The organism is Acidaminococcus sp. HCP3S3_H5, assembly GCF_052122235.1.
In the GTDB taxonomy this organism is placed as follows: domain Bacteria; phylum Bacillota; class Negativicutes; order Acidaminococcales; family Acidaminococcaceae; genus Acidaminococcus.
The window spans coordinates 226309-338711 of sequence record NZ_JBQKCS010000002.1 but is presented as its reverse complement, the minus strand read 5'-3'; the positions used below and the strand labels follow the sequence as shown (position 1 = coordinate 338711).

The window sequence follows — 112403 nt, the reverse complement described above, 5'->3', positions numbered from 1 at the left end:
ACACCATCTGTGAAATGCAGTTCCATCTGTTTACGGGCCGGGTGTGCTACGCCCTGGAACAGCCCCTGTGGCAGTGGCTCCGGTTCCCGGTGATCTGGTGCGGAAACTGGCTGGGGACGGGCCTGGCAGCCGGCCTCCTGTCCCTGACCCGGGTGGGACCGGCGGCCCGGCAGGCGGCCCAGATACTGGTCCGGGCCAAGGACGGGGACACCCTGCTGAGCCTGTTTGTGCTGGGCTTTTTCTGCAATATCTTCGTGTTCATCGCTGTGGAGGGATACAAGACCTTTCCCCTGGCCCTGGGCAAATACCTGGCCATTTTTGTGGGGATCACCGTATTCATCATGAGCGGCTATGAACACAGTGTGGCGGATATGTTCTACTATTTCATGGCGGGCCGGATGGACCCGGAGGCCCTGGTGCGGCTGCTGGTGATCACCGCCGGGAATGTGTGCGGCGGATGGGCCGCCTGGGGTGCCCGGCAGGCGGGGAAACGGGCTGCCCGGTAAAATCGGGGACAGGGGTGGTTTCCCCGGAGCTTTTTTGCTATACTCGAAGTATATTTTACTGAGGGGGCGTTAGGATGAATCCATTCCAGATCGATATTCCTGTAAAAGTACTGTTTGGGGCGGGGCAGCTGAACCGGCTCCATGAACAGGCCCTGCCGGGGAAAAAGGCTCTGATCGTAATTTCCAGCGGCAAGTCCACCCGGGCCAACGGGTACCTGGACCGGACGGAAAAAGAACTGGCGGCGGCCGGGGCGGCCACGGAAGTCTTTGCCGGGATCCAGGCCAATCCCACCCTGGAAAGCGTGGGGAAAGGCGCCCAGGCGGCCCGGGCCATGGGGGCGGACATGATCGTGGCCCTGGGAGGCGGCTCGGTGATGGACGCGGCCAAGGCCATTGCCCTGATGGCTGTCAACGAAGGGAACCTGTGGGATTATGTGGGATCCGGCACCGGAAAAGGGAAAAAGTACGCCCGCCGGGCCCTGCCGGTGATTGCCATTACCACTACGGCGGGCACCGGGTCGGAAGTGGATGCCACCAGCGTGATCACCAACCAGGAAACCCATGAGAAGATCGGGCTGAAATTCCCGGATCTGTATCCCTGCCTGGCCATTGTGGATCCGGAACTGATGCTGACGGTGCCGCCCCGGCTGACGGCGTTCCAGGGGTTCGATGCCCTGTTCCACAGCCTGGAAACCTATGTGAACCGGAAAGCCAATCTGATGAGCGACATGGTGGCTTCCACCGCCATCCGGAACATCGGGGCCTTCCTGCCCCGGGCTGTGGCCCAGGGAGACGATGTGGAAGCCCGGACCCATATGGCCTTTGCCAATACCCTGTCCGGTTATGCCATGGTCCTGGGAGGGTGCACCAGTGAACATTCCCTGGAGCATGCCATGAGTGCCTATCATGAAGCCCTGCCCCATGGAGCCGGTCTGATCATGCTGTCCCTGGCTTATTTCGGCTGGCTGGCAGAGCACCATGTGTGTGATGACCGTCTGGTGGATCTGGCCCGGTTCCTGGGCCGGAAGGACGCTTCCCGGCCGGAGGATTTCCTGGAAGCCCTGGCTTCTCTCCAGAAAGCCTGCGGGGTGGACGGGCTGAAGATGAGTGAGTACGGGATCACTCCGGAAGAATTCCCCAAAATGGCGGAAAATGCCACCACGGCCATGAAAGGGTTGTTCCTGAACGACCGGATGCCTCTGAGCCGGGAGGATTGTGTGGCCGTTTATCAGAAAGCCTATCGGTAAAACAGGTTGTACAAAGGTAGTACAACCTGGGTTGTCAGCGGCCGTTGACAGGGCTGTTGCTTCTGCAACAGCCCTGTTTACCCAATTCGAAACAAAGGATGGAAATGCAGCCATGAATCTTTCTTTTCTCTCTCCCCGGGGCCGGATGCTCCTGTCCCTGGCCATTTTCGGGACCATCGGCCTGGTGCGCCGGTTCATTCCCCTGGGGTCCGTGCCTCTGGCGTTCCTGCGGGCGGCCCTGGGATGCCTGACTCTCCTGGTGCTGATGCAGACAGGGCATATCCCCTTCCACTGGGACAAACTGAAGGAGCGGGCCCCCAAACTCCTGCTCAGCGGCCTGCTGCTGGGCCTGGACTGGGTGTTCTTCTTTGAAGCTTTCAACCATACCACCGTGGCCATCGCCACCCTGTGCTATTACATGGCGCCGGTATTCATGCTGGCGGCGGCCCCTCTGGTGTTCCATGAGACCATCAGCCGCCGGAAGCTGGTGTGTGCGGCCATTACCATCGGGGGCATGCTGCTGGTATCCGGGGTACTGGGCTCCAACGGGGACATGGGTGATATTGCCGGAGTCCTGTATGCTCTGGCCGGTGCCCTTTTCTATGCCGGGATCATTGTGCTGAGCAAGACCATCCAGGGCCTGGATTCCTATGAACAGACGGCGGTGCAGCTGGGGACGGCGGCCTTTTTCCTGCTGGCCTACTGCCTGGTCACCGGACAGCTGGATTTCCACACCATGACGGCCGCCGGCTGGGGGCTGACCCTGCTCTTGGGGATCGTCCATACCGGGCTGGCCTACGGGATCTATTTCGGCAGCCTGACCCAGGTGCCGGCCCAGACCACCGCCATCCTCAGCTATGTGGATCCGGTAGTGGCTGTGTGTATTTCCGTATTCGTGCTCCAGGAGCCCATTACGGAGCTCCAGCTGGCCGGGATCTGCCTGGTGCTGGGGGGCATGATCAGCGGAGAGAGGAAGTAGGGCTGCAGGCCGGTCAACGGTCAGCTGTCAACGGTCGAAGGAAGGCCGGCATCCGCCGGCCTTTGAAGGGAAACGCAGCTGGCGCTGCTAACCCACCACCATTGCGCAAGCGCAACGGTCCCCCGCCCTTGCAAAGGGGCGGATATACGCTCGGGCCTCTGGCCCTTGCTTGCGGCACAAGGGCGTAAGCCCGATGTGCCATTTATCCGCCCTTTTCAAGGGCGGGGGACCAGCCGTGAGGCTGGTGGTGGGTTAGCATCCAACGGATGCGTTTATCATTAAAGAAACCCGCCTACTGCGGGTTCCTTTATTTTAATTACAAGGAGAATGAAAATGGAAAACCGTATTTTTCATCCAGGTGACATTGTCCGGCATTTTAAACGGGAACGGCTGACGGAGGAGGAGAAACGGACCAACCGGTACCTGTACCAGATCATCGGCCCGGCGGTCCATTCGGAAACCCGGGAGCCTTTGATGGTGTACCAGGCCCTCTACGGAGATTTCGGACTCTACGTCCGCCCCTCTGCCATGTTCTACAGCGAAGTGGATCATAAGAAGTATCCGGAAGTGAAGCAGAAGTACCGGTTTGAGAAGGTGTAAGGGCTGTCGGTTGACAGCTGACAAAAAGGTGAGCTGCATTGCAGCTCACCTTTTACGTTAACTATACCAAAATACTAGGTTGACGAAATAGACCATTTCCTGTATGGTGAGGAAGTCTGAAAATTCTGGAGGTGAGGCTGTGCGTTTGCGTGAAATGGTGTTGTGCGGGCTGTTCATTGCCCTGGTGGCAGTGGGGGCTCTGATCCGGATCCCGGTGGGGAGCGATGTGTACACCCTGCAGTTCATGTTCACCCTGCTGGCGGGACTGCTGCTGGGAGCCCGGCTGGGAGCCCTGGCCGTAGGGACCTATGTGGTCATGGGCCTTGTGGGGATCCCGGTGTTTGCTTCGGGAGGAGGGCCTTCTTATGTGCTCCAGCCCACCTTTGGGTATCTGGTGGGGTTTACCATCCAGGCCTGGGTCTGCGGGAAGCTGGCCCGGCAGGGAACTGCTGAGGTGACCCTGTCCCGGCTCCTGGGGATCAACCTGGTGGGGATGGTCATCGTCTATGTGCTGGGGATCAGCTATTTCTGGCTGTCCTCCAACTATCTGGTCCAGGCCCCCATCGGCTTCTGGGCGGCCCTGTGGTACTGCGGGGTACTCCAGGTGGTGCCGGATTTCCTCCTGTGCCTGGGAGCGGCCTTTGTAGGGCTCCGGTGCCGGAAGGCGGGGATCTGGGTGTGAGGGACTGCTGCCTGGGCAGCAGCCCCTCTGTCAGCGGCCGGGACGGGCTTGCCTCCGGCGAGCCCCTACAGCGTTGGAATCAAGGGTTCCTGACGGGAACAGCAAAGGAGAGGAATGCAATGGGCAAAGCGATATTCATTACGGGAACGGGTACGGATGTGGGGAAGACCTATGTGACCGGGCTTCTGGTGAAGAAGATCCGGGAAGCGGGGCTGGACGGCAGCTACTACAAGGCCGCCCTCAGCGGGGCGGAACCGGACGGAAACGGGAAACTGGTGCCCGGGGATGCGGCCTGGGTGAAGGAAACCGCCGGGATCCCGGACCCTCTGGAAGATCTGGTGACCTATGTGTACCGGGAAGCGGTGTCCCCTCATCTGGCGGCCCGGATCAACAACCATCCGGTGGACCTGGACAAGATCCGGCAGGCCTTCCGGAAGGCCAAAGACCGGCACCAGTATCTTACCATGGAAGGCAGCGGGGGCATCCTGTGTCCTCTGGGCTGGGAAAAGGCTCACCACCTGCTGCTGGAGGAAATGATCCAGGCTCTGGACCTGGGCTGCCTTCTGGTGGCGGATGGGGGACTGGGGACCATCAACAGTACGGTGCTGACGGTGGAATATCTCCGGCACCGGGCCATTCCTGTCCGGGGAATCCTGTTCAACCGGTGGAAACCGGGAGACCGGATGCAGGAAGACAACCGGATCATGGTGGAGGAACTTACCGGCCTGCCGGTGCTGGCCTGTGTAAAGGAAGGGGACCGGGAACTGGAAGGCCCTCTGGACAGACTGCTGGAAACCTATACCTAAGGAGGCGAAAATGGAACACAAAACGATGGAACAGCGGGACCTGGACCTGATCTGGCATCCCTGTTCACAAATGAAAGATTACGAAACCCTGCCTCCCATGGTCATCGATCATGCCCAGGGAGTCTGGCTCTACGACATCCACGGCAAAGCCTATCTGGACATTGTCAGCTCCTGGTGGGCCAATCTGCTGGGCCACCGGAATCCGGTGCTCAATGGACGGATCAAAGACCAGCTGGACAAACTGGAACATGTGATCTTTGCCAATTTCACCCATGCCCCGGCCATTACCCTGGCGGAACGGCTGAAGGCCCTGGTGCCGGAAGGGCTGTGCCGGTTCCAGTTCCACGACAACGGATCGGCGGCAGTGGAAGCGGCTCTGAAGCTGTGTTTCCAGTACTGGGCCCAGACCGGCCATCCGGAAAAACAGCGGTTCATGTGCCTGACGGAAGGGTATCACGGAGAAACCATCGGGGCTCTGTCCGTGGGGAGCATGGATCTGTTCGCCAAACTGTACAAGCCCATGATGATGGACAACATCCATGTGGAAGCCCCGGACTGTTTCCGCTGCCCCTATGGAAAGGACCGGCACCACTGCCGGTGTGAATGCTTCGCCAAAGCGGAAGAAGCCTTTGCCCTCCACGGCCGGGAAACTGCCGCCATGATCGTGGAGCCCCTGCTCCAGGGCAGCGCCGGCATGCGTGTGTACCCGGTTCTCTATCTCCAAAAGCTCCGGGCGCTGTGCGATGCCTATGAGGTGAAGCTGATCGCCGACGAAATCGCTACGGGCTTCGGCCGGACCGGTACCCTGTTCGCCTGCGGCCAGGCCGGGATCACCCCGGATGTGCTGTGCCTGTCCAAAGGACTGACCGGAGGGTACCTGCCCATGTCCCTGACGGTGACCACCCGGGAGATCTATGAGGCCTTCTACGATGATTACGGCAAGCATAAGGCCTTTCTCCACAGCCACACCTATGCCGGGAATCCCCTGGGGTGTGCGGCGGCCCACGGGGTGCTGGATGTGCTGGAACAGGACAGCATCCTGCCCCGGGCCCGGGAAACCGCCCGGTGGCTCACTGGAGAAATGGAAGCCCGGTTCGGGAACCATCCCCTGGTGGGAGAAATCCGCCACATCGGCCTGATCCACGCCCTGGAACTGGTTGCGGACAAAAAGACCAAACGGCCCTTCCCGGCGGAAAAACGGCTGGGGTATCACTTCTATCAAAAGGCCCTGGAACAGGGACTGGTACTCCGGCCTTTGGGAGATGTGCTGTATTTCAACCCGCCTCTCACCATTACCCGGGCGGAGCTGACCCAGGCCATGGATATCCTGGAACAGGTGCTGGCCTGAGAGCCGGCTGCCTGGGAAAAGGTAAACCAAAAATAAAATGAAGTTGACATAAAACAGAACCTGTCCTATAATAAGGACAACGAATTCAACGAGCCTGATTTCGTCCTGGTCCGTCCCTCCGGATCAGCATCATGAGGAACTCCCAGAAGGAGCTGCTGTACCTTTTTCGTGCAGCAGCTCCTTTTTCGTGGTAAGATGGGGACATTCCCAGTAAAACAACAGGAGGAAAACATCCTATGACCATTTTGGAACATGATATCCTGATCAGCGAAGATCTGCGCCAGGTACCCCGGGAGGAACTGGAAAACCGGCTGGCCCGGCTTCGGGAGGCCCTGTCCCGGCAGGATCCGGCCTGGCAGTTGGCGGTGATCACCGACAAGCTGGACATGTATTATTTTACCGGTACCATGCAGGAGGGTGCCTTCCTGGTCCGTCCCCAGGACGCCATTTTGTGGGTGCGCCGGAGCCTGGCCCGGGCTCTCAACGAAAGTCTCCTGCCGGAAGGGTGGATCCGGCGGATGCACAGCTACCGGCAACCGGCGGAGTACTACGGGGACGCCCTGCCCCGGGAAGTGTACCTGGATGAAAAGCACACCTCTCTGGAATGGCTCCGGTTCTTCCGGAAATATTTCCCTTTTGAAGTCCGGAAAAACCTGGATCCGGTGCTCAGCGGCCTCCGGAGCGTGAAAAGCGGCTATGAACTGGCTCTTTTGAGCCGCAGCGGCCGGATACATGCGGACGTGCTGATGCACGAGGCTCCGGTTTTCCTGAAGGTGGGGATCAGCGAAGCGGAACTGGCCATCCAGCTGTACCTGCGGATGGTGCTGAAAGGCAGCCAGGGGGTGGCACGGACCAACCGGCCTACCGGGGAAGATGCCATCGGCCTGGCTTCCTTCGGGAAAAGCGCCCTGGTGCGGACCGCTTTTGACGGCCCCGGGGGCACCAGCGGCACCTGTGTGGCGGTCCAGAGCATCGGGTCGGCCTTCCGGCTGTTGAAGCCGGGCCGGCTGGTGTACCTGGACATTCCCTGCGGAGTGGACGGGTACAATACGGACAAGACGGTGGTGTACTATTTCGGGGACCTGGACCGGGATCCGGCCAAAGAGGAAATCCTCCGGGCCTACAATTACTGTCTGAATCTGGAACAGCAGACCCTGGCTCTTTTGAAACCGGGAGCGGTGCTGGGGGACATTTACGACCAGGTGATGGGGGACTTCGATCCTTATTATGAAAAGATGTTCATGAACGGAGGCCGGTTCCTGGGCCACAGCATCGGCATGTGCATGGATGAGACCCCGGTGATCGCCGGGGGGGTGAAGGACCGGGTAGAGGAAAACATGGTCTTTGCAGTGGAACCCAAGATCGCCCTGCCGGGACTGGGCATGGTGGGCACGGAAAACACCTACCGGATCGGTCCTGACGGGCCGGTGTGCCTGACGGGAGGTTCCCAGCCTCTGCGGGTTGTCCGTTGATTTCAGACCGGGGAAAATGATAAAATAACAAGATACAATCAATGGGGCCCTGCCTGCGGAAAGGGCCCGGAAACAAGGGGAGTTAAAAAGAAATATGACAGCAGAAGAAACGGGACTCCTGGACAAACAGGACTTCCTGGAACAGAAAGAAGTCATCAAAAAGCAGATCCTGGGGAACGGGAAGCTGACCGGGGCGGAAAAACGCCAGACCCTTCAGGTGCTGGAAGGATTCGGGAAATCCGTCCTCCAGGGAGGGGTACGCCAGCACGGGATCACCAAGGCCATGCTGAAGACGGCTCTGCCGGTGTTTGGAAAGATGAGCGAAGACAAGCGGCACAATGAAAAGGAACTGCGGGTATTGAAGTTCCTGACCTATTTCGTCCTCCAGGGGATCCGGAAATGAGTGCCCTGACTCTCTTCCTGCTGGCGGTGTCCCTGTCCATGGATGCCTTTGCGGTTTCCGTCTGCGGGGGACTGAAAATGGAAGGTAGGGAACGGTTCAGGGGAGGCCTGATTTTCGGAGCCTGGTTCGGAGTGTTCCAGGCCCTGATGCCGTTTGTCGGCTACGAACTGGGAAGCCATTTCGCCAGGGTGGCGGAAGCCTATTCCCACTGGATTATCTTTGTGATCCTGGCCTACATCGGCTGGAACATGATCAAAGAGGCCGGGGAGGACCAGGAAAAAGAAAAGATCACCGGATTCCGGACCATGCTGGGTCTGGCGGTGGCCACCAGCCTGGATGCCCTGGGGGTGGGCGTGGGATTCGCATTCCTGGATATCCGGATCCTGCCGGCGGTGCTGGAAATCGGCACCATCACCTTCTGCCTGTCCTTCCTGGGCTGCGCCTGCGGTTCGGCAATCGGCATGTGGGGCAAGGAACGGGCAGAAAAAGCAGGGGGCTTCGTCCTGCTGCTGATCGGCCTGAAGGCTGTCATCGAGCACTACGGGATCCTGGACAACTGGACGCCGTTTTTGTTCTAAGCCAGCGGAGCTGGCATCCTTCGGCCATTGACGGGGGTACTGCATGCTGCGTGTAACACTCCGGTCTCAAGAGCCGCATAGCGGATTGGTCTCGAGTCTCGAGTCCCGAGCCGAATGAGAAATTTGCAGGCAAATTTTTGAACGTGTAAATCGGTACCGTAGGGGCTGCACGCCGGGCAGCCCGCCAAATCATCGATTATCTGTGCATTTTGCGGGGCGCCGGGCCTGCGCCCCCTACGGTTATACACAATAAGAAGAACCTGGCTGAAGGACAGGTTCTATCCAGGGTCTCGAGACTCACGACTCGAGACCCGAGACCTTAAAAAAGGGCTGTTGCACAAGCAACAGCCCTTTTCCAAAAGGAGGACATCAAAATGGTCCGTCAGCGGTACATCATGCATGTGGATATGGATGCGTTCTTTGCTTCGGTGGAGCAGCTGGATCATCCGGAATACCGGGGAAAACCGGTGATTGTGGGAGGGCTTTCCGGCCGGGGAGTGGTGTCCACCTGCTCCTATGAAGCCCGGAAATTCGGGGTCCATTCCGCCATGCCCATGACCACGGCCCGGCGGCTCTGTCCTCAGGCCATCTATGTCCAGGGCCGGTATGACCGGTATACGGAAATCTCCCGGGAGATCCGGGGGATCTTCCGGGAATTTTCTCCGGTGGTGGAGCCCTTGTCCATCGATGAAGCCTTCCTGGACCTTACGGGTATGGAGGCCCTGGCCGGGGATGTGTATGCCCTGGGACCCAGGATCAAACAGGTGATCCGGGAAAAAACCGGCCTTACCGCTTCCGTGGGGCTGGCCCCCAACAAATTCCTGGCCAAACTGGCCAGCGATCTCCGGAAGCCGGACGGGCTGGTGATCATCCGGCCGGAAGAGGCGGCGGCCTTCATCGGGCCCCTGCCGGTGGGACGGATCTTTGGATTGGGGCAGAAATCCGTGGGGGCCCTGAAAAAAATGGGCATCCGGACCATTGGCCAGCTGGCGGGCTGCGATCCCCGGATCCTGCGGCCTCTTTTGGGGAAAAACGCGGAGGAAATCCGGGACCGGGCCCGGGGCCTGGACAGCCGTCCGGTGGTGCCGGACGAACAGCGGAAATCCCTGGGGAAGGAGAACACATTCCTGGTGGATCTGGTGGGGCCGGAAACCTGTCTGGGAGCCCTGTGGGACCTGTGCCAGCAGGTAGGGTGGCGGCTCCGGTGCGCCGGCCTGTCCGGCTGCACGGTAACTCTGAAGGTGAAGACCGCCGGCTTCCAGCTGCTGACCCGGAGCCGGACGGTGGAGGAACCGGTTTGCCAGGATGAGGCCCTGATGGAACAGATCCGTCTCCTGGCCCGGCAGCTGCCCTGGACCCAGCCGGTTCGGCTTTTGGGAGTCAGCGTCAGCCACCTGGTGCTTGGAGGATCCCAGAGCCTGGCTGTGGAAGATGCACGGCAGGAAAAGCGGAACCGGGCCCTGGACGCCCTGAAGCAGCGGTTCGGGGAGGATATTATCCGGAAGGGCTGGAATCAGGGGGAAACCCGTCTGGTCAGAGAACGGGAAAAAAGGTAGAATAGAACTGTCTGAAGGGGGGGCCGGAGGACGGAAAGGAGACGGCTGATGGAACGGAAGAAGAAAATCGGTGTGGGGATGGTCCTACTGGGGGCCACTCTGTGGGGCAGCAGCAGCAACAGTGTGGAATACCTGATGGTGGATCAGCATTTCACCTGGTCCACCATCCTGTTCTGGCGGATGATCTGTACCGGGATCTCCTTCCTGGGAATCTGCCTGTTCCAGAAGCAGGATCTTCTGGCCCCCTTGAAAAACGACTGGAAATGGATGATGAAGTTCATTGTCCTGGGGCTGTATCTCATGCAGGTGACCTTTTTCAAGGCCATCTACTACAGCAATGCGGCCACAGCCACGGTGCTCCAGTACACCATGCCCGCCATCCTGCTGCTCATGTACCTGGTGAAGGACCGGCGGCTGCCCACTCGGCGGGAAGTGCTGGCGGTGGTGCTGGCTCTTCTGGGGACGGCCCTCATTGCCACCAAGGGCCAGGGGGCGTCCCTGGCGGTCTCCCGGGAGGCGCTGGTGTACGGGATCCTGGGGGCCTTCGGTATGGCTTTCTATACGGCCTATGCGGCGGTACTGCTGAAAAAGTACAGCTGCTTCCTGATCCTGGGCTGGAGCAGCCTGGGGAATGCCTTGCTCCTGAAACTGTTCCACCATCCCACTCTGGAGGGGGCCGTCCTGGACATCCACACGGCGGCGGCTTTTGGGATCCTGTTCGTGCTGGGGACCCTGGTGGCCTATTATGTGTACCTGGAGAGCACCAAATACATCCCTCCGGCGGAAACCGGGGCCCTGGCGGCTTTTGAACCTCTCTCCGCCTACTTTTTCTCCGTGGCGGTCATGGGGAACCGGGTGGGGCTGGTGGAACTGCTGGGGGCTCTGTGCATCATCGTCATGGTCTGTGTATTGGCCCGGAATGACTGATGGAAAAAAAGATTGCAAATTCTATTGACAGCCAGGGTTTGAGTCCCTATAATGTAAATCATACTAAAGCGGTAGTAATTAAAGTGGAGATTATTTTGGGAGGCCAAGACAATGAGCGAAGAAAAGAAATACCATTTTGAAACTCTGCAGCTCCATGTGGGGCAGGAACAGGCGGATCCCGCCACTGATTCCCGGGCAGTGCCCATTTACCAGACCACGTCCTATGTGTTCCGGAACAGCCAGCATGCTGCTGACCGGTTCGCCCTGAAGGATGCCGGGAATGTGTACGGCCGTCTCACCAACCCTACGGAAGACGTTTTTGAAAAACGGATCGCCGCCCTGGAAGGCGGGGTGGCGGCTCTGGCTACGGCCAGCGGCGCCGCTGCCGTGACCTACGCCATGCAGGCACTGGTCCATGCCGGTCAGCACATTGTCTGCGCCACCACCGTATACGGCGGCACCTACAACCTGTTCGAACACACCTTCCCTGATTTCGGCATTGAAACCACTTTCGTGGATCCCACCAAAGGGGTCCAGGTCTTCGAAGAGGCCGTACGGGAAAACACCCAGGCCATTTACATTGAATCCGTGGGCAACCCCAATGCCAACCTGATCGACATCGAGGCCGTGGCCGGCATTGCCCACAAACACAAGATCCCTCTGGTTGTGGACAGCACTTTTGCCACTCCTTACCTGCTGCGGCCCTTTGAACACGGGGCTGATGTGGTAGTCCATTCCGCTACCAAATTCATCGGCGGCCATGGCACCACCCTGGGGGGCATCATCGTGGACAGCGGCAAGTTCGACTGGGTGGCTTCCGGCCGGTTCCCCTGGCTGGTTGACCCCAACCCCAGCTACCATGGGATTAGCTTTGCCAAAGACGTGGGCCCTGCCGCCTATGTAACCTATATCCGGACCCTGATCCTCCGGGATACCGGGGCCACCATTTCTCCCTTCAACGCGTTCCTGCTGCTCCAGGGCACCGAAACCCTGTCCCTGCGGGTGGAACGTCAGGTGGAAAACGCCTTGAAAGTGGTGGACTTCCTGGCCCAGGATTCCCATGTGGCCAAGGTGAACCATCCTTCCCTGCCCAACCATCCGGATCATGAACTGTACAAGAAGTACTTCCCCAACGGCGGGATTTCCATCTTTACCTTTGAAATCAAAGGAGGCGCCGCTGCTGCCCAGAAGTTCATCGACCATCTGAAGATCTTCTCCCTCCTGGCCAATGTGGCGGATGTGAAGAGCCTGGTGATCCATCCGGCTTCCACCACCCATTCCCAGATGAACGAAGAAGAACTGGCAGCTTCCGGGATTACCCCGGCCACCATCCGGCTGTCCATCGGCACGGAACATATCGACGACATCATCGACGATCTGAAGCAGGCCTTCGCGGCTTTGGATTGATAAGAAAAGGGGCTGTTGCATGGGCAACAGCCCCTTTTTTGGGCCCGGGACCGGGGGTGTGAATTTTTTCACACCCTCTTTTTTCTATGTTATAATTAAAGTTACTTATATCAAATCAACGAAAGGCAGGGATCCCCATGGTCCGTACCACAACCAAAGACATGACTTCCGGCAGCATTCCCCGGCTTATCCTGGAATTTGCCCTGCCTCTGATGATCGGGAATATTTTCCAGATGCTGTACAACACGGTGGATTCCATTGTGGTGGGGAATTTTGTGGGGACCCAGGCCCTGGCGGCGGTGAGTTCCACCACCATGATCACCAACATGTCCGTTTTCTTTTTCAACGGATTCTCCATTGGGGCTACGGTGATCATCGGGAAATGCTTCGGAGCCAAGGACCACGGCCTGCTCCACCGGGCGGTGGAAACCACCATGGCGGCCACCTTCTGCCTGTGCGTGCTGTTCACGGTGTTTTTCTTTGCCGGCACGGATTTCATGCTCCAGTTCATGAAGACTCCGGCGGATGTGTTCGACCAGGCGGCCCTCTATCTCCGGATCTATTTTGCCGGGGTCACCGGGCTTCTGGTGTACAATATGGGCAGCGGGGTGCTCCGGGCGGTAGGGGACACCAAGCGGCCCCTGTATTTCCTGATCCTTACCAGCATCCTGAACATTGTCCTGGATCTGCTGTTTGTGCTGGTGTTCCACTGGGGAATCGCCGGGGTGGCCTATGCCACCATCATCGCTCAGTTCATTTCCGCCGGAGCCACCCTGGGGGTGCTGCTCCGGACCCGGGATGTGTACCGGTTCTCCTTCGGGGACCTGTGCCTGGACCGGAACCTGCTGAGTCAGATTTTCCGGGTGGGGCTGCCTACCGCCGTCCAGAGCATCATCACTTCTTTTTCCAACATTTTCGTCCAGTCCTACATCAACTTCTTCGGGGCCACGGTAATGGCCGGATGGGGCTGCTACAACAAGCTGGACCAGTTCGTCATGCTGCCCATCCTGTCCATGGCCATGGCAGCCACCACCTTCGTGGCCCAGAACATCGGGGCCAAAAAGGAAAAACGGGCCAACGACGGGACCGTGTCCTCCATCCTTCTGAGCCTGGTTATTACCGGGGCCATTGCCGCCCTGCTGTTCATTTTTGCTGATTTCTCCCTGCGGCTGTTCACCGGGGACGAAGCGGTGATCCAGTCCGGGGTGGGATTCATACACGTGAACATCTTCTTCCTGCTGTGCAACTGTGTGAACCAGGTGCTGGCCGGTGCCCTCCGGGGCCGGGGAGATTCCATGGGGCCCATGGTGATCATGCTCCTGTCCTTTGTGCTGGTCCGGCAGATCTACCTGTACATCATGACCCGGTACATCAGCAATACCCCCCTCACCGTAGGTTTCGGCTACCCGGTGGGCTGGACCACCTGCTGCGTGCTGGAGGTACTGTATTTCTGGATGTATTGGAAGAATAGAAAATAAGGATTGCTGACCAAAGGGGCTGTTGCTCTTGCAACAGCCCCTTTTTTTATTCCACCATCTCTATCAGCTTCTCCACCAGTTCTCCGCTCCGGGTGAAGCTTTCCAGGTCCAGGTTCTCTTCTTTGGTATGGTTCTTGGTGTAGCCGGTGGCTATGCCCAGGGAAGGGAGGCCTTTGGCGTTGAAAATGTTGGCGTCCATGCCTCCGCCTCCCTGTTCGATCCGGGGCTGGATGCCCATGGCCTTCAGGGCCCGGCAGGCCAGAGCCACTACCGGCTCCTTTTCCTCCAGCCGGAAGGGGGCGAAGGAAATCTCCGCACTGGAAGTGACCTGGGCTCCGGTGCCCTGGACGCTTTCCTCACAGTGCCGGCGGAAATAGGCCATGTAGTCTTCCAGCTTCTTCCGGTCCCGGCTGCGGCTTTCTCCTTTCACCCAGGCCCGGTCGCAGACAATGTTGGTGGCGGTGTTCCCGGTGCCCAGCAGGGGGAAGTTGGAAACCGTCTCTGCATCCAGCCGGCCGTCCTTCAGGGTATCCAGCAGGTGGCACAGGATGTGGGCGGCGTTGATGCCCTTTTCCGGTTCGTTGCCGGCATGGGCGGCTTTGCCCCGGACTTCCGCCTGGAGCTTGGCCAGACCGGGGGCTCCGTTGATCAGCCGGCCCAGGGTGCCCGGGCTGTCCATTACATAACAGAAAGGACTCTGGAACTGGGACAGGTCCAGGGCCCGGCCGCCCCACAGGTTGGCTTCTTCCCCCACGGTAAAGGCGATTTCCAGACGGGGCAGAGGCTTGCGGGAGGCCAGGGCCCGGCGGACCCCGTCCAGGATGGCGCAAAGGCCGCTTACATCATCGGCGGCCAGGATGGTGGTGCCGTCGGACACCAGGTATCCGTCTTTTTCCTGAGGGCGGATGTGGAAGCCGTTGGCCACCCGGTCCATATGGCTGCAGAACAGGATGGAACCGGGCCGGTCCCCTTCCCGGAAGGCCGCCAGGTTCCCGGTATTCCCTCCAAAGGTATCCCCTGCCCGGTCTTCCGTTACCGTAAAGCCCAGGGCCCGGAGTTTTCCGGCAAGGGTGTCCGCAATGGCCCGTTCCTTGCCGGAAGCGGAATCAATCTGTACCAGCTCTTTGAACTCTTCAACAATATCCATAGGTTTCTCCCTTCTTTTTTACAGGATCTTGGCCATAATGGTGGCCACTACAATGGAAAGCACCGTTACGGAAGTGAAGCCGGAAATCACATAGGCAGTGCCAATGCGTTTTTCCAGGTAGTCGATTTCTTCCGGAGTCTTTCCCACGGTTTTGGCGATTTCCTCACTGATCAGCTGGGTGCCGGGATAACCGATCATCTGGCACATGGCGATGCCGATGCACAGGTCCTTGTCTCCCACGATCTTCCACAGAGGCAGGATCTTAAAGGCCAGGACGATGCCGGCTACGGTTACGGCGAACACGGCCACCACGGTGATCCCCAGCTGGCCCAGCATGCTGAAATCCACTTTGGCCAGAGAGGGGACGATGGCGGTAAGGGCCCCGAAAATGAAGAAGCCGCTGGCGTTGGCGTTTTTCTTGATCAGGTTGGCAGGCACCAGCCCCAGGTTCCGGAGCACCAGGCCGATGATCATGCACCACAGGAACATCCCCACCCAGTTGTGGGTCAGTTTGCCGCCGATGGTGCCCAGCCAGGCACTGGCGGCCCCGATGCACAGGCTGATGTAGATGGTGAACCGGCGGGTGTTCCGTTCCGCCCAGCTCTGCCGGGGGCTGTCCTGGGGAATCTCTTCCCGGGTCAGGACGCTGTCCGGATCCGCTGCCTTCTGCTGCCGGTATTCTTCCACATACCGGCGGGCGGCTTTCAGACCGAAGTAGGAGGCGGGCAGGGTGCCCACGAATTTCTGGGTGGCATAGAGGAAGGCGGCCAGGGCGGCGGTCATGGCCAGTCCCTGGTCTGTGGCGGCTTTGACCATGGTGGTGGTGGCGATGATGCCTCCGTTGATCACCGGTGCCGCAGCCAAGGCGTTGGCCCGGCCGATGAAGGGAATCAGCACCAGGCAGGAGGCAATGGCAATGGCCATGGCGATGCAGCTGGCGGCCACGGACCGCCATTCCCGCTTCAGCATGGCCAGGTCAATGGTGGTGCCCATGTTCAGCAGCAGCATCACCATGGAAATGGGCCCCAGGGTGGTGAGACCGGCCTGTTTGATGATGTCTGCCGGAATGATCTTGAAAATGAACAGGACCAGAAAGGTCATCATAATGACGAAAAGAGAAGAAAGCCGGGCCCGGGTCAGCTGGGAAATCAGATCCCCGAAAGCAAAAACGGCCAGGACAATCAGCAGTGCAGTCCACATGGTCATAAAAACATACCCCCCGAAAATAAAATGAGGGCGGTGAAGGAGTTTCCCGCCCCGGATAAAAGAATACGGCAGTTTACCTGAGCAAACTGAAAATATGAATGAAATTTTAACACGTGGCGGCAGGGAAGTCAATAATTTCAGGTACATTTATCCATTGTTCACTGATGGATGTTTACGGTTGCAATAGAAATATGAACTTGCAAATAAAAAACATTACAAAAGCAACGGAGCATGGCCGCCCAGAGGGCAGAAGCGTCTATACTCTTTCAACCGCGAAAGCTCTCCGCCGGGAGGGCAGACCCGTTCGTCCCTGGCGGGAGGCTCACAGCCTATCGCCTTGCCCTGACGGTCAAAGGCAGCGGCTACGGACCAGGAAGCCGGACCCTATCGCCCGCGTGCTCCACCCCAGGAGCGACGACACCCGGCGTTGTCCCGCCGACTCCTCCTGGGCCTGCCCTCCCGGCTCCCGAAGAATCGACGTATACTCGTGCAAAGTGCCAGCAAGGCCGGAGACCAAATCCGTCCTGCAGGAGTGGTCCAGATGTGTCCCCCTGCGACGGATGCGACGAATAGGAGCAACCTAGTCCCGTGGAGCAAGGGGGAAAGGACCCGCGTTAGCGGGTAGAGGGTTCTCCCCAGGCGGGGATACACCTTTCTTATATAGAGAAAGTACAAGGCCTCTGGCCGAATCCCACCACCATGCTCCGCACAGACCCCAGCCGCGGCATAAGCGACCGCCAACGTTGCCGAAGTGTCGGGCGCCTGCTTATACCCTTCCCAGGGCGGGCTTTGGGACCGCCAGGGTGAAAGTATAGTACAGCCGGCGGGCCGCTGGTTGTGCGGCCCCTATTGCAGGAAACCTACTGCTTTGGTATAGTAGGCTTACGAATATGGGAAAAGGAGATCCTGACTATGGAAAATTTGTTTCATCGTATCAGTATAAGGAAATATCTGAACAAACCGGTGGAAAAAGAAAAGATCTTGGAAATCCTCCGGGCGGCCATGGCGGCTCCTTCTGCCTGCAACCAGCGTCCCTGGCGCTTTACCGTGGTGACGGACCGGGAAAAGATCCGGGAACTGGCGGCCGTCAGCCAGTATTCCGTTTTTGCTGCAGCGGCTCCGGTGATTCTGGTTATCAGCTATCGGAAAGACTGCCTGCTGCCGGAGTTTGCTCCGGTGGACACCAGTGCGGCCCTGGAAAATCTCTGGATCGAAACCGATGCCCAGGGACTGGGAGGCGTCTGGATGGGGGTCTATCCCCGGCCTGAAAGGATGGCGGCTGTAGGGAAGATTGCCGGCCTGCCGGCGGAAGAAGAAGCTTTTGCCATGTTCTCCCTGGGGTATCCGGGAGAGGAAACCAGGAAGCATGACCGGTTCCAGGAAGAATGGATCCGGTGGATCGAGTAAACAGGGAGGTGCCTGATGAAATTCGTACTGAGCCTGCCCCTGGCCCCGGCGGGGATGGAAATGATGGAAAAACTGGGGATCCAGTGGGAAGTGGGTCCCGGCTTAAACTGGGAAGAATACCCCGATGCCCTTTTGGAAAGTGCTGATGCTCTCATTGTCCGGCTGGAAAAATGTCCGGAATCCGTGCTCCGCCGGTGCCCCAACCTGAAGGTGCTGGGACGCCCGGGGATGGGCTTTGAAAATGTGCCGGTGGACTACTGCACCAGGCGGGGGATCCCGGTGGTGCTGGCTCCCGGGGCCAATGCCCGGAGCGTGGCGGAACATGCCCTGGCCCTGATCTTTGCCTGTGCCAAGGATCTGAAGGAAATGGACGCCGAGAACCGGAAAGGGAACTGGGGGATCCGGGCCCAGGGAAAACAGATGGAACTGGCCGGGAAAACCGTGGGCATCGTGGGGGTAGGCGGCATCGGCAGCCTGCTGGCCCATCTGTGCCGGGCCCTGGGCATGGACTGCCTGGGCTGGAGCCATTCCCGGAACCGGGCCCGGGTGGAGGACGCGGGCTGCCGGTATGGGGACACCCTGGAGGAAGTGCTCCGGGAAAGCGATTTCGTGTCCCTCCATGTACCTCTGCTGGAAGAGACCCGGCATTTCATCGGAGCCCGGGAACTGGCCATGATGAAACCCACCGCCTTTCTCATCAACACGGCCCGGGGAGCGGTGGTGGATGAACAGGCCCTGGCGGATGCGGTGAACCAGGGCGTCATTGCCGGGGCCGGCGTGGACGTGTATGGGACAGAACCGGCGGATCTGGACAACCCGGTGTTCACGGCGCCCCGGATCCTCTGCACCCCCCACAGCGCCGCCCTGACCCCCGATTCCTGGGCCCGGATGGCCTGCGCCGCCGTGGAAGGCTGTTACGCCGTATGTCAGGGCAGGGAATGGAAGGGCGTGGCCAATCCGGAGGTGTGGGGGAGAAAATCTTGACATACTTCCTGTATTTTAGTACACTAGCGGAGTAAAGCAAAACACAACTGAACGGTCCGGCTGAGGAAGGCGGACCGTTTCGGTTTCTGAGGGGGTCCTGAGGATGACGAAAAAAGTGGCGATACTGGGGAGCAGCGGGGGAAACCTGTACAACCTGGGCGGGAAAGATCCGGCTTCTCTTTTGGGAGAAATGGTCCGGCAGATCAAAGGGGCGGGGATGGAACTGACCGCCATCCAGTTCATCGGGGCGGAAGCCTCCATGGATACGGCCAAACCGGACACCAAAGCGGCACTGTGGACCTGGAACGGGGAAGAACCGAAGGTGGTGTTCCGGGGGACCCTGGAAGAAGTGAACCGGGAAGCAGTGCTGGAAGACGAACGGATCGCCGGGCTCATCGATGAAGACAAGGTGGACGGGCTGATCCTGGCCAGCTGCGACCCCAAAGGCGCCAACCGGGCGGCCCTGAAAGCGGCGGCGGACAAAAAGCTGGCAGCCACCGGTACCGGGGGCACTTCCATGGCTCTGGCCCAGTCCATGGGTCTCAATGTGGTGGCGGTTTCCGGTACCACCGGCACCACCAACCGGACCCGGGCCATTGCCAATGTGTTCGCCCTGGCCAAATTCTGGAAGCTCAGCTACCGGCCGGCCATGAACGGCGGGGTCACCGCCGGGGACGCCGGGGAACAGGGGAGCCTCCTGTCCCGGATCAGCGTCCGGGGGATCCTGATGGCGTCCCTCCCCGGATTCATTGCCATGGCTCTCACCCTGATTCTCAGCAAGGTGCCGGGACTGGAATACTTTGAAAAGATCTTCAACATCATGATCGACGCCCTGCCGGTGATCGTGGCCACGGTGGCCGCCAAACAGGTATCCGGCATGGGGGATGTGGCCATTGTGGCCGGGGTGGTCACCGGGATCCTGTCCGTAAAGGGCGGGCTCATCGGGGGCATCATCGGCGGGATCATCGCCGGGATCCTGGTCCAGTTCCTGCTGCTGAAATGCCTGAAGCTGAACTTCCCTGCCACCACTGCCAATATTGTGGCCGGGGGCGTTGCAGGCCTGGCCGCCGGGCTCCTGATCTACCTGTTCATTGCGCCGCTGGCGGAAGCGGTGGGCAACGGGATCCGCTACGTGATCGACTGGGCTTTCTCCATCCATCCGGTGCTCTGCGGAGGCCTGGCGGGACTCCTGATCTGGCCGGCCATTATGGGGGGCATGTACCATGCGGCCATCCTGCCCATTATCCTGCTGGAAATGGAAAAGACCGGGAACTCCTTTTTGGGAGCCATCGACATGGTGGGCCTGGTAATGGTGTCCGCCGGGATCATGGCCGCCAACATCCTGGCGCCCCGGCGGCAGGACGACCGGGCCCTGGCCATTCCCGGGCTGTTCATCAACATGGCCTTCAGGACCTTTGTGGAAGCGGCCTATCCCTTTATGTTTTCCAATAAAGTGGTGATGGCCGGAGCCATCCTGTCTGCCGGGGTAGGGGGAGTGGCCGTAGGGTACTTCAATGTCCGGGGTACCGCCTATGTGCCCAGCATCGTGGCCCCCACCCTGTCCAACAACGTGCTGGGCTTCGCCTTCTGCATGTTTCTGTCCGCCTTCTGCGCTTTCTGCATCACCGCAGCGGCGAACCGGTTTACGAAGAGTAAAGGGGAATGAAAAAGCAGTGGCACACGTAAAAAACACACGCGTGCCACTGCTTTTTTGTCAATTGACCATTGACGGGGATGTGGCACGCATATTTTTTACGTGCAACATCCCCCTTATTTCTTTGTGATTAACGGGGCCTTTACCTGGAAATATTCGTGGATCAGGTCTTTGTAGTAGAGCATGGCCTTGTTCAGGTAGGCTCCTTTTTTATAGGTAATGCACATTTCCCAGTAAGGGTCTCCGGGGATCCGGTAGTAGGCGATCTTGTCCTGGTATTTGTAGTAGCCGGCGGAGACGATGGTACAGGCCATGTTGTTCTTCACCATGGTGAGAAGGGCCCGGATGCTGGCGCTTTCGAACAGCACATAGGGATGGTAGTCCGCTTCCTTCAGCACCCGGTCGATGATCTGGCGCATGGTGGATTTGGGGAACATGAGTACGAAGGGACTGTCCTTGCACTGGTCCACCGGCAGGTAGGGCAGGTCTTCCAAAGGAGTGCCGGGACGGGCCGGGTCCACTGCCCGGGGACTTTCCCGGGGAATGGCCAGGAGCATGGGTTCCCGACGGATCAGCTCGAATTCCAGGTCCGGGGTCTTCTGTTTCTCCGTTACCGTCACCACCCCCAGGTCCGTATCTCCCCGGCTGAGCCAGTTCAGCTGGTCCACCACGAACATTTCATGGGGCCGGAGGGTGATCCCCGGGAACCGGCGGTGGAACTGGGGATAGGTGGCTACCAGCATGTCGATGCCCCGTTCCCGGGAAAAGGTCAGCCGGAGATCTCCCAGGCTGCTCTGGGCCATGTCGTGGATGATGTTGTAGGCTTCCCGTTTTTCCCGGAGCATGTTCCGGCCATATTCCAGATACACCTGGCCGGCACTGGTGGGGGTCAGGTCATGTTTGTGCCGGACGAACAGTTTGATCCCCAGCTGCTGTTCCAGCTTCAGCAGCTGCTGGTTCAGGGCGGACTGGGTAATGAACAGCTGCTCGGCGGCTTTGGTGATGCTGCCGGTTTCCGCAATCTTCACGATGTATTCGATCTGTTTTAGATCCATCGGGCACACCTCACTTAGAAAAACTTATTTTAGAACTAAAAATAAACAATTTGATTTATAGTAGCATGAAAATTACAATAAAGTCAAACATTGAATCCGGACGCTATTCACAATAGACTGAAAACGCGCAATTTCAGGGAAGCTGTCGGATTGGATCGTCAAGGGCCTGTGACATTGTTGGATACTGTTGGTTATGATCAAGGAGGAGCAAATCAATGACACCCGTAATTACCAAAATGGAAGTTTACCCGGTTGCCGGCAGGGACAGCATGCTGCTGAACCTGAGCGGCGGGCACGCCCCCTATTTCACCCGGAACATTGTAATCCTGACGGATTCTGAAGGAAACACCGGGGTGGGGGAAGTCCCCGGAGGCCCCAAGATCACCAATGCCCTGGAAGAGGTGAAGGACATTGTGGTGGGGACCAAAATTTCTGATTACCGGAACACCCTGCTGGCGGTGAAAGCCCATCTGGACAAGAACGGCGAAGAAGATGTCCGTGGGAACCAGACCTTCGATCTGCGGACCGGGGTCCATGTAATGACCGCCATCGAAGCCCCCTGCCTGGACCTGTTGGGGAAATTCCTGGACATGCCGGTATGCCGGCTGCTGGGCAACGGGCAGCAGCGGGATTTCGTCCGGTTCCTGGGGTACCTGTTCTTTGTAGGGGACCGGAACAAAACGGATCTGCCCTACGACCATGAAGAAGATTCCGACTGTGAATGGTACCGGCTGCGGAACGAAGAAGCCCTGGATGCGGACAGCGTAGTGGCTCTGTGCCGGGCTGCCAAGGAAAAATACGGGTTCAAGGACTTCAAGCTGAAAGGCGGCGTGCTGCCCGGTGACGAAGAAATGAAAGTCATCAAGGCCATGAAGAAAGCCTTCCCGGATGCCCGGATGGACCTGGATCCCAACGGGGCTTGGCTGCTGGAAGATGCAGTGAAGTATGTGTCCGACATGCACGGCATCCTCACCTACTGTGAAGATCCCTGCGGGGCTGAAGGGGTGTATTCCGGCCGTGAAATCATGAGCGAATTCCGCCGGCGTACCGGCTTCCCCACCGCCACCAACATGATCGCCACCGACTGGCGGCAGGTGGGCCATTCCCTGGAAAGCCAGGCGGTGGACATTATCCTGGCTGACCCCCATTTCTGGACCATGAACGGGTCCGTACGGGTGGCCCAGATGTGCCATGAATTCGGCTATACCTGGGGCAGCCATTCCAACAACCATTTCGACATCTCCCTGGCCATGTGCGTCCAGGTGGGGGCTGCGGTGCCGGGCTTCTACAATGCCCTGGATACGCACTGGATCTGGCAGGAAGGCCGGGAACGGCTGACCAAGGAACCCATGCAGATCGTGGACGGCGGCATTAAAGTGCCGGACAAACCGGGTCTGGGTGTGGAAGTGGACCGGGAACAGGTGATGAAGGCTCACGAGCTGTACAAGAAACACTGCCTGGGTGTCCGGAACGATGCCATCACCATGCAGTACCTGATCCCCGGCTGGAAATTCGATGCAAAATCTCCCTGCCTGGTACGGTAAGGACAGGGTTCACGAATCGGAGGAATAGAAAATGGCAGAATCCACACGGATGGTCCTGGGCTTGGGCCTGGGCATCCTGGTCATGATAATCTTAGTCGCTAAAACAAAAGTCCACAGCTTCATCGCCATGCTGATCGCCGCCTTGATCACCGGGATCATCGGAGGCATGCCCATCCTTACCGTGAAGGTGGCGGGCAAAACCACTGTGGGCGTGATCAACGCCATCAGCACCGGCTTCGGCAACACCCTGTCCAGCACCGGCATCATCATCGGCCTGGGGGTCATGATGGGGGCCATCCTGGAAAAATCCGGGGCTGCGGAAAAACTGGCCATCAGCTTCATCAAACTGGTGGGGAAGGGCAATGAAGAATGGGCCCTGGGGGTCACCGGCTGGGTGGTTTCCATCCCGGTGTTCGCTGACTCCGCTGTGGTGATGCTCTGCCCCCTGTGCAAAGCCATCTCCAAGGTAACCGGCAAATCCGTCATCGGCCTGGGGCTGTCCCTGGCCTGCGGGCTCCAGCTGACTCACGTGCTGGTGCCTCCTACCCCCGGCCCTCTGACCGCAGCCGGGATGCTGGGCATCGATGTGGGGCAGATGATCGCCGGGGGTGCCATCCTCAGTATCCCCATGCTGCTGGTGATCGTCCCCTACTGCAAATGGATCGGCAAGAAGATTTACCAGGTGGTCAATACAGATGATGAATACGTCCGTCCTCAGCAGGGCGAACAGGTGAAACTGGCTTCCACGGAACTGCTGGATCAGTTCCTGAACCGGACGGATCTGCCCGGGCTGGCCATTTCCGCGGCGCCCATTGTGGTTCCTCTGATCATGATCCTGACCAAGACGGTGCTGGACCTGATGGGAGCGGACAAGAGTGCCGGGTACTACTACTTTGTGGCTCTCTTTGGCAGCCCCATTGTGGCCCTGATGATCGGGACCCTGATCGCCATTTATGGCCTGGTGCCCAACCGGGATACCAAAGAAGTGCTGAAGATGATGGATGACGGCATCAAAGACACCGGCATCATCATGCTGATCACCGGTGTGGGCGGTTCCCTGGGGTATGTGGTACGGGCTTCCGGCATCGGCAATGTGCTGGGCCAGATGGTTGTGACCTGGCCGGTGCCTGCGGTGCTGATTCCCTTCTGCATCGCCGCTCTCATGCGGATCTGCCTGGGGTCCGCTACGGTGGCCATCGTAACTTCCGCCTCCCTGACCATGCCTTTGATGAGCCAGCTGACCATCAGCCCGCTGCTCATGGCTCTGTCCTGCTGCGTGGGTGCCATTTCCTTCGGGTACTTCACCGACTCCGGGTTCTGGGTCTGGAACGGCATGTTCGGTGTCAGCGACCTGAAAGAACAGCTCCAGTGCAAAACCGCTGTGTCCATGATCATGGCCGGCGTCGGTCTCCTGGAACTGCTGGTGGCCCAGTATTTCATTTGATAAGCGGTTAAGTCTGGAGTCTGGAGCCGCTGGATAAAATTTGCAGGCAAATTTTTCTGAAGCTGGAAAGACTGGAAGGTTTTTATCCTCAGAAGGAACTGGCAGACAGTTCCTTTCCAGGGTCTTCCGACTTCTGACTCCAGACTGCTCAACCGGAGCTGCCAAAGGCAGCTCCTCTGGGAAAGCCAGAGATCCTTCCCTGGTTTTCCCAGAGGAATCTTCCCTGTTGAAATCTCATGACCTTGCAAGAATGTATAGGAGGGGTAAGCATGTATAAAATCCTGGTGCCCAAGGCCCTGAAACCGGTGGCCCGTGAGTTCCTGACCAAAAAAGGGTATGAACTGGTAAGCCCGGAAGCAACGGACGAAGCCACCCTGGCCAAAGCCATTGCCGATGTGGATGGGGTCATCGCCCGGACGGAAAAATACACCAAGACTGTGGTGGATGCCGGGAAGAACCTGAAGATCATCGCCCGGTACGGCATTGGTTACGAAAACATCGATCTGGAGGCCTGTGACGCCAAAAATGTCACGGTGACCCTGGCCCGGGGCTGCAACACCTATTCGGTGGCGGAACATGCCATTTCTCTGATGCTGGCCTGCTTCCGGCAGATCCCCCAGTTCAATACGGAAATCCGGAAGGGCAACTGGAAGAGCCGGGATGCCATCGAGACCCACGAAGCCCGGTACAAGACCTTCGGCAGCATCGGCATTGGGCCCATCGGCCTGGAAGCCGTGAAGATCGCCCATTTCGGATTCCAGATGCGGACCCTGGTGTACGACAAGTTCGTGGACCGGAGCCAGTTCCCGGACTGGGTGGAATTCGTGGATACCCTGGATGAACTGATGGAACAGGCGGATGTGGTTTCTCCCCACCTGCCTCTCAACAAAGGGACCTTTCACATCATCGATGAGGAAGCCATTTCCCACATGAAGCCCACGGCGGTGCTGCTGAACGTATCCCGGGGCGCCATCTGGGATGAAAAAGCCGTGTACAAGGCCCTGAAGGAAGGCCGGATCGCAGCGGCGGGAGCGGATGTGTTCGAAACGGAACCACCTGCTCCGGACATGCCCCTGTTCAGCCTGCCCAACTACATCGGATGCCCCCACACGGCGGCTCTGACGGAAGAGGCGGTGGATGCGGTGGCCATGAACTGCGCCCAGGCCATTGACGACCTGCTGAACGGCCGGGAACCCAAATTTATCATCAACCATCCGAAAAAAGACTGAGTGAGACTGCAGGAAGGCTGCAGCCCGTATATGGGAGGATCGACAATGAGCAAAGAAATCACCATCAACATCAATGACAAACTGTGCAAGCAGTGCGGCATCTGCTCTGCCCTGTGCCCCAAACAGGTGCTGGAACAAAGCTACGGCAGCTATCCCAAGGTGGCTCACCCGGATGCCTGCATCGGCTGCAAGCTGTGCGAACTGCGCTGCCCTGATTTTGCAATTGAAGTGGAGGTCAAATAATGGCTAAGGTAGAAAAGAAATTCATGGAAGGCAATGAAGCAATGACCGCTGGGGCCATTGCCGCCGGCGCCCGTTTCTTCGCGGGCTATCCCATTTCCCCCAGTTCCGAAGTGGCCAAAGCCGCTGCCAAGGAACTGCCCCGTCATGGCGGGATCTACATTCAGATGGAAGATGAACTGAGCTCCATGGCGGCCCTCCTGGGGGCTTCCCTGGCCGGGAAAAAGGCCTTCACCGCCACCAGCGGACCGGGCTTCTCCCTGATGCAGGAAAATCTGGGTCTGGGGATCATGTCCGAACTGCCCTGCGTCCTCTACAATGTGCAGCGCAGCGGCCCCTCCACCGGGGCTGCCACCAAACCGGCCCAGGGAGACCTGATGCAGGCCAAGTACGGCACCCATGGGGACCACAGCATCATTGCCCTCAGCCCCTCTTCCGTACAGGACTGCTATGACCTGTCCATCACCGCTTTCAACCTGGCGGAAAAATACCGGACTCCGGTGATCTTCCTGGCGGATGAAGTGGTGGGACACCTGCGGGAAACCCTGACCATCCGGGAACCGGAACCGGACGAAATCATCAACCGGAAGGCTCCTGCCACCAAGAAACAGTCTGAATTCCGTCCCTATGACTACAGCGGCACGGAAGTGGCTCCCATGGTGGCTGTAGGGGATCGGGACCTGCTCATGCGGACCACCGGCTCCACCCATGACGAAAAAGGAGAATTCTGCCCCTCTCCGGAAAACATCGACCGGGTGACCCATTACCTGGTGGACAAGATCGAAAAACATGTGGACGACATCACCATCACCCGGAAATATCAGATGGACGATGCGGATGTGGTCCTGATCTCCTTCGGCTGCTCCGTCCGCAGCTCCCTCAGCGCCATTGAAATCCTGCGGAAAAAAGGCGTGAAAGCCGGTCTCCTGCAGCTGGTCACCGTATGGCCCATGCCGGAAAAAGAAATCCGGGCTGCTCTCCAGCAGGCCAAAACCGTGATCGTGCCGGAACTGAACCTGGGGCAACTGGCCGGGGAAGTCCGGAAATACAACGACTATGGCTGCAAAGTACTCCAGGCCAACCGGACCGACGGGATCCTGATTACCCCCCAGCAGATCGTGGATGTTTATGAGGAGAGTGAAAAATAATGAAATCTTACAAGGACTATATGCTGTTTGACAAACTGCCTCAAACCTGGTGCGCCGGGTGCAGCCACGGGATCGTACTCCAGTCCATTGCTGCCGTGATGGCGGAACTGGAAGTGGACAAGCATGACATGGCTCTGGTCAGCGGCATCGGCTGCTTCGGCCGGGTGGATGACTATCTGGACATCAACTGCATGCACGTGACCCACGGCCGGGCTCTGGCCGCCGCCACCGGTGTGGCCCTGGGAAATCCGGACCTCCACGTGCTGGTAACCATGGGGGATGGGGACGGCACCACCATCGGGGGCAACCACCTGATCCATGCGGCCCGCCGGAACATCAACGTGACGGCCATCATCTCCAACAACTACAACTATGGCCAGACCGGGGGCCAGTACTCCGGCACCACCCCTACCCACAGCATTACCCAGACCTCTCCTTACGGCCACATTGAACAGAACTTCGATGTATGCAAGCTGGCCATTGCCGCCGGTGCCTCCTATGTGGGCCGGGCCACGGCCTACAACCCGGTGATGCTCCGGAAGCTGATCAAGGAAGGGATGCAGGTGAAAGGGTTCTCCCTGATCGAAGTGATGAGCGCCTGCCCCACCCACTACGGGAAATTCAACAAACTGGGAGCAGCTGCCCACATGATGCAGCTGATGAACGAACAGAGCGTAACTGTGGCCCAGGCAGCCAAAATGAGCGAAGAAGAGCTCAAGGGCAAGATTGTGGTAGGGTGCATGAAGAACGCACCTCGGGAAGACTACTACACCAGTTACAAAAAGATCATCGATGCCAACAGAATTGAGGGATAACCATGAAAAAAGAAATCGTATTGTCTGGGGTCGGCGGCCAGGGCGTAGTTTCCGTTGGGGAAGTCATGGGCCTTGCCTCCCTGAATGAAGAGAACATCAACGCCACCATGAGTGCCTCCTACGGGGCGGAAGCCCGGGGGACCTTCACCAAAACCGACGTGGTCTTAAGCGACGGACTGGTGGGCTATCCCAACGTGGCGGTGCCGGATCTGATCCTGTGCCTGGCCCAGGTGGCCTATGACCGGTATGTGGACAAATTCACCGCTGACACCCTGGTGTTCTATGATTCTGACGAAGTGACCCCCAAGGAAGGGGCCAAAGGCACTGCCATCGGCTATCCCTTCCGGAAACTGGCGGTGGAACTGGGCAGCATCCAGAGTGCCAACTTCATCGCCCTGGGGGCCATGATGAAAAAGACCGGCCTTTTGAAGCCGGAAAGCGTGGAACAGGGCATTGCCAAACGGTTCGCCGGCAAGCAGAAAGTCATCGACAGCAACCGGAAAGCTTTTGAAAAAGGGCTGACCCTGGAATAAGAACGTACCAACAAATGAATTGAGGTAGAATCCATGAGCGGAAATGAACTGAAATACAAGGACAACCGCAGCGGAATCATGGTCAACGGGGTGGGCCGGAGCGGCAACCGGGCTCTGCTGTACAGCATGGGTCTGGAAGAAGACGACTTCCGGAAACCCATTATCGGGATCGCCAATTCCTTCAGTGAACTGGTGCCCGGCCATATCCACCTGCGGGAACTGGCCCGGGATGTGAGCGACGGCATCCTGGAAGCGGGGGGCATTCCCCGGGAATTCGACACCATCGCCCTGTGCGACGGCCTGTGCCAGGGTCACAGCGGCATGCGGTATTCCCTGCCCAGCCGGGAAATCATCGCGGACTCCGTGGAGGCCGTGGTGGAAGGGAACCAGCTGGATGCGGTAGTGATGCTGGCCTCCTGCGACAAGATCGTCCCCGGGATGATCCTGGCTGCAGCCCGGATGAAGATCCCCGCCATCATCGTTACCGGTGGCCCCATGCTGGCCGGCAACTGCGACGGGTACACCAACATCTGCCTGAGCAACCTGCGGGAATTCGTGGGCCAGTATCAGGTGGGCAAAATGAGCTATGAAGAACTGCGGAAGATGGAAATGGCTTCCCTGCCTACGGTGGGCTCCTGCTCCATGATGGGCACCGCCAACACCATGAGCTGCCTGGCGGAAGTGCTGGGGCTGACCCTGCCCCGGATGGGCACCTCTCCGGCGGTTTCTTCCGAAAAACGGAGACTGGCCCGGGCCAGCGGCAAACGGATCGTGGCCATGGTGAAGGAAGGCATCACCACCCAGGATATCCTGACCCGTACCGCCCTTTTGGATGCGGTAAAGGCCGTTATGGCCATGGGAGCTTCCACCAACTCGGTACTGCATCTGATGGCCATTGCCCATGAAGCCCATGTGGACCTGACCCTGGAAGATTTCGACCGGATCAGCCGGGAAGTCCCCTATCTGTGCAACCTGCGGCCTTCCGGCCAGTATGCAGTGGACGTGCTCCATGCCAACGGCGGGGTGCCGGCCGTACTGAAGGCCATCGAAGACAAGCTGGATGACCATATCACTGTCACCGGCCACACCCTGAAGGAAAACATCGCCGCCCAGCCTCTGGTGGAAAATGACGTGATCTTCCCCCGGAGCAAGCCCAAGAACAAAGAAGGGGGCATTGCTATCCTGCGGGGGAACCTGGCTCCTGACGGAGCCGTGGTGAAGGCCAGCGGAGTGAAACCCAACATGCATGTATTCACCGGGACTGCCCGGGTGTTCGACAGCATGGAAGATTCCATGAAAGCCATCGAAGCCGGGGAAATCAAACCGGGTACGGTGATCGTCCTCCGGTATGAAGGGCCCAAAGGGGGTCCGGGCATGCGGGAAATGTTCCTGGTCACCGCCCTCCTGGTGGGCCGGGGCATGGACGAAAGCACCGCTCTGGTCACCGACGGGCGCTTCTCCGGATCCACCCGGGGGCCATGTATCGGCCACGTTTCTCCGGAAGCTGCTGCCGGCGGCCCCATTGGCCTGATCCAGGACGGGGATGTGATCCATATCGACATCCCCAACCGGAGCCTGACCATGGATGTATCCGACGAAGAACTGGCGGAACGGAAGAAACATTTCAAACCGGTGGTGAAGGCCACTTCCCCCATGCTGAAAAAATATGCAGCTTTGGTATCTTCTGCTGACAAAGGGGCTGTCCTTCAGGTAAAATAGAAAGAAAACGGGGGGCGTTCCCATAACAGCGTCTCCCACTTTACAGGAGGCAGAATCCATGGCAGAGAAAATCACCTATAAGCTGAAGCATGTGGGCATCAACTGTGAAAACGAAAAAGAGGCCAAACAGCTGGTATCCCTCTTATGCAGCCTGTTTGACCTGGAGCCGGGCAACGAAAATGACACGCACATCTTCGTTGACGGCATGTTCGAAGTGATGAAGGACAGCACCCGGGGGAAATGCGGGCACATCGCCCTCCAGACTCCCGATGTGGAACTGGCCATGACGGACCTGGCCAGGAAAGGGATTTCCTTCAAAGAGGAAACCATCCGCCGGGATGCTGACGGAAAGGTCATCTTCGTCTATCTGGACGGGGATATCGGAGGCTTTTCCTTCCATCTCACCAAATAAAAAGCGTGAACGACCATCCCTCAATGGTAAGAAACCAACCCCTCTGATGAATGACGCCGGAGCCCCTTTGCCAACGGGGACTCCGGCGTTTCGTGGTATCATTATGAGTGAAGAGTGAAGAGTGAAGAGTGAAGAGTGAAGAGTGAAGAGCGAAGAGTGAAGAGTGAAGAGTGAAGAGTGAAGAGTGAAGAGCGAAGAGTGAAGAGTGAAGAGTGAAGAGTGAAGAGTGAAGAGTGAAGAGCGAAGAGCTGGGAGGAAGACTATGCTGGAAAAATATGGGAACAAGGTGATGACGGCGGCGGAAGCGGCCAAGGCGGTAAAAAGCGGGGACTGGGTGGACTTCGGCTTCGGGAACGGGTTCCCGGAACTGATGGACGAAGCCCTGGCTGCCCGGAAGGACGAACTGACGGATGTGAAGATCCGGGGCGGACTGGTGTACCGTCCCATTATCCACACCATCGACTGCGACCCGGAAATGAAGCATTTCCAGTACTACAGCTGGCATCTGGGAGCCTATGAACGGAAGATGTTCACCGCCCGGCGGCTCCATTTCGTCCCCATGCTGCTGCGGCTGCTGCCGGAAATGTACCGGGACTATCTGAAAGTGGACGTGGCGGTAGTGCCCGTGTCCCGTCCCGATGCCAACGGGTACTGCGGCCTGGGCCTGGCCAGCTACTGCTGGAAGACCATCATGAAGAAGGCCCGGACCGTGATCTTTGAAATCAATGAACACATGCCCACCCTCCAGGGGGTGGACGGGTCCCACCGGGTGTCCCTGGATGACGCGGACATCATTGTGGAAGGGGAACATGCCCCTCTGTGCACTTCCGGCTACCGGACTCCATCAGAAGCGGATCTTCAGATTGCCCGGAACGTGGTGGCGGAGATCCCCAACGGGGCCACCCTGAGCCTGGGAGTGGGGACCATTCCCTTTACCATTGCCCAGATCCTGGCCCAGTCCGACCGGGAAGACCTGGGATGCCACACCGGCACCATCAGCGACGCCTTCCTGGCCCTGTACAAGGCCGGGAAGCTGACCAATGCCCGGAAAGAGGAAAAGACCGGCCTGGCCTCCTGGAACCTGGCCAGCGGCTCCCAGGAACTGTATGACTGGCTCCAGGAAAAACCGGAGCTGTTCTATCCGGCGGAAGTGGACTACATCCACAATCCCCGGGTGATGGAGAAGATCTCCAATTACATCAGCATCAACGGCGGGGTCCAGCTGGATCTTATGGGTCAGGAAAATGCGGAATCCATCGGCACCCGGCAGCTGTCCGGGGTAGGAGGCCAGCTGGACTTCCTGGAAGGGGCCTTCCTGTCCCATGGGGGCGCCGGCTACATCTGCATCGAATCCTCCCGGGTGGACAAGAAAGGGGTCCGTCATTCCAACATCGTCCCGGCCATTGCCGCCGGAAGCTCCATTGCCGGCTGCCGGGCCCTGATCCAGAACGTGGCCACGGAATTCGGGGTGGCTCATCTCACCAGCTTCTCCCTGAAAGAACGGGCCCAGGCCATGATCGCCGTAGCCCATCCGGATTTCCGGGAAGAACTCCAGGAGTATGCGGACAAGACGTTTTGCTGATCGGCTGCTGCCAGGGCCGCAGCCGGGTCGCAGGTCTCGAGACCCGCGGCCTCCAAAAGGGGGCTGTTGCTTATGCAACAGCCCCCTTTTTTTCTCTTAATATATTTAATGAATCATCTAAAAACAATGAATTTGATTTATACTTCCCCGGACCGTACAATAAAGGTATCAGAAAAATCTGTGCGGATGGGCTTCGGGCTTTGCCTGAGGTTGAAGGAGGTTGGATGTTATGAAAATCACCACCAGAGGCGGGGTCGTTTCCCAACTGCTGGAAAATGTACCCTTGCCCCGGATGTTCCGGGCCCGGCAGACCTTTCCCCGGCCGGTGCTGACCCCGGAGGAGATTCCCGGGGCGGTCCGGAGTGAAATGAGCCGGGAACCTTTTGTGAGCAAGCTGAAACCGGGGATGTCCGTGGCCATTACTGCCGGGAGCCGGGGCATTGCCAATGTGGCCCTGATCACCCGGTCCATTGTGGAATTCTGCAAAGAACGGGGCACCCGCCCCTTCATCGTCCCGGCCATGGGGAGCCATGGCGGGGCCACGGCGGAAGGCCAGCTGGAAATCCTGGCCGGCTACGGGATCACCGAAGAAGCCATGGGCTGTGAGATCCGCAGCAGCATGGAAACGGTGTACCTGGGCATGAGCGGTTCCGGCCGGCCGGTGTACATGGACAAGAACGCCTATGAGGCGGACGGCATCATCCTCTCCTGCCGGCTGAAGCCGCACAATGCTTTCCGGGGGAAGGTGGAAAGCGGTCCCTGCAAAATGATGGCGGTGGGCCTGGGGAAACAGAAAGGGGCGGAAAACGTTCACGCCGACGGTATGGGAAAGATTGCGGAACACATCCCTTCCATGGCCAAAGTGTTCCTGGAAAAAGCCCCCATCCTGTTTGCCATCCCCTCCATTGAAAACGCCTACGACGAAACCTGCAAAATCGTGGCCATCGATACCCCGCACATGATCGAGGAAGAGGCGGAGTGGCTGAAATTCGCCTTTGCCAACATGCCCTCCCTGCTGGTGAAGGAAGCGGATGTGCTGGTGGTGGATGAAATCGGGAAGAACTATTCCGGCACCGGGGTGGACCCCAACATTGCCGGGACCTTCTCCACCGAATACGCCCACGGAGGCCTGAAGGTCCAGCGGACCTGCTTCCTGGACCTGTCGGAAGCCTCCCACGGGAACGCCCTGGGCATCGGCCTGGCCAACTGCATCACCGCCCGGCTGTTCAACAAGATCGACATGGATGCCATGTATCCCAACATCGTCACCAACACGGTGTTCAAATCCGGGATGATTCCCTTTGTGGTGCCCACGGACAAGGAAGCCATCCAGCTGTGCATCCGTACCACCAACGGGGTGGACCGGGACCCGGCCAAAGTCCGGGTGGTCCGGATCCCCAATACTTCCCACATCGGCACCGTGATGCTCAGCGAAAGCTATTATGAAGCCGTAAAGGCCGGGCAGTACCCTCATCTGGAAGCCCTGGATGAACCGGAAGCCCTGGAATTCGATGCAGCAGGGACCCTGCTGACAAAAATCTGAGAAAGGAAGAAATCCTATGACTGCACCTCTTGTAATCAAGGTCAAGGACAAGGACAATGTGGCCATTGCCGTCCATGACCTGCCGGTGGGCACGGAAGTACTGCCGGGAGTGGTTTCCCTCCAGCCCATTCCCCAGGCCCACAAAATCGCCCTGGAGGATATTCCCAAAGGGGGAGAGATCATCCGCTACGGGGTGGTCCTGGGCTATGCCAAGGACGCCATCCCCAAGGGCAGCTGGATCAACGAACACATGCTGGACCTGCCGGAAAGTCCGGCCCTCCATGATCTGCCCTATGCCACCCACATCGTTCCGCCGGAAGAACTGCCGGATCCGGTCCAGACCACCTGGTGGGGCTACCGGAACAAAAAGGGTCCGGCAGGCACCCGGAACCTGCTGGGGGTGGTGACCACCGTCCAGTGTGCCGCCGGGGTGGTGAATGTGGCAGTGGACCGGATCCGCCGGGAACTGCTGCCCAAGTATCCCCATGTGGATGATGTGGTGGCGGTGAACCATCCCTATGGCTGCGGGGTGGCCATCAATGCTCCCATGGCCAAGATCCCCATCCGAGCGGTCCGGAACCTGATCCGGCACCCCAATTTCGGCGGGGAAATCATGCTCATCGGCCTGGGTTGTGAAAAGCTCACCTATGACCGGCTGCTGGAACCGGAAGAAATCAATCCGGACAACTGCCTGACCCTCCAGGACTGCCACGGCCATGACGCCATGATGCAGGCCATCCTGGACATGGCGGAAAAGAAGCTCCAAAGACTGGAGCAGCGCCGGCGGGAAGAACTGCCTCTCAGTGAATTGGTGGTGGGGCTCCAGTGCGGCGGCTCCGATGCCTTTTCCGGGCTCACCGCCAATCCCAGTGCCGGTTACGCGGCGGACATGCTGGTAAAAGGCGGCGCCACGGTGATGTTCAGTGAAGTGACGGAAGTCCGGGACGGGGTGCCCATGCTGGCGGCCCGGTGCGTGAACCGGGAAGTCCGGGACAAACTGGCGGCGGAAATGAAATGGTACGACGACTACCTGGCTGATGGGGGTGTGGACCGGGATGCCAACCCCACTCCGGGGAACAAAAAGGGCGGCCTGGCCAATATTGTGGAAAAGGCCATGGGGTCCATTGCCAAAAGCGGCACCAGTCCCATTGTGGAAGTGTTGTCCCCGGCGGAAAAACCCACCAAACACGGGCTGATCTATGCAGCCACTCCTGCCAGCGACATTGTGTGCGGCCCCAGCCAGCTGGCTTCGGGGATCGGGCTCCAGGTGTTCATGACCGGACGGGGCACCCCCTACGGCCTGGCCATTGCCCCGGTGATCAAGGTGTGCAGCCGGAACGAAATGAAGGACAACTGGTTCGACATGATCGATATTTCTGCCGGTGGGGTGGCCACCGGGGAAGCCACCATCCCGGAAGTGGGCACGGAGATCTTCCGGTTCATCCTGGATGTGGCCAGCGGAAAGAAGAAGCCCTACAGCGATCAGTACGGCTTCCACAACGATCTGTGCATCTTCAATCCGGCACCGATTACGTGATATAATGAGGGTGTTGCCTTTGGGCAACACCCTTTGTCAATGGCCATTGACCATTGACCGCTGACCATTGACAGTTTTTACGGAGTTATCACAAGTTATGGAAAATCTTATCCTGGGGGCTTTTTGCCTCGTGCTTTTTTTGTTTATTTTTACGGGACTGCCCCTTTTGGGGGCGCTGTTTGTAGGGTTCCTGCTGTTTTTCGGTTATGGACTGTACCGGGGGCACTCTTTCGGGGCCGTGCTGAAAATGGCCTGGGAGGGAGTCCTGTCAGTGAAGACCATTTTCCTGGTGTTCATCCTCATTGGCATGCTGACGGCGGCCTGGCGGGCTTCCGGCACCATCGGCTACATCATTGCCCTGGCGGTCCGGTTCATCCGGCCTTCCGTGTTCCTGCTGCTTACCTTCTGGCTGAACTGCGCCGTATCCTTCCTGCTGGGGACGTCCTTTGGCACGGCGGCCACTATGGGGGTGATTACCCTGTCCATCGGGGAGACCCTGGGGATCTCTCCTTTTTACAGCGGGGGCGCCATTTTGTCCGGCACCTATTTCGGAGACCGGATGTCTCCGGTTTCCACCAGTGCCCTTCTGGTCAGCGTGCTTACAGGAACGGACATCTACAAAAACATCGGGAACATGGCCCGGTTTGCCCTGGTCCCCTTTGCCCTGGCCAGCCTGTTCTACCTGGGGCTGGGCCTGTGGCTGCCGGGTATGGGCCAGGTGGGCGCCATGGTCAGCGGTCTGTATGACATTTACCATTTCACTCCCTGGCTGGTACTGCCGGCGGTGAGCATCCTGGTGCTGAGCTTCTTCCGGGTGTCCGTGAAGAAGAACATGGCCGTAAGCATCTTCCTTGCCCTGCTCCTGTGCCATTTTGTCCAGGGCTGGCCCTGGGCCTATCTGGTCCGGATCCTGGCCACCGGCTATCATCTGTCAGACCCGGAATACGCAGGGATGCTCAGCGGCGGGGGCATCACCTCCATGGTCCGGGTGGCCTCCATTGTGTGTCTGTCCGCTTCTTTCGGAGGCATCTTCAAGGGCACCGGGCTGCTGAAAGGCATCGAGGGACTGTTCCAGCAGCTGAAGGAGAAGGCGGGGACCTATCCGGCCATCATCCTGGCCGCCCTGTTTACCGGCATGGTGTCCTGCAACCAGACCCTGAGCATCGTGCTCACCCACCAGCTGTGCAGTCCCTTTGTGAAGGACCGGGAACAGCTGGCCCTGGACCTGGAGAACACGGCGGTGGTGATTTCTCCTCTGATTCCCTGGTCCATTGCCTGCGCCACCATCCTGGACACCACCGGAGCCCCTCACAGCTCCGTGGTCCTGGGAGTGTATCTGATTCTGCTTCCGGTGTGGGGATTGATAAAAAGCCGTTCTGCCGCTTGAAGGGGCAGAACGGCTTTAAGGGGCGCTGCTCAGTAGCGCCCCTTTTTCCTGCACTCTTCACAATATCCGTACAGCTCCAGATAATGGCCCACGATTTCGAACCGGGTCTTTTGGGCCAGTTCTTCTTCGAAGCCGTGGAGGGGGCAGCCGTCGATGTTCACCACTTTGTGGCAGCCCAGGCAGATCAGGTGGTGGGTGTGGCTGAGGGTGTACAGCAGGAACCCGTATTTCCGGCTTTGGGGCAGCAGGACCTTTTCCGTCAGCTTCTTTTCCGTGAAGCTTTCCAGGATCCGGTACACGGTGGAAAAATTCAGGCTGGCTCCGGCCTGGAGGAGTTTTTCATAAATATCGTCGGCACTGAGGACTTCCCGCTGTTCCAGGAGCAGTTCCAGCACCTGGCACCGGGCCTGGGTGCATTTCAGGCCGGCCCGGCGGATCAGCTGCCGGGCGTCCAGGGGAGATCCGTTCTTATCCATGGCGCACCTGCCGTTTCTGGCGCCGGGTCTGGAAACAGAGGACCAGCAGAAGGAGCAGGACGGACACAATGGCCGTGATTCCCCCTGGGGCGGCTCCGATGTAATAGGAGGCAAAGAGACCGGCCATAACGTCCAGGAAGCTGAAGAGTACCGCCAGGGCCATGGTTCTCTTGAATCCCTGACGGAGCTGGAGGGCGGTGGCCACCGGCAGGGCGATCAGGGAGCTGATCACCAGGATCCCCACGATCCGGATGGACACGGAAATGGTGGCAGCCACCAGAAGGGAGAACACATAGTTGATGGCCCGGGCCTTCACGCCCAGGATCCGGGCGCCGTCCTCATCAAAGGAAAGGAGCACCAGCTGGGGGAACAGGCTGAAAATGGCCAGGAGGGACACCACGGTCAGGATGGCCACGGTGGTCACTTCTCCCTGGGTTACGGTCAGGATGCTGCCGAACAGGAAGGAATCCACATTGGCGTGGACCAGGCCGGAGCTGATGATGGTAATGGCGATGCCCACGGACAGGGACAGGACGATCACCAGGGTCAGTTCTGCATACCGGCGGAATTTTTCCCGGAGCACTTCGATCAGCAGGCCGAAGAAGGAAGTGACACAGAAGGCGCTGATAATGGGGTTGGCATGGAACAGGAGACCGGTGGCCACCCCTGCCAGGGACGCATGACTCAGGGCGTCTCCGATCATGGAGTACCGGCGGAGCACCAGGAAGGTGCCGATCAGGGGACAGATAAGGGAAATCAGCAGGGACACCGCCAGGGCGTTCCGCATAAAGGCGTAATCAAACATGGGCGCAGTCACCTCCGTTTTCTGCCAGGTATTCCCGGATGTATTCCTGGGGGGTGCAGAAATGCCCCTGGCCCCGGACCACATGGAAGAAGCTGGAGGCGTTGTGGGCGGCATACCGCAGGTTGTGCTCTACAGTGATCACCGTGATCCCCCGTTCTTCGTTGAGATGATGGATCAGGGGATACAGGTCATCCTGGCTTTTCAGATCCATGCCGGTGGAAGGTTCATCGAAAATCATCAGATCCGGCTTTCCCAAAAGGGCTTTGGCAATCATCACCTTCTGGTACTGACCGCCGGAGAGGGCACCGATGAGATGATCCTGGAGAGAAGAGATGTGCATCCGGTCCAGGGCCCGGTCCACCGCATTCCGGTCTTTGATCTGGAGGACTTTCCGGGTATAGTCCAGGACTTCCCGGACAGTAATGGGAAACTGCTTGTTGATCATGTCCGTAGGCTGGGGCACATAGGCGGGCCGGCGGAAGGTGCAGGAGATGGTGCCGCTGCTGGGAGACAGGAGCCCCAGGATCAGCTTTACCAGGGTGCTTTTGCCGCTGCCGTTTTCTCCTACAATGGCCACATAGTCCCCGTCATGGATTTCCATGGACAGGTCATGGAGCAGATAGGGTCCCTGCTCATAAGCAAAGGACAGATGGGATATTTGAAGCATGGTACGACCTCTTTCCAGTATAATGGCGCAAATGCAAATCATTTGCGTTTATTGACGGACGATACTCTATATGATATGATATCTTTCGCGAAAATGCAAATGGTTTGCATTTCCCCACGATTTTGCTTTAGCCATTACAGGGATATGCAAAAGGAAAGGAAACAATCAATGAAACGGATTTTATTTTTGCTGCTGGCGGGGGCTTTGGTGCTGCTGGCGGGATGCGGGGGAAAGACGGCCCCGGAAAAGACGAAAGAGGGGAAACTGCCGGTGGTGGCCAGTTTCTATGCCATGAAGGAAATGACGGAAGCCATCGGAGGGGACAAGGTGGCGGTGACCACCCTGATCCCGGAAGGGACGGAGCCCCATGAATTCCAGCCCACCACCAAAAGCATGAAGGACCTGAGCCGGGCCCGGGTCCTGGTGATCCAGGGACTGGGTATGGAACCCTGGGCGGAAGAAATGGTGAAGGCGGCGGAAAACCGGGACCTGGTCCAGGTGGTGGCGGCCCGGGAAGTGACTCCCATTGCCAATGAGGATGCCGAGGAAGCCAGGGAACACGGCCAGTATGATCCCCATGCCTGGCTGAGCCCTGCCTGTGCTCAGGTGGAAGCGGCGGCCATTGTCCGGGGCCTGTCCCAGGCGGATCCGGTCAACGCCGGCTATTACCAGGCAAACGGAGAAAAGTTCATCGGCCGTCTCCGGCAGCTGGAAGCTGCCTACAAAGGGAAATTCCAGGATCTCCCCCGGAAGGAATTCGTCACCGGTCATGCAGCCTTTGCCTATCTGTGCCGGGATTTCGGCCTGGAACAGAACAGCGTGGAAGGCGTCTTTGCCTCCGGAGAACCCAATGCCCGGCAGCTGGCCAGCCTGGTGGAATACTGCAGGGCCCATCAGGTCCGGACCATTTTCACTGAAGCGGCGGTAAGCCCCAAGACCAGTGAATCCCTGGCCCGGGAAGTGGGAGCCAAAGTGGTGCCCATCCACACCCTGGAAGGGGGAGAAGGGGAAGGAGACTATCTGGTCCAGATGGAAGAGAATCTGGCACGGATCTACGAAAGCCTGAAGTAGGGGGCCGCTGACAGAGGGGGCACGTTCCGTGCCTCCCTCTTCATATTTTCTTCATATTTCCCCAACAACTCCTGCACAGGGAACGGGTATAATAAAGACAAAGGAAAAAGAAACCCACCCTCCTGGATGAGAAAGAAAGGATGATCCATCATGACAACCAAATTCAAGACTCTGGCAGTGGCAGCAGCATTCTTTGCAGCAGGAAGCATTGCCGGACCCCGTTTGCTGGCGGTATCTCCGGTTCATGCAGCGGAAGCGGTAACGGAAAATCAGCCGGTTGTACAAACGTTGGACAACCAGGTTGGATGCCCTTACTATCAGCAGAACGGACATCATCGGAGAGCCGGCCGCCGGGGCGGCTGCTGGAACCAGGACCGGCCCCCCTGCTGGGAAGACAACGGCCAGGGGCAGCAGAGCTGAAAAAAGGAGGTGTTGCACAGCAACACCCCCTTTTTATATAATGTCTCCAACAAGGAGGCGCTTATGGACAACTACTCTGTACTGCTGGTGGACGATGATCCCAAGCTGCTGGATCTTCTGGTGAACTATTTCCAAAAAGAACAATTTACGGTGTTTTCCGCCCGGGACGGGGAGGAGGCCCTCCGGGTCTTTGAACAGGAACAGCCCCAGCTGCTGGTGCTGGACCTGATGCTGCCCAAAATTGACGGCCGGGACGTGTGCCGGACCATCCGGCAGAAAAGCACTGTGCCCATTATCATGCTCACGGCCCGGGATGCGGAATTCGACCGGCTCATGGGACTGGAACTGGGGGCGGATGACTATGTGACCAAACCCTTCAGCATGCGGGAACTGGTGGCCCGGGTCCGGGCCCTGCTCCGGCGGACCTACGGAGCCTATGGCCAGCAGAAGCAGGAAAAACCGGAAACAGTGATCCGGGCCGGGAATCTGGAGCTGGATCTGGACCGGCATCTGCTGCTGCGCCAGGAAGGGGACGGCACCTGGAAATCCATCGAACTGACTCCCATTGAGTTCAGCCTGCTGGAAGTCCTTATGAAAAGCCCTGGCCATGTTTACAACCGGCTGCAATTAATGGAAAACAGCCATGGATTTGCCTTTGACGGCTATGAACGGACCATTGATGCCCACATCCGGAACCTGCGGCGGAAAATCGAACCGGATTCCAAAAATCCCCGGTACATCCTGACGGTGTACGGGATCGGCTACAAATTCGGAGGCTGAGGCCATGCGCTTTCACAGTGTACGGAACAAAATGATGGTGAGCACTTTCCTGCTGATCCTGGTCTGTGCCCTGATTGTGATTTCCATCTGCAGCCAACAGATGGAAACCCACTTTTTCCAGTATCTCCAGGATCCTTCCGCCCTGGCGGGCCAGCAGGGAGCCGGCGGCTATGGCCGGGGCATGGGCCGTGGGATGATGGGGGGCGGCATGGGCATGGGAGGCATGCACCACCGGATGATGCTGGGGGTGGCGGAACGGACCTTTGTGGAATCCTATCACCAGTCCCTGTGGTGGGTTGGCTTCCTGTTTGCAGGAGTGGGGCTGGTGGTCAGCTACTTCCTGTCCGGGAACATCACCCGGCCTCTCCGGCAGCTGTCCCAGGCGGCGGAAAAGATCCGTCAGGGGGACCTGAAACAGGAAGTCCCGGTGGATACCCAGGATGAAGTGGGCCAGCTGGCGGAAGTGTTCAACCAGATGTCCGCGGAACTGGCGGCCAATGAAAGCAACCGGCAGGAGCTTCTGGCCAACATCGCCCATGAACTGAAAACCCCGCTGGCGGTGCTCCAGGGCCACCTGGAAAGCATGCTGGACGGAGTGGAGGAACCGGCTCCGGACAAGCTGTTCTCCATGCAGGAAGAGGTTATGCGGCTGACCCGGCTGGTGGGAGATCTCCGGGATCTGTCCCTGGCCCAGGTTCATCGTCTGGAACTCCATCTCCAGCCGGTGGATCTGGATGAAAAAGTGGAACGGGCGGCGGACATGCTGGAACCTCTGCTGGAAGAAAAAAAGCTCCGGTTCGTAAAGGAACTGGCACCCGGTCTGCCGGAACGGCAGCTGGATCCGGACCGGCTGAACCAGATTCTGTACAACCTGATCACCAACGCCATCCGGTACACCCATCCGGGGACCCCCATCCTGCTGAAAACGGAACCGGCAGGAGACCGGGTGCGGCTGACCATTGCCGATGAAGGGCCGGGAATTGCCCCGGAAGACCTGCCCCATGTGTTCGAACAGTTCTACCGGGGAGACAAATCCCGGAACCGGGCTTCTGGAGGCAGCGGTATCGGGCTCTCTCTGGCCAAAAGCTTCGTGGAAGCCCAGGGCGGGACCATCACTGCCCGGAACCGGAAAGAGGGCGGGGCGGAGTTTGTGGTGGAATTGTAGGGCCGGCTGCATAGGCTGCCGGCCTGTTGGCGGTCCATGGTCAGCGGCCGTTGAACGTTGGCAGCTGACCGTTGACCGGGCTGTTGCCTAGGCAACAACCCCTTCATATTTTCTTCATATTCTCTTCCCACCATCTGCACATTCTATCCCTATAATACAACTATGATTTTAAGGAACTGCTGAAAAGGAGCGATGTGCAATGGTTATGACGAATTATATGGATCTGCTGGCGGCCAACCAGCCCTGGAACCTGATCCTGTTTATGGTGATCCCGGTGGTGCTGGCGGAATCCCTGGTGGCCACGGAATTCTACACCACCTATTACAACGGCAAAGCGGCGGGCTGGAAGACCTGGAATCACTGGCTGGGAATTGCTGCCGGAGTGTATTTCGCTCTGGTAGTGCTGTATCTTCTGGTGAACGTTGTGCCCGGAATCCACTGGAAGGGCTGGGCGGACCAGCTGGCCATCGTGGCCTATCTGCTGGGAATCGTTCCCCTGGGGGCCATTGCTCTCATGGAACTGGGAATCACAGGGAAGCATCTCACGGATCAGCAGCGGACCCTGCGCCATTTCGGTCTTTTGATCGGGTTCCTGGTGGTGAGCCACGTGGCCATGGTGTTCGGCATGGTGGATCCCACCATTACCGGTTGGCAGCCTATGCCCGCTCCAATGCATCAGATGGGCGGGATGCAGCATATGTAAAAAAGACTGTGAAGAAATGGAAAAGACATTTCTTCACAGTCTTTTTTTGTCAGCGGCCAACGGTCAGCTGTCAGCGGCCGGTGGAAATCAATTTTTCCAAATTGATTTTGAATTTATAAAGACACTGACCGGCCAAACTCATTTTGCCGAAGTTCAAAGCCAGCGATGCTGGCTTTCTTTGGCTGTTGACCGTTGACAGGGGTGTTACCCAGGCAACACCCCCTTTTTTATTTTTCCAACGCTTTTTCCAGTGCTTTGGCCAGTTCCAGATCAGAGGCCGGGTTCTGGCCGGTGATCAGTTCCCGGTCTTTTACCACATGGCTCTGGTTCATGCCTTGGACCTGGATACGGGCACCGGACAGCTGGAGGGCCTGCTCCAGATGAAAGGGCATTTCCGTCCCTTTGGCTATTTCGCCCGGCCATTCTTCCGCATCAGAAAGAGCGGTCATGGCATAGCCGTCATAGATCCAACCCTTGCCCAGAGAAAGGACGCTTTTTACGTCCCGTTCCACCAGGGCCTTTCGGTAGGCGGCGGGATCCGGCAGGGCTGCCAGAGAAGCGGCGGGTCCATGGCAGATCATGGCAGTGGGCTTTTGTTTGGCGTGGAAATCTTTCAGGATGGTTCCCAGTTCCCGGTTTTCCATCAGACTGCCCATGGGAGCATGGCCCCCAGGGATGAACAGGGCATCATATTGATCCAGTCCGTTTTTCAGTACCTGCTGGAAGGAGATGGGCTGCAGGCTTTGGGCGAAGGCTTCCGCTTTGGCCCGTTCTTTCTCGCTGCCCTGAAAGAACTTTTTGTCATTGGATCCCTGATCCATGGCAGGGGCCTTTCCTTCCGGGGTGGCCAGGACGATCTGCCAGCCTTTTTCCGTAAGATATTCGGCGGGTACGGCCAGTTCATTGAGGAAAAAGCCGGTAGGCATGGCTGTATGGTTGGCCAGTTCCAGCGTATTTTCGCTGGAGGCGATCAGCAGGATCTTTCCTTTGGCAGAGGCTGCCGAAACAGGCTGGGCTGACAGTATACCGAGGGGAAGAACCAGCATAGCGGTGAGACAAAGTTTGACAAAACGGTTCATATGATCCACTCCTTGTTTTTTCCTTTTATTGTAGACAGAAAAGGTTTCGATGGAAAGTATGTACTTTTTTGTATATAAGTTTCCAAAAGGGAACTGCTGGAGTTAAAAGGTCCCGGCCATGTATTCCCGCCCCCAGTCGCAGATGGCGAAAATAACGGGACGGAGGGATTCTCCCCGGGATGTCAGGGTATATTCCGTCTTGGGCGGGACCACCGGATAGACCGTGCGGTGGATCAGTCCATCTCCTTCCAGCTCCCGGAGCTGCTGGGTGAGCATTTTTGCCGTGGCCCGGGGGATATGGCGCTGGATCTGGCTGAAACGCAGGACGTTTTCCGTCAGCAGATAATAGAGGATGATGGCCTTGTATTTGCCTCCCAACTGGCTCAGGGCCGCTTCCACGGGACAGTTGTATTTTTTTTCGTTCATGGGGGTCTCCTTATGGTTTCTTAAAAGATAGTATATCACTTAAAAGTGCATTCTTGTGATTTAGAAAGATTGGGGATAATATTAGCACAGTCAATCACGAAATACAAGAAAACAGGAGGAAAATCATATGCAAAAAGAGATTGGTGCGGTTATGGGGCTGTACCCCACGCCAGTGACTGTAGTGGGAACTGTTGTGGAAGGACGGGTGAACTGGCTGACCATTGCCCATGTAGGGGTCGTGGAACATACCCGTTTCCTGATCAGTGTGGACAAGGCTCATGAATTTTCTGTCCGGGGAATCGAAACCAACGGCACCGTATCGGTGAGTCTGGTGAACCGGGAAATCCTGGCAGCAGCTGATTACTGTGGCATGCATAAAGGAGCTGCTGAAGATAAGTCCCAGGTATTCCCCCATCATTTCGATGAGGTGAAGGGAGCGCCCATCCCGGACAATGCTCCGCTGGTGATGACCTGTCGTGTGATCCGGAAGGTGGAAGTGGGGCAGTTCAACAATTATATCCTGGAACCGGTACACACTTATGTGGAAGAAAAATATTTGAACGAACAGAACAAACCGGATTATGAAAAAATGAAACCCATCCTGTTTGAATTTCGGAATGCCCTGTATCTGGAAACCGGAGCTGTGGCCGGCCGCTGCTGGAATATCGGCTGGAATTTCCAGCGGTAACGCCCTTGTCGGGAGTCAGGAGTCCGAAGTCAGAAGTCTCAGGAAAGGATCCGCCTGGCTGGACGGATCCTTTTGATTCTGTAAAACCAGAATCAAAATCAATTTGAGAGTTTATTTCGTCCAAAGGTTCTACATATTCAAAAATTTGCTTGCAAATTTAACCTTCGGCTCCAGACTTCAGACTCCAGACTTGAGCCGCTATGCGGCTCTACAGCTAAGGAGGTGTTGCACGGAACGTGCGACACCTCCTTTAATACTTCTCCTTCATGAAATCCACAAAGGCCCGGACGCTGGCCAGAAGGTGGTAGTTTTTCCGGTAGTACATCCAGGTTTCCCGCATCAGGGGCTGGCCTTCCACAGTGGTGAGCACGGTGGGGTGGACCTGGGGAGTGTCCTGGCCGCAGCTCCGGGAGAGCAGGGTGAACCCCAGTCCTTCCTGGACCATTTTCAGGCAGGTGTCCATGGCATCGGTTTCGATGATGGTGAAGGGGGGCTTCCGGTAGTGGGCGTACCACCATTCGTCCAGCACGTTCTGGAGCATGGGGTCGGTGATGTAATGGATGTAGGGATAGCTGGGCAGCAGATCCATGTTCAGAGGGTCCCGGCTGAAGGCACAGAGAGGATCCTGCCACAGGAGCCGTTTTTCTTCGTTCCAGTTGTGGCCGCCCCGGACAATGCACACATGGTATTTCCCTTCCAGGAAGTCCCGGTACCGGTCATGGCTGAACCCGCTTTTCATGTGGATTTCGATCCGGGGGTAGGTCTGCCGGAACTGGGTCAGGATCCGGGGCATATGGTATTTGGCGAACACGTTGGAACAGGCAATGGACAGGGTGCCGGCCGGGTGGACCCTGGCGTCGGACAGGGTGTCCCGGATCTTCAGGTAGGAGGCTTCAGTTTTCAGGAAGAACCGGTACAGCAGTTCTCCTTCCGAAGTGAACTGGATCCCCCGGGGCTGGCGGAGGAACAGGGTACAGCCAAATTCCGCCTCCAGCCGTTTCAGCCGGTCGGTAAGGGCCGGCTGGGACAGGAACAGCCGCTTGGCGGTGTGGGTGATGTTCTTTTCTTCGTAGAGGGTCTTCAGCAGCAGGATGTCTTTGTTGTCCATAAGGGGGCCTCCTTCAGGGCTTAAAAGGATAAATATATTTTATCGCAAAACCGAATAAAATCCTATTTGTTTTTTAGGTCGGGAACAGGTACACTGAAAGGGAAAGAGGGGACAGCGGGCAGATCTCGAAAGAGAGCGTCGCCTCTTGGAAACCAGCAAACCCAAAAGGGACTGTTGCATGAGCAGCAGTCCCTTTTTGGGGTCTCGAGTCTCAAGCCATGAGTCTCAGGCCCATGGAAAGAACCTGTCCCGGGTCTCCCAATTGTGGAAAACCTTGAAACCGCCTGCCGGTGGTTTCAAAATAACCATAGAATAATTTGATGGCTGATACAAATAAACACGTATTTGTGTTATTTCACAGAGAATTCTATGATAAGGCTGTGCACAATTGAATCGGAATTTTGGAGGAGGACAAAAATGGTTGAACTGATCCACGAGAATGTATATTACAGAGATGGACAGCTGCTGACGGAGCAGGAACTGGCTGCCCAGGGGGTTAAAGCCGACCGGGCGGAAGGGGTAAAGAAGACCCTGGCCTATCAGGTGATGGAAGCCCACCAGCAGGGCAGCGGGATGGAAGACCTCCATCTGAAGTTCGATGCTCTCACCAGCCATGACATCACCTATGTGGGGATCATCCAAACGGCCATTGCCAGCGGCCTGGACCATTTCCCCATCCCCTACATCCTGACCAACTGCCACAACAGCCTGGCCGCCGTAGGAGGCACCATCAACGAGGACGACCATGTTTTCGGCCTGTCTGCCGTGAAGCGGTTCGGGGGTCTTTACGTACCGCCCCATATGGCTGTCATCCATGAATACATGCGGGAACGGATGGCCGGCGGCGGGAAGATGATCCTGGGGTCCGACAGCCATACCCGGTACGGGGCCTTCGGCACCATGGCCATCGGGGAAGGAGGTCCGGAACTGGTGAAGCAGCTCCTGGGCCATACCTACGATGTCCAGCGGCCCCAGGTGATCGCCATTTATCTGAAAGGGAAACCCCGCCATGGGGTAGGGCCCCAGGATGTGGCTCTGGCCATTGAAAAAGCCGTTTTCAAAAACGGTTTCGTGAAGAACAAGGTGATGGAATTCATGGGACCGGGGATCGCCGGCCTGTCCATGGACTTCCGGAACGGCATCGACGTGATGACCACGGAAACCACCTGCCTGACCACCATCTGGTCCACGGACACCACCGTAAAGGACTACCTGGAACTCCACCACCGTCCGGAAGCCTACAAGGAAATGAAACCGGGAGATCTGGCCTGCTACGACGGAGCCGTGGTGGTAGATCTGGACAAGGTGGAATCCATGATTGCCATGCCCTTCCATCCCAGCCATGTGTACACCATCAAGGAACTGAACGAAGGGGGCAAAGACCTGCTGGCGGAAATCGAAGAACAGGCAGTGAACATGCTGGACAACAAGGAACTGTCCCTGGGTCTGGCGGACAAATACTATGACGGGAAGATGCACTGCGACCAGGGTCTGATTGCCGGCTGCTCCGGCGGTCTGTACGAAAACCTGGTGGCGGCCGCCCATATCCTGAAAGGAAAGAGCATCGGCAGCGAACGGTTCGCCTTCAGCGTCTATCCCTCCAGCCATCCCATCTATATGGAACTGATGCGCAACGGAGCCCTGGCAGATCTCATGGACGCCGGCGCCGTGGTCCGGTCCGCTTTCTGCGGCCCCTGCTTTGGCGCTGGGGATACTCCCAACAACAAGGGATTCAGCGTCCGGCACACCACCCGGAACTTCCCCAACCGGGAAGGGAGCAAGCCTGGCAAGGGACAGATCGCTTCCGTAGCCCTGATGGATGCCCTGAGCGTGGCAGCCACGGCGGCCAACCATGGGGCCCTGACCCCGGCCACGGAGGTGGACTACGACGACAGCGTGCCGGCTTACCATTACGACAGCCTGCCCTATGACCACAAGGTGTTCGACGGCATCGGCCAGCCGGACAAAAAGGAAGAGCTGGTGTACGGACCTTCCATCAAACCCTGGCCTTCCATTGAAAAGCTCAACAAGAACCTGCTGCTGAAAGTGGCTGCCTGGATCGATGATCCGGTGACCACCACCGACGAACTGATCCCCTCCGGGGAAACCTCTTCCTACCGGAGCGATCCCTATGCCCTCAGCGAATTTGCCCTGAGCCGGAAGGTGCCGGAATATGTGGGACGGGCCAAAGCTGTCCGGACCCTGGAAAAAGCCCGGCAGGACGGGGAAAACTGTGAAGAACTGAACAATCTGTACAGTTCTGTAAAAAATGCTCTGTGTTTGCAGGAATCTGTGGACCAGATGGAGAAAGATACTTCTGTAGGTTCGGTGGTCTATGCCAACAAACCGGGTGATGGGTCCGCCCGGGAACAGGCGGCTTCCTGCCAGCGGGTACTGGGCGGGGCAGCCAACATTGCCTTGGAATATGCCACCAAACGGTACCGCAGCAATGTGATGAACTGGGGAATGCTGCCGTTCCTGACTTCCTATGAAGACTCCCGGAAACTGGCGGTGGGGGATCTGGTCTATGTCCCCAATGTTCGGGAAATCCTCCTGAGTGACAAGGATGAATACAAGGGCTTCCTGATCCGGGACGGAAAGAAGACCGGGGAGATCACCCTGCACTTGGGCAGTGTGGAACCCTCCCAGAAAGACATCCTGGCTGCAGGCTGTCTGATCAACTACTACGCAGGCAGCAAAAAATAAGATCTGCCGTCCAACCTGAAGAGGAGAAGGCGGGCACAGGCCCTTCCTTCTCCTGCTTCCTGGCAGAAAGGAGTACAACATGTTGTTAGGTATTGCTGGTTTCGTCCTGATCGGACTGGTCGTGTACTGTCTGATCTCCTCCAAGATGAATGCCATCCCCATTTTCGTGGCATTCCCCATTATCATTGCCCTGCTCTGCGGTTTTGCCCCTGCAGAAGTATTCGCCTTCATCAAAAAAGGCGTGGGCACCACCATGTCCACCGCCATCCTGTTCCTGTTTTCCATTGTTTACTTTGCTTTGATGAATGATGTGGGCATGTTCGATCCTCTCATGAACTTCCTGGCCAAGAAAGCCGGGAACAACATTGTCCTGGTCACCATCGCCACCGGGATCATCGCCACCATCGCCCACCTGGACGGCACTACTGCCGGGACCTGCCTGATCACCGTCCCTGCCATGCTGCCCCTGTACAAAAAGCTCCACATCCGTCCTGTGGTGCTGTGCTGCATCATTTCCGCCGCCATCAGTATCATGAACCTGACCCCCTGGGGCGGCCCTGTGGCCCGTACTGCCATTATCCTGAAAACCGATGCCAGCATCCTGTGGCATGAACTGCTGCCTCTCCAGGGTGTGGGCCTGATCATTGTGCTGGCCTTTTGCATTTACCTGGGCCTCCTGGAAAAGAAACGGGGCGCCGGCCTGAACCCCACCGGGAAGGCTGCGGAACTCAGTGAAGACCTGAGCATGGCCGGGAACGATGCGCCGGCTGATCCCAGCCTGAAACGGCCCAAACTGGTGTGGATCAACTGGCTGGTGACCCTGGTGGTCATCCTGCTCATGTGCTTCACCAAGATTCCTCTCTACGGCGCCTTCATGATCGGCCTGGCCGCTGCCCTGATCATCAACTTCCGTTCCGCCAAGGAGCAGGCCAACGCGGTGAAACGCCATGCTTCCGCGGCTCTTTTGACTCCCATGATCCTTTTGACCACCGGGATCTTCCTGGGGATCCTGAACGGCACCGGGATGATGAAGAGCATGGCCAATATCCTGATCTACATTATGCCGGATGCCCTGGGGCCCAAACTGGCCACCGTCATGGGCTGCCTGTCCGTGCCTTTCGGCATGATGCTGGGCACCGACTCCTTCTTCTTCGGCTTCATGCCTCTGTGCATCGGGGTGGCGGAGAAGTTCGGGGTGGCCGCTCACGATATTGCCATGAGCATGCTGATCGGGAAAGACTTCTGCATCATGGTGACTCCTCACAACGCCACCACCTGGCTGCTGATCGGCATGGCCGGGGTATCCCTGAAGGAACAGCTGAAATTCTCCGCTCCCTATCTGTGGATCCTCAGCATCATCACCGTATTTGCTGCCGGGATCATGGGTGTGTTCCAGATGTAAAAAAAAGGGGGTGTCGCACGTTCCGTGCAACACCCCCTTAGCTGTAGAGCCGCATAGCGGCTCAAGTCTGGAGTCTGAAGTCTGAAGCCGAATGTTAAATTTGCAGGCAAATTTTTGAATATGTAGAACCTTTAGACGAAATGGTCGCTCAGATTGAATTCGATTCTGGTTTTACATAATCAAAAGGATCCGTCCAGCCAGGCGGATCCTGTCCTGAGGCTTCCGACTTCAGACTCCTGACTTCCGACTAAGGGGCTGTTGCGCATGCAACAGCCCCAACAAAAACAGCGGCAGAGCTGCGCTTCTCTGCCGCTGTTTTTGTTTGAAGGTTGACAATAAAAAAGGGTCGGTTGGGGAGGGCCTGAGGAGTGGCGGTCCCTCCCAGAGAGGGAGTGGAGGCACCGGGGCACACAACCCGGTGTTTCCTTTATGACAATGAGCTGAAGACCATCGGTAGGAAGGTCCTCAAAGACAATAAGCAAGGGGAGTGGCTAATGGTTAGGAAATCATAACCATTAGCCTTGAAAAAAATAAAGACAATGCGGTTAGTCTTTACTTACAGGAGCAATTCTAGCATACATCCACTAGGGATGCAAGCTTTTTTCGAAAAAACTTTTAAAAATTTTTCTGCCACTGTTTCTCCCCTGTAGATATTGTACTCTATTTCTGTTAAAAAACAAGGAAAAATGCGGCTTATAACCTGGTGAAAATATTTTAGGTTACACTAACTATAATCAATAGGAGTTCTTCTGCAGATCCACCCTTCACTGGCTTTTCATTTTCCTCTGCTATCCTGTACAATGTAGAAGTATGGGAGGGATGCTGCATGAAAATCCTTGTGGTGGAAGATGAACCCACGCTGAATAAAATCATCGCCAAACGGCTGAAGATCGAAGCCTACTCCGTGGACTGCGCCTTCAACGGGAAGGAAGCCCTGGAGTATCTGGACGCCGCGGAATACGATCTTTTGATCGTGGATATCATGATGCCGGAAATGGACGGGCTGACCCTGGTGAAGAAGATCCGGGAAAAGGGCAGCCGGGTGCCCGTCCTGTTCCTGACGGCCCTGGACAGCACCCAGGACAAGGTCACCGGCCTGGATGCCGGGGGAGATGACTACCTGGTGAAGCCTTTTGAATTCGATGAGCTGCTGGCCCGGATCCGGAGCCTGCTCCGGCGGAGCAATGCCCAGCAGACAGCCCGGACCCAGCTGATCCTGGCGGATCTCACCCTGGATACCCGGACCCATCAGGTGACCCGGGGAGGCCAGGAGATTTCTCTGACTCCCAAGGAGTTCTCCGTGCTGGATTATCTCCTGCGGAACCAGGGGACGGTCCTGTCCCGGGAACAGATCCTGGAACACGCCTGGGATTTTTCCTATGAAGGGTATTCCAATATGGTGGATGTGTACATCAAGACCCTGCGGAAAAAAATCGACAAAGATTTCGAACCCAAACTGCTCCACACCGTAAGAGGCACCGGCTATGTCCTTAAAGTATAAAACAGCCGTCTGTCACTGGCTGCAAAAAAGGTGGAAGCAGCTGAAGAGTCTCCCGGTTTCCCTCCGGGTCACTTTGTGGTACACCCTGTTCTTGTCCATCATCCTGCTGCTTTTCACCGGGGTGATCCTGAAAATGGGGGCGGATTATGAAAAACGGACCGCCACCCGGAGCCTGACCAAAGCGGTGGAAAAAGCCGGGGACCGGTATATGGAAAAAGGGGGGAAATTCCGGGCCTATGATGACAATGTGTATCTGGCCTTACGGGACGATCGGGGAAATCTGCTTCAGGGGACGGAACCGGAAAACGCGCCTCATCCGAAGGAGCCCGTGTTTGGCCGGGGACCTCAGCCGGTGGTGATCAATGGGGTGCCCTATCATTATCTGGATCTGCCCCTGCGGCCGGATCGGGAGGAATTCCGGAAAGGGACATACCACGGGCCGGGCCGGTTCATCCGGGGCTATCTGGCGGATACGGTGTATGCCCGGTACCATCAGGCCATGCTGCTGGGGGCGCTGATTGCCCTGCCCCTGTTCCTGATCCTGGTGACCCTGGGGGGCTACAAGATCATCAAACGGAGTTTTGCTCCGGTCAGGGCCATCAGCGAGGCGGCCCGGGCCATTGGGGAAACCGGGGACCTGTCCCAGCGGATCCCCCTGGACGACAGCCGGGATGAGATCCACCAGATGGGCCGGACCTTCAACTGGATGCTGGGACAGATCGAAGAACTCCTGGAACGGGAGAAACGGTTCACTTCCGATGTGTCCCACGAACTGCGGACTCCCACGGCGGTGATCATGGCGGAAAGCGAATTCGGCAAGGATTATACGGACAATCTGGAAGAAGCCCGGGAGGAATTCCAGCATATTTTCCAGCAGTCCCGGCGGATGAGCCAGCTGATCAACCAGCTGCTGGAACTGTCCCGGCTGGGGAACCGGAAGAATCTGGAACTGGTGCCGGTGGACCTGAGCCGGCTGGTCCGGGAGACCCTGGAGGATTATCAGAAGCTGCCCCAGGCGGGGAAATTCCAGTGGGAGGCCCGGATCGCTCCGGATCTTCAGGTGCTGGGGGATGAACCGCTGCTAAACCGGATCCTCAGCAACTATCTGGACAATGCCTTGAAGTTCACCCGGACCCGGATCCAGGTGAGACTGGAAGAAGTCGAGGGAGGCGTCCGGCTTTCCATTACCGATGATGGGAACGGCCTGCCCCGGGAGGAACTGGATAAGATCTGGAACCGGCTGTACCAGGCGGATCCTTCCCGGAACAAGAAACAGAACACAGGCCTGGGATTGGGGCTTTCCTTCGTGGCCGCCGCCGCCAAACTGATGAAAGGCAAAGCCGGCGCCGAAAGCCAGGTGGGAAAGGGAAGCACCTTCTGGCTTTTCATTCCTTTTTCATCTTCCTCCCCTATACTGTAACCATCAAAAGGAAAACACAGCATCCATCTGAGGAGGGTTTGTTATGGAAAAGGAAAAAATGGAACAATGCAAAGCACGTTTGGTTGAAGCAGCACAATGGGGCCGGAAACAGATCACCCCTCAGCGGCTGAAGAAAGGCGCCGGGTGCCTTGTGGCCCTGGCCATTGTGGCCGGGGGAGGCAAGTTCGCCATGCACAAGGCCAAGGCGGAAGCCAGGCTCCAGGAAGCCCAGGCCAAGACCCGGATGCTCCAGAACATGGCGGCCCAGCAGAATATTACCCTGGTGTCCACTGATGCGGTGAAGGAAAGCATTGCCAGCACCCTGGGAACGGATCCTTCCTCCATCACTTTCCAGAGCATTACTCTGGATGACCGGAAACCGGGAGAAAAGAAGGAACACCGGAAGGACAGCAGGAAGGAAAAGAAACAGGAGAAAAAAGACGGCAAACGCCAGTCTGAAGACCGGAAAGGAGCCGGACGGCAGGCTGAAAACCGCCAGGGTCAGCCAGGAGAGAATGGCCAGCCCGGTCAGCCTGGCAGCCAGAACGGCCGTCCCGGCCAGGGGGATGTCCAGGGACAGCGTCCGGATGGCCAGCCCGGGCAGAACGGAGAAAGGGAAAACCGGAATGACAGCCGGACCGGAGCCACTTCCCGGCAGCCGGGGATGCCCCGTCCGGAAATGGCCAAGGCGGCCAATGCTTTCCCGGGGGTGTATCTGGCCCGGTGTGAAAAAGACGGCATGGGCTACCAGTTCCTGGTGGATGCCCAAAGCGGACAGGTCCTGCACGGACAGGTCCATAAACTGAATCCCATCCAGCAGCTGCTGGACTGAAGGAGGAACCATTATGACGAAAATCGTGACCTATGCCATGGCCAAACCTTATGAGACCATGAAGAACCGTTTCAAAAAAATCACCAGCGTCTTCCTGCTGGGGGTGACCCTGGTGCTGGGAGCCAGCGCTATGGCAAGCTCCAAAGCCGAAGCCGCCACCCCCTGGGACAACCAGGGCCCCCGGATGGAACGCCGGGACAACGGGAACCAGAAGGCTTTCGAAAAACGTCAGAAGGAAATCCAGAAGAAACGGGATGCGGAAGCCAGAAAGAGACGGGAAGCGGAGATACGGAGAAGAAAAGAGGAAGAACGGAGACACCGTCAGCAGAATCAGGATAAAAAACGTCCGCCCATCCAGCAGAAGGCAGGGTGGGGGAGATAAAGAAGAAGGAGCTGTTGCGCGTTTTGTGCAACAGCTCCCTAGCTATAGAGCCGCATAGCGGCTCAAGTCGGGAGTCTGAAGTCTGGAGCCGAATGATAAATTTGCAGGCAAATTTTTAAATGTGCAAAACCTTTGGACGAAATGATATCCCAGGTCGATTTCGAGTCTGGTTCTATATAATCGAAAGGATCCGTCCAACCAGGCGGATCCTTTCCTGAGGCTTCCGACTCCCGACTCCTGACTTCCGACTAAAAGGGGCTGTTGCCCAGGCAACAGCCTCCTTTTTTCAGCAATTCCCCTCATACACGTACTTCAGCCATTTCCTGGCCAGAGCGGCCAGATGGTACACCGTTTCCACCGGGGTGGGGGGCAGGTCCAGGTGCCAGCGGGGGAAGTACCGGGAAATGTGGAGGGGGAGATCCGGGGACAGGGAGGCCAGCCATCGGGCCTCCTTTTCCATGTCTTCCTCTCCGTCATTTTTCCCCGGGATCACCAGGGTGGTCACTTCCACATGGCAGCCGGCTTCCACTGCCAGCCGGATATTGGTCTTCACTGTTTCCAGATCCCCCTGGAGCCACTGGTAGAACTCCGGGGTGAACCCTTTCAGGTCGATGTTGGCGGCGTCCACCAGGGGAAGCAGGGCTTCCCAGGGCTCCCGGCACAGAAATCCGTTGGTCACCAGGACCGTGGCAAGGCCGTACTCTTTCAGCAGACGGGCACAGTCCCGGACATATTCATAGCCCACCAGGGGCTCGTTGTAGGTAAAGGCCACTCCGATGCTGCCGGCTTTTTCCCGGTATTCCAGGGCCAGGGCCAGCAGCTGCTCCGGATCCAGACGGAGCCGGGCGGTTTCCGGTCCGGCCTGGGCAATGGAGGCGTTCTGACAGAAGGGACACCGGAGACTGCAGCCCCAGCTGCCCAGGGACAGGATCTGGCTGCCGGGATGGAACCGGCGGAGGGGCTTTTTCTCGATGGGGTCCAGGGCCAGGGAAGTGAGGAAGCCGTAATTGTCCGGCAGGATGCGTCCGTCCCGGTTGGAGCGGGCCCGGCAGAAGCCGGTCTGCCCCGGGGCCAGCCGGCAGTGATGGGGACAGAGAGGGCAGGTGAGCAGGGCGTCTGTTTCCGTCATCTGTGTCTCACCACCTGGAACCGGTACAGCTGGACAGGCTCTGTGGCCGCTATATTTCCTTTCTGACGGGCGATGGCAATCTGTTCCTCCGTTGTATCCACTCCGTCCAGATCCGGCAGCAGAAGGCCTCTCCGTTCGTCCCGGGCACTTTTTACAATGACGCCGTACTTCCGGGGATCCAGCCCTTCAGGTCCGGAAACCGGTTCCGGGGTGCTGAGCACATCCACATTGTATTCCAGGAAGGGCAGTTCTTCCGGCCGTACCGGCGGGAACCGGGGATCCCGGGAGGCGGCGGAGATCCCGTTCCGGAGGATTTCTTCCGCCACATTGGCCTGGGTGGGCAGAAAGGTACCGATGCAGCCCCGGAGCTGGTCATGGAGATGGAGGGAGACAAAGGCACCTGCCCGGGTCTGGAGCATCTCCGGGGGGAGATGGGCCGGCAGGGAGGCCATTTCCCGGTGTTTCACCCAGGTTTCCACGGACAGCCGGGCCAGCTTCACATAGGGATCTTCCCGGGCGATCCGGTCCTCCCGCTGCTGCTTCTCCGCCTGGAGCAGCGGAGGAAGGAACTGCCGGGCTGGATCCGGTCCCTGGGGCAGGAAGGAAGCCACTCCGTAGCCCACCCCGAAGGGTCCTTCATAGGACAGGAGACGGGAGGCCACGTCCCGGCCGTCCCAGGCACCAGCCATGATCCAGAAGGAGCGGAGGCCGCATTCCGCCGCCCGGGTGCACAGGGAGTGGTCCAGGGTCAGGAGCCGGAAAAAGTCCCCCTGGCCCAGGGCTTCCGTGCACTGCCGGTCGAAGACGGGACCTTCCGGCACATAGCCGTAGGGACCGTCCTCCTTCAGTTTGTGGGACAGGTCCCCGCTGGCGATGAACACCGCCCGGCGGCCCAGCTTGTCCGCCGCGTCCCGGATGCACCGGCCGAAAAGGTAATGGACATCAGGGCCGAAGCCGGACAGGCCGATCCGGACCACTTTCACCTGGTCCAGGGAGCCGTATTTCCGGTAGAAATACAGGGGAATCATAGTGCCGTGGTCCAGGTCCGGATTCCGTTCCCCTTCAAAACCCGCCGGGATCCCGGCTTTTTCCGCTTCGTCGGCAATCAGGGATGCCAGCTCCTGGTCATAGGCTGCGGAAATCTCCACCTGGGGGGCCCGGAACTGGGCGAAGTTCCCCTGGGCCTTCCGGCCCGGGGCCATGTGGAAGTAGTCCAGGTACATTTCCGCATGGGGACTGGTGATGATCAGGGTATCCGAATGGAGCTCCGCCGCCTGTTTCATGACTGCCTCATAGGCAGCGGTGGTGGCGGCGATTTTTCTCTCCTCCCCCCGGCCCACTTCCGGCAGGATGATGGGGGGATGGGGGACCGCAAAAGAAGCAAGGATTGTCATAGGAAACACCTCTCTTTCCTTTATTTTAGCACAGAAAAGGCTGCCGCATTGCGGCAGCCTTTTCAGCCTCTTTTCCGAAACAATTCAAACAGATGCACCGGGGCACCGGAATTCCAGCCGTAGCCGGGACACTGTTCCTCCACCTTGGCCTTCACCGCTTCCAGGTCGTGGAACACGTCCCATTTGGCGGCGATCTGGGCCTGGCCGGTGAGCCGGAGCAGGTAGGAGGGATGGAAGGTGGCCAGGCAGGGGAGCCCTTCCCCTGTGGTGAACCACTGGCCCCGTTCCCGGGTGATCCGGGCTTCCGGTCCCTTGAAGTACCGGAGAGCCACACTGCCCAGGGCCAGGATCACTTTGGGCCGAAGGAGCCGGATCTCCTGTTCCAGCCAGATCCGGGCGCAGAAGGCTCCTTCTTCCACGGTGGGGGTCCGGTTCCCTTTGGGCCGGCATTTGATCACGTTGGTGGTGTAGACCCGGTCCCGGGTGATCCGGACGGACCAGAGGGCCTTGTCCAGCAGCTGGCCGCTGGGGCCGATGAGAGGACAGCCGTAGTCATCCTCCACTCCGCCCGGGCCTTCGCCCACGATCATGAGAGGGCTTTCCAGGCTGCCGAACCAGCCCACCGGGGCCTGGCAGTCCCGGCGGAGGGGGCAGGAGGCACAGTCCTCCAGCTGTTTTTTCAGTTCCTCAAAGGTAGTGGCAGGTTCCATGGATTTGAATGCTCCTTGTTGTATGGTTGTCAGTGGTCAATGGTCAACGGCCTGCTGCTCAGGCAGCAGACCCCTTCTCCTTCATCCTCTCCAGGAAGAACCCGGCCAAAAAGCCGGTGAACAGGCCGGTGGGGATGCCGATGGCGATCAGCACCGGCAGGTAGGAGAACAGGGCCGGGGTCCGCATAATGGCCACGGCCACCAGAATCTGGCCGCAGTTGTGGAGGAAGGCTCCCAGGAGTCCCACTCCCACTGTGGAGAACCACTGGTGCTTCCGGGCCAGGGCCATGCCTCCAAAGCTCAGGGCGGCACCTCCCAGGCCGATCAGGAACCCGGGGGTCAGAAGGCCGGTGAACAAAAGACCGGTAAGGAGGATCCGGCAGGTCAGGAACAGGGCGGTCTTCCCCGGTCCGTACAGGTACAGCACGATGATGGTCACCGTATTGGCCAGGCCCAGATGGGCCCCGGGGAGGGGCAGCAGCCAGGCCAGGCTGGTTTCCGCCAGACGGAGGGCGATGGCCGCGGCCAGCAGTACTCCCAGCTGGGTGATTTCGTGGATGGACAGTTTATCGGAGGATGGCATCATGATCATTTTCCTTTGCAGCAGTGGTCAGGGTCAGCAGGACTTTTTCCGGTACGCAGGCGATGGTCTGGCCGGACCGGGTGATCTTGCCCTGGCGGACGCAGACCTGGTCCGGGCAGGGAGAGGACACCACCTGGCCCCCTTCCCGGTCGTAGGCCACCACCAGTTCCCCATGGTCCACCGGAATGATCAGTTTGGTTTCCGAGGTGACTTTTTTCAGTTCGATCCGCTGGATCACCTGCTGGTCCTTCCGGACCACCAGGACCTTGTCCCGGTCGGCGGTCCGGGAATGGAACAGGAACCAGCTTCCCAGGGCCAGCACCGCCAGCACCAGGATCAGCCAAAAATCATTCTTGCGCATAGGGTCTCCTCACTTTTCCGGGGTATAGATGTCTTTCAGACCGGAAGACAGGTAGGTGTTCCCGTCCAGGTCCACATAGAGCATTTCCAGATTGGGATTGTTCTCCACCAGGGCCATGGCCTGGTCTTCCGGCAGTACGAACAGCAGGGTGGAATAGTAGTCCGCCCAGAAGGCCGACCGGGTGACCACGGTAACGGACCGGGCATGCCAGGCAGGCCAGCCGGTTCGGGGATCCAGAATATGGTGGTACCGTTTTCCGTCCACCTCATAATACCGCTGGTAGTCCCCGCTGGTGGCAATGGCTGTACCATCCTTCACCGCCAGGGTCCCGATGATCTTTTGGGGATTCCGGGAATCCTGGACCCCGATCTTCCAGGGGCTGCCGTCTTCCTTGGTGCCCAGCACCTTGATGTTGCCGCCGGCGTTGATGAGAGCGGTCTTCACCCTTTTGTCCCGGCTCAACAGGTCCGCGGCCTGTTCCACTGCGTAGCCTTTGGCCACCGCTCCCAGATCCAGCTGGGTGCCGGGAGCCAGGGTCACCGTATTGGCGGCTGTGTCTACAGTATACTTCTCAGGGCCGGTTTTGGCCAGAGCCTGGGCGATTTCTCCCTCACTGGGGACGGTCTTGGTTTCCTTGTGGGCATTCCACACCTGGATCACCGGACCCAGGGTCAGATCCAGATCCCGGTTCCCCATGGGCCGGACCTGGCTCAGGATGTCCATGAGATAGGGGGAGGCCTTGTGGGGGCCCTGGCCGGCACTCTGGTTCACGGCGTACAGGTCTTCCGGCCCCTGTTGCGTATAGGGGTCCGTCTGGTTGGCAATGGTCTGGAACAGATGGAAGGCGTCATTGGTGGCTGCCTTCAGACCGTCGGTGTTGTTCCCGGTGGTGGTGATGGTGACGATGGTGTCCATCATGAACCGGGTGTCTTCCTGTTTTTCGGTTTGAAAAAAGCAGCCTGCACAAGTCAGGCTGCTGAAAACCAGAAGCGATGCTAACAGTTTTTTCATGAAGGCTCCCTGCATTATTCCTGCTTTTGGGCCTGGGCGGAAGGGCACTGAGCGGCCATGGCGCAGCAGGCACAGCCGGTGGGTTCGGCCTTCTTGGGGGCCTCCGGATCGCCTTCTACCGGTACGATGTCAACCAGGCACTTCCGCGGACATTTCTGTACGCAGATGCCGCAGCCATCGCACTTGGTGTAGTCAATGACCGGGATGCTGCCGTTGGGCGTATCTTCCAGGGTAATGCATTTCTGTGGGCAGTTCCGTACGCACATGCCGCAGCTGATGCAGGACACCTTGCAGTCGGTCATGGCGGCTTTGCCTTTTTCCCGGTTGTTGCACTGTACCAGGACTTTTTCGTTGGCCGGGATCATTTCGATCAGCAGCTGAGGGCAGGCCTTGGAGCAGGCACCGCAGCTGACGCATTTGTTGTAGTCGAATTCAGGCAGGCCGTTTTTCCCGATTTTCAGGGCGCCGAAGTTGCAGGCGTCCACACAGGCACCGTCCCCGAAGCAGCCGAAGTTGCACTGGCCGGGGCCGCCGGCGTTGGCAGCCTTCACATAGCAGTTCTTGATGCCTTCCCGGTTGGCCACAGGGGTCCGGTTGGCGGTGCAGCCGTTGCAGTGGAGACGGGGGATGCTGCGGACGGCGTTTTCGTCATCGTTGGATTCCACCCCCATGATGGCGGCAATGGCTTTTTTGTTTTCCGCGCTGCAGACCACGCATTTGGTGGCGTCTTTTTCCTGACCGGAAACAATGGCGTCAGCCATGGCCCCGCAGCCGGCAAACCCGCACCCGCCGCAGTTGGCGCCGGGCAGCAGGTTGGTGATCTCCCCGATCCGGGGATCTTCTTCAACGGCAAATTTCTTGCTGGCCGTAGCCAGTACCAGGCCGAATACGCCGCCCAGCACTGCGACCAGAATCACAGCAGTTGTAATCATAATTTTCAGCTCCTAACTCAATGGATGCCGCTCATCCCCATCATGGAAATGGACATGCAGCTGGCGGTGATCAAGGCAATGGGAAGGTTCTGGAGGCATTTGGGCAGAGCCTTTTCGTCCAGACGTTCACGGATGCAGGAGAACAGCAGGATGGCCATGGTGTAACCGATGGACGTACCGATGGAGTTCACACAGGAATCCAGGAAGCTGTAGTTGCTTTCCACGTTGATCAGCGCAATCCCCAGGATGGCGCAGTTGGTGGTGATCAGAGGCAGGTAGATACCCATGGCCTTGTGCAGGGAGGGCATGGCCTTTTTCATAAACATTTCAACCAGCTGTACCAGGGTGGCGATGGCCAGGATGAAGACCAGGGTCTTCAGGTATTCCAGGTGGTAGGGCACCAGGAGCAGATGATAGCAGGCGTAGGACAGCATGGTGGACAGCAGCATAACGAAGGATACGGCGGCGCTCATGCCCACGGAGTTCTTGAAGTTCTTGGAAACCCCCAGGAAGGAGCACATTCCCAGGAACCGGGACAAAATGATGTTGGAAACGAAAATGGAGCTGAAGAGAATGCCGAAAGTACTATGCATTGTGAGCACCTCTTTCTTTGAAGTAGTTGACTGTGGCGAATACAAAGCCCATGGTCAGGAAGGCTCCGGCCGGCAGGATGAAAATCAGTACCGGCTGATAAGCAGCAGGGAGAACGGCGTGGTCCAGCAGTTTGCCGGAACCGATCAGTTCCCGGAAGAAGGCGATGCAGCTCAGAGCGAAGGTGAAGCCGATGCCCATGCCGATGGCGTCCAGGGCGGATTCGATCACGCCGTGGTCGCAGGCGAAGGCTTCTGCACGGCCCAGAACGATACAGTTAACCACGATCAGAGGAACGAATACGCCCAGGGCTGCGTACAGCGCCGGTACGAAAGCGTTCATCAGCATTTCCAGCACAGTTACCACGGAAGCGATAACCACGATGTAGCAGGGAATATGGATCTGGTCCGGAATCAGTTTCCGGATGGCAGCGATGATCATGTTGGTGAAAACCAGCACGAAGGTAAAGGCACAGCCCATACCGATGGCGTTGGTCATGGAAGTACTGGTGGCCAGCGACGGACATACACCCAGCAGCTGGACGAACAGTGGGTTTTCCTTGATGATACCTTTGGTCAATTCATGCAGCATCTCGATCAGTCCTTTCCATTGGCATGATTCTTCATGTAGTCTTCCCGGGCGGCATTGACGCCGGTGACCACAGCTCTGGAAGTGATGGTTGCCGCAGTGATGGCCTTGATTTCATTGGGCTTGCCAGGTTCCTGTTTGGTGACCGCCAGGGCATCCTTCAGGGGTTTGCCCTTGAACTGGGCCTGCCAGGCAGGTTCCGTGCTCTTGGCGCCCAGGCCAGGGGTTTCACTGTGGTTCATGACTTTGATCCCGGTGATTTTGTCCCCATCTTTGGAGATGCCCACCATCAGGGTCACTTTTCCGCCGTACCCGCTGGGGGTCACGGTGTAGATGTAGCCGTTGGGCTTGCCGTTCTTGGAGGACTGCTGTACATCAGTGATCAGTCCGCCGGGAGCCGGCAGCTTTTTCAGATTGCCCAGATCGGGCAGCACCACCTTGTAGGCGGCCCGGGTATCGGCTTCATGTTTCTTGGCAATGGTATCCTTGGTCCCTTCATGGGCGGCGGCCACAAGACCTACGCTGACGCCGCAGATGATTGCCAGGATGCCGGTATATTTCACAAAGAGGTTGCTCATTTTTTCTGACCTCCTCCGAAGGATACGTTCCGAACGAACCGGTCAATCATGGGAGTGACCATGTTCATCATCAGGATGGAATAGCACACGCCTTCCGTGTAGCTGCCCCGCAGACGGATCAGGGAAGTCAGGACGCCCAGACCGATGGCATAGATGATCTTGCCTTTTTTGGTGATGGGGGAGGTGACCCAGTCAGTGGCCATGAAGAAAGCACCGATCATCAGGCCGCCGGCGAACAGATGGTACAGAGGGAAAGTGGAGGGATAACCCATCACAGCCCCATAGATCCCGGTGATCACAACCACCGTGCCCAGATAGAAGGCAGGGATCCGCCAGTCGATGAGCTTTTTCCAGATCAGGTACAGGCCGCCCAGGACCAGTGCAGGGACGCAGGTTTCACCCAGGGAGCCGCCCACGTTGCCGATGAACAGGTCGGACAGGGAAGGCAGCTGGGAGGCGGCGGCACCGCCGGCCTGCCATACTTTTTCCGTCATCCGCATTACGGCCAGCGGAGTGGCGGCAGTGGTGGCGTCAGCCCCGGCGGTGGCAGCTGTTACGGCAGCCGCTTTGGTGGCGGGGATGACCCAGGTGGTCATCTGCTGGGGGAAAGAAGCCAGCAGGATGGCACGGCCGATATGGGCCGGGTTGAAGATGTTCTTGCCCAAGCCGCCGAAAATGGCTTTGCCGATCACAACAGCGAACATGCCCCCCAGGACAGCCATGTAGCTGGGCAGGGAAGCAGGCAGGCACAGGGCCAGCAGGAGACCGGTCAGAGCAGCAGAGCCGTCTTTGATGGTGTCCTTCTTCACGCCCATAACCTTGTTGGCCAGTTTTTCAAAAATAATGGCAGAAAGCACGCAGCATACGATCACCCGGACCGCATCCACGCGGAAATAATAGACAGAAGCCAGGACAGCCGGTACCAGTGCCAGGATGACTTCCCGCATGGACTTGCTGATGGTGAGCCCACAGTGCATGTGGGGAGACGAGGAAACGAGAACCAGCGGTTTCGGTTCTTTAATAGGTTCCATAATCAATATCCAGTCCTTTCGCGAAATTATTTGTCGAATTTATAGAAGGGGTTGTGACCGCCGTCACCTTTCCCTCTGATAAATTGCTTGCCCATCCGGATGTACTGCACCAGAGGAATGTGGGCAGGGCATACGAAAGCACAGGATCCGCATTCGATGCAGGCATGGCAGAAGAACCGTTCCGCATCATCCCAGTTCTGTTTCTTCACAGCCTGGACGATTTCCGTGGGTTCCAGCTTCATGGGGCAGGCATCCACGCAGCGGGCGCAGTGCACGCAGGGATCCGGTTCATGATATTGGGCAAAAGGAGAGTTGGAATTGAAGATCAGGAGACCGCTGGAACCCTTGGTGATGGGGTAGTCCAGGGAGTTGACGGCAAAGCCCATCATCATCCCGCCGGAAATGATCTTTCCGGGAGCCCCTTCCAGACCGCCGGCGGCTTTTTCCACAGCGTCGCTGTAGAGGGTCCCCAGACGGACGATATAGTTCCCCGGTTTCTTTACGCCGTCACCGCTGATGGTTACGACTCTTTCGTACAGGGGGATGTTGTTCTTGACGGCCCGGCAGGCTGCCACCGCAGTGCCCACGTTGTCCACGATCACCCCTACATCCGCAGGCAGACCCCGGTCAGGGACCGTACGGCCGGTAGCGGCATAGATCAGGTGTTTTTCAGAACCCTGAGGGTACTTTTCCTTGCAGACGCAGACTTCGATGTTGGCTTCCCCGGCCACTTTCTTCTGCATCAGTTCGATGGCGTCAGGCTTGTTGTCTTCGATGCCGATGACGCCTTTGGCAGCGCCGGAGGCCAGCATGAAGTACTTCAGGCCCTGGATGATTTCGTCGGCGTATTCCAGCAGGGTACGGTGGTCAGCCGTGACGAAGGGTTCGCATTCGATCCCGTTCAGCAGGATCGTGTCGATGGGGCAGTGGCCTTCCTTGGGAGGAGCATACTTCACTGCCGTAGGGAAGGTGGCGCCGCCCATGCCGGCGATCCCTTTTTCCCGCAGGACCTGACGGATCAGATCCGGGGTGATTTCTTCCTCGCTGCGGGGTTTGATATCCTCGCACAGGGTGTCCTGGCCATCATTTTTGATGACCACGCACTGGGAAATCATGCCGTTGGGCATATACCGATTCTCCAGTTTCATGACCATGCCGCTGACGCTGGCATGGATGTTGGTGCTGACGAAACCGCCTGCTTCACCAATCACCTGTCCGATCGTGACCTTATCCCCTGGTTTTACCACCGGCTTGGCCGGAGCACCAATGTGCTGGGAAAGCGGAATGTACACCACGTCCGGAGCCGGGCATCTTTCGATGGCCACTTTGTCGGTCAAGGACTTGCTGGGGGGTACTTCTACACCGCCCATGAAACTTGCTTCTTGTGCAGACATTCAGTTCACCTCTAACCTTTCATGTGTCAACTTCAAGTAAAAATTATATATTGTTAAATCGCAAAAAACAAGGGGTGAAAGAGGCCTGTCAAGAGAAGATGAAAAAAATTACGCAAAATTTTTCTTCTCAAAAAGTTTACAAAAACTCATGCAGAAAATTGTAAAATAGTTTATAATAATGAGCGTGGCAGGTGGATTTTTGTACAGCTGAAAGAATTGAAAAAATCTTGTGAAAACACTGTCTATATAGCCATATATATTTTAGGAAGCGATTTTTTAAAACTCTGGAGGAAATACCCATGTTTGGACTTTATTTCGATGATTATGATACGCCGGTGTTCCGTCCCCCCAGCGAAGCCAACAGCTTCATCCTGCGGGTGACCCGGGGCTGCGCCCACAACACCTGCACCTTCTGTGCCATGTACAAGGACGTGCAGTTCACTGTATGCCCGGACGAGGAGATCTCCCGGCAGATCGCCCTGGCGGCCCAGTATGCCCGGAACCAGGTGAAGCGGATCTTCCTGGCGGACGGGGATGCCCTGGTGCTCCCTACGGAAAAGCTGCTGAAGATCCTGGAAGTGCTCTACCGGACCTTCCCCAACCTCCAGCGGGTCACGTCCTACGCCGGTCCCCGGGACATCCTGCGGAAAAGCGATGAGGACATGATCCGGCTCCAGGAAGCGGGCCTGAAGATGCTGTATTTCGGCCTGGAAACCGGGGACACGGAGCTGCTGGCCCGGATCAAAAAAGGGGTTACCGGGGAAGAAGCCGTTGCTGCCGGCCAGAAAGTGGTCCGCTGCGGCATGAAGCTGTCCATGATGGTAATCGCCGGTCTGGGAGGCAAAGACGGCAGCGAACGCCATGCTGTGGAAACCGGCAAAGCCGTCACTGCCATCCAGCCCAACATGCTCAGCGTGCTGACCCTGCGGCTGTACAAGGGAACGGAGATGCTCCGGCAGTTCGAAGCCGGGGAATTCGAACTGCTGTCTCCGGCGGGACTGGCCCGGGAAGTCCATACCATGCTGGAACATGTGGAGATCCGGCCCGGGAACCACACCCTGTTCCGGAGCAACCACATTTCCAACTACGTGCCCCTGGCCGGAACCCTGCCCCAGGACCGGGACCGGCTGCTCCGGGAGCTGGAAGTTTCCATGGAGAAACTTTCAAAATTGACGGATTGGGAAGTTTATACTAATATGGAGTATTGAGAGTGTATCATTTCTGATATTCTGAAGGGATTTTTCCGGTTACAAGAAAAGAGGCACCACTATGAAACTGCATAAGCTCGTTACAGCGCTGGTCCTGGCTGTACTGGCTCTGCCCCTTTCGGCAGGTGCGGCTGCCCATCGGGCGGCTCCTCTGAAGGTGGGGGACAAAGGCTGGAAAGTCAAAACGGTGCAGATCAAACTGAACGCCATCGGCATGAAGACCCCCCAGACGGGGAAATACACCCGGGAACTGGAAACCCAGGTCCGGAACTTCCAGAAGGAACACAAACTGCCGGCCACCGGGAAAGTGGACGACACCACCTATTTCCGGATTCAGGAGGCCGCCTTTGAAAAGGAGGGGATCCACGGGGTGAAGGGAGAGGATGTGGTCCGGACCGCCTCCCGGTACAAGGGGGTTCCCTACAGCTTCGGAGGGACCACTCCACGGGCTTTTGACTGCTCCGGCTATGTCCAGTACGTGTTCCGGCAGCACAAGGCCCAGCTGCCCCGGACGGCGGACCTGCAGTTCGAGAAGGGCCTCTTTGTGACCCAGCGGCAGCTGAAGCCCGGGGACCTGGTGTTCTTCTCCACCTACGAGCCCGGGGCATCCCATGTGGGGATCTATGCCGGGAACGGGTTGTTCTGGAATGCCACCTCCTCCCGGGGGGTACGGCTGTGCAGTCTGTCCGACGATTACTGGAAATCCAGATATTACGGTGCAAAACGGGTCCTGGTCCCGGTGCACAAATCATATCGCTAAAGCGAATCAGGGGGTAAATCGATGATTAGGGAACGACGCAATAAGGAAAAACTGACCAGCTACTACAACAAATTCGTGGAGGAGGGCATTATAGACCCCAACGTCCATCCGTGGGTAGCGGAGTCCTGGCGCCGGTGCGAAGCACGGAAACTGAACCATGAGACCATGCCGTCCAACGGGGTGCGCCTGTCGCCCCAGGAGCTGGAAAAGGCCCTGGAAGTCCATGAGGATGTGGTGAAGTATGTGGACGGGCTCTTTGAACAGAACAAACAGTATTTCAATTCTCACAACCTGAGCATGCTGCTGGTGGATGAGGACGGGTATGTACTGAAGAACTATGCCCTGCCCTTTTTCCAGCGGAGCATCGAGGATATCCAGGGCATGCGGGTCCTGGAGGAGGATGTGGGTACTTCCAGCATCTGTGTGGCCCGGAGCCACAATGTGCCCTTCCTGATGTTCGGCCCGGAAATGTGGATCCGGGAAAGCCATTCCGGGGATGCCTGCTCGGCTCCCATCGATGTGGCCGGCCAGGGCCGGTATATCCTGTCTCTGTTCTCCCTGGACCAGAACGATCTGCCCTATGACATCCTGCTGAGCCTGCTCATGACCATGAAATATTCCGTGGAGAACTTCCTGACCATGCTGGCCTACTGGAAGGTCTGCGGCCTGATCTCCGAAGAGATCCCCGCCTCCGTCTACTGGGTGAACCCGGACGGAACCCTGCGGTATGCCAACAGCAATGGCCGGAAGCGGATGGAAGGGAAGGACCGGTTGGATGAAGTGTTCCTGAACTATGAGCACATCCCCATCCAGAAAGGGCTGTCCGGGAAGAGCACCATCCGGAAGGAAATCACCTGGATCACCCAGGACCGGACCTATGAAGATGTGACCAGCGTACTGCCGGTGAAGACCGGGGGGAAGGTGGACAGTGTGGTGATCATCACCATGGCCATTGAAGACCTGAAGACCACCATCGCCCATGCCACCGGGTACAGCTCCCGGTACAGTCTGTACAGCATGGTGGGGAATTCCAGCGAGTTCCTGGCCCTCCAGCACAAGGCCGCCCGGGTGGCCCGGGGGGACAACAACCTGCTGCTCCAGGGGGAACCGGGTACCGGCAAACAGCGCCTGGCCCACGGGATCCATCAGGCCAGCCCCAGAGCGGCGGCACCGCTCATTACCGTACGGGGCCATGACGGGTCCGAAGCGGAACTGGAAGCGGAATTCTTCGGCAGCGACGACGGAGCCGGCCATGTAACCGCCGGGGCCCTGGAACTGGCCAACGGAGGCACCCTGTTCCTGGACGAAATTGAAAAATTCCCCACCAAACTGGAAGATGCCCTGGCGGACGCCCTGAAGAACGGGGTCCTGAACTGGGAAACCGGCACCCGCCGGAAATACAATGTGCGGGTGATCGCCGCCTGCGATTCCAACCTGAAACGGCTGACCGACAAGGGACTGTTTTCCCGGAACCTGTATGAGCAGGTGATCGGGACGGTGATCCGGGTACCGCCTCTGCGGGAGCGGGTGGAAGACGTGGAAGTGATCGCCAACCACATCCTGACGGAAATGGCCGCCCGGCACAACATGCCTGGCAAGACCCTGTCCAAGGAAGCCCTCCAGCTGCTGAACAGCTGCCAGTGGCCCGGGAACATCAAACAGCTCCAGGGGGTCATCGAACAAGCCTTCTTCCACACCTCCGGAAGCGTCATCGAAGCCTCCCACATCAAACTGCCGGGAGAACACCGGATTGAAAAATCCTGGAAGCACGACAAGGATGCCTTTGTGGCCGCCTGGAAAGCCGCCGGGGGCAATATCAGCAAACTGGCCCTGATGCTGGACGTAAGCCGGGTGACCCTGTACCGGTACCTGAAGAAATTCAACCTGGGACCGGAAGAGAAGAAGAATCGGGGAAAGAAAGAGAAATAAAAAAGGTGGTGTTGCACAGTATGTGCAGCACCACCCTCTTGTTCAGACAATAAGGAGAAAAACAGATGCGTTTACGTAAGAAACCCTGGATCCCTCAGGCTCTGGAAGATTTCCGGGGAAAGGAACTGCTGGAAGACCAGCTGGAACAATACAAGGGGAACTGGTCCCAGGCGGTGCTGGGGGGACGGCCGGTGCAGCTGGAAATCGGCTGCGGCAAAGGCCAGTTCCTCACGGCCATGAGCGGACTCCATCCGGAAATCGGCTACCTGGGCATCGAGACCCAGCGGGAAGTGTGCTATTATGCGGTGAAGAAGCTCCGGGAGGGGGAAATCCCCAACGCCCGGATCGTCCATGCAGACGCTGCCCATCTCCTGGACTGGTTCGCTCCCGGGGAAGTGGACCAGATTTACCTGAATTTCAGCGATCCCTGGCCCAAAGCCCGGCACGCCAAACGGCGGCTCACCTACCGGACCTTCCTGGCCCAGTACAGGGAAATCCTGAAGCCGGGGGGTCATCTCCGGTTCAAGACCGACAATGATGATTTATTTGCCTTTTCTGTAGAGGAGTTCAAAGAATTCGGACTGGAAATCGTGGCACTTACCACGGACCTCCATCATACGGATATCCTCAACGAAGCCCAGACGGAATATGAGCAGAAGTTCAGCGCCCGGGGCAAGAACATCAACTTCTGCGAAGTGGCCTTTTAAGGGATCTGAGGCGGACCATGGGAAAGCGGTTTTTGATTTGGAGCAATCCCCGGGATGCCCTGGTGCATCTCACCTATTTCCTGATGCTCCTGGGGGGTGTGAATATATTCAGCGCCAGTTTCGTGGCGGCCGGGGACATGTTCGGCAACGGCTACCACTATCTGATCCGGTATTTCATCTACGGGGCCGTAGGGCTTGTGCTGATGCACTGGATCGGACGGAAATGGGACTACCACAAGGTCTTCCGGTATAATCAGATTTTCTGCGCCGGCTGCACGGCCCTTCTCATCGCCGTGGATATTTTCGGCAAGGGCATCAAAGGTGCCCAGCGCTGGCTGATCATCGGGCCTTTTTCTTTCCAGCCGTCGGAATTCGTGAAACTGGCGGTGATCCTCCTGGGGGCCGACTGCCTGGGCCGGCTGATGGAACAGGGCATACCGCCCCGCCTCCACAAAAAGGAAACCTGCAAGGCCTTCCTGGAGGCGGCCTTCATGTCCTTCCTGGTGCTGATCCAGCCGGATATGGGGACGGCGGCCATCATCCTGACATTGATGATCGTGCTGTATCTCCTGGCCGGTCTGCCCTGGAAGGATTTCAGCATCCTGCTGGGAGGCCTTCTGGGCGGGGCTGTGGCGGCGGTGATCCAGGCTCCCTACCGGATGAACCGGGTGCGGATCTGGCTGACTCCGGAACTGGATCCTCAGGGAAACGGGTACCAGGCAGTCCAGGCCAAAATGGCCATTGGCAGCGGGGGCCTGTTCTTCGGAGAATCCGCCGGTATGGGGACCAGCAAGTTCTTTTACCTGCCGGAAGCCCATACGGACTTTGCCTTTGCCGTTTTCTGTCAGGAATGGGGCTTTGTGGGAGCCTTGTTCCTGATCCTGGTGTTCCTGCTCATGGGCCTGTCTCTTTACCGGATCGGCCAGAACACCCAGGACCGGCGGGGATTCCTGCTGGTCAGCGGAGTGAACTTCCTGGTGGTGGGCCAGGCCATTGCCAACATGGCCATGGTCTGCGGCATCCTGCCGGTCATCGGGGTGCCCCTGTCCTTCATCAGTTACGGGGGCACTTCCCTGATCATCACCCTGGTGGGAATCGGCCTGGTGCTGTCAGTGTACCGGATGGAAACGGAAGGAAAAAGGCAGCCGGCGCCTGCTGCCGGTAAGCCGGTCTCCCGGCCGGTCCGGAAGGAAACAGGGAGGTGGTCCCGGTGAAGCGGCCGTCCTTTTTCAGCCCAAAAAAGAAAAACACACCGCAGGCTCCCAGGGAACCGGTGCTGAAGCTGGATCCCACCCATCAGGCTGTCCTTCACGAAGGGAAGCTCCGGGCGGTGATCCTGGGGAAAGTCCTGGGGGTAGCGGTGCTGGCAATCATCCTGCGGCTGTTCTGGCTCCAGGTGATCCAGGGCAGCACCCTGGCCCAGGAGGCCAACGACCAGATCACCGGGGAACATACGGAAATCGCTCCCCGGGGCAGCATCGTGGACCGGAACGGGGAGGAACTGGCGGTCAGCGTGGTGAGCAAGTCTCTCTATGTGGATCCCCAGGAACTGGTGGACAATCCGGAACGGTGGCCGGCCGGGAAAATGCCCAGCCGGGATCCCAAACGGGTGGCCGCTGATGCCCTGGCTCCGGTGCTGGATCTGAAAGCGGACCAGCTGTATAAGGAATTCTGCGAGCCGGACCGGCGGTTCATCTGGGTGAAGCGGACCCTGGATCCCCATGAGGCGGACCAGGTGGAAGCCATCCTGAAGGATCAGAAACTCAGCGGCTTCCACTTCAAGGAAGAAAGCAAACGGTTCTATACGAAAAACGACCTGGCCGCTCAGGTGCTGGGCTTTGTAGGCACCGACGACCAGGGCCTGGAAGGCATGGAAGCCTCCATGGATGAAGAACTGAAGGGCCGGAAACAGAAAAAACGGAGCTTCTTCGATGCCAAGGGGAAACTGGTGGGCCGCAGCGCCCTGAACCAGGTCCAGGTCCGGCGGATGAACACGGTCCAGCTGACCATCGATGCCCGGATGCAGTTCATCCTGGAAAAGAGCCTGGATGAGGCCATCAAAAAGACCCATGCAGCCAGTGCCGCCGCCATCCTCATGGACCCCAACACCGGGGAGATCCTGGGCATGGCCAGCCGGCCCACCTTCGATCCCAACCATTTCGGGAATGCTCCCAAAGGGGCCTACATGAACCGGGGAGTAGGGATCGTCTACGAACCAGGATCCGTGTTCAAACCCATTATGGGGTCGGCGGGGCTCATGGAAGGGGTCATCACCCCCAATACCCCCTTCAACGACCAGGGGTCCATTGACGTGGGAGGCCGGCGGATCCGGAACTGGGACGGGAAGGGCATGGGCCATGTGACCTTCACCGACGTGATCAAGTTCTCCCTGAACACCGGTATGGCCGACCTGGGCCTGAAGCTGGGCGGGGAACGGGAAACCCAATATGCCAAGGCCTTTGGCTTCGGCAGTGTCACCGGCAGCGATGTGCCCGGGGAAGAAGCGGGGATCCTGTACAATCCCAAGGATATGGTGCCTTCCGACGTGGCCACCATGGCCATCGGCCAGGGCATCGCGGTGACTCCTCTCCAGATGCTCCGGGCCATCTGCGCCATTGCCAACGGAGGGAACCTGGTGAAGCCCTATATCGTAAAGAAAGTCACCAGTCCTGACGGCCAGGTGCTGAAGGAAGGAAAGACGGAAGTGGTCCGGACGGTGATCACCCCGGAAGTGGCGGAAGAAATGCGGACCATGATGGAAAAAGTGGTTTCCGAAGGGGGCGGCAAGACCGCCCAGATCAAAGGGTACAAGATCGCCGGGAAAACCGGTACTGCTGAAAAACTGTCCCCCAAAGGGGGATACATCCCCGGGGTGTACATTGCCTCCTTTGTGGGCTTTGTGCCCAGCGATGCTCCCCGGTATGCCATGATCATCATGCTGGATTCCCCCAAAGGGGCTTTCTACGGTTCCCAGGTGTCCGCACCTATTTTCCGGGATACCCTCCAGCAGATCCTGGTGGCGGAAGGGGTCCAGCCCAGCAACTGGGACGGAATTCCCACGGTGGAATCCCTCCTGGCCAAAACCGCCAAGGAGGCGGCGCCTCTGGTGACCCTGGAAGCGGACGGGAACGGAGCGGTGAAGCTGTCCAACCTGGCCGGCCATTCCATCCGGGAAGTGGCCGGAGCCCTGGGCGGCGCCGGACTGTCCCTGATCCCGGTGGGCAGCGGCACCAGCTGGAAGCAGAACCCGGCACCGGGGACCGTCCTCCACAGCGGGGATACGGTGACCGTGTATTTTCGGTAAGGAAAGGATGGGAGTATGGAACAGATCATCATGGCCGGGAAACCGGTCGCAGAAGAAATCCGCCGGAAGCTCCGGGACCGGTTCGCCGGAAAGACCCTGACCCTGGCTACCTTCCTGGTGGGAAACAATGAAGCGGCCCATGTGTACAAACGGAGCCTGCTGAAAACCGCTGCCAGCCTGGGCATCCATACCCGGGATGTGGAACTTCCGGAAAATGCCACCCAGGAAGAGGCGGACCTGGCACTTCGGAACCTGAGCCTGGATCCCCAGGTGGACGGGATCCTGCCCCTGGTGCCCTTTCCCCGGCACATCAGCCGGATGCAGCTGATCAGCCAGCTGGACCCGGAAAAGGACATGGACTGCATCCATCCCATCAACGGGGGCAAGCTGTACCTGGGGATCACCCCCTGGGGCCCCTGTACTCCCCGGGCCTGCATGGCTCTCCTGGATTACTACAGGATCCCTCTGGAAGGCCAGAATGTGGCCATGGTGGGGTATGGAGAAGTGGTGGGCCGGCCCCTTACCCTGATGCTTATGGGCCGGTATGCCACTGTCACCGTCTGCCGTTCCCGCACAAAAAATCTGCCTGCCATTGTGCGGCAGGCAGATATGGTCATCAGCGCAGTGGGAAAACCCAACCTGATCACTGAAGACATGCTCCGGGAAGGAGCTGTGGTTGTGGATGTGGGCATCAATTCCCAGAACGGGAAACTGGTGGGGGATGTTCCGGAAGCCGCCAAACAGGCCAGGGCTTCCGCCTATACCCCGGTTCCCGGCGGAGTGGGAGTGGTCAGCAACCTGATGGTCATGGAGACCCTCACCCGCCGGCTGTGATCATTTCTGATCCTTGGCCGCCAGTTTGCCCAGGAATTTGGCCTTGTTCACCAGGAACCGTTCATGGGTGCCCTGGCCGATGGTGCCGTAGTTGTCGGACACGGTGATCTTGAAGGTCAGTTTCCGGCCATCCACGCCCACCAGCACCGCTTTGGCGGTTACGGTCTTGCCTACGGCGGTGGCGGCGTCATGGGACAGGTTCACCCCGATCCCCACGCTGGTGGTGTCTTCGTCCAGGCAGGGATTCACAATATTGCAGGCGGCCTTTTCCATCAGGGCCAGCATGGCCGGGGTGGCATAGACATCCAGGGAGCCGCTGCCCATGGCGGCGGCGGTGTTGGTGTGGAGGACGGTGTCCGTGGCTTCGCCTACGGCGCCGATACGGAATTCTTTCATGATATCCACTTCTCTCTTTTAGAATTTTGACAATTCAATCTTACTCGTTTTTCCCGGGAAAGGCAAGAAGTCAGTGCCGGTTCCTCAGGATGGAACCGGAAGGGAAGCGAGGGGAAGATACAAGACAGCCGGGAGGGCGTTATGAAAAAGATCATGATCCTTGGGTGCCTGCTGCTGAGCCTTTTGTTCAGCGGCTGCGCCAAAGGCCATATTACCATGGAAATCACCCGTCTGGGGGCGGCGGACCTGACCTGCAAACTGGTAACGGCACCGGTGCTGAAACCCACCGTGGATGCCTTTGAGGAGGATTTCCGAAAGGACGGATACGGAGTCCGGCCGGCCAAGGAAGGGCAGTATGAAGGGTTTGTAGCCACCAAACACTACAACCAGGTAAAGGACATCAAGGATTCCAAGGTGCTGAAGACCTTCGATATCCGGACCTGGGAACAGGCAGCCCAGGATGCTGCCGGGCCCCAGAACGGGGAAAAGGCCAAACCGGCCCAGGTGTCCCGGGAAAAGAAGGAGCCGGTGGTCCGGCTCCAGGGAGGGCTGCTGTTCGATACCATCAGCGTCCACACCGGGATCAACATGGCTCCCAAGGAAGAACTGAAGAACCGGGATGCCCAGGCGGTGCTCCAGAGCATCATGAAGCAGTTCGACCTGCGGTTCACCCTGGTGCTGCCTACGGCGGTGGATGATACCAACGCCACCCAGGTCAGCGACGACAGGAGAGTGCTCACCTGGAAGCTGCCTCTGGGCGAAGAGACAACCATGGATGCCACCGTCACCTACCTGAACCCGGTGAAAGCCGCCGGCTGGCTCATGGTGCTGCTGGTGGTGGGCGGCGTGGGGAACGCCTATTACCGGAAGCGGAAAAGGATGAAGGGGACTGGAGCGTGAGCCCCAGTTTGTCAGCGGGTCTGTTGCCCATGCAACAGACCCCTTTTTAACTATTACGAAAACAATTAATTTATGTTACAATAAAATTGAAAAAAGACCAACTCATCCGAAATGGAGGGAAGACGTATGGCTGAATTTCTGAAATTGACCAAACTGACCATCTATGTAGGGGAGGACTTCTTCTACAAGGACAAACCTTTTTACAAGGCCATCTTCGACATTGCCGGAAAATACAAAATCGCCGGCTGCACGGTGATGCGGGGGACCCAGGGCTATGGGAGCCGGGTGCGGGGGAAGGAACGGAGACTGTTCATCAGTGTTTCCGAAGCCATCAACCTGCCGGTGATCATTACCATGATTGACAAAAAGGAACAGATTGAACTGCTGTATCCGTTCCTGGAGGAAAACCTGCGCCATGGGGTGGCTACAGTGGAAGAAATCGATATGCTGGCCACCAACTTCGTGAAGGAAGAGTACCAGAAAAAGATTGCCAACCGGGACAACCCGGCCATGCAGAAGTAAAAAAGGGGGCTGTTGTACATGCAACAGCCCCCTGCTATTGGAGGAATGAATATGGAAAAAGTCATTATCGAAAGTTTCACCCTGGACCATACCAAGGTCAAGGCTCCTTATGTGCGGCTGATTTCCCAGGAGACCGGGGAACATGGGGACATTGTCTCCAACTATGACATCCGGCTGTGCCAGCCCAACCAGCAGGAAATCCCCACCGGGGGAATGCACACCCTGGAACATCTCCTGGCCCTTTACCTGCGGCCCCGGATCAAGGGCTATCTGGACTGTTCTCCCTTTGGCTGCCGCACCGGGTTCCATCTCCTGTGCTGGGGGGTCCATGATCCCAAAGACGTGGCCAAAGCCCTGAAGGAAGCCCTGGAACTGGTGGTGAAGACCACCTGGGACCAGGTGCCCGGAACGAAAGAAAAGGAATGCGGGAACTACAAGGATCATTCCCTGTTCTGTGCCCAGGAATGGGCCAAGGAGATCCTGGCCAAAGGGATCAGCAGTGATCCCTATGAACGGAAGATCGTTTAGCCGCGGCTCGCGACCGGGGGGTGTGAGTTTTTCCACACCCTTTTTTTGTTGTCGGTACACAACTGGTTTTATGGATGTCCGGCGGCTTTTGGTTACTGCCGGAGTGTTTCTCCGGCTGTTTTTTTCCACAGTGCAACAAATGCGGATGCGGCTTTGGTAAGATATCGCTTTTTGTTTGTTAGCAGATAGAATGTCCGGCGCAGGCTTGGGTGATCAATCTTATAGATGTGCATTGCCTTGGGCTTTCGATGCCTGAGCATCTGTTCTCCCACAAAGGCAGCACCAATTCCTGCACAGGCCAACTGAAGGGAGGTTTCCTGCTGTTCTGCCTGCAGAACGATATGGGGCTGGCGATGGGCATCTGCATAGGCATTCCTGACACAGGCCTGGAGATTGGAAGGCGCCGCCAGAAGGATGATGGGAAGCTGGAACAAGGCATCTGAAAGGGGAATGGATTTTGGCTCTGACCAAGGCGGACCCTCTAAATCCAGTTCCCATGGCAGCCAGTCCGGCTGATTATAGGCGTCTGGAACGGCGAGATAAATTTGATCCTGGAAGAGAGGGACTTTTTTTAAATCTGGAATATCTATCGTGCCTGCATTGCAGCAGAAGTCGATTTTTCCTTTCGCAAGATCGGTGAGGTTTTTACTGGGCTCCTGTTCTTTCAGCTGGATGTCGATCTTGGGATATCTTTGGATGAACTGTGCTATGACAGGGGGGAGGATACAGGAATTGATGTATTGGGTGCCTCCAATCCGTACGGTCCCAGTTTCCAATCGTTCGATGTCACGGATTTCGGCTTGCAGGTCGGTTTCAATCGACATCATTTTTTCGATACTTTTGATATAGAGCTTGCCTACAGGAGTCAAAGTGACGGATTTGCCCTCCCGATAAAAAAGCGGCATATGCAAATGATCCTCTACTTTTTTTATAGCCATACTGAGGGTAGGCTGGGTAACGTAGAGCTTTTCGGCAGCCTTGGTAAAACTGCCTAGTTTATAAGCGGCATAAATATATTTGTAATAGTTTTCCATGTTCTCTGCTTTCTTCATCAAAAAAATTGATGAAAATATAAAATACATCAATTAGATTTTAACATTATCTGAATATATAATCAACATAACGAAACTTTCCGATTGGCCAGCGGGAGAAAAGTAAAGGAGAGCGAGGAGAAAGTTATGGAGCAAAGTACGATTGCTATCGTCATCTTAGTGATGACCATGTTGCTGGTTATGAATGATCGGATTCCCTTGGCGGTGACTTCCATGCTGGCTGCATTGGCGATGTCGCTGACTGGGATCCAGCCTTTAGGAAAGGCATATGCTTATTTTGGGAATACCACGATTGTTTTTTGTGGGGCGACGATGATCATATGCAATGGGTTGTTTGAAACAGGTGCAATCCAAAAGGTCAGTGATTTGCTGTTCCGGAAGATGGCCCAAAAAAGTGAGCGTGCGCTGGTTGCAGCGATTTCTCTTTTTACAGGGCTGATTACTGGTTTTACGACCAATTCCGCCATTGCCGCGACTATGGTGCCTGTTGCCCGGTCGATTGCCATGGAATCCCACGGCAAGGTCAAAGCCAAAAATCTGTTGATGCCTGTGGGGATGATGAGCACCATCGGATCGCCTCTGTCTCTGTCAGGAGCTGCCGCTGTTTCCATGGCTGGAGCTATGGTCAATGAAGCGGGAGGAAATCTGGGATTTTTTTCCATGGCACCGATTACACTGATCCTTTTGGCCGTCAGTACGCTCTACTTTGCTACGGCAGGATATTGGATCATGAAGAAAAGTTTTGATTTTGAAGATCCGGTGGTGGAACTCCCTGCTGTAAATATGAAGCAGGTCCCCAGATGGAAACCGATTTTGAACCTTGTAGTATTTTTCTTGATGATTGCAGGCTTCATTTCTGGGATCTGGAATGTCGCCATTGTTTCGCTGCTGTGTGTGGCTGTTCTCTGCCTGACCCACTGCATCTCGATGAAAGCGGCGATCCGTTCTTGTGACTGGAACGTGCTGATCGTCATGGCAGGAGTCACTTCGATGGCCAATGGGCTGGATGCCAGTGGTGCCGGGAAAGTCATTGCCCATGCGTTCTTGCAGTTGATGGGAGGCAGCGAGGCCAGTCTTCCCATGATGATGGTCGCAATGGGTCTGGTCGGCTGGTTCCTTTCCCAATTCATGAGCAACACTGCGGCCAATGCCATTGTCATCCCCATTGCACTTTCGCTAGGCATGGCAATGAATATCAATGTACTCTATTTTTGCGTCCCGGTCATCATTGGGACAGCCATTGCCATTACTACGCCTCTGGCATCTCCGACAACCGTAATCGTCATGCAGGGAGGGTTTCGCTTTAAAGATTTTGTCAAAGTGGGGATTCCGCTCAGCATCATATTACTGCTCATCATGTTTCTGCTTTCGCCTCTGTTTTTCCCCGCCTGAAAAAGAGAGAATCTGCTTGAAGGCTGGCAACAACAGAGGGGAAATCAAGAATCAATCATAAGGAGAAAAATATGGATATCAATGAGAAATATTTTGTAGGTTTTGAGCACCGGATCATCGATACCGGAGAAGTGAAAATCCATGCTTGGTGTGGAGGAACTGGGCATGAGGCTGTATTGTTGCTGCACGGGCACCCGGAAAGCCATCTGACTTGGTATGCTGTAGCCCCCCGTCTGGCGGAGAGATATCGTGTAGTCATACCGGATATGAGAGGTTATGGAGAAAGTAGCAAGCCACATGGATTGCCTGACCATTCTACGTATTCCAAGAGGGCGATGGCTAGGGATCAGGTATTTGTCATGGAAAAATTGGGGTATCAGAAATTCCATATTGCCGGACACGACCGTGGCGGGCGTGTATGTCACCGTATGATGCTGGACTATCCGGAGAAAATCAAATCCTGCCTATTGCTAGATATCATCCCTACCCTTGATGTTTATAACAGAACAGATCGGGAAATTGCCACGAAGTATTGGCACTGGTTCTTTTATATCCAGCCGGAGCCTTTTCCAGAAACTTTCTTGGGTGCAGAACCTGCCTATTTCATCCGCAGCAATATCCGCAAGAAAACCATTCCGGGAACCATTGGAAAGCAGCAATTTCCGGAAGATATCGTACGCGAATATATCCGGTATTATTCTGAACCGGCTACAGTCCATGCCATTGCCGAGGATTATCGGGCAAGTGCAGCGATCGATTGGAATCTGGATATGGCAGATTTGGGACGTACCATCCAAACCCCCATCTGTTGTTTGTGGGGATCCAATGGAAATATCTGCAGGTATTGGGATGTATTGGGTATCTGGAAGAAGCTGGCCAATCATGTAACTGGTTATGGAATCCCAGGCTGTGGGCACTTTGTACCGGAAGAAAAACCGGAAACTGTCATCCAGGAACTAGAAAAAATGATTGAGGCCAACCGCTGAAAGGAGAACAGCTATTATGCATGCCATTGAGAAAATCTTTGCAAAGAATGCCGGTAAAAAGACGGTAGAAACCGGTGAAATCGTGATGGCCAAGGTGGATTTCGCGGAGATTAATGATCTGTATCTGCAGACGGTCTACTCTTTTTATGAGATGGGAGGGGAAAAGGTCTGGGACAATACCCGCTGCGCTTTTGTCTTCGACCATTATGCTCCCTGTCCCACCATCAAGAGTGCCCAGAATCATAAGGAAATGCGGGAATTTGCCCAGAAGAACAACCTGAAATACCATTTTGACACCAACTGCGGGGTCTGCCATCAGGTCATGCCGGAAGCCGGCCTGATTTATCCTGGGATGATTGTGGTGGCTACGGACAGCCATACGACAACCCATGGCGCCTTTGGTGCAGTGGGCACGGGCTGCGGAGCCACGGATATGGCCACCATCCTGATGACGGGGGAACTGTGGTTCCGGATTCCTGAAATCATCGAAGTGCGTCTGGAAGGAGAAGCCCCCAAGGGTGTATTCCCCAAAGACGTGATCCTGGCTGTGCTGGGAAAGATTCGAGCCGATGGAGCGGTGTACAAGGCCATCGATTTCACCGGCAGCTATGTGGAGAACCTGAATGTGGCAGGACGGATGACCATCTGCAACATGGCTGTGGAAATGGGAGCCAAGACGGCCTACATGCAGCCGAACCAGGCCGTGCTGGATTATGTAAAGGCACGTGCCGTCCGTCCCTTTGAAGTGCAGTACACCGACCCAGGGTATACCTATGCAGAAAGCTATACTTTCGACGTTTCCCAATTGGAACCGGAACTGTCCTGCCCCAGCAGTGTGGAAAATGTCCATCCTCTCTCCAGCGTAGTGGCCCAGGGGCCGGTGAAGCTGAATCAGGGCTATATCGGATCCTGTACGGGAGGACGGGAAGAAGACATTGCCATTGCCGCAAAGATCCTGAAAGGGAGACATATCCCGGAATATACCCGCCTGGTGGTGATCCCAGCTTCCAATGAAGTGATGGAGAAATGCCTGGAAAAAGGATATATCCAAGATCTGATCAAGGCTGGGGCGACCATTTCCACCCCTGGATGTGGGGCCTGCCTGGGAGCCCATGAAGGGGTGCTGACCGCCGGAGAGGTCTGCATCACCAGCACCAACCGGAATTTCCCGGGACGGATGGGATCCACGGAAGCCCTGATGTACCTGGCCAGCCCGGCTACGGTGGCAGCCAGCATGGTGACCGGATATATCACGGATCCCCGGAAGTATCTGTAAGGTGAAGGAGGAAGCAGAGATGGAAACAAAGGTAACGGGAAAAATCATCGTAGTGGGAGACAACATCGATACGGATCAGATCTATCCGGGGCGGTATCTGGATATCGTAGACCCCAAAGAAATCGGCAGCCACTGCCTGTGCGGAGTGGATGAAAACATCGCTGCCAGTTTTCCCAAGGGAGGCATGGTGGTGGCCGGCCGGAATTTTGGCTGTGGGTCTTCCCGGGAACATGCCCCCATTGCGCTTTTGAATATGGGTGCCAAAGCGGTACTGGCAGATTCTTTTGCCCGGATCTTTTTCCGGAATGCCATCAATCTGGGACTTCTGCCCATTATCTGCAAGGGATTGAAGGACAAGGTGAAAGATGGGATGACCCTGACCCTGGACCTGGAAAAGTATCAGGTGACGGTGCAGGAAACCGGGGAAACCTATCCCTGTGAGAAACTGGGACCCCAGGCCATGAAGATCCTGGAAGCCGGGGGCATCAAACCGCTCATGCGCAAGAAGATAAGGAATTAGCAGTGATCCCTTTGGTCGCGAGTCGTGAGTCGCGGGCTTGTTGGTGCAAGCCGAAAATCCCGTTTTGCAAATTCCAGTGGATTTTGCCTTATCATCCTATAGAAAAAGAACAAACGGCTTAAACGTCAAGGCTCGCGATCCGTGACTCGTGGCCCGTGACCGGGGGTGTGAATTTTTTCACCCCCCCTATTTTCACGCTCCCGGCAGCTGGACTTCTATGGTGGTCCCTTCATTCAGCCGGCTGGTGAGGCTGATGTTGCCCCGGTGCTGTTCCACGATGTGCTTCACGATGGAAAGCCCCAGGCCGCTGCCGCCGTTTTGCTTGCTCCGGCTGCCCTCCACCCGGTAGAACCGTTCGAATACCCGTTCCTGGACGTCTTCTGGGATGCCGATGCCGGTGTCCTTCACAGTAAGGATCACCTGGTCTTCCTCTTTTTTCATGGTTACGTACACATGGCCTCCCGGCCGGTTGTACTTCACTCCGTTGTCGATGAGATTCATGGCCATTTCCCGGAGCATGCTGCTGCTGCCCCGGACCTTGTCTTCCGTAAGCTGGCAGTGGATGGTCACCTGCTTGTCCTTGCAGAAGGGATCCATGAATTCCACCACCGACTGGATCAGCCCTCCCAGAGGAACGGCTTCCTGCATGGCCTCCGCCGGCATTTCCTCGATCCGGGACAGGAAGATGATGCTGTTGATCATTTCCAGCAGCCGGGCGGCTTCTTTCCGGATCAGCTGGCCAAAATGGGCAATGTCCTCTTTCTTCTGGTACATGCCGGCGGCCATCAGTTCCGCAAAGCCGCTGATGGAGGTAAGGGGGGTCTTCAGTTCATGGGTTACGTTGGCGGTAAAGTCCCTCCGCAGCTGTTCCCGTTCCCGGGCTTCCGTAATGTCCTGGATGATCAGCATACGGGTGGCCCGGCCCTGGGGAGGCTTCAGCAGCTGGAGATCCAGCTGGTACTGGCGGCTCCGGTATTTTACCGTCTGGCTCCAGGGCTGGCTGCTCCGGAGCCGGCCCTGGGGAATCCGGGCTTCCGGAGGCAGGAAGGGCATAAGGAATTTCCCCAGGAGCCGAGGCCGGCCGGCAGTGGGTTTCTCTTCCTGCTGGAGCAGCTGGAATCCCCAGGCATTGATCCACTGGATCCGCATCTGGTCGTCCAGGAGGATCACGCCCTCCTTCAGGCTGTCGGTGATCCGCTTCATGGTGTTCCGTTCCTGTTCCAGGTTCCGCAGACTCTGGTCCAGCTGTTTTCCCTGCCGGTCAATGGTGGCCAGGAAAGGGAGCAGCTCCGGATAGGAGGTGTGGAACAGCTGCCGTTCTTCTTCCGTGGTGTCTCCCTGGCCGACCTGGGACAGATACCGGGTGGCCTGGTCCAGGGGATCCAGGAGCCCCTGGGTGAGCCGGCGGACGGTGAACTGGCAGATCAGGATCAGGAGAAGCAGGGAAATGATCCACCAGGGCAGGAGCTCTTCCAGAGGCCGGAGCAGTTCCGTCTGGGTCCGGGCCACCCGGAGCACGGAGCCGTCGGACAGCCGCTGGGCCGCATAAAGGGTCACTTCCTGGAGGGTGGAGGAGTGCCGGGCATCGCTGCCCTGGCCTTCTCCCAGAGCCTGGGCGATTTCCGGCCGTTCCCGGTGGTTGGGCAGGCTGCCGGCTTCTTCATAGGAATCGTAGAGCACGGTGCCGTGGCTGTCCACCCAGGTGAACCGCAGGTCCGGGGACGCCTGGCTGGAGCGCTGGAGAAACACATAGGAATCGCTGTGGTGGTTCAGTTCCGTACTCATCACCTGGGACACCTGCTGAAGATCTGCCAGGGTCTGGCGCTTGGCGGTCTGCCAGGAGGCGAAGGCACATACCAGGGCGGTGATCAGGATACAGGCCAGTCCCACCAGGAACAGATGGAGATAGATCTGTTTTTTCATAGGCGGCGTGCTCCTTTACTGGATCCGGTACCCTATACCCCGGACAGTCTGGATGATCCGGCCGGCTTCTCCCAGTTTCTGCCGGAGGCTCCGGATGTGCATGTCGATGGTGCGGCTTTCTCCGGCATAGGAGAAGGACCATACCGCTTCCATGATCTGGTCCCGGCTCAGGACGATGCCGGCGTTGGCCATCAGGTAATGGAGCAGGTCGAATTCCTTTACGGTCAGTTCGCAGGGCTGGCCCTGGGTGGTCACCTGGTGCTTCTTCAGGTCCAGGGTAATGTCCCCGCACACCAAAAGGTCCCGGTCCTGGGGTTTCTGCTGGGTACCCCGGCGGAGAACCGCTTTCACCCGGCTCAGCAGTTCCATGATCCCGAAAGGTTTGGAAATGTAGTCGTCCGCTCCGGCGTCCAGGCCGGTGACCACATCGTATTCACTGGTCCGGGCAGTGAGCATGATTACCGGGAGGCTGCTGGTGGCCGGCTGGTCCCGGAGCTTCTTCAGGATCTCCAGGCCGCTTTCCCCCGGGAGCATAATGTCCAGGAGCACCAGATCCGGCTTCTTTTCCTCCAGGGCCTTCCAGAAGGAGGCTCCGTCGGGAAAGGCCTCCGCCTGGAATTTCTGGCTGCACAGGGCATAACGGACCAGTTCCCGGATGTTTTCATCATCTTCCACACAATATATCAGCGCCATTCCATCGCACCTTCCCTTGCCGTTTTTTTTTCATTATAACGTAATTCAGGAGATTCCAACAGAGGGGGAACGGTTATAACCATTCCCCGTTGGATAAGAAAAAACGAACAGAGTTTCATAAACTTATTGAAAAAGCGAACAGAACGTGATATCATACACATAACAAACAAAAGTTCGAGTGGAGGGAAGAAAAATGAAGAAACTTTTACTGGGGTTGGTGCTGGTCCTGTTGGGGGTTTCTTCCCGCGGAGTGTTGGAGATGGAAGCGGCTCCCACCAGTTATCATACGGAACAGGTGGTGGTGATGCGGGGGGACAGCCTGTGGGGCATTGCCCGGAAGTACACCCATCCGGAAGAGGATGTGCGGGAAGTGATCGACCGGATCGCCAAAGCCAACCATCTGGATCTGCGCCAGGCCATCCAGCCGGGACAGAAGCTGGTGGTGCCGGTGAAACAGGACAAAAGGGAAAAGATGGTGGCCAGCCGCTGAAGGGTGATCAGGGCCTGTGAAAATATTTTCACAGGCCCTCTTTTGTTGTACAATGGAACCAAACTGACAGCAGGGGGAAGGACAATGGCTGAGGGGAAAGCACCGGAGACGCCCTCATCGGAAAGATGCACCAGGAACAAAAGGAATACCAGACCCTGATCCTGACGGAAGTTCCGGATATCAGCGAAGACAACGGGGAAGCCCAGCGGCTGCTGGACCTGACCCGGAGCGAGATCCTGTCCTCCTTCCAAAATGTAGTGCCTCTTTCCCAGACCAGCCCGGAAAAAATCAATCAGATCCGGAACTGGGGGAAAGAAAGGGCGGTACCCGCTTCCGGACGGCCTATCGGAGAAGAACAACTGCCGGCCAGGACCGGGAAGCTGGACCCCCGGTTCCTGGAAAAGGTACTGGAAACCATCCGGAAGGATTTTCCGGAAATCCGGTGCCTGGGACAGTTCCTGGGGATCCTGGCAGTTTGCCGGATCGATGATTCCTATGATGTGCACATGCTGGACTTCCAGGGACAGGTGATCCGCCATTTCCACAAGGGAGAACCGCTGCCGGAAGGGTTGGAGAAGGGACGGAACCTGGCCCTGTACGGAGGTTACGCCTTTGTGGAAGTGTACACCGACTGCTGCCGGGGGGTGTTCGGCGACGGCCAGGTGGCGGTGATCCCGGACTGAGGGGAATGTGTGACACTTTTCAGACACCGGGCCCTGGAGACTGACGGGCCCGGGGAAATATGCTATACTAAAGGCAGAAAACCGGTTTGTTGTGAAGACAATGACAGGAGGGATTACTATGACAGAAGAAATGGATAAACGGGACGAAATGGAAAAGGAAGAAGATGCGGTAGAAGCGGAAACCCGTCCCATGGATGAAGAAGTGGACGAGGAAGAGGCCCTGGGTCCGGAAGACATTGCCCGGGAATCGGAACGGATCATCCGTTGGGGGGCTGCCCGGGCCAGTGTCATTGTCATGACGCCTTTCCTGGGGAGCCTGGCTCTCATGGCCAACGAGGTGTACATGATCACCCGGCTCTGTGACCTGCGGGGAGTGGAACTGGAAACCGGGGCCATTGCCGGGCTGGTAGGGTCCCTGGGGGCTTCCTTCGTGGGGCAGACCGTGTTCACGGTGATCCCCTTCCCGCCGCTCCAGGTTCCCATGGCCGTAGGCATCACCTACGCCGTGGGGAAAGCGGCCAACGCCTGGCTGGATGCCGGCCGGCCTGATGACTTGAGCCAGTTCAAAGATTTCTATGAACAGGCCCGGAAGGAAGGCATGGAGAAATTCCGGGAATTTACCAAGGACAAGAACAGGAACATCCCTCTGGGGGATGAACGGCGGAAAGTGGCGGAAAAGGCCAAACCCCTTTTCGACAAACTGAAGAACCGGGCGGATGAAGCTGCGGACCGGCTCAGCGAAGTGGCCGGGAACATGGGCACCTATGTGGAAGACCTTAACGAACTGGTGGCTCCCTTCAAGGAAGGGGTGAGCCGGTGGGTGAACGCCCAGACCTTCGAACAGCTGCGCCGGGGCGAAGTGGCAGTCCCCTATACGGACCTGGCCAAGGGCCTGGGAGAAGCCATGAAGGACAGCGAATTCCAGTTCCGGGAATGCCGGTACAAGGGGGACCATCAGCTGGAAGTCACTGTGGAACATGAAAAATACGGGACCCTTACTGCGGATGTGGAAATCGAGGCTCTGGCCCTTAACAACACCGCCTCCTATGCCCGGTTCCGGATCCACGATTTCGCCATTGCGGACAACAAGCTGGGCGAACTGCTGGTACGGCTCCTGGGTACCCGGATCATCATGAGCCTGGTGAACGCCATTTTCAACATGACGGTGGTGAACCGGGACGACCTGATCTGCACTTTCAGCGATCAGAGCCTGACGGTGGACTTCACCGACGTGATCAAGAAGAGCAAACTGGCCCAGCTGAAAGTGAAGGGCTTCAACCTGTTCGACCTGGTGCGGCTCACCGGACTGGTGCCGGAAGCAGACGGGCTCCACATTTACAGCCAGTGGGGTCTGAAAAGAAAGTAACTTCTTGGCAATTGTCTACAACCAAAATCACATGTGTTTACAACAAGAGGGAAGGTGATACACCTTCCCTCTTCATTTAACGCAATATAGTAAATATACACAGAATTACCACAATTCCTGTGGATTTTTTGTGAAAGAAGGCTTATAATGAACTCGACAGTAAAACTTGCGAATTGAAGGGGTTCGCAGAAGGGGGTTTTATTCAATGATTAGCTTCTTTGTGTGTCTTGCTATTTTAATTGGTGGTTATTTCATCTATGGCGGATACGTAGAAAGCTGCTTCCGTCCTCCTATCGATGACAGAAAGACTCCTGCCTATCGTCTGGAAGATGGCGTTGACTACGTACCTATGGAAAACTGGCGGGTTTTCCTGATTCAGCTGCTGAACATTGCCGGCCTGGGTCCTATTTTCGGTGCTCTGGCTGGGGCCATGTGGGGCCCGGCTGTATTCCTTTGGATCACTTTCGGCACGGTGTTTGCCGGCGGTGTCCATGACTTCATCTCCGGCGTACTGTCCGAACGGAACGATGGGGCCTCTATTTCCGAACTGTGCGGCAAATATCTGGGCACGACCATGAGACACATTATGCGTGGGTTCTCCGTTGTGCTGCTGATCCTGGTAGGCGTTGCCTTCACTACTGGCCCTGCCGGCCTGCTGACCAAGATTACCCCGCTCAGCTACAACTTCTGGCTGGTTATCTTACTGATCTATTATTTCTGTGCTACCTTCCTGCCGGTGGATAAACTGATCGGGAAACTGTATCCGTTCTTCGGATTCTGCCTGATCTTCATGGCTGTGGGCGTTGGGACCATGCTCTTTGCTGAAGGGTACCATGTTCCTGAAATCACCCTCACCAACATGCATCCGAAAGGAACCCCGATCTGGCCGATCATGTTCATCACCGTGGCCTGCGGCGCCATCTCTGGTTTCCATTCCACCCAGTCTCCTATTATGGCCCGCTGCATCAAGAGTGAACGTGACTGCCACAAGATCTTCTACGGAGCCATGGTCTGCGAAGGGATCATTGCTCTAATCTGGGCTGCTGCCGGTGTTTCCTTCTATGGCAACACTGCAGGCCTGAGCGACGCTTTCGTGAAATACCATGGCGCCGGCGGCGTTGTATATGACATCTGCTCCGGCCTGATGGGCTATCTGGGCACCGTCATCGCCATGATCGGTGTTATTGCCTGCCCTGTATCCTCCGCTGATACGGCCTTCCGTTCCGCCCGGTACACCATTGTTGACTGGTTCAAGATTGACCAGCACACCCTGGCTTCCCGTCTGAAACTGGCTTTGCCCATCATCGCTGTAGGCGGCATCCTGACCCAGGTAGACGTAACCATCCTGTGGAGATACTTCTCCTGGACCAACCAGACCCTGGCCATGCTGGTACTGTGGTCCGGTGCCATGTACCTGTACGCCAACAAGGGCAATGCCTGGATCGCTATTATCCCTGCTACCTTCATGAGCGCCGTATCCTGCACCTACATCCTGGTTGCCAAGGAAGGGCTGCAGCTGAGCACTTCCATTGCCTACCCTGTAGGCGTTGTGTTCGCCATCGTTGCCTTCTGCCTGTTCTGGAAACGGGCCAAGAAAGTGGACAGTGGGGAACTGGATATTGCAGACAAACCTGTCCAAGGCTGATCCCTTGTAAAAAATCGATTCCCTTCAGGAAAACCCGGGAGCTTGTCTCCCGGGTTTTCTTTTGCTTCCAGACTGTCTCCGGAGGCAGAACGGATGTGAGGGAGGCAAGGAATGAAAAAATGTAAATAAAAATAATTCATATGATGAATATGCGCTGAAATCCCATTTCTCTATAAAAAACATTACACTTTTCAGCAGAAGATGCATAAATTGAATAAAAGATATGTATATATAACATAAAGAAAAGAAAAAAGCCCTTTACTTGTATACAGGATATGGTATACTAGGAAACATCATCGTCAGTGAGAGAAAGACGAAAAAACGTATAGATTACAATATACAGGGAAGAGGGCATAATAATGGAACACAAGTATAACCCGGTTACGCCGGAACTGGTGGAAGAACTGAAAAAAGTGGTAGGGGACCGGTATGTAAAGACCGATGAAGAGTATCTGGAACAGTACCAGACCGATGAAGAAGGGAACCCCCATTTCTTCAAGAAGCCGGAAGTGGTGGTATTCCCCGGCACCACCGAAGAAGTGGCAGAAGTGGTGAAACTGGCCAACAAGTATCTGGTACCCATCACCCCCCGGTCCGCCGGCACCGGTGTGGCCTGCGGCGCCATCCCCATCTATCATGGCATGGTGGTGGAACTCCAGCGGATGAACAAGATCCTGAAACTGGATGCGGACAATTTTTATGCCGTTTGTCAGACCGGGGTATTCACCGGTCAGCTCCAGGCAGAAGCCAAGAAGGCCGGTGTCATGTACGCCGGGGATCCGTCCAGTGCGGAATCCTGCCAGATCGGCGGCAACGTGGCCAACAACGCCGGGGGCAACCGGGCCGTCCGGTACGGCACCACCCGGGATCAGATCTATGCCCTGAAAGTGGTCACTCCCACCGGGGATATTGTGGATGTGGGCGCCCGGCTGAAGAAATGCTCCACCGGCCTGTGTCTGGAACAGCTTTTTGCCGGCAGTGAAGGGACCCTGGGGATCATCACGGAAGTCACCGTAAAGCTTCGTCCTCTGCCTCCCTATTCCTTCAACATGGTCTGCGTGTTCAATACGGACAAGGAAGCCTTTGCCCTGCCCAACAAGATCCTGAAGGCCGGCATCGACCCCACTTCCATTGAATATATGGGCAACTCCGCCATCGACATGACCTGCAAATACCTGGACAACATGGAAATGCCCCATGTGAAGGAAGGGTGCTGCTACGTGATCGTTACGGTGGAAAGCTTCGACCAGGATGAATCTGACCGGAAAATGGAAAAACTCTGCGACCTGGCGGAAGCCAATGGCTCCATCGATGAATTCGAAGCGGATCAGCGGATCTGGACCCTGCGGAAACAGTTTGCTGAAGCCGCCCGGGACATTGACAAAATGTTCCAGACCGAAGACTTCGTGGTACCTCTGGACAAAATCGCGGACATGACCGCCCAGATCCCTGAACTGGAAAAGAAATACAACCTGTACACCGTGACCGTGGCCCATATCGGGGACGGGAACATCCATGTACTGCCTCTGAACAAATACGGCCTGTCTCCGGAAGACTGGTTCAAGACCATCAAAGCTTTCCATGCAGACCTGTTCCCCCGGGTCTATGCCCTGGGCGGGAAAATGAGCGGGGAACACGGCATCGGCTACAAGAAGCTGGAAGAATTTGCCCGCTGCACCCCTGAAGGGGAAGTAAAACTGATCAAAGCCATCAAACAAGCCCTGGATCCCAACAATATCATGAATCCCGGGAAACTGGTGGATGTGAACGGAGATTTTGTGGCGTAAAAAAAAGGGGGTGTTGCACGTTGCGTGTAACACCCCCTAGCTGTAGAGCCGCATAGCGGCTCAAGTCTGGAGTCTGAAGTCTGGAGCCGAATGTTAAATTTGCATGCAAATTTTTGAATGTGTAGAACCTTTAGACGAAATGATTGCTCAGATTGATTTCGATTCTGGTTGTACGTAATCAAAAGGATCCGTCTAGCCAGGCGGATCCTGTCCTGAGGCTTCCGACTTCAGACGCCTGACTTCCGACTAAGGGGCTGTTGCTCATGCAACAGCCCCTTTTTTCCTTTCCCCGTATGGATTATAATAAGAACTGTAACGATCCATCCAACAGAAGGGGCCTTGGGCCTACAGGAGTCCATATGAAACCATCCATGAAGGGGCTGCTCCTGGCGCTGGTGCTGTGGGGAAGCCTGCTGCCGGCCGCCTGGGCCGCCGGCGGAAACACAACTGAACAAGGAGCGGCCGCCCAGGAACCCGCGGAGGGGGCCGGAGGCCATCTGGAAACCAGTCAGCCTCTGGCGGAGTCCGGTATTTCCCGGCAGAAGGATCTGAAGGCGGAACTGCTGGCCAGATACGGCACCCGGGAAAAGGCACGGGAGGAATTCAAGGATCCCCGGAACGATGTACAGTTTTCCCTGCCGGAGGGCTTTGCCCTCCAGGGCCTTTACGGCCGGGGCAAACACCAGGAAGACATCCTGATGCGGGCTTCCCGGGGAGATACGATGCTGGTGTACATGGCCAACGGGGCCATGATGAAAACCGACGGTGAGAAGGAAGCCAAACCTTTCCAGTCGGAAAAGATCATGCTGGAACTGACCCTGCGGACCTATGAAGAAGAGGCCAAAGCCAAGGACATCCCGGTCCAGGCTGCGGAAATGGGCGAATTTGCCGGCCGGGAGGGGCTCCACATCCGGCAGCTGGAAAACGGGAAGGTGTCGGACCGGTACTTTTTCGGGGACCGGAAGAATCTGTACAGCCTCAGCTTCCTGGTTCCTGAAAAAGAGGCCGGGACCCTGGAACCGGCCGTCCGGCAGGTGCTGGATTCGCTGGAAATCGGCGGGGCCTATGAACGGATCACCCTGCCCCACAGCGGGGTTTCCTACGAAATCCCCTTTGGGAGCGTGGACATCCAGAAGGCAGCGGATCCCGGGGATCTCCACCAGCTGTCCCGGCTCCATCTGGACAACCAGCTGGTCACCGGGGTGATCTTCCAGTCTCTCCAGGAAAACATGGACTATGCTTTCCTGCCGGACAGCCTGGAAAATCTGTGTGACCAGGACCGGGAAAATCTCTGCCGGCTTATGACGGAGAACCGCCGGGCCAAGTGGGAGAAGAGCCACCCGGGCCTGTCCCTGAAGGAAAACCGGACCTATTTCTCCAAAGCGGCAGGGCGGACCTGTATTGTGGAGGAAGAAGTGACCCCGGGAGGCAAAAGCCTGGGATACGTGTTCCTCCGGAAGGGCACCCTTCTTTCCCTGGATTATTTCCAGCTGGGAGCCCGGGACCAGCAGAAGGTCATCGACCATTCGGTAAACAGCCTCCAGTGGAAGGATCCGGAGCCCCCTGCCCGGGCGGGTAAAAAGGTCCCGGCACCGAAACCCAAATATGGAGGAGAATAAAGGAGCTGACAGCCATGGAACAGAAAGAATTTGAGCAGGATGTGGACACCCTGGATCAATGGATCCGGGAATCTCAGAAAATCGTGTTCTTTGGAGGGGCCGGGGTTTCCACCGCCAGCGGCATCCCGGATTTCCGCAGCAAGGATGGACTGTACAACCAGCACGATGTGCGGTTCGACCAGTACCGGCCGGAATACCTTCTCAGCCACAGCTGCCTGGTGAATGAACCGAAAGTCTATTTTGAATTCCACCGGCAGAAAATGGATACCCGGAAGATCCAGCCCAACAAGGCCCACAAATGTCTGGCGGCCCTGGAAAAGACCGGGAAGCTGCTGGGCATCGTCACCCAGAACATCGACGGGCTCCACCAGAAGGCCGGCAGCCGGAAGGTGTTCGAAATCCACGGCAGTGCCCTGCGGAACTACTGCATGAGCTGCGGGAAGACCTATCCTGCGGACTACATCTTCGAATCCAAAGAACCGGTGCCCCACTGCTCCTGCGGGGGCGTGATCCGTCCGGACATTACCCTGTATGAAGAGATGCTCCCGGATGAAGCGGTGGAAAATGCTGTACGGGCCATTTCGGAAGCAGACATGATGATCATCGCCGGCACCTCCCTGACCGTGTACCCGGCCGCCTCCTTCATCAACTATTTCCATGGGAAACGGCTGGTGATCCTGAACCGGGATCCCCTGTCCGTCCATATGAAGGCGGACACCCTGGTGATCACGGAAAACATGGACAAGGTGTTCGGGGCCCTGGCGGCCAAAGAAGGAATTGCCCTGTAGGCAGGAAAGGATGCTTTTTCTGGGGCTTTTGTGCTATAATGACAGAAGTATTGCATAGAATTTTTGGGGGTTATAGTTATGTTGGATCTGAAATTTGTCCGGGACAACACGGAAAAGGTTGCCCAGGCTCTGAAAAACCGTCATGCGAAAGTGGATCTGGAAGAATTCAAGGCTTTGGACCAGGAACGCCGGTCCCTGCTCCAGGAAGTGGAAGGAGACAAAAGCCAGCGGAATACGGTAAGCGCTGAAATCAGCCAGATGAAGCGGAACGGGGAGGACGCAACGGAAAAAATCACCGCCATGCGGGCCCTGGGGGACAAAATCGCGGAAGCGGACAAAAAGGTGAAGGATGTGGAAGCACGGCTCCAGGCTGTGATGCTCACCATCCCCAACATGCCGGCGGCAGATGTGCCGGTGGGCAAGGATGATACGGAAAACCCGGAAGTACGGAAATGGGGGGAACCCACCTATTTTGACTTCGAACCGAAAGCCCATTGGGAAATCGGGGAAAAACTGGGGATCCTGGATGCGGAACGGGCTGCCAAAGTGTCCGGTGCCCGGTTCTACTACTACAAAGGGGCTGGTGCCCGTCTGGAACGTGCCGTCTACAACTTCATGCTGGACCAGCACACCCGGAAGGACGGCTATACGGAAGTGATCCCTCCCTATATTGTGAACACCGCTTCCATGACCGGCACCGGGCAACTGCCCAAATTCCACGAAGACATGTACAAGGTGGAAGGACAGGACATGTACCTGATCCCCACGGCTGAAGTGCCGCTGACCAACTACTACCGGGGTGAGATCCTGAACGGGGACGACCTGCCCATCTATCTTACCGCCATGACCCCCTGCTTCCGGGCAGAAGCCGGCAGTGCCGGCCGGGATACCCGGGGGCTGATCCGGCAGCACCAGTTCCACAAGGTGGAAATGGTGAAGTTCTGCAAACCGGAAACCAGCTATGACGAACTGGAAAAACTGGTGGGCAATGCAGAAGACATCCTGAAGGCCCTGAAGCTGCCTTACCATGTGGTGTGCCTGTGCACCGGGGATCTGGGCTTCTCCGCTGCCAAATGCTACGATGTGGAAGTCTGGTTCCCGGAACAGAACAAATACCGGGAAATCTCTTCCTGCTCCAACACGGAAGACTTCCAGGCCCGCCGGGCCAATATCCGGTTCCGCCGGGATGCCAAGTCCAAACCGGAATACGTCCATACCCTCAACGGCTCCGGACTGGCTGTAGGCCGTACGGTGGCCGCCATCCTGGAAAACTACCAGCAGGCCGATGGGTCCGTGGTGGTGCCGGAAGTGCTCCGTCCCTACATGGGCTGCGATGTGATTACGGGAGTCAATTCCTGATAGTGTGCAGATATTCACTACAATTGAATATTTATCCAACGCCCGCCTTTTCCGGCGGGTGTTTCTTTTGTTTCACAATAGGCCGGACGGGCTCATACGGGCTCATACTCCCTGATTCGTCCCAAATTGAGCAAAACAGAATTATTCATTGTTATGCTGAACAAAAGTGATTGGTGAATATTTTTCTTTAAACTCCTTAAAACTCCTTCCATCTCCTCGATTTTCCTTTATTTTCCTCTTGCACTTTCAGTTCATCGTAGTATAATGAACTACGAATTTAAGGAAGGCCGCGTCTGTCCCGGCAAAAGCCGGAACGCAGCTGCAGGCCCAAAGGGGGATGGATAATGAACGAACAAAGCTTTTTCCAATTGACCCAAGATGCTGTCACCAGCCTGGCTGAAAGGTATGGAACTCCTCTTCTGGTGCTGTCTCTGGAACAGGTTGAGAAAAACTATGATATCCTGCGGGAGCATATCCCGCAATTGAAAATACATTATGCCATGAAAGCCAATCCGGACCTCCATATCCTGGATCTGCTGATCAACAAGGGAGCCTGCTTCGACGTGGCCAGCGACGGAGAAATCCGTACCCTGAGCCAGCTGGGCGTTTCCGGGGACCGGATGATCTACGCCAACCCCATCAAGCTGGATGCCGGGTTCCAGGCCTGCCGGGATGCCGGGGTGTACCGGATGACCTATGACAGCGAAAGCGAGATCAAAAAGATCGCGGAACACTGCCCGGGTGCCACGGTGCTGCTGCGGCTGCGGATCGACAATGCCAAGGCCCATGTGGACCTGAACAAGAAGTTTGGCTGCCCCCGGGAAAAAGCCCTGGATCTGATGCTGAAGGCCAAAGAGGCCGGACTGGATGTGGCCGGCATTGCCTTCCATGTAGGCAGCCAGACGGTGGCGGCGGATCCCTATTTCCACGCCATGGACATTACCAAGGAACTGATGGCCGAAGCCCGGGCCAAGGGACTGACCATGCGGGTACTGGACATCGGCGGGGGATTCCCCATTCCGGAAACCGGAGTCCATTACAATCTGACGGCTCTCCTGGACCAGGTGTCTGCCCGGCTCCAGGAAGACTTCTCCGACCTGGAGATCTGGGCAGAACCGGGCCGGTACATGTGCGGCACCGCCGTGAACCTGATCACCCGGGTAATCGGGGAAAATGAACGGAACGGCCAGCACTGGTATTTCCTGGATGACGGGATCTACGGGACTTTCTCCGGGGTGATCTTCGACCAGTGGGATTTCAAGCTGATCAGCTTCAAGGAAGGGAAAAAGATCCCGGCCACTTTCGCCGGGCCCAGCTGCGATTCCCTGGACATTATGTTCCGGGGGAAGATGACCGAGCCTCTGGAAGTGGGGGACCTGCTGCTGGTCCCTGTCTGCGGGGCCTACACCTCCGCTTCCGCCACCACCTTCAACGGGTTTAAAAAGGCCCGGACGGTGATCTGGGAGGAAGTGCGGGAAGAACTGGGCATGGACGCCATGAGTGTGGCGGTGTAAGAAAAAGGGGCTGTTGCGTGAGCAACAGCCCCTTTTTGGGGTCTCGAGCTATGGGTCTCGAGTCTCAGGCCACTGGATAGAACCTGTCCTTCTTATTGTGTATAACCGTAGGGGGCGCAGGCCCGGCGCCCCGCAAAATGCGCAGATAATCGATGATTTGGCGGGCTGCCCGGCGTGCAGCCCCTACGGTACCGGTTTACCCGTTCAAAAATTTGCCTGGAAATTTTTCATTTGGCCCGTGACTGGCGACCCGCGGCCAGGGGTGCTGCGCGAAATGCGCAGCACCCCTTTACGTATGTCCGCAAAATCCGGAAATCTTCGTCAAACATGGTGATGTCCGCCCGTTTTCCTGGTTCCAGGGTGCCCCGGTCGGTGAGGTCCAGTTCCCGGGCCGGGTTGGCGGTGGCCAACTGGACGGCCTGGGGCAGGGTCAGGTGGGCCCATTTCCAGATGTTCCGGACTGCCTGTTCCATGGTCAGGATGCTGCCGGCCAGGGTGCCGTCTTCCAGGGTGGCCCGGCCGTCCTTTACGTACACGGTCTGGCCCCCCAGTTCGCTTTTCCCTTCTCCCAGGAGACAGGCCCGCATGGAATCAGTGATCAGCACTATCCGGCTGAGGCCCTTGGTCCGCACCGCCAGCTCCAGGGCCGCCGGGTGGATGTGGACCCCGTCGGCAATCAGTTCGCAGGTCACCGGCAGAGTCAGGGCTGCCCCCACCAGGCCGGGCTTACGGTGATGGAGAGGACTCATGGCATTGTACAGGTGGGTGATGTGGCTGGCCCCTGCAGATATGGCCCGGGCTGCCTCCTCATAGGTGGCGTCGCTGTGGCCCAGGGATACGATGATCCCCGCCCGGCAGCACCGGGGAATGAAATCCATGTCCGTAAGGGTCTCCGGAGCCAGGGTCAGGATCCGGATCAGACCGGTGAAGGGTTCCACCAGATCCCAGTGGGCTTTCTGGATGTGGCAGGCCTTCTGGGCTCCCTTATATCTTTCGCTGATGAAGGGTCCTTCCAGGTTGGCCCCCAGGATCTCCGCCCCGGTTGCTCTGCCCCGGGCTTCCCGGATGGCGGAAAGAGCCCGGGTGATGGCGTCTCCGCTGGACGTCATGGTGGTGGGCAGCCAGCCGGTGACCCCGGTGGATGGCAGCAGCCGGCTCATGGTTCCAAGGGCCTCCCGGGTGCCGTCCATGGCATCTTTTCCTCCGCAGCCGTGGATGTGGAGATTAAGGAACCCGGGGGATACATAGGCTCCCTGGGCATCGATGATCTCCGTGCCGGCCGGTAGCCGGTCCGGCTCACAGAATCCCTCCAGGGTCTCCCCGAACAGGAGCGCCTGTCCCTCCCGGATTTCTTGTGGTAAAATAAGTCTGCCGTTGATGATTGCTTTCATGGTGGATCTCCTTTTTCTGCTGACCATGGGGAAGGGATCCTCTCCATGGGGTACCTATCGACAAAACACTCTTTATTATAGCATAGCAAAAGGCTGGAGGTTTTTTTCAATGATCGATCTGGACAAGCTTTCTACGGAACAGCGGAATCCCGCTTCCGTTGCCATTGACAAGGTATCCACCCAGGAACTGGTGGAAATCATCAACCGGGAGGACCACAAGGTGGCCGATGCAGTGGAAAAGATCCTGCCGGCCATTGCCCTGGCCGTGGACCTGGTGGCGGACCGGCTGGGCCGGGGCGGCCGGCTGTTCTACATGGGCAGCGGCACCTCCGGACGGCTGGGGATCCTGGATGCGGTGGAGTGCCCCCCTACCTACAGCACCGACCCGGAACAGATCCAGGGGCTCATCGCCGGAGGCTATGAAGCCATCTTCCGGGCCAAGGAAGGGGCGGAAGACAGCGAGGAACAGGGCCGGGACGATATCTGGAACAAGGAACTGACTCCCCTGGATGTGGTGATGGGCATCAGTGCCTCCGGCCGGACTCCCTATGTGCTGGGGGGCATGAAGGAAGCCCGGGAACGGGGCTGCGCGGTACTGGGGCTCTGCTGCAGCCGCCAGTCCCCCATGGCCAAACTGGCGGATCTGTGCCTTACGGTGCTGCCGGGGCCGGAAGTGATCACCGGATCCACCCGGATGAAGGCGGGCACCGCCACCAAAATGGTGCTGAATATGATCACCACCGGAGCCATGGTGAAGCTGGGAAAGGTCCGGGGGAACCTGATGATCGACGTGAAGGCCACCAACGAAAAACTCCTGGAACGGGCCCTGCATATTGTCTGCACCGTCACCGGCTGTTCCCGGGAAGAAGCCCGGCTGAGCCTGGCCCGGAACCGGGGCAGTGCCCGGAAGGCCGTGGAGGAATGGGAGGCGGCCCATGGAAAATAAGGACCTGGCCCGGGCCATCCTGGACCTGGTGGGGCCCCGGGACAACGTGCTCCAGGCCAGCCACTGCATGACCCGGCTCCGGCTCCAGCTGGCGGACCGGGCAGTGGACCGGCAGGCCCTGGAAAAACTGCCGGGGGTCATGGGGATCAATGAGGCGGGACCGGAACTCCAGATCATCCTGGGGCCGGGAAAGGCTGCCCAAGTCACCGATGCTTTCCAGGCTCTGCTCCAGGAAGCACCGGATCTTCCAGGGGAAAAGAAGGAAACAGAGCAGCCGGTTCTGGGAGATTTCACCGGAAAAGTGGGGGACGGAAAAGAACTCCATGAGGCCATCCGGGCCCGGAACGCCACCCCCGGGAAATTGTTTCTGAAACGGATCGCCGGAATCTTTGTGCCTCTCATCCCCGGGTTCATCGGCTGCGGTCTTTTGACCGGGATCCTGAACATCGTCCGTCGGCTGGATCCCCAGCTGGCCGGTCATGCTTTTTTCCAAATCCTGGGACTGGCCGGGAATGCTGTGTTCTGGGCCATGAACCTGTTCGTGGGCTGGAACGCCGCCAAAGAGTTCGGCGGGTCTCCGGTGCTGGGCGGAGTCCTGGGGGCTCTCATCAGCCATCCGGGCCTTGCCGGGATCACCCTGTACGGCCAGGCCCTCATCCCTGGCCGGGGAGGCGTGGTGGCGGTGCTGCTGGCAGCGGCCCTGGGAGCCCTGTTGGAAAAACGGATCCGCAAACTGGTGCCGGAAGCCCTGGACCTGTTCCTGACTCCCTTCCTGGTACTGGGGATCATGGCTTTTGCCACCCTGTTTGTGTTCCAGCCTTTGGGAGGCTGGGCGGCGGAAGGCATCGGCTATGCCGCCACGGAAGCAGTGAGCCGGGGCGGAGCCTTTACCGGCTTTGTGCTGGGGGGCCTGTTCCTGCCCCTGGTGATGCTGGGAGTCCATCAGGGACTGACCCCCATCCATGCCCAGTTGATCGCCCAGTACGGGTACACCATCCTGCTGCCCATCCTGGCCATGGCCGGCGGAGGACAGGTGGGAGCCGCTCTGGCAGTATATGCCAGGACCCGGGATCCCCGGATCCGGAAAGTGGTGGCCTCCGCCCTGCCAGTGGGTTTCCTGGGCGTGGGGGAACCGCTGATCTACGGGGTCACCCTGCCCCTGGGACGGCCTTTCATCGGAGCCTGCATCGGGGGTGCCTGCGGAGGCGCCGTCCAGGCGGCCTTCCAGGTGGGGGCGGCGGCCCTGGGGATTTCCGGTCTTCCTCTGGCTCCCAGCACCACCAACGTGCCCGTGTACCTGCTGGGGCTCCTGGTTTCCTACGCAGCCGGTTTCGCGGCCACCTGGGTGCTGGGGTTTGAAGAGAAAAGTGCAGAGTGAAGAGAAAAAACACTTAACCACCTAATCACTTAACCACTTAACCACTGAATGATTCCCTCAAGGAGGCGTTCGAGTATGACGAAATTGGCAAAAGGGATTTCCCTGTACCCCGGCCTGGGACGGCCTTTGGAAGACTGTCTCCGGCGGCTGGAAGAGGCTGCGGCACTGGGGATCACCCGTCTGTTCCTTTCCTTCCACATCCCGGAAACAGATCCGGAGGCCTTTGAACGGGAAGTGGCACCGCTTTTGGCCCGGGCCCGGGAACTGTCCATGGAAACCGTAGGGGATCTGGTGCCCGGGCGCCCGGTACCGGAAACGCTGACTTCCCTGCGGCTGGATGACGGATACACTCCGGAAGCCATGAAGGCCCTCCAGGACCGGTATCCGGACCGGAAACTGGTGCTCAATGCTTCTGCGGTGGGAGAAGACCTGCTGGAAGCACTGGAACGCCAGGGGGTGGACCTGTCCCGGATGGAAGCCCTCCACAATTTCTATCCCCATCCCCACACCGGCCTTTCCGAAGGCTACCTGCGCCGGCAGAATGACCTGTTCCACCGGCTGGGAATTCCGGTAGGGGCCTTTGTGGCCAGCCGGAAGGGACGGCGGGGGCCCCTTCGGGAAGGGCTCCCCACCCTGGAACAGGACCGGCACCGGACCGTATCCCAGGGAGCCCGGCAGCTGGCGGCCCTGGGCCTGGACGCTGTATACATCGGGGACGACGGTCCGGACCGGCAGGAACTGGAAGATCTGGCCCGGGTATCCGGTGAGGTGCTGGAACTGACCCTCCAGGTGTGGGAGGACAGGCCCCTGTACCCGGTACTGGCACACCATGTGTATGAAACCCGTCCGGACGAGGCGGAAGAAGTGATCCGCACGGTAAACAGCCGGGCCCTGTGGAAAGGGGTGGAAATTCCCAAACTGCCTTTCCGCCGCTGCCATGCCGGGGATGTGACGCTGGACAATCCTCTTTACGGCCGGTATGCCGGGGAACTGGAGATCTGTCTCACGGAACTGCCGGCGGACCGGCGGGTGGATGTGCTGGGAAGGATCCCGGAAGAGGAACGGTTCCTGCTGAAGTATCTGCCCGGAGGGAAAAAGTTCCGGTTCCGGGTGGTGAAGATGGACACCGGAATATGATATAATAAACAATAGTCTGCATGAAGGAGAGATACAATATGAGTTCTACCAATCTGGAAATGGGAATCGTGGGCCTGCCCAACGTGGGCAAAAGCACCCTGTTCAACGCCATCACCAAGGCAGGGGCCGAAGCGGCCAACTATCCTTTCTGTACCATAGAGCCCAACGTGGGCGTGGTGGACGTGCCCGATGCCCGGCTGAAAGTGCTGGCGGACATGTTCCATTCCAAAAAGATCGTACCGGCGGGGATGAAGTTCGTGGACATTGCCGGCCTGGTGAAAGGGGCTTCCAAAGGGGAAGGCCTGGGGAACAAGTTCCTGTCCCACATCCGTCAGACCGATGCCATCGCCGAAGTGGTCCGGTGCTTTGAAGATGGGAACATCACCCATGTGGAAGGATCCATCGATCCGGTCCGGGACGTGGAAATCATCAACACGGAACTGTGCCTGGCGGATCTGGAAAGCGTGGAAAAGCAGCTGGTGAAGGCCCAGAAGCTGATCAAGGCCGGGGACAAGAAGGCTGCCGCCCGGGCTGACCTGCTCCAGCGGATTTCCGATGCCCTGGGAGAAGGGATCCCGGTGCGCCGGGTGGAAATGACCGACGATGAAAAAGCCGGCCTGAAGGAACTGGATCTCCTGACCTCCAAACCCATCCTCTATGTGGCCAATGTGGCGGAAGAAGAAGCGGCGGACTGGTCCGGGAATCCCTATGTGAAGGCCCTGGAAAACTATGCCGCCAAAGAAAACGCCCAGGTGATCGTGATCTCCGCCAAAGTGGAAGAAGAGATTGCCGAACTGCCGGAAGACGAAGCCAAGGAATACCTGGAAATGGAAGGCCTTTCCGAAGCCGGCCTGGACCGTCTCATCAAAGCCGGGTTCAAGCTGCTGGGGCTCCAGACCTTCCTTACCGCCGGGGAAATGGAATCCCGGGCCTGGACCATCGTCCAGGGTTCCACCGCGCCTCAGGCAGCCGGGAAGATCCATACGGACTTTGAAAAAGGCTTCATCCGGGCGGAAATCGTCTCTTATGACGACCTGGTGAAGTGCGGCTCCAAACAGGCGGCCAAGGAAAAGGGCCTGGTGCGTCTGGAAGGCAAGGACTACATCATGCAGGACGGGGATGTAGTGGAATTCCGTTTCAACGTGTAAAAACAGGAAAAGAGGTGCGTGCCCATGCTGTTTGATACCCATACCCATGCAGATTATTCCTGCGATGCGGAACAGACCATCCAGGATGCTGCAGCAGCGGCCAGGGCTCAGGGAATCGGGATTATCCTGACGGAACACTGGGACCTGTACTATCCCACCAATCCGGAGATGTTCCTGTTTGACATCGACGACTATTTCAAAAAGGACGGGCCTTACCGCAGCAGCCAGGTGCTCCTGGGCATCGAGGTGGGGCTCCAGCCCCGGGCCATCGAGGAAGACCGGAAAATGGTCCAGGCCCATCCCTTTGACGAAGTGGTGGGGTCCATGCACTGTTTCGACGGGCTGGACATGTACGAACCCACCTCCTATGAAGGGCTTACCAAGGACCAGGCGGTGCGCCGGTACCTGGAGAATTCCGTCCGGTGCCTGGAAAGGAAGCCGGATTTCGATTCCTACGGGCACATCGACTATATCTGCCGGTACATGCCCTATCCGGATCCCAATCTGTATTATGAAGACCATCCGGACCTGTGGGACCGGGTGTTCCGGCTGCTGATCGCAGAGGACAAGGCCCTGGAGATCAACACCCGGCGGCTGGGGGATGACAGCGTGATCCCGCCCCTCCTGAAGCTGTACAAACGGTTCCGGGAACTGGGAGGGAAATACGCCACCCTGGGCAGTGACGCCCATTACAAGGAACATGTGGGCCGGGATTTCGCCAAGGGGAAACAGATGGCCGAAGAAGCGGGCCTGACCCTGGTGTACTACAAAGAACGGAAGCGGATCCGCTGCTGACAAATGGGCCTTTGGGCCCATTTTCCATACATTTGTCACGGCTATATTCTTGTTTTCGTTTCTTTTCCCTGTTATAATACTCTGGTATCACCATCACAAAGGAGAGTGGAGAACATGGGCCGTCAGCGCCTGGGCATCCTGGGCGGGACCTTCGATCCCATCCACAACGGACATCTGATGATCGCCCGTGCCATGCTGGACAAACTGGGACTGGACAGGATCCTGTTCATCCCGGACTACATTCCGCCCCACAAACGGGGCTGGCACTGTTCTCCCTCTGCAGACCGGCTGGCCATGACCATCCTGGGGGCAGGGGAAAATCCCCGGTACACGGTTTCCTCCATGGAACTGGACCGGGGCGGCGTATCCTACACCTGCGATACCCTCCGGAAGCTCCACCGGAAATGGCACCGGTTCTACGATCTGTACTTCATCATCGGGGCGGATTCGGCAGAACAGCTGCCCACCTGGCACCATATCCGGGAGGCCATGACCTATGCCACCTTTGTGGCGGCGGCCCGGCCCGGCTTTGCTCCCCAGAAGGAGAAAGTCAGCGAGGATCTGGCCCGGCAGGGACTGAAGAATCTGGTCTGGGTGGATACACCGGAACTGGACATTTCTTCCACAGCGATCCGGGAACGGATCCGGAAAGGCGAACCGGTGGATACCATGATCCCCAAGGCAGTAGCGGAATACATCGAACAGAGAGACCTCTACCGTCAGTAGGGGCTTCTCTGTTTTTTTCTTGGGAGGGGAAAACCTATGGAATTGAACGAAATGAAAGAACGGCTGGAAAAAGAACTGCCGGCCAAACGCTTCCATCATACCCTGGCCGTCAGCCAGACGGCCGTTGAACTGGCCCGGCTGTACGGAGTGGACGAAGAGAAAGCCGCCATTGCCGGCCTGCTCCATGACAGCGGGCGGCAGGTCCCCAAAAAGGATTTCATTGCCAGGGCGGCGGAACTGGGCATTGAACTGGATGAAGTGGAAAAGAACCAGCCCATCCTGATCCATGCCAAACTGGGGGTCTATTACGCCCAACATGAATTCGGGGTCACGGATCCGGACATCCTGTCCAGCATCCGGTACCACACCACCGGGGCAGCCCATATGAGTCCTCTGGCCATGGTGATCTACCTGGCGGACCTGGTGGAGCCCAACCGGGATTTCCCCGGGGTGGACACCATGCGGGAAGAAGTGAAGAAAGGCCTGGAAAACGGTATGCGGAAGGCCTATGCACATACCATGGAATATCTCCTGGACCAGGAGATGCTGATCCATCCCGACTGTCTGGCCGGGTACAATGAACTTGTCCTGAAAGAGAAAAAGAATCAGAAATAACAGGAGCAGAACAAAAGATGACAGACCAAAAGAAAACAGGGAACCGGCGGTACAAGAAACGGCTGCGGAAAGGACGGGCCTTCTTTTCCCTGGTGATGATCCTTTTCCTCATGGCCAGCTGCTTTGCGGCAGGCATGCGGATCTACAACCGTTTCTTCCGGCCCCGGGCTCAGGTGGCCGAAACCCAGAAGGATACCCTGACTACGGAAGGGTTCTCCAACCGGATCAATGTGCTGCTCCTGGGGACGGACGATGGGGACAGCGAAGACTTTGACAAGGACGTGCCCAAACGGACGGACGCCATGCTGTTGGTGAGCTTCGACCCGGAAAACAGCCAGGTTTCCGTCCTGAGTCTGCCCCGGGATACCCGGGTGACCATCCCCGGACGGCGGGGCCATGACAAGATCAACGCGGCCTACGCCTACGGGGGCGTGAATCTGGCCAAACGGACTGTGGCCAATCTGCTCCAGGTGCCGGTGAACCACTACATGCAGGTGGACTGGCAGGGCTTCATCAAAGTGGTGGATATGCTGGGCGGGGTGGACCTGGATGTGGAACAGGACATGGATTACGAAGACCCCTACGCAGACCTGAAGATCCACCTGAAGAAGGGAAAACAGCATCTGAACGGGGAAAAAGCCGGGGAATACGTCCGGTTCCGTCATGACGAAATGGGGGACATCGGCCGGGTGGAACGGCAGCAGAAATTCATGAAAGCCCTGGCCAAACAGGCCTTCACCGTGGGGAACATGGTGAAGCTGCCCGTGATCATCGGCACGGCGTCAGAGTATGTGAAAACGGACATGACCTTCATCCAGCTGGTGAAGGCGGCCAACTGCCTGCGGATCTTCGGCGAAGGGGGCGTGAAGAGCGCCAGCCTGAAGGGGGATTTCGGGGACATCGGCGGCGTCAGCTACTGGGTCACCACTCCCTCCAAGATTGCTGCCACCCTGGACGAACTGAAGATCCCCCACCGGCGGATCCCCAGCATCTGAGTGCACAAACGTTCTGTGAAACGAGAAATATGAGTTTTTATGAGAAAGGAAGGATGATACTATGACCGGAAAAGAACTGGCCAACAAAATTGCAGCGGCGGCTGCGGACAAAAAAGCACGGGATATCCTGTTGCTGAACATGGAGGGACTGTCTTCCGTAACCGACTACTTCATGATCTGCTCGGCTCCCAGCACCACCCAGGTGCGGGCTATTGCCGACGGTATCGAAGACAAACTGGCCCAGGAAGGGAAGCTGCCGGCCCACAAGGAAGGGTACAGCGAAGGGAACTGGGTGCTGCTGGACTACGGTGACTGTGTGGCCCATGTGTTCCAGGAATCCCAGCGGAATTTCTACAATCTGGAACAGCTGTGGGCGGACGCTCCCAGCGAAAGTTATACGGAGACGGAAGCATGAGAAAAGAGCGTGGACCGGTAACCGTCAAGACTGTGGGCCGATATCGGGTGGGGGATGTGTGCGAGATGACCGTGGCCCGTGTGGGGGAAGCGGGAGCTTTCCTGGATGCGGGCACCGGCAGCACCTCCGATGACATCCTGCTCCACCAGCACCAGCAGACCAGCCCGGTGAAAGTGGGAGACAAGGTGAAAGTGTACCTGTACCTGGACGCCAAGGGCCGGATGACCGCCAGCATGAAGCTGCCCAAAATGCGGGAAGGCCAGCTGGGCTATGTAAAGGTCCTGTCCGTCACCCGCCAGGGGGGCTTTGTGGACATCGGCGCCGAACGGGGGGTATTCCTGCCCTACAGCGAAATGCGGGGCCATGTGTCTCCGGGTCAGCTGGTATGGGTGAAGCTCTACCGGGACAAAAGCGGCCGGCAAGCGGTGACCATGCGGGTGGAAGAGGACATGGTCCGGGCTTCCGTGCCTGCCAAAGATGTGAAGGTGGGGGATGAACTCACCGGCACCGTCTACAACATCCTGCCGGAAGGGTTCTTCCTGCTGACCACCCAGCGGTATCTGGCCTTCATCCACCGGAGCGAAGTGCCTGACGGACGGCTGGACTTCGGTCAGAAGGTCACCGGACGGGTCACCTTCGTCCGGGAAGACGGCCGGGTGGACATGTCCCTCCGGGAAGTGAAGGAAAAAGCCATGGTCACCGACAGCGAACGGATCCTGGCCCTCCTGGAAAAACGCCAGGGCACCATGCCCTACAGCGATGCCACCCCGCCGGAAATCATCAAAGACGCCTTCGGCATTTCCAAAGCCGCTTTCAAACGGGCCCTGGGGCGCCTGATGAAGGAAGGGAAGATCACCCAGGAAAACGGGTGGACCAGTCTGGTGAAGTAAGGGAAGCTGCGCTTTCCGCCAATGGTCAATTGTCAATGGCCGAGGGAAGCCTGCTGGCACAGGCTTTGAACGGTTTTTTTTCAAAACCATGAAAAAAGTTGTTGACAGGAACCCCTTTTGGGGGTATACTTAAGAAGTCGTTTGGGGGCATAGCTCAGCTGGGAGAGCGCTTGCATGGCATGCAAGAGGTCAGGAGTTCGATCCTCCTTGTCTCCACCAAATGAAAAGTCAGTACCCTTGCGGTTGTGATACCGCAAGGGTATTTTTTGTATCTGGGGCCGTTGAACGTTGACAGCTGAACGTTGAAGGGCTGTTGCTCATGCAACAGCCCTTTTTTATTCCGTTTTACTTCATCGAAGGCGGTATAAAAATTCTCTTGGGGGGATGCTCTTCCAAGTGTCGTTCTAAAAAATGATTTAAATAGTTATAAAAGCGTTCTTAAAAATGTAAAATAAAGTAAAAATATCATTCTAAAAATGTTTCAAGTTGATGGTTATCATCTCCATACCTTCTTTCCTGGGCAGGCCCCGGGATACGCAAAAAGGCGCTGCCGGAAGGGGACATCCTGCAGGGCAGGATCCCGTTCTTCCGACAGCGCCTTCTGGTTCTCCCGGGCAGAGAGTGGAGCTCTGCTTCCAGTACGGGGACGGGCTGTCCAACATCCTGTGGCCTACGGCCATGGCCCCGGTGTGTGCCGGCATCGCCGGGGTGAAGGTCCAGAAGTGGTGGAAGTGGTTCGTGCCCCTGTTCCTGATGCTCCTGGCCACCCAGATGGTGACCGTGGCCATAGCGCTGTTGATCAACTGGCAGTGAAAAAGGGGGAATATTGCACGTGAAAAATATGTATGCAATATCCCCGTCAATGGTCAATCGTCAATGGCCGAATGATAAAATTTGCAGGCAAATTTTTGGATGTGTAAATCGGTACCGTAGGGGCTGCACGCCGGGCTGCCCGCCAAATCATCGATTATCTGCGCATTTTGCGGGGCACCGGGCCTGCGCCCCCTACGATTATACACAATAAGAAGAACCTGGCCGAAGGACAGGTTCTATCCAGTGGGCCGCGACTCACGACTCGCGGCCCGTGACCTCAAAAAGGGGCTGCTGCTTATGCAGCAGCCCCTTTTTTTCCGCTGTCCGGCTTGAAGAACCTCCGGATCACAAAGGGCACTCCCATGGCCAGCATGAGCACCCGGACCAGCTGGTAGGTAAGGATCACAGCTACATCCTGGTGCATTTCCAGGCCGGTAAGGCACATTTCCGCAATGCCTCCGGGGGCCAGGGCCAGAAAGGCGGTAAGGGTGGAAAAACCGTAGAGCCGGGACATGAACAGGGACAGGGCGACGCTGGAAGCCACCATCAAAAGGGAACCCAGGAGTACGTTGGGAATCAGTTCCCGGGTCTTCAGCAGTTTTTCCCGGTCCATCATGGTGCCGATGTACAGGCCGATGTGGAGCTGGGCAAAAGCCATGGCGGGAGCCGGGACCCGGGGCACACTGCCCTGCCACAGAGCAAAGAGGGAAGTGATCAGAATGGGTCCCAGCAGCTGCCCTGTGGGCATATGGGTCTTTTGGGCCAGGAACCGGCCCAGGAACACCAGGGGGAACACCAGCAGCCAGCCCGGATGGAACAGGCTCCGGAAATCACCCAGGGTGGTGACCCACAGACTGGCGCCGGCGGCCCGGGTGATCTGGCCTCCGAACAGGTTGATGGCCAGGAAGGGCACGCTGACTTCCACCACGAACAGCCGCAGGCACTGGGAGACTACCACCACGTTTTCGTCTGCTTCCTCATAATCGTCCATGAGCACGGTCATGGCTGTCAGTCCTCCCGGCAGGCAGCCCATAATGGAACTGAGCAGGTTGGCGAAGGTGTGCCGGTGCATGTGGATGGCCACGGCCACGGAAACGCCCAGGGTGAACAGGCTGGCACCCAGGATCCCCAGGGTTTCCTGGCTCATTTTAAGGAAGGTGTCCGGGGTGCAGTTGCTGCCGATGCCGTAGCCGGCTACCCCCAGCATCAGCCCCCGCCAGGCCCGGGGCCATTGGAAGGAATTATCCAGAAAAGTGCGTACAACAAAACCGGTGATGATGCCTCCCAGCAAATAGGGAATGGGGATGGCCAGCTGCCGGAGCAGGAAGCCCAGCAGGGCGGATGCCAGTAAGGCGGGAAAACGTTGTTTCATGGAAAGATCTCCTTTGGAAGCCGGAGCGCCTGTCCGGCAGGATACTTTTATTATAGACAATGGGCTCTATACTGTAAAATCTTAATAGTATAATAGGGATATAGCAAAAATGATATAACAAAAGGAGGGACTGCCATGTTCCATGAAAAATACCTGCGGGATTTCCTGAAAGTCTGCGAAAACGGCAACATTACCGCTGCCGCCGCCCAGCTGGGCCTGTCCCAGCCTGCCCTCAGCCGGATCGTGAAAACGGTGGAAAAAGAAGCAGGGATGCCTCTCCTGGTCCGGGAAGCCAGCGGAGTCTACCTGACCCAGGCGGGTGAAATCTATGCCCGGATGGCCCAGGCCATGCTGGAAAACTACCAGAACGGTCTCCGGGAGATCCATGACCTGCGGGATTCCCAAAGCGGCCAGATCCGTCTGGGGCTGTCCCGGATCTCCAGTGAGACCCTGCTGCCGGTGATCCTGGAGCAGTTCCGCACCCTGTATCCCCAGGTGGAACTCCGATTGACGGAAACCCTGATCCGGCAGCTGAATCCCCTCCTCCGGCAGGGAAAACTGGACCTGGCCCTGACCTATTTCCCTGACGACCCGGAGTTGGAATACACCCGGCTGCTGACGGATACGGTGTATCTGGAGGCTCCTCCCGGCTTCAGCCGGCAGTTTTCCTGGACCCCGGGTACCGGCCATGTGCTGGAGGATGTGGGGCGGCTTCGGAACCAGCCCTTTATCCTGCTGAAACCGGGGCGGGGGCTCCGGTACAAGGCGGATCAGTTCTTCCGGGAGGGGAAGATCCAGCCCCGGATCATCCTGGAAACGGACAGCGTGGAACTGGCCCATCGGCTGGCCCTGGCCAACCACGGGTTTGCCCTGATCCCCCGGCTGGCTTTTCCCACCCTGGCCCGGACGGATCAGTCGGTGTTTTTCCAGGTGAAAGACCATCCTCTGGACCGGACACTGTACCTGGCCCGGCGGAAGGGGGCCTACATGACCCGGGCCATGGAAGCCCTCTGCGGCCTGATCCGGACCAGTGTAACAGAATCCCGTTCTATGGTACAATAAGGCAAGCGAACGGAGGTGTTTTCTATGAACAGAAAACAGATGGCTCTGCTGGTTGGACTTTCTCTGGCTTTGGGGCAGACGGCTTTTGCCGCCGACCATGTGGCCGTGGTGGAGAAAGACGGAAAGCAGGGCGTGATCGACCGGACAGGGAAGGAAATCCTGCCCCTGGTCTATAAAAAAATCGCAGTGGGGGATCCGAAAGAGGATCCGGCGATCCTGGTCCAGCTGAAGGGAAAATACGGCCTTTATGACCGGGAGGGAAAGCAGCTGCTGGCCCCCACCCTGAAGAAGATCACCGATATCAATGAAGGGATCATCGGCGGCGTGACGGAAAAGAAGTGGAATTTCTACACCCTCCAGGGAGCCAGGCTTCCCGGGGAATGGGAAGAGGCCCGGGCCTTCCAGGAAGGGCTGGCCCCGGTGAAAACCCAGGGCAAATGGGGCTTTGCGGACAAAACCGGGAAACTGGTGATCCCCGCCCAGTACAAGGAAGTCCGCAGCTTCAGCGAAGGGCTGGCCGCGGTGAAAAAAGACAGCCAGTGGTTCTATATCCGGAAGGACGGGAGCCTGCTGCCCAGCATGAGCGTGAAAAAGGCCGGGGACTTTCACCAGGGGGTGGCCGTGGTGGACGGAGGCTGGCTCATGGATACCCAGGGAAAGAAATACGCCAAACTGAAGCCTTATTCCTTCGTAGGGGACTTCCAGGACAATGGATTGGCGGAAGTGGGTGTCCGCCGGGCCAGCCACAGCTTCCTGGATTACATCTCCATCGGCTGGGGCTGGGGAGACGGCTGGGGCTGGGGCGGTCCCTACTGGGGCGTGGGCCCGGGCTGGGGCCCCTATTGGGGAGATTACGGCTACCACCATCATCACCATCATCACGGCTGGGGCGGCAGCATCGGTATCTCTCCGGGAGCCGTGATGCCCTCCAGTATGTACCGGGGCTATGTGAACAAACAAGGCCAGGAAGTGATTTCCCCCACCTACAGTTTTGTGTCCCCCTTCTACGGGAAACTGGCCCTCATCCGGGACGAGGGCCACTGGGGTATGGTGGATGCCAAAGGCCAGGTGGTGATCCCGGCAGCCTACGATGCCCTGCTGCCCTTCAGTGAGGGACTGGCCGCCTTCCAGTCGGACAAAAAATGGGGGTTCATCGACGAGACCAACAAAGTGGTGGTCCCCAACCGGTTCGACAGTGTCCAGAACTTCTTCCAGGACCGGACCACAGCAGTGGAAAAGGAAAAAGGCGGGATCATCGACAAAACCGGGAATCCGGTGGCCCCTTTCCGGTCCGAGCTCCGGGAACTGGGGCCTCTGACAGCGGACCGGGCGGCCTACAAGGACACCCAAAAGAAGAAATGGGGCTATGTGGATGAAAATGCAAAGGTCGTAATCTCTCCGCAATATGACAAGGCTGGAATTTTCGACTGATTTTTCAAATCGGCTACAAAAAGCTATTGACAGAAACGAAGTACAGTGGCATAATGTAAACCATACCATTTCAAACAAACACAGGTAATGAACGGGAGCGGAATCGCAGAAACTTCCAGAGAGCCGGCGGCGGGTGTGAGCCGGTAAGCTTCGAGGATTCCTCTCACCCGGGAGCCGCAGGGGGGAAAGACCAGTAGTCCCTGCCGTCCACAGTGCGTTAAACTGAATGAGACCCAACATAGGGTGGTACCGCGTCCATTCGCCCCTATCTGCTTTGCAGCAGGTAGGGGCTTTTTGTGCAAGAGAGGGGAATACGTATGGGAATGACAAGGACACAGAAAATCCTGGCCCGGCATGCCGGCCGTCCGGAGGTGGAAGAAGGGGAACTGCTGGTTTCCCAGGTTGACCTGACCCTGGCCAACGACATTACCGGGCCTCCGGCCATTGACGAATTCGACAAGATCGGCCGTCCGGTATTCAACAAGGACAAGATCGCATTGGTGCCGGACCATTTCTCTCCTCCCAAGGACATCAAATCCGCCACTTTGTGCAAGCATATGCGGGATTTTGCCCGGAAGCATAACATCACCAATTATTTCGAAGTGGGCCGGATGGGCATCGAACACGCCCTGGTGCCGGACAGCGGGCTGGTGGCTCCTGGGGAACTGGTGATCGGGGCTGATTCCCACACCTGCACCTACGGGGCTGTCAACGCCTTCTCCACCGGGGTAGGCCAGACGGACCTGGGGGCAGCCATGGCCAGCGGCCAGACCTGGTTCAAGGTTCCCAAGGCCATCAAAGTGGTGCTCGCCGGCAAAAAGCCGGACTACATTTCCGGCAAGGACGTGATCCTGACCCTGATCGGGATGATCGGGGTGGACGGTGCCCTGTACCAGTCCCTGGAATTCTTCGGAGAAGGAGTAGGGGAACTGGCCATGGCGGACCGGTTCACCATCTGCAACATGGCCATTGAAGCCGGTGCCAAAAACGGCATCTTCCCGGTGGATGACAAGACCCGGGCATACCTGAAGGAACGGGGAGTCACCCGGGAATGGGAACCGGTGGAAGCCGATGAGGATGCGGTCTACGACCGGACCATCACCATCGAACTGAACAAGCTGGTGCCGGTGGTGGCCTATCCCCATCTGCCGGAAAACACCCATCCCGCAGCAGAGGGCAAAGACATTGCCATCGACCAGGTGGTGATTGGATCCTGCACCAATGGACGGTATGAGGATCTGGTATCCGCCGCCCGGATCCTGAAGGGACGGAAAGTGGATCCCCGAGTCCGGTGCATCATCATCCCGGCTACCCAGGAAATCTACAAACGGGCCATGGACAACGGACTGCTGGATATCTTCATCGAAGCCGGTGCAGCGGTTTCCACGCCTACCTGCGGACCCTGTCTGGGAGGCTACATGGGCATCCTGGCTGCCGGGGAACGGTGCGTTTCCACCACCAACCGGAATTTCCGGGGCCGCATGGGCCATGTGGACAGCGAAGTCTACCTGGCCAGCCCGCTGACGGCTGCTGCCAGCGCCGTTACCGGTCACATCACTGATCCCAGGGAGGTACTGAAATGAGTAAAGTATGGCGTTACGGAGACCATGTGGACACGGATGTAATCATCCCCGCCCGCTACCTGAACATCTCCGATTTCAAGGAACTGAGTGAACATGCCATGGAAGACATCGACACCACCTTTGCCCCCAATGTAAAACCCGGGGACATTATGGTGGCCGGCCGGAACTTCGGCTGCGGGTCTTCCCGGGAACACGCCCCCATTGTGATCCAGCAGAAAGGGGTCGCCTGCATCATTGCGGAAAGCTTTGCCCGGATCTTCTACCGGAATGCCATCAACATCGGCCTGCCGGTGCTGGAAATCGGGGAAGAAGCCAAAAAGATCCAGGCCGGAGACCAGGTGGAAGTGGATTTTGACAAGGGAGAAATCCATGTGGTGAACAAGAACCTGACCATCAAGACCCATCCCCTGCCGGCCTTTGTCCGGAAAATCGCCGAAGCCGGCGGTCTCATCAATTATGTGAAAGGAGTCCATGCCTGATGAAAGTCACTGTATTGGCCGGGGACGGCATCGGCCCTGAAATCACCGATGCGGCTCTGGAAGTCCTGAAGAAAACGGCGGAAGTGTTCGGCCTGGACATTTCCTATGACCATAAACTCATGGGGGGCTGTGCCTATGACAAGTTCGGCACCCCTCTGCCGGAAGAAACCATCGCCAGCGCCAAGGCTGCTGACGGGGTCCTGCTGGGGGCCGTAGGGGGTCCCAAATGGGATCATATCGAAGACGTGACCAAACGGCCGGAGAAGGGTCTTTTGGGCATCCGGAAGGCCCTGGGACTCTACTGCAACCTGCGTCCGGTCCAGGTGCGGCCCTACATGGCCCATCTGTCTCCCCTGAAGACGGACCGGGCGGAAGGGGCCGATCTGGTTATCGTCCGGGAGCTCACCGGGGGCATCTATTTCGGGGAACACCGGGAAGCTGCCCTGGTGGACGGGGTGGAAACCGCCTCTGACGTGGAAAAATACACCCGTCCGGAAGTGGAACGGATCGCCGTGAAAGCCTTCGAGGCAGCCCGGCT

General features: G+C 57.6%; 109 protein-coding genes and 1 tRNA gene (2 of these 110 only partly in view). 83 read left to right on the top strand and 27 right to left on the bottom strand.

Annotated features, from left to right (window positions below):
* From ACTQY5_RS04035 to ACTQY5_RS03970, 14 genes are all read left to right on the top strand, one after another.
* A protein-coding gene (locus ACTQY5_RS04035) for a formate/nitrite transporter family protein (RefSeq protein ID WP_441368839.1) crosses the window boundary here: on the top strand, positions 1-506 show its 3' portion. The gene continues 187 nt to the left of window position 1, outside the view; only the last 506 of its 693 coding nucleotides appear in the window; the start codon falls outside the window, past its left edge; the stop codon is at positions 504-506.
* Between the two features lie 74 nt (positions 507-580).
* Positions 581-1753 (top strand): iron-containing alcohol dehydrogenase, encoded by a 1173-nt coding sequence (locus ACTQY5_RS04030; protein WP_074738349.1) that lies wholly within the window; start codon positions 581-583, stop codon positions 1751-1753.
* Positions 1754-1865: 112 nt separating this feature from the next.
* Positions 1866-2732, top strand: coding sequence for a DMT family transporter (locus ACTQY5_RS04025; protein WP_441368838.1), 867 nt, complete (start codon positions 1866-1868; stop codon positions 2730-2732).
* 333 nt (positions 2733-3065) lie between these two features.
* Positions 3066-3332 (top strand): DUF1653 domain-containing protein, encoded by a 267-nt coding sequence (locus ACTQY5_RS04020; RefSeq protein ID WP_154488719.1) that lies wholly within the window; start codon positions 3066-3068, stop codon positions 3330-3332.
* 139 nt (positions 3333-3471) lie between these two features.
* The gene (locus ACTQY5_RS04015) at positions 3472-4014 is read left to right on the top strand and encodes a biotin transporter BioY (protein ID WP_022487241.1); all 543 of its coding nucleotides are present in this window, start codon (positions 3472-3474) and stop codon (positions 4012-4014) included.
* Between the two features lie 119 nt (positions 4015-4133).
* The gene (gene bioD / locus ACTQY5_RS04010; RefSeq protein ID WP_441368837.1) at positions 4134-4820 is read left to right on the top strand and encodes a dethiobiotin synthase; all 687 of its coding nucleotides are present in this window, start codon (positions 4134-4136) and stop codon (positions 4818-4820) included.
* Between the two features lie 10 nt (positions 4821-4830).
* Positions 4831-6168: an adenosylmethionine--8-amino-7-oxononanoate transaminase gene (bioA, locus tag ACTQY5_RS04005; RefSeq protein WP_441368836.1), complete on the top strand. Its 1338-nt coding sequence runs from the start codon at positions 4831-4833 to the stop codon at positions 6166-6168.
* 236 nt (positions 6169-6404) lie between these two features.
* The gene (locus tag ACTQY5_RS04000; protein WP_441368835.1) at positions 6405-7640 is read left to right on the top strand and encodes a M24 family metallopeptidase; all 1236 of its coding nucleotides are present in this window, start codon (positions 6405-6407) and stop codon (positions 7638-7640) included.
* Positions 7641-7734: 94 nt separating this feature from the next.
* On the top strand, positions 7735-8043 hold the full coding sequence (locus ACTQY5_RS03995) for a hypothetical protein (protein ID WP_279126641.1): 309 nt from the start codon (positions 7735-7737) through the stop codon (positions 8041-8043).
* Positions 8040-8621: a manganese efflux pump MntP gene (locus ACTQY5_RS03990; protein WP_308664343.1), complete on the top strand. Its 582-nt coding sequence runs from the start codon at positions 8040-8042 to the stop codon at positions 8619-8621. Before ACTQY5_RS03995 ends, ACTQY5_RS03990 begins: the two co-directional genes overlap by 4 nt.
* A 374-nt stretch (positions 8622-8995) precedes the next feature.
* Positions 8996-10177: a DNA polymerase IV gene (gene dinB, locus ACTQY5_RS03985; protein WP_441368834.1), complete on the top strand. Its 1182-nt coding sequence runs from the start codon at positions 8996-8998 to the stop codon at positions 10175-10177.
* A gap of 48 nt (positions 10178-10225) precedes the next feature.
* On the top strand, positions 10226-11104 hold the full coding sequence (locus ACTQY5_RS03980) for a DMT family transporter (protein ID WP_022487234.1): 879 nt from the start codon (positions 10226-10228) through the stop codon (positions 11102-11104).
* A 111-nt stretch (positions 11105-11215) separates the two neighbouring features.
* The gene (locus ACTQY5_RS03975; protein WP_441368833.1) at positions 11216-12511 is read left to right on the top strand and encodes an O-acetylhomoserine aminocarboxypropyltransferase/cysteine synthase family protein; all 1296 of its coding nucleotides are present in this window, start codon (positions 11216-11218) and stop codon (positions 12509-12511) included.
* A 137-nt stretch (positions 12512-12648) separates the two neighbouring features.
* Positions 12649-13989: an MATE family efflux transporter gene (locus ACTQY5_RS03970; RefSeq protein WP_022486676.1), complete on the top strand. Its 1341-nt coding sequence runs from the start codon at positions 12649-12651 to the stop codon at positions 13987-13989.
* Between the two features lie 46 nt (positions 13990-14035).
* Here the strand turns inward: ACTQY5_RS03970 and ACTQY5_RS03965 are convergent, their stop codons facing one another.
* Positions 14036-15136: a M20/M25/M40 family metallo-hydrolase gene (locus ACTQY5_RS03965; protein WP_022486675.1), complete on the bottom strand. Its 1101-nt coding sequence runs from the start codon at positions 15134-15136 to the stop codon at positions 14036-14038.
* Between the two features lie 18 nt (positions 15137-15154).
* A complete protein-coding gene (locus ACTQY5_RS03960; protein ID WP_022486674.1) occupies positions 15155-16342 on the bottom strand; it encodes a hypothetical protein in 1188 nt (395 codons plus the stop codon).
* Positions 16343-17254: 912 nt separating this feature from the next.
* Between ACTQY5_RS03960 and ACTQY5_RS03955 the strand changes: the two genes are divergently transcribed.
* From ACTQY5_RS03955 to ACTQY5_RS03945, 3 genes are all read left to right on the top strand, one after another.
* Positions 17255-17749 (top strand): nitroreductase family protein, encoded by a 495-nt coding sequence (locus tag ACTQY5_RS03955; protein WP_022487862.1) that lies wholly within the window; start codon positions 17255-17257, stop codon positions 17747-17749.
* A 15-nt stretch (positions 17750-17764) separates the two neighbouring features.
* Positions 17765-18733: a hydroxyacid dehydrogenase gene (locus ACTQY5_RS03950; RefSeq protein WP_441368832.1), complete on the top strand. Its 969-nt coding sequence runs from the start codon at positions 17765-17767 to the stop codon at positions 18731-18733.
* 103 nt (positions 18734-18836) lie between these two features.
* Complete coding sequence (locus tag ACTQY5_RS03945; protein WP_441368831.1) at positions 18837-20399, top strand: PTS sugar transporter; 1563 nt, start codon at positions 18837-18839, stop codon at positions 20397-20399.
* 104 nt (positions 20400-20503) lie between these two features.
* On the opposite strand, the gene ACTQY5_RS03940 is transcribed toward ACTQY5_RS03945, so the two are convergent.
* Complete coding sequence (locus tag ACTQY5_RS03940; RefSeq protein WP_022487865.1) at positions 20504-21442, bottom strand: LysR family transcriptional regulator; 939 nt, start codon at positions 21440-21442, stop codon at positions 20504-20506.
* Between the two features lie 215 nt (positions 21443-21657).
* Here ACTQY5_RS03940 and ACTQY5_RS03935 point away from each other — a divergent pair, with 215 nt between their 5' ends.
* The 13 genes from ACTQY5_RS03935 to ACTQY5_RS03875 all read left to right on the top strand — a co-directional run bounded on the left by ACTQY5_RS03935 (position 21658) and on the right by ACTQY5_RS03875 (position 36575).
* Positions 21658-22986 (top strand): enolase C-terminal domain-like protein, encoded by a 1329-nt coding sequence (locus ACTQY5_RS03935; protein WP_022487866.1) that lies wholly within the window; start codon positions 21658-21660, stop codon positions 22984-22986.
* Positions 22987-23017: 31 nt separating this feature from the next.
* Positions 23018-24430, top strand: coding sequence for a GntP family permease (locus ACTQY5_RS03930; protein WP_022487867.1), 1413 nt, complete (start codon positions 23018-23020; stop codon positions 24428-24430).
* A gap of 269 nt (positions 24431-24699) precedes the next feature.
* Complete coding sequence (locus tag ACTQY5_RS03925) at positions 24700-25659, top strand: hydroxyacid dehydrogenase (protein WP_022487868.1); 960 nt, start codon at positions 24700-24702, stop codon at positions 25657-25659.
* Between the two features lie 45 nt (positions 25660-25704).
* On the top strand, positions 25705-25902 hold the full coding sequence (locus ACTQY5_RS03920) for a 4Fe-4S binding protein (RefSeq protein WP_022487869.1): 198 nt from the start codon (positions 25705-25707) through the stop codon (positions 25900-25902).
* A complete protein-coding gene (locus ACTQY5_RS03915; RefSeq protein ID WP_154488441.1) occupies positions 25902-27047 on the top strand; it encodes a 2-oxoacid:acceptor oxidoreductase subunit alpha in 1146 nt (381 codons plus the stop codon). The genes ACTQY5_RS03920 and ACTQY5_RS03915 overlap by 1 nt, the downstream gene beginning before the upstream one ends.
* Positions 27047-27862: a thiamine pyrophosphate-dependent enzyme gene (locus ACTQY5_RS03910; protein WP_022487871.1), complete on the top strand. Its 816-nt coding sequence runs from the start codon at positions 27047-27049 to the stop codon at positions 27860-27862. The genes ACTQY5_RS03915 and ACTQY5_RS03910 overlap by 1 nt, the downstream gene beginning before the upstream one ends.
* 2 nt (positions 27863-27864) lie before the next feature.
* Entirely contained in the window at positions 27865-28395 is a 531-nt protein-coding gene (locus tag ACTQY5_RS03905; RefSeq protein ID WP_022487872.1) for a 2-oxoacid:acceptor oxidoreductase family protein, read from the top strand.
* 33 nt (positions 28396-28428) lie between these two features.
* Complete coding sequence (gene ilvD / locus ACTQY5_RS03900) at positions 28429-30114, top strand: dihydroxy-acid dehydratase (protein WP_022487873.1); 1686 nt, start codon at positions 28429-28431, stop codon at positions 30112-30114.
* Positions 30115-30172: 58 nt separating this feature from the next.
* On the top strand, positions 30173-30526 hold the full coding sequence (locus ACTQY5_RS03895; RefSeq protein ID WP_022487874.1) for a VOC family protein: 354 nt from the start codon (positions 30173-30175) through the stop codon (positions 30524-30526).
* Between the two features lie 262 nt (positions 30527-30788).
* Complete coding sequence (locus ACTQY5_RS03890; RefSeq protein ID WP_441368830.1) at positions 30789-32108, top strand: acetyl-CoA hydrolase/transferase family protein; 1320 nt, start codon at positions 30789-30791, stop codon at positions 32106-32108.
* A gap of 229 nt (positions 32109-32337) precedes the next feature.
* Complete coding sequence (locus ACTQY5_RS03885; RefSeq protein ID WP_022487876.1) at positions 32338-33651, top strand: lactate racemase domain-containing protein; 1314 nt, start codon at positions 32338-32340, stop codon at positions 33649-33651.
* Positions 33652-33667: 16 nt separating this feature from the next.
* Positions 33668-35188 carry a galactarate dehydratase gene (garD, locus tag ACTQY5_RS03880; protein ID WP_022487877.1) on the top strand — a complete coding sequence of 507 codons (1521 nt, stop codon included), beginning with the start codon at positions 33668-33670 and terminating at the stop codon, positions 35186-35188.
* 97 nt (positions 35189-35285) lie between these two features.
* Complete coding sequence (locus ACTQY5_RS03875) at positions 35286-36575, top strand: Na+/H+ antiporter NhaC family protein (protein ID WP_154488443.1); 1290 nt, start codon at positions 35286-35288, stop codon at positions 36573-36575.
* Between the two features lie 29 nt (positions 36576-36604).
* Here the strand turns inward: ACTQY5_RS03875 and ACTQY5_RS03870 are convergent, their stop codons facing one another.
* The 3 genes from ACTQY5_RS03870 to ACTQY5_RS03860 are packed head-to-tail and all read right to left on the bottom strand — an operon-like array spanning position 36605 to position 38523.
* Positions 36605-37051, bottom strand: coding sequence for a Fur family transcriptional regulator (locus tag ACTQY5_RS03870; RefSeq protein WP_022487879.1), 447 nt, complete (start codon positions 37049-37051; stop codon positions 36605-36607).
* Positions 37044-37856 (bottom strand): metal ABC transporter permease, encoded by an 813-nt coding sequence (locus ACTQY5_RS03865; protein WP_022487880.1) that lies wholly within the window; start codon positions 37854-37856, stop codon positions 37044-37046. The genes ACTQY5_RS03870 and ACTQY5_RS03865 overlap by 8 nt, the downstream gene beginning before the upstream one ends.
* On the bottom strand, positions 37849-38523 hold the full coding sequence (locus tag ACTQY5_RS03860) for a metal ABC transporter ATP-binding protein (RefSeq protein WP_022487881.1): 675 nt from the start codon (positions 38521-38523) through the stop codon (positions 37849-37851). The genes ACTQY5_RS03865 and ACTQY5_RS03860 overlap by 8 nt, the downstream gene beginning before the upstream one ends.
* 168 nt (positions 38524-38691) lie before the next feature.
* On the opposite strand from ACTQY5_RS03860, the gene ACTQY5_RS03855 reads away from it, so the two are divergent.
* The 6 genes from ACTQY5_RS03855 (at position 38692) to ACTQY5_RS03830 (ending at position 42858) form a co-directional block, all read left to right on the top strand.
* A complete protein-coding gene (locus ACTQY5_RS03855; protein ID WP_022487882.1) occupies positions 38692-39594 on the top strand; it encodes a metal ABC transporter solute-binding protein, Zn/Mn family in 903 nt (300 codons plus the stop codon).
* A 150-nt stretch (positions 39595-39744) separates the two neighbouring features.
* Positions 39745-40014, top strand: coding sequence for a hypothetical protein (locus ACTQY5_RS03850; protein WP_022487883.1), 270 nt, complete (start codon positions 39745-39747; stop codon positions 40012-40014).
* A 63-nt stretch (positions 40015-40077) separates the two neighbouring features.
* Positions 40078-40794: a response regulator transcription factor gene (locus ACTQY5_RS03845; protein ID WP_022487884.1), complete on the top strand. Its 717-nt coding sequence runs from the start codon at positions 40078-40080 to the stop codon at positions 40792-40794.
* A 4-nt stretch (positions 40795-40798) separates the two neighbouring features.
* Positions 40799-41959: a sensor histidine kinase gene (locus ACTQY5_RS03840; protein WP_022487885.1), complete on the top strand. Its 1161-nt coding sequence runs from the start codon at positions 40799-40801 to the stop codon at positions 41957-41959.
* A gap of 199 nt (positions 41960-42158) precedes the next feature.
* On the top strand, positions 42159-42662 hold the full coding sequence (locus tag ACTQY5_RS03835; protein ID WP_288311120.1) for a DUF6803 family protein: 504 nt from the start codon (positions 42159-42161) through the stop codon (positions 42660-42662).
* Between the two features lie 16 nt (positions 42663-42678).
* Entirely contained in the window at positions 42679-42858 is a 180-nt protein-coding gene (locus tag ACTQY5_RS03830) for a hypothetical protein (protein WP_288174719.1), read from the top strand.
* A 31-nt stretch (positions 42859-42889) separates the two neighbouring features.
* On the opposite strand, the gene ACTQY5_RS03825 is transcribed toward ACTQY5_RS03830, so the two are convergent.
* Complete coding sequence (locus tag ACTQY5_RS03825) at positions 42890-43741, bottom strand: type 1 glutamine amidotransferase domain-containing protein (protein WP_022487887.1); 852 nt, start codon at positions 43739-43741, stop codon at positions 42890-42892.
* A 102-nt stretch (positions 43742-43843) separates the two neighbouring features.
* Positions 43844-44167, bottom strand: coding sequence for a winged helix-turn-helix transcriptional regulator (locus ACTQY5_RS03820; RefSeq protein WP_022487888.1), 324 nt, complete (start codon positions 44165-44167; stop codon positions 43844-43846).
* 127 nt (positions 44168-44294) lie between these two features.
* On the opposite strand from ACTQY5_RS03820, the gene ACTQY5_RS03815 reads away from it, so the two are divergent.
* Complete coding sequence (locus ACTQY5_RS03815) at positions 44295-44855, top strand: flavin reductase family protein (RefSeq protein ID WP_022487889.1); 561 nt, start codon at positions 44295-44297, stop codon at positions 44853-44855.
* Between the two features lie 250 nt (positions 44856-45105).
* Here the strand turns inward: ACTQY5_RS03815 and ACTQY5_RS03810 are convergent, their stop codons facing one another.
* Positions 45106-45963 carry a LysR family transcriptional regulator gene (locus ACTQY5_RS03810; protein WP_022487890.1) on the bottom strand — a complete coding sequence of 286 codons (858 nt, stop codon included), beginning with the start codon at positions 45961-45963 and terminating at the stop codon, positions 45106-45108.
* 417 nt (positions 45964-46380) lie between these two features.
* Here ACTQY5_RS03810 and ACTQY5_RS03805 point away from each other — a divergent pair, with 417 nt between their 5' ends.
* The 6 genes from ACTQY5_RS03805 to ACTQY5_RS03780 all read left to right on the top strand — a co-directional run bounded on the left by ACTQY5_RS03805 (position 46381) and on the right by ACTQY5_RS03780 (position 54206).
* Positions 46381-48669 (top strand): hydratase, encoded by a 2289-nt coding sequence (locus tag ACTQY5_RS03805; protein WP_441368829.1) that lies wholly within the window; start codon positions 46381-46383, stop codon positions 48667-48669.
* 79 nt (positions 48670-48748) lie between these two features.
* Entirely contained in the window at positions 48749-50071 is a 1323-nt protein-coding gene (locus ACTQY5_RS03800; protein WP_022487892.1) for a CitMHS family transporter, read from the top strand.
* An 826-nt stretch (positions 50072-50897) separates the two neighbouring features.
* Positions 50898-51572, top strand: a complete 675-nt coding sequence (locus tag ACTQY5_RS03795; RefSeq protein WP_022487893.1) for a response regulator transcription factor — start codon at positions 50898-50900, stop codon at positions 51570-51572.
* Positions 51556-52992 carry a sensor histidine kinase gene (locus ACTQY5_RS03790; protein WP_441368828.1) on the top strand — a complete coding sequence of 479 codons (1437 nt, stop codon included), beginning with the start codon at positions 51556-51558 and terminating at the stop codon, positions 52990-52992. Before ACTQY5_RS03795 ends, ACTQY5_RS03790 begins: the two co-directional genes overlap by 17 nt.
* A gap of 43 nt (positions 52993-53035) precedes the next feature.
* Positions 53036-53824 (top strand): hypothetical protein, encoded by a 789-nt coding sequence (locus tag ACTQY5_RS03785; protein ID WP_022487895.1) that lies wholly within the window; start codon positions 53036-53038, stop codon positions 53822-53824.
* A gap of 13 nt (positions 53825-53837) precedes the next feature.
* A complete protein-coding gene (locus ACTQY5_RS03780; RefSeq protein ID WP_022487896.1) occupies positions 53838-54206 on the top strand; it encodes a hypothetical protein in 369 nt (122 codons plus the stop codon).
* 286 nt (positions 54207-54492) lie between these two features.
* Here the strand turns inward: ACTQY5_RS03780 and amrS are convergent, their stop codons facing one another.
* The 12 genes from amrS to rsxC form a co-directional block, all read right to left on the bottom strand.
* Positions 54493-55335 carry an AmmeMemoRadiSam system radical SAM enzyme gene (gene amrS / locus ACTQY5_RS03775; protein WP_441368827.1) on the bottom strand — a complete coding sequence of 281 codons (843 nt, stop codon included), beginning with the start codon at positions 55333-55335 and terminating at the stop codon, positions 54493-54495.
* Entirely contained in the window at positions 55332-56729 is a 1398-nt protein-coding gene (gene amrA / locus ACTQY5_RS03770) for an AmmeMemoRadiSam system protein A (RefSeq protein ID WP_022487898.1), read from the bottom strand. The genes amrS and amrA overlap by 4 nt, the downstream gene beginning before the upstream one ends.
* A 62-nt stretch (positions 56730-56791) precedes the next feature.
* Positions 56792-57439: a uracil-DNA glycosylase gene (locus ACTQY5_RS03765; RefSeq protein ID WP_302157392.1), complete on the bottom strand. Its 648-nt coding sequence runs from the start codon at positions 57437-57439 to the stop codon at positions 56792-56794.
* A 58-nt stretch (positions 57440-57497) separates the two neighbouring features.
* Complete coding sequence (locus tag ACTQY5_RS03760) at positions 57498-58025, bottom strand: Gx transporter family protein (RefSeq protein ID WP_022487900.1); 528 nt, start codon at positions 58023-58025, stop codon at positions 57498-57500.
* Positions 58006-58383, bottom strand: coding sequence for a NusG domain II-containing protein (locus ACTQY5_RS03755; protein ID WP_022487901.1), 378 nt, complete (start codon positions 58381-58383; stop codon positions 58006-58008). The genes ACTQY5_RS03760 and ACTQY5_RS03755 overlap by 20 nt, the downstream gene beginning before the upstream one ends.
* Positions 58384-58392: 9 nt before the next feature.
* Positions 58393-59394, bottom strand: coding sequence for an FAD:protein FMN transferase (locus ACTQY5_RS03750; protein WP_022487902.1), 1002 nt, complete (start codon positions 59392-59394; stop codon positions 58393-58395).
* Between the two features lie 14 nt (positions 59395-59408).
* Entirely contained in the window at positions 59409-60326 is a 918-nt protein-coding gene (locus ACTQY5_RS03745; protein ID WP_022487903.1) for an RnfABCDGE type electron transport complex subunit B, read from the bottom strand.
* Positions 60327-60343: 17 nt separating this feature from the next.
* A complete protein-coding gene (locus ACTQY5_RS03740) occupies positions 60344-60919 on the bottom strand; it encodes an electron transport complex protein RnfA (RefSeq protein ID WP_012937509.1) in 576 nt (191 codons plus the stop codon).
* Entirely contained in the window at positions 60912-61508 is a 597-nt protein-coding gene (locus tag ACTQY5_RS03735) for an RnfABCDGE type electron transport complex subunit E (protein ID WP_022487904.1), read from the bottom strand. Before ACTQY5_RS03735 ends, ACTQY5_RS03740 begins: the two co-directional genes overlap by 8 nt.
* A gap of 5 nt (positions 61509-61513) precedes the next feature.
* Positions 61514-62083, bottom strand: a complete 570-nt coding sequence (locus tag ACTQY5_RS03730; RefSeq protein WP_022487905.1) for an RnfABCDGE type electron transport complex subunit G — start codon at positions 62081-62083, stop codon at positions 61514-61516.
* Positions 62080-63114: an RnfABCDGE type electron transport complex subunit D gene (locus tag ACTQY5_RS03725; RefSeq protein WP_308664498.1), complete on the bottom strand. Its 1035-nt coding sequence runs from the start codon at positions 63112-63114 to the stop codon at positions 62080-62082. The genes ACTQY5_RS03730 and ACTQY5_RS03725 overlap by 4 nt, the downstream gene beginning before the upstream one ends.
* Before the next feature lie 26 nt (positions 63115-63140).
* Positions 63141-64484 (bottom strand): electron transport complex subunit RsxC, encoded by a 1344-nt coding sequence (gene rsxC, locus ACTQY5_RS03720; protein ID WP_154488452.1) that lies wholly within the window; start codon positions 64482-64484, stop codon positions 63141-63143.
* Between the two features lie 323 nt (positions 64485-64807).
* Here rsxC and ACTQY5_RS03715 point away from each other — a divergent pair, with 323 nt between their 5' ends.
* The 7 genes from ACTQY5_RS03715 (at position 64808) to ACTQY5_RS03685 (ending at position 73250) form a co-directional block, all read left to right on the top strand.
* Positions 64808-65716, top strand: coding sequence for a radical SAM protein (locus ACTQY5_RS03715; protein WP_022487908.1), 909 nt, complete (start codon positions 64808-64810; stop codon positions 65714-65716).
* A gap of 61 nt (positions 65717-65777) precedes the next feature.
* Positions 65778-66476, top strand: coding sequence for a C40 family peptidase (locus ACTQY5_RS03710; protein ID WP_022487909.1), 699 nt, complete (start codon positions 65778-65780; stop codon positions 66474-66476).
* 21 nt (positions 66477-66497) lie between these two features.
* Positions 66498-68405, top strand: a complete 1908-nt coding sequence (locus tag ACTQY5_RS03705) for a sigma-54-dependent Fis family transcriptional regulator (protein WP_022487910.1) — start codon at positions 66498-66500, stop codon at positions 68403-68405.
* A 65-nt stretch (positions 68406-68470) separates the two neighbouring features.
* Positions 68471-69112, top strand: a complete 642-nt coding sequence (gene trmB / locus ACTQY5_RS03700) for a tRNA (guanosine(46)-N7)-methyltransferase TrmB (RefSeq protein ID WP_022487911.1) — start codon at positions 68471-68473, stop codon at positions 69110-69112.
* Between the two features lie 17 nt (positions 69113-69129).
* Positions 69130-70326, top strand: a complete 1197-nt coding sequence (locus tag ACTQY5_RS03695) for an FtsW/RodA/SpoVE family cell cycle protein (protein ID WP_022487912.1) — start codon at positions 69130-69132, stop codon at positions 70324-70326.
* Complete coding sequence (locus ACTQY5_RS03690) at positions 70323-72416, top strand: penicillin-binding transpeptidase domain-containing protein (RefSeq protein WP_022487913.1); 2094 nt, start codon at positions 70323-70325, stop codon at positions 72414-72416. Before ACTQY5_RS03695 ends, ACTQY5_RS03690 begins: the two co-directional genes overlap by 4 nt.
* A 15-nt stretch (positions 72417-72431) precedes the next feature.
* The gene (locus ACTQY5_RS03685; RefSeq protein WP_022487914.1) at positions 72432-73250 is read left to right on the top strand and encodes a bifunctional 5,10-methylenetetrahydrofolate dehydrogenase/5,10-methenyltetrahydrofolate cyclohydrolase; all 819 of its coding nucleotides are present in this window, start codon (positions 72432-72434) and stop codon (positions 73248-73250) included.
* Here the strand turns inward: ACTQY5_RS03685 and ACTQY5_RS03680 are convergent, their stop codons facing one another.
* Complete coding sequence (locus ACTQY5_RS03680; protein WP_022487915.1) at positions 73251-73646, bottom strand: thioesterase family protein; 396 nt, start codon at positions 73644-73646, stop codon at positions 73251-73253.
* Positions 73647-73787: 141 nt separating this feature from the next.
* On the opposite strand from ACTQY5_RS03680, the gene ACTQY5_RS03675 reads away from it, so the two are divergent.
* The 3 genes from ACTQY5_RS03675 to ACTQY5_RS03665 all read left to right on the top strand — a co-directional run bounded on the left by ACTQY5_RS03675 (position 73788) and on the right by ACTQY5_RS03665 (position 75596).
* Positions 73788-74546, top strand: a complete 759-nt coding sequence (locus ACTQY5_RS03675; RefSeq protein ID WP_022487916.1) for an LppM family (lipo)protein — start codon at positions 73788-73790, stop codon at positions 74544-74546.
* Between the two features lie 126 nt (positions 74547-74672).
* Positions 74673-75068 (top strand): DUF190 domain-containing protein, encoded by a 396-nt coding sequence (locus ACTQY5_RS03670; protein WP_022487917.1) that lies wholly within the window; start codon positions 74673-74675, stop codon positions 75066-75068.
* Between the two features lie 45 nt (positions 75069-75113).
* Positions 75114-75596, top strand: a complete 483-nt coding sequence (locus ACTQY5_RS03665; protein ID WP_369678685.1) for an S-ribosylhomocysteine lyase — start codon at positions 75114-75116, stop codon at positions 75594-75596.
* Positions 75597-75688: 92 nt separating this feature from the next.
* Here ACTQY5_RS03665 and ACTQY5_RS03660 read toward each other — a convergent pair whose 3' ends face one another.
* Positions 75689-76630 (bottom strand): LysR family transcriptional regulator, encoded by a 942-nt coding sequence (locus tag ACTQY5_RS03660; protein WP_288174730.1) that lies wholly within the window; start codon positions 76628-76630, stop codon positions 75689-75691.
* Positions 76631-76774: 144 nt separating this feature from the next.
* Here ACTQY5_RS03660 and ACTQY5_RS03655 point away from each other — a divergent pair, with 144 nt between their 5' ends.
* From ACTQY5_RS03655 to ACTQY5_RS03640, 4 genes are all read left to right on the top strand, one after another.
* Positions 76775-78040 carry an SLC13 family permease gene (locus ACTQY5_RS03655; RefSeq protein ID WP_022487920.1) on the top strand — a complete coding sequence of 422 codons (1266 nt, stop codon included), beginning with the start codon at positions 76775-76777 and terminating at the stop codon, positions 78038-78040.
* A gap of 71 nt (positions 78041-78111) precedes the next feature.
* Entirely contained in the window at positions 78112-79026 is a 915-nt protein-coding gene (locus tag ACTQY5_RS03650; protein WP_441368826.1) for an alpha/beta fold hydrolase, read from the top strand.
* A gap of 16 nt (positions 79027-79042) precedes the next feature.
* On the top strand, positions 79043-80302 hold the full coding sequence (locus tag ACTQY5_RS03645) for a 3-isopropylmalate dehydratase large subunit (RefSeq protein ID WP_022487922.1): 1260 nt from the start codon (positions 79043-79045) through the stop codon (positions 80300-80302).
* A 19-nt stretch (positions 80303-80321) separates the two neighbouring features.
* Positions 80322-80822: a LeuD/DmdB family oxidoreductase small subunit gene (locus ACTQY5_RS03640; RefSeq protein ID WP_022487923.1), complete on the top strand. Its 501-nt coding sequence runs from the start codon at positions 80322-80324 to the stop codon at positions 80820-80822.
* A gap of 192 nt (positions 80823-81014) precedes the next feature.
* Here ACTQY5_RS03640 and ACTQY5_RS03635 read toward each other — a convergent pair whose 3' ends face one another.
* Both ACTQY5_RS03635 and ACTQY5_RS03630 read right to left on the bottom strand, forming a co-directional pair.
* A complete protein-coding gene (locus tag ACTQY5_RS03635; protein ID WP_022487924.1) occupies positions 81015-82745 on the bottom strand; it encodes a sensor histidine kinase in 1731 nt (576 codons plus the stop codon).
* 15 nt (positions 82746-82760) lie between these two features.
* On the bottom strand, positions 82761-83438 hold the full coding sequence (locus ACTQY5_RS03630; RefSeq protein WP_022487925.1) for a response regulator transcription factor: 678 nt from the start codon (positions 83436-83438) through the stop codon (positions 82761-82763).
* Between the two features lie 193 nt (positions 83439-83631).
* On the opposite strand from ACTQY5_RS03630, the gene ACTQY5_RS03625 reads away from it, so the two are divergent.
* The 9 genes from ACTQY5_RS03625 (at position 83632) to ACTQY5_RS03585 (ending at position 94689) form a co-directional block, all read left to right on the top strand.
* Positions 83632-83928, top strand: coding sequence for a LysM peptidoglycan-binding domain-containing protein (locus ACTQY5_RS03625; RefSeq protein WP_022487926.1), 297 nt, complete (start codon positions 83632-83634; stop codon positions 83926-83928).
* Positions 83929-84053: 125 nt separating this feature from the next.
* Positions 84054-84611, top strand: coding sequence for a hypothetical protein (locus ACTQY5_RS03620; protein WP_022487927.1), 558 nt, complete (start codon positions 84054-84056; stop codon positions 84609-84611).
* A gap of 118 nt (positions 84612-84729) precedes the next feature.
* Positions 84730-85977, top strand: a complete 1248-nt coding sequence (locus ACTQY5_RS03615; protein ID WP_022487928.1) for a hypothetical protein — start codon at positions 84730-84732, stop codon at positions 85975-85977.
* Positions 85978-86182: 205 nt separating this feature from the next.
* Positions 86183-87622 (top strand): carbon starvation CstA family protein, encoded by a 1440-nt coding sequence (locus ACTQY5_RS03610; RefSeq protein ID WP_022487929.1) that lies wholly within the window; start codon positions 86183-86185, stop codon positions 87620-87622.
* Between the two features lie 359 nt (positions 87623-87981).
* A complete protein-coding gene (locus ACTQY5_RS03605; protein ID WP_022487930.1) occupies positions 87982-89409 on the top strand; it encodes an FAD-binding oxidoreductase in 1428 nt (475 codons plus the stop codon).
* Positions 89410-89768: 359 nt separating this feature from the next.
* The gene (locus ACTQY5_RS03600) at positions 89769-91028 is read left to right on the top strand and encodes a hypothetical protein (protein WP_022487931.1); all 1260 of its coding nucleotides are present in this window, start codon (positions 89769-89771) and stop codon (positions 91026-91028) included.
* A gap of 14 nt (positions 91029-91042) precedes the next feature.
* Positions 91043-91816 carry an NAD-dependent protein deacylase gene (locus ACTQY5_RS03595; RefSeq protein WP_441368825.1) on the top strand — a complete coding sequence of 258 codons (774 nt, stop codon included), beginning with the start codon at positions 91043-91045 and terminating at the stop codon, positions 91814-91816.
* 78 nt (positions 91817-91894) lie between these two features.
* Complete coding sequence (gene serS, locus ACTQY5_RS03590; RefSeq protein ID WP_022487933.1) at positions 91895-93175, top strand: serine--tRNA ligase; 1281 nt, start codon at positions 91895-91897, stop codon at positions 93173-93175.
* A 344-nt stretch (positions 93176-93519) separates the two neighbouring features.
* Entirely contained in the window at positions 93520-94689 is a 1170-nt protein-coding gene (locus tag ACTQY5_RS03585; protein WP_022487934.1) for a type III PLP-dependent enzyme, read from the top strand.
* A 227-nt stretch (positions 94690-94916) separates the two neighbouring features.
* Here the strand turns inward: ACTQY5_RS03585 and nagA are convergent, their stop codons facing one another.
* Entirely contained in the window at positions 94917-96080 is a 1164-nt protein-coding gene (gene nagA / locus ACTQY5_RS03580; RefSeq protein WP_022487935.1) for an N-acetylglucosamine-6-phosphate deacetylase, read from the bottom strand.
* A 109-nt stretch (positions 96081-96189) separates the two neighbouring features.
* Between nagA and murQ the strand changes: the two genes are divergently transcribed.
* The 12 genes from murQ (at position 96190) to ACTQY5_RS03520 (ending at position 105938) form a co-directional block, all read left to right on the top strand.
* A complete protein-coding gene (gene murQ, locus ACTQY5_RS03575; protein ID WP_022487936.1) occupies positions 96190-97026 on the top strand; it encodes an N-acetylmuramic acid 6-phosphate etherase in 837 nt (278 codons plus the stop codon).
* Positions 97016-98404, top strand: coding sequence for a PTS transporter subunit EIIC (locus ACTQY5_RS03570; RefSeq protein WP_022487937.1), 1389 nt, complete (start codon positions 97016-97018; stop codon positions 98402-98404). The genes murQ and ACTQY5_RS03570 overlap by 11 nt, the downstream gene beginning before the upstream one ends.
* 75 nt (positions 98405-98479) lie before the next feature.
* Positions 98480-99541 carry a MupG family TIM beta-alpha barrel fold protein gene (locus tag ACTQY5_RS03565; RefSeq protein ID WP_288310824.1) on the top strand — a complete coding sequence of 354 codons (1062 nt, stop codon included), beginning with the start codon at positions 98480-98482 and terminating at the stop codon, positions 99539-99541.
* 38 nt (positions 99542-99579) lie between these two features.
* Positions 99580-100689 (top strand): redox-regulated ATPase YchF, encoded by a 1110-nt coding sequence (gene ychF / locus ACTQY5_RS03560; protein ID WP_288310823.1) that lies wholly within the window; start codon positions 99580-99582, stop codon positions 100687-100689.
* Between the two features lie 24 nt (positions 100690-100713).
* Positions 100714-101484, top strand: a complete 771-nt coding sequence (locus tag ACTQY5_RS03555) for a histidinol-phosphatase HisJ family protein (RefSeq protein ID WP_441368824.1) — start codon at positions 100714-100716, stop codon at positions 101482-101484.
* 114 nt (positions 101485-101598) lie between these two features.
* Positions 101599-102210 carry a nicotinate-nucleotide adenylyltransferase gene (gene nadD, locus ACTQY5_RS03550; protein ID WP_288310821.1) on the top strand — a complete coding sequence of 204 codons (612 nt, stop codon included), beginning with the start codon at positions 101599-101601 and terminating at the stop codon, positions 102208-102210.
* A 36-nt stretch (positions 102211-102246) separates the two neighbouring features.
* Positions 102247-102825 (top strand): bis(5'-nucleosyl)-tetraphosphatase (symmetrical) YqeK, encoded by a 579-nt coding sequence (gene yqeK, locus ACTQY5_RS03545; protein WP_022487942.1) that lies wholly within the window; start codon positions 102247-102249, stop codon positions 102823-102825.
* Positions 102826-102842: 17 nt separating this feature from the next.
* Complete coding sequence (locus ACTQY5_RS03540; protein WP_022487943.1) at positions 102843-103820, top strand: LCP family protein; 978 nt, start codon at positions 102843-102845, stop codon at positions 103818-103820.
* Between the two features lie 61 nt (positions 103821-103881).
* Positions 103882-104235, top strand: coding sequence for a ribosome silencing factor (gene rsfS, locus ACTQY5_RS03535; RefSeq protein WP_012937544.1), 354 nt, complete (start codon positions 103882-103884; stop codon positions 104233-104235).
* Positions 104232-105125 carry a CvfB family protein gene (locus ACTQY5_RS03530; protein WP_022487944.1) on the top strand — a complete coding sequence of 298 codons (894 nt, stop codon included), beginning with the start codon at positions 104232-104234 and terminating at the stop codon, positions 105123-105125. The genes rsfS and ACTQY5_RS03530 overlap by 4 nt, the downstream gene beginning before the upstream one ends.
* Positions 105126-105268: 143 nt before the next feature.
* Positions 105269-105344: transfer RNA gene (locus tag ACTQY5_RS03525), tRNA-Ala, on the top strand.
* 402 nt (positions 105345-105746) lie between these two features.
* On the top strand, positions 105747-105938 hold the full coding sequence (locus ACTQY5_RS03520; protein ID WP_441368823.1) for a hypothetical protein: 192 nt from the start codon (positions 105747-105749) through the stop codon (positions 105936-105938).
* Positions 105939-106233: 295 nt separating this feature from the next.
* Here the strand turns inward: ACTQY5_RS03520 and ACTQY5_RS03515 are convergent, their stop codons facing one another.
* Positions 106234-107310: an AbrB family transcriptional regulator gene (locus ACTQY5_RS03515; protein WP_302573865.1), complete on the bottom strand. Its 1077-nt coding sequence runs from the start codon at positions 107308-107310 to the stop codon at positions 106234-106236.
* Between the two features lie 135 nt (positions 107311-107445).
* Here ACTQY5_RS03515 and ACTQY5_RS03510 point away from each other — a divergent pair, with 135 nt between their 5' ends.
* From ACTQY5_RS03510 to leuB, 5 genes are all read left to right on the top strand, one after another.
* Positions 107446-108372 carry a LysR family transcriptional regulator gene (locus ACTQY5_RS03510; RefSeq protein ID WP_308664554.1) on the top strand — a complete coding sequence of 309 codons (927 nt, stop codon included), beginning with the start codon at positions 107446-107448 and terminating at the stop codon, positions 108370-108372.
* A 24-nt stretch (positions 108373-108396) separates the two neighbouring features.
* Positions 108397-109803, top strand: a complete 1407-nt coding sequence (locus ACTQY5_RS03505) for a WG repeat-containing protein (protein ID WP_441368822.1) — start codon at positions 108397-108399, stop codon at positions 109801-109803.
* A 317-nt stretch (positions 109804-110120) separates the two neighbouring features.
* Entirely contained in the window at positions 110121-111386 is a 1266-nt protein-coding gene (leuC, locus tag ACTQY5_RS03500; RefSeq protein WP_441368821.1) for a 3-isopropylmalate dehydratase large subunit, read from the top strand.
* Positions 111383-111865, top strand: a complete 483-nt coding sequence (locus tag ACTQY5_RS03495) for a 3-isopropylmalate dehydratase small subunit (protein WP_022487949.1) — start codon at positions 111383-111385, stop codon at positions 111863-111865. Before leuC ends, ACTQY5_RS03495 begins: the two co-directional genes overlap by 4 nt.
* Positions 111865-112403, top strand: partial view of a 3-isopropylmalate dehydrogenase gene (gene leuB, locus ACTQY5_RS03490; RefSeq protein WP_441368820.1) — the 5' portion only. The gene runs 535 nt beyond the window's last position; the window shows 539 of its 1074 coding nt (coding positions 1-539); its start codon is at positions 111865-111867; the stop codon falls past the right edge of the window. Before ACTQY5_RS03495 ends, leuB begins: the two co-directional genes overlap by 1 nt.

Excerpts from the sequence above, each read along its gene's own strand:
- ACTQY5_RS03965 (WP_022486675.1), bottom strand. The coding sequence starts at position 15,136 with ATGGATATTGTTGAAGAGTTCAAAGAGCTGGTACAGATTGATTCCGCT.
- ACTQY5_RS03990 (WP_308664343.1), top strand. The coding sequence starts at position 8,040 with ATGAGTGCCCTGACTCTCTTCCTGCTGGCGGTGTCCCTGTCCATGGAT.
- ACTQY5_RS03870 (WP_022487879.1), bottom strand. The coding sequence starts at position 37,051 with ATGGATAAGAACGGATCTCCCCTGGACGCCCGGCAGCTGATCCGCCGG.
- amrA (WP_022487898.1), bottom strand. The coding sequence starts at position 56,729 with ATGACAATCCTTGCTTCTTTTGCGGTCCCCCATCCCCCCATCATCCTG.
- ACTQY5_RS03755 (WP_022487901.1), bottom strand. The coding sequence starts at position 58,383 with ATGCGCAAGAATGATTTTTGGCTGATCCTGGTGCTGGCGGTGCTGGCC.
- ACTQY5_RS03940 (WP_022487865.1), bottom strand. The coding sequence starts at position 21,442 with ATGGATCTAAAACAGATCGAATACATCGTGAAGATTGCGGAAACCGGC.
- ACTQY5_RS03960 (WP_022486674.1), bottom strand. The coding sequence starts at position 16,342 with ATGACCATGTGGACTGCACTGCTGATTGTCCTGGCCGTTTTTGCTTTC.
- ACTQY5_RS03840 (WP_022487885.1), top strand. The coding sequence starts at position 40,799 with ATGCGCTTTCACAGTGTACGGAACAAAATGATGGTGAGCACTTTCCTG.
- ACTQY5_RS03945 (WP_441368831.1), top strand. The coding sequence starts at position 18,837 with ATGACGAAAAAAGTGGCGATACTGGGGAGCAGCGGGGGAAACCTGTAC.
- ACTQY5_RS03785 (WP_022487895.1), top strand. The coding sequence starts at position 53,036 with ATGGAAAAGGAAAAAATGGAACAATGCAAAGCACGTTTGGTTGAAGCA.
- ACTQY5_RS03680 (WP_022487915.1), bottom strand. The coding sequence starts at position 73,646 with ATGAAAGAATTCCGTATCGGCGCCGTAGGCGAAGCCACGGACACCGTC.
- ACTQY5_RS03835 (WP_288311120.1), top strand. The coding sequence starts at position 42,159 with ATGGTTATGACGAATTATATGGATCTGCTGGCGGCCAACCAGCCCTGG.
- ACTQY5_RS03495 (WP_022487949.1), top strand. The coding sequence starts at position 111,383 with ATGAGTAAAGTATGGCGTTACGGAGACCATGTGGACACGGATGTAATC.
- bioA (WP_441368836.1), top strand. The coding sequence starts at position 4,831 with ATGGAACACAAAACGATGGAACAGCGGGACCTGGACCTGATCTGGCAT.
- ACTQY5_RS04030 (WP_074738349.1), top strand. The coding sequence starts at position 581 with ATGAATCCATTCCAGATCGATATTCCTGTAAAAGTACTGTTTGGGGCG.
- ACTQY5_RS03970 (WP_022486676.1), top strand. The coding sequence starts at position 12,649 with ATGGTCCGTACCACAACCAAAGACATGACTTCCGGCAGCATTCCCCGG.
- ACTQY5_RS03730 (WP_022487905.1), bottom strand. The coding sequence starts at position 62,083 with ATGAGCAACCTCTTTGTGAAATATACCGGCATCCTGGCAATCATCTGC.
- ACTQY5_RS03820 (WP_022487888.1), bottom strand. The coding sequence starts at position 44,167 with ATGAACGAAAAAAAATACAACTGTCCCGTGGAAGCGGCCCTGAGCCAG.
- ACTQY5_RS03650 (WP_441368826.1), top strand. The coding sequence starts at position 78,112 with ATGGATATCAATGAGAAATATTTTGTAGGTTTTGAGCACCGGATCATC.
- ACTQY5_RS03570 (WP_022487937.1), top strand. The coding sequence starts at position 97,016 with ATGGAAAATAAGGACCTGGCCCGGGCCATCCTGGACCTGGTGGGGCCC.
- ACTQY5_RS03565 (WP_288310824.1), top strand. The coding sequence starts at position 98,480 with ATGACGAAATTGGCAAAAGGGATTTCCCTGTACCCCGGCCTGGGACGG.
- ACTQY5_RS03660 (WP_288174730.1), bottom strand. The coding sequence starts at position 76,630 with ATGGAAAACTATTACAAATATATTTATGCCGCTTATAAACTAGGCAGT.
- ACTQY5_RS03845 (WP_022487884.1), top strand. The coding sequence starts at position 40,078 with ATGGACAACTACTCTGTACTGCTGGTGGACGATGATCCCAAGCTGCTG.
- ACTQY5_RS03815 (WP_022487889.1), top strand. The coding sequence starts at position 44,295 with ATGCAAAAAGAGATTGGTGCGGTTATGGGGCTGTACCCCACGCCAGTG.
- ACTQY5_RS03930 (WP_022487867.1), top strand. The coding sequence starts at position 23,018 with ATGGCAGAATCCACACGGATGGTCCTGGGCTTGGGCCTGGGCATCCTG.
- yqeK (WP_022487942.1), top strand. The coding sequence starts at position 102,247 with ATGGAATTGAACGAAATGAAAGAACGGCTGGAAAAAGAACTGCCGGCC.
- ACTQY5_RS03605 (WP_022487930.1), top strand. The coding sequence starts at position 87,982 with ATGGAACACAAGTATAACCCGGTTACGCCGGAACTGGTGGAAGAACTG.
- murQ (WP_022487936.1), top strand. The coding sequence starts at position 96,190 with ATGATCGATCTGGACAAGCTTTCTACGGAACAGCGGAATCCCGCTTCC.
- ACTQY5_RS03950 (WP_441368832.1), top strand. The coding sequence starts at position 17,765 with ATGAAATTCGTACTGAGCCTGCCCCTGGCCCCGGCGGGGATGGAAATG.
- ACTQY5_RS03780 (WP_022487896.1), top strand. The coding sequence starts at position 53,838 with ATGACGAAAATCGTGACCTATGCCATGGCCAAACCTTATGAGACCATG.
- ACTQY5_RS03760 (WP_022487900.1), bottom strand. The coding sequence starts at position 58,025 with ATGATGCCATCCTCCGATAAACTGTCCATCCACGAAATCACCCAGCTG.
- ACTQY5_RS03935 (WP_022487866.1), top strand. The coding sequence starts at position 21,658 with ATGACACCCGTAATTACCAAAATGGAAGTTTACCCGGTTGCCGGCAGG.
- dinB (WP_441368834.1), top strand. The coding sequence starts at position 8,996 with ATGGTCCGTCAGCGGTACATCATGCATGTGGATATGGATGCGTTCTTT.
- ACTQY5_RS03790 (WP_441368828.1), top strand. The coding sequence starts at position 51,556 with ATGTCCTTAAAGTATAAAACAGCCGTCTGTCACTGGCTGCAAAAAAGG.
- ACTQY5_RS03635 (WP_022487924.1), bottom strand. The coding sequence starts at position 82,745 with ATGAAAAAACAGATCTATCTCCATCTGTTCCTGGTGGGACTGGCCTGT.
- nagA (WP_022487935.1), bottom strand. The coding sequence starts at position 96,080 with ATGAAAGCAATCATCAACGGCAGACTTATTTTACCACAAGAAATCCGG.
- ACTQY5_RS03805 (WP_441368829.1), top strand. The coding sequence starts at position 46,381 with ATGGTTGAACTGATCCACGAGAATGTATATTACAGAGATGGACAGCTG.
- ACTQY5_RS03505 (WP_441368822.1), top strand. The coding sequence starts at position 108,397 with ATGAACAGAAAACAGATGGCTCTGCTGGTTGGACTTTCTCTGGCTTTG.
- ACTQY5_RS03750 (WP_022487902.1), bottom strand. The coding sequence starts at position 59,394 with ATGAAAAAACTGTTAGCATCGCTTCTGGTTTTCAGCAGCCTGACTTGT.
- ACTQY5_RS03595 (WP_441368825.1), top strand. The coding sequence starts at position 91,043 with ATGGAACAGAAAGAATTTGAGCAGGATGTGGACACCCTGGATCAATGG.
- ACTQY5_RS03800 (WP_022487892.1), top strand. The coding sequence starts at position 48,749 with ATGTTGTTAGGTATTGCTGGTTTCGTCCTGATCGGACTGGTCGTGTAC.
- ACTQY5_RS03615 (WP_022487928.1), top strand. The coding sequence starts at position 84,730 with ATGACAGAAGAAATGGATAAACGGGACGAAATGGAAAAGGAAGAAGAT.
- ACTQY5_RS03620 (WP_022487927.1), top strand. The coding sequence starts at position 84,054 with ATGCACCAGGAACAAAAGGAATACCAGACCCTGATCCTGACGGAAGTT.
- ACTQY5_RS03510 (WP_308664554.1), top strand. The coding sequence starts at position 107,446 with ATGTTCCATGAAAAATACCTGCGGGATTTCCTGAAAGTCTGCGAAAAC.
- ACTQY5_RS03710 (WP_022487909.1), top strand. The coding sequence starts at position 65,778 with ATGAAACTGCATAAGCTCGTTACAGCGCTGGTCCTGGCTGTACTGGCT.
- ACTQY5_RS04020 (WP_154488719.1), top strand. The coding sequence starts at position 3,066 with ATGGAAAACCGTATTTTTCATCCAGGTGACATTGTCCGGCATTTTAAA.
- ACTQY5_RS03745 (WP_022487903.1), bottom strand. The coding sequence starts at position 60,326 with ATGATTACAACTGCTGTGATTCTGGTCGCAGTGCTGGGCGGCGTATTC.
- ACTQY5_RS03655 (WP_022487920.1), top strand. The coding sequence starts at position 76,775 with ATGGAGCAAAGTACGATTGCTATCGTCATCTTAGTGATGACCATGTTG.
- ilvD (WP_022487873.1), top strand. The coding sequence starts at position 28,429 with ATGAGCGGAAATGAACTGAAATACAAGGACAACCGCAGCGGAATCATG.
- rsfS (WP_012937544.1), top strand. The coding sequence starts at position 103,882 with ATGACCGGAAAAGAACTGGCCAACAAAATTGCAGCGGCGGCTGCGGAC.
- ychF (WP_288310823.1), top strand. The coding sequence starts at position 99,580 with ATGAGTTCTACCAATCTGGAAATGGGAATCGTGGGCCTGCCCAACGTG.
- trmB (WP_022487911.1), top strand. The coding sequence starts at position 68,471 with ATGCGTTTACGTAAGAAACCCTGGATCCCTCAGGCTCTGGAAGATTTC.
- ACTQY5_RS03705 (WP_022487910.1), top strand. The coding sequence starts at position 66,498 with ATGATTAGGGAACGACGCAATAAGGAAAAACTGACCAGCTACTACAAC.
- ACTQY5_RS03920 (WP_022487869.1), top strand. The coding sequence starts at position 25,705 with ATGAGCAAAGAAATCACCATCAACATCAATGACAAACTGTGCAAGCAG.
- ACTQY5_RS03830 (WP_288174719.1), top strand. The coding sequence starts at position 42,679 with ATGGAAAAGACATTTCTTCACAGTCTTTTTTTGTCAGCGGCCAACGGT.
- ACTQY5_RS03725 (WP_308664498.1), bottom strand. The coding sequence starts at position 63,114 with ATGGAACCTATTAAAGAACCGAAACCGCTGGTTCTCGTTTCCTCGTCT.
- ACTQY5_RS03540 (WP_022487943.1), top strand. The coding sequence starts at position 102,843 with ATGACAGACCAAAAGAAAACAGGGAACCGGCGGTACAAGAAACGGCTG.
- ACTQY5_RS03825 (WP_022487887.1), bottom strand. The coding sequence starts at position 43,741 with ATGAACCGTTTTGTCAAACTTTGTCTCACCGCTATGCTGGTTCTTCCC.
- ACTQY5_RS03915 (WP_154488441.1), top strand. The coding sequence starts at position 25,902 with ATGGCTAAGGTAGAAAAGAAATTCATGGAAGGCAATGAAGCAATGACC.
- garD (WP_022487877.1), top strand. The coding sequence starts at position 33,668 with ATGACTGCACCTCTTGTAATCAAGGTCAAGGACAAGGACAATGTGGCC.
- ACTQY5_RS03585 (WP_022487934.1), top strand. The coding sequence starts at position 93,520 with ATGAACGAACAAAGCTTTTTCCAATTGACCCAAGATGCTGTCACCAGC.
- ACTQY5_RS03515 (WP_302573865.1), bottom strand. The coding sequence starts at position 107,310 with ATGAAACAACGTTTTCCCGCCTTACTGGCATCCGCCCTGCTGGGCTTC.
- ACTQY5_RS03955 (WP_022487862.1), top strand. The coding sequence starts at position 17,255 with ATGGAAAATTTGTTTCATCGTATCAGTATAAGGAAATATCTGAACAAA.
- ACTQY5_RS03675 (WP_022487916.1), top strand. The coding sequence starts at position 73,788 with ATGAAAAAGATCATGATCCTTGGGTGCCTGCTGCTGAGCCTTTTGTTC.
- rsxC (WP_154488452.1), bottom strand. The coding sequence starts at position 64,484 with ATGGGCGGTGTAGAAGTACCCCCCAGCAAGTCCTTGACCGACAAAGTG.
- ACTQY5_RS03875 (WP_154488443.1), top strand. The coding sequence starts at position 35,286 with ATGGAAAATCTTATCCTGGGGGCTTTTTGCCTCGTGCTTTTTTTGTTT.
- ACTQY5_RS03910 (WP_022487871.1), top strand. The coding sequence starts at position 27,047 with ATGAAATCTTACAAGGACTATATGCTGTTTGACAAACTGCCTCAAACC.
- ACTQY5_RS03670 (WP_022487917.1), top strand. The coding sequence starts at position 74,673 with ATGGCTGAATTTCTGAAATTGACCAAACTGACCATCTATGTAGGGGAG.
- ACTQY5_RS03765 (WP_302157392.1), bottom strand. The coding sequence starts at position 57,439 with ATGGAACCTGCCACTACCTTTGAGGAACTGAAAAAACAGCTGGAGGAC.
- leuC (WP_441368821.1), top strand. The coding sequence starts at position 110,121 with ATGGGAATGACAAGGACACAGAAAATCCTGGCCCGGCATGCCGGCCGT.
- ACTQY5_RS03865 (WP_022487880.1), bottom strand. The coding sequence starts at position 37,856 with ATGTTTGATTACGCCTTTATGCGGAACGCCCTGGCGGTGTCCCTGCTG.
- ACTQY5_RS03885 (WP_022487876.1), top strand. The coding sequence starts at position 32,338 with ATGAAAATCACCACCAGAGGCGGGGTCGTTTCCCAACTGCTGGAAAAT.
- ACTQY5_RS03855 (WP_022487882.1), top strand. The coding sequence starts at position 38,692 with ATGAAACGGATTTTATTTTTGCTGCTGGCGGGGGCTTTGGTGCTGCTG.
- ACTQY5_RS03810 (WP_022487890.1), bottom strand. The coding sequence starts at position 45,963 with ATGGACAACAAAGACATCCTGCTGCTGAAGACCCTCTACGAAGAAAAG.
- ACTQY5_RS03600 (WP_022487931.1), top strand. The coding sequence starts at position 89,769 with ATGAAACCATCCATGAAGGGGCTGCTCCTGGCGCTGGTGCTGTGGGGA.
- serS (WP_022487933.1), top strand. The coding sequence starts at position 91,895 with ATGTTGGATCTGAAATTTGTCCGGGACAACACGGAAAAGGTTGCCCAG.
- ACTQY5_RS03630 (WP_022487925.1), bottom strand. The coding sequence starts at position 83,438 with ATGGCGCTGATATATTGTGTGGAAGATGATGAAAACATCCGGGAACTG.
- ACTQY5_RS03665 (WP_369678685.1), top strand. The coding sequence starts at position 75,114 with ATGAATATGGAAAAAGTCATTATCGAAAGTTTCACCCTGGACCATACC.
- ACTQY5_RS03625 (WP_022487926.1), top strand. The coding sequence starts at position 83,632 with ATGAAGAAACTTTTACTGGGGTTGGTGCTGGTCCTGTTGGGGGTTTCT.
- ACTQY5_RS03695 (WP_022487912.1), top strand. The coding sequence starts at position 69,130 with ATGGGAAAGCGGTTTTTGATTTGGAGCAATCCCCGGGATGCCCTGGTG.
- ACTQY5_RS03645 (WP_022487922.1), top strand. The coding sequence starts at position 79,043 with ATGCATGCCATTGAGAAAATCTTTGCAAAGAATGCCGGTAAAAAGACG.
- ACTQY5_RS03895 (WP_022487874.1), top strand. The coding sequence starts at position 30,173 with ATGGCAGAGAAAATCACCTATAAGCTGAAGCATGTGGGCATCAACTGT.
- ACTQY5_RS04025 (WP_441368838.1), top strand. The coding sequence starts at position 1,866 with ATGAATCTTTCTTTTCTCTCTCCCCGGGGCCGGATGCTCCTGTCCCTG.
- ACTQY5_RS03610 (WP_022487929.1), top strand. The coding sequence starts at position 86,183 with ATGATTAGCTTCTTTGTGTGTCTTGCTATTTTAATTGGTGGTTATTTC.
- ACTQY5_RS03685 (WP_022487914.1), top strand. The coding sequence starts at position 72,432 with ATGGAACAGATCATCATGGCCGGGAAACCGGTCGCAGAAGAAATCCGC.
- ACTQY5_RS03740 (WP_012937509.1), bottom strand. The coding sequence starts at position 60,919 with ATGCATAGTACTTTCGGCATTCTCTTCAGCTCCATTTTCGTTTCCAAC.
- ACTQY5_RS03850 (WP_022487883.1), top strand. The coding sequence starts at position 39,745 with ATGACAACCAAATTCAAGACTCTGGCAGTGGCAGCAGCATTCTTTGCA.
- ACTQY5_RS03925 (WP_022487868.1), top strand. The coding sequence starts at position 24,700 with ATGTATAAAATCCTGGTGCCCAAGGCCCTGAAACCGGTGGCCCGTGAG.
- bioD (WP_441368837.1), top strand. The coding sequence starts at position 4,134 with ATGGGCAAAGCGATATTCATTACGGGAACGGGTACGGATGTGGGGAAG.
- ACTQY5_RS03860 (WP_022487881.1), bottom strand. The coding sequence starts at position 38,523 with ATGCTTCAAATATCCCATCTGTCCTTTGCTTATGAGCAGGGACCCTAT.
- ACTQY5_RS04000 (WP_441368835.1), top strand. The coding sequence starts at position 6,405 with ATGACCATTTTGGAACATGATATCCTGATCAGCGAAGATCTGCGCCAG.
- ACTQY5_RS03995 (WP_279126641.1), top strand. The coding sequence starts at position 7,735 with ATGACAGCAGAAGAAACGGGACTCCTGGACAAACAGGACTTCCTGGAA.
- ACTQY5_RS03795 (WP_022487893.1), top strand. The coding sequence starts at position 50,898 with ATGAAAATCCTTGTGGTGGAAGATGAACCCACGCTGAATAAAATCATC.
- ACTQY5_RS03980 (WP_022487234.1), top strand. The coding sequence starts at position 10,226 with ATGGAACGGAAGAAGAAAATCGGTGTGGGGATGGTCCTACTGGGGGCC.
- ACTQY5_RS03735 (WP_022487904.1), bottom strand. The coding sequence starts at position 61,508 with ATGCTGCATGAATTGACCAAAGGTATCATCAAGGAAAACCCACTGTTC.
- ACTQY5_RS03530 (WP_022487944.1), top strand. The coding sequence starts at position 104,232 with ATGAGAAAAGAGCGTGGACCGGTAACCGTCAAGACTGTGGGCCGATAT.
- ACTQY5_RS03905 (WP_022487872.1), top strand. The coding sequence starts at position 27,865 with ATGAAAAAAGAAATCGTATTGTCTGGGGTCGGCGGCCAGGGCGTAGTT.
- ACTQY5_RS03890 (WP_441368830.1), top strand. The coding sequence starts at position 30,789 with ATGCTGGAAAAATATGGGAACAAGGTGATGACGGCGGCGGAAGCGGCC.
- amrS (WP_441368827.1), bottom strand. The coding sequence starts at position 55,335 with ATGACGGAAACAGACGCCCTGCTCACCTGCCCTCTCTGTCCCCATCAC.
- ACTQY5_RS03715 (WP_022487908.1), top strand. The coding sequence starts at position 64,808 with ATGTTTGGACTTTATTTCGATGATTATGATACGCCGGTGTTCCGTCCC.
- ACTQY5_RS03975 (WP_441368833.1), top strand. The coding sequence starts at position 11,216 with ATGAGCGAAGAAAAGAAATACCATTTTGAAACTCTGCAGCTCCATGTG.
- ACTQY5_RS03555 (WP_441368824.1), top strand. The coding sequence starts at position 100,714 with ATGCTGTTTGATACCCATACCCATGCAGATTATTCCTGCGATGCGGAA.
- ACTQY5_RS03640 (WP_022487923.1), top strand. The coding sequence starts at position 80,322 with ATGGAAACAAAGGTAACGGGAAAAATCATCGTAGTGGGAGACAACATC.
- nadD (WP_288310821.1), top strand. The coding sequence starts at position 101,599 with ATGGGCCGTCAGCGCCTGGGCATCCTGGGCGGGACCTTCGATCCCATC.